Source organism: Streptomyces sp. NPDC091280, from assembly GCF_044768565.1.
Classification (GTDB): Bacteria; Actinomycetota; Actinomycetes; order Streptomycetales; family Streptomycetaceae; genus Streptomyces.
This window is the reverse complement of sequence record NZ_JBIVUZ010000003.1, coordinates 112,031-227,373: the sequence shown is the minus strand read 5'-3', so window position 1 is coordinate 227,373 and position 115,343 is coordinate 112,031. Positions and strand designations below refer to the sequence as shown.

Annotated in this window: 95 protein-coding genes, 1 tRNA gene and 3 pseudogenes (2 of these 99 running past the window's edge); 64 read left to right on the top strand and 35 right to left on the bottom strand. The window is 70.6% G+C overall.

The features are described from left to right. From ACIQPR_RS11085 to ACIQPR_RS11065, 5 genes are all read right to left on the bottom strand, one after another. On the bottom strand, window positions 1-577 hold the 5' portion of the coding sequence (locus ACIQPR_RS11085) for a sugar kinase (RefSeq protein WP_403645319.1). It extends 398 nt beyond the left edge of the window; the window shows 577 of its 975 coding nt (coding positions 1-577); the start codon lies at window positions 575-577; the stop codon falls past the left edge of the window. Continuing rightward, entirely contained in the window at window positions 574-1,260 is a 687-nt protein-coding gene (locus ACIQPR_RS11080; protein ID WP_403645316.1) for a bifunctional 4-hydroxy-2-oxoglutarate aldolase/2-dehydro-3-deoxy-phosphogluconate aldolase, read from the bottom strand. Before ACIQPR_RS11080 ends, ACIQPR_RS11085 begins: the two co-directional genes overlap by 4 nt. Further along, window positions 1,257-2,177, bottom strand: coding sequence for a carbohydrate ABC transporter permease (locus ACIQPR_RS11075; RefSeq protein WP_403645313.1), 921 nt, complete (start codon window positions 2,175-2,177; stop codon window positions 1,257-1,259). The genes ACIQPR_RS11080 and ACIQPR_RS11075 overlap by 4 nt, the downstream gene beginning before the upstream one ends. Window positions 2,178-2,292: 115 nt before the next feature. Continuing rightward, window positions 2,293-3,165, bottom strand: coding sequence for a carbohydrate ABC transporter permease (locus tag ACIQPR_RS11070; RefSeq protein WP_403645311.1), 873 nt, complete (start codon window positions 3,163-3,165; stop codon window positions 2,293-2,295). A gap of 158 nt (window positions 3,166-3,323) precedes the next feature. Beyond that, window positions 3,324-4,592 carry an ABC transporter substrate-binding protein gene (locus ACIQPR_RS11065; protein WP_403645309.1) on the bottom strand — a complete coding sequence of 423 codons (1,269 nt, stop codon included), beginning with the start codon at window positions 4,590-4,592 and terminating at the stop codon, window positions 3,324-3,326. Between the two features lie 334 nt (window positions 4,593-4,926). Between ACIQPR_RS11065 and ACIQPR_RS11060 the strand changes: the two genes are divergently transcribed. The 4 genes from ACIQPR_RS11060 to ACIQPR_RS11045 all read left to right on the top strand — a co-directional run bounded on the left by ACIQPR_RS11060 (window position 4,927) and on the right by ACIQPR_RS11045 (window position 10,956). After that, window positions 4,927-5,961 carry a LacI family DNA-binding transcriptional regulator gene (locus ACIQPR_RS11060; RefSeq protein ID WP_403645306.1) on the top strand — a complete coding sequence of 345 codons (1,035 nt, stop codon included), beginning with the start codon at window positions 4,927-4,929 and terminating at the stop codon, window positions 5,959-5,961. 239 nt (window positions 5,962-6,200) lie between these two features. Beyond that, the gene (locus ACIQPR_RS11055; protein WP_403645303.1) at window positions 6,201-7,013 is read left to right on the top strand and encodes an SDR family NAD(P)-dependent oxidoreductase; all 813 of its coding nucleotides are present in this window, start codon (window positions 6,201-6,203) and stop codon (window positions 7,011-7,013) included. 104 nt (window positions 7,014-7,117) lie between these two features. Continuing rightward, on the top strand, window positions 7,118-8,263 hold the full coding sequence (gene dgoD, locus ACIQPR_RS11050) for a galactonate dehydratase (protein ID WP_403645300.1): 1,146 nt from the start codon (window positions 7,118-7,120) through the stop codon (window positions 8,261-8,263). Window positions 8,264-8,454: 191 nt separating this feature from the next. Further along, window positions 8,455-10,956 carry a right-handed parallel beta-helix repeat-containing protein gene (locus ACIQPR_RS11045; protein WP_403645297.1) on the top strand — a complete coding sequence of 834 codons (2,502 nt, stop codon included), beginning with the start codon at window positions 8,455-8,457 and terminating at the stop codon, window positions 10,954-10,956. Between the two features lie 78 nt (window positions 10,957-11,034). On the opposite strand, the gene ACIQPR_RS11040 is transcribed toward ACIQPR_RS11045, so the two are convergent. The 9 genes from ACIQPR_RS11040 to ACIQPR_RS11000 form a co-directional block, all read right to left on the bottom strand. After that, entirely contained in the window at window positions 11,035-11,751 is a 717-nt protein-coding gene (locus ACIQPR_RS11040; protein WP_403645294.1) for a hypothetical protein, read from the bottom strand. 168 nt (window positions 11,752-11,919) lie between these two features. Continuing rightward, window positions 11,920-12,648, bottom strand: coding sequence for a hypothetical protein (locus tag ACIQPR_RS11035; protein WP_403645291.1), 729 nt, complete (start codon window positions 12,646-12,648; stop codon window positions 11,920-11,922). Between the two features lie 115 nt (window positions 12,649-12,763). Next, complete coding sequence (locus ACIQPR_RS11030) at window positions 12,764-13,579, bottom strand: alpha/beta fold hydrolase (RefSeq protein ID WP_403645288.1); 816 nt, start codon at window positions 13,577-13,579, stop codon at window positions 12,764-12,766. A gap of 174 nt (window positions 13,580-13,753) precedes the next feature. After that, the gene (locus tag ACIQPR_RS11025) at window positions 13,754-14,410 is read right to left on the bottom strand and encodes a TOPRIM nucleotidyl transferase/hydrolase domain-containing protein (protein WP_403645286.1); all 657 of its coding nucleotides are present in this window, start codon (window positions 14,408-14,410) and stop codon (window positions 13,754-13,756) included. A 57-nt stretch (window positions 14,411-14,467) separates the two neighbouring features. Continuing rightward, window positions 14,468-15,385 (bottom strand): hypothetical protein, encoded by a 918-nt coding sequence (locus ACIQPR_RS11020; protein WP_403645283.1) that lies wholly within the window; start codon window positions 15,383-15,385, stop codon window positions 14,468-14,470. Between the two features lie 15 nt (window positions 15,386-15,400). Continuing rightward, a complete protein-coding gene (locus ACIQPR_RS11015; protein ID WP_403645280.1) occupies window positions 15,401-17,146 on the bottom strand; it encodes a sulfite reductase flavoprotein subunit alpha in 1,746 nt (581 codons plus the stop codon). Beyond that, window positions 17,143-22,698, bottom strand: coding sequence for a glutamate synthase-related protein (locus ACIQPR_RS11010; protein WP_403645277.1), 5,556 nt, complete (start codon window positions 22,696-22,698; stop codon window positions 17,143-17,145). Before ACIQPR_RS11010 ends, ACIQPR_RS11015 begins: the two co-directional genes overlap by 4 nt. Before the next feature lie 252 nt (window positions 22,699-22,950). Further along, on the bottom strand, window positions 22,951-23,610 hold the full coding sequence (locus ACIQPR_RS11005; RefSeq protein ID WP_403645274.1) for a response regulator transcription factor: 660 nt from the start codon (window positions 23,608-23,610) through the stop codon (window positions 22,951-22,953). A 28-nt stretch (window positions 23,611-23,638) separates the two neighbouring features. Next, the gene (locus ACIQPR_RS11000) at window positions 23,639-25,219 is read right to left on the bottom strand and encodes a sensor histidine kinase (RefSeq protein WP_403645271.1); all 1,581 of its coding nucleotides are present in this window, start codon (window positions 25,217-25,219) and stop codon (window positions 23,639-23,641) included. Between the two features lie 167 nt (window positions 25,220-25,386). Between ACIQPR_RS11000 and ACIQPR_RS10995 the strand changes: the two genes are divergently transcribed. From ACIQPR_RS10995 to ACIQPR_RS10985, 3 genes are read left to right on the top strand one after another with little or no spacing between them, the layout of a single operon-like run. Further along, window positions 25,387-25,677, top strand: coding sequence for a hypothetical protein (locus tag ACIQPR_RS10995; protein WP_403645268.1), 291 nt, complete (start codon window positions 25,387-25,389; stop codon window positions 25,675-25,677). Further along, window positions 25,674-26,453: an ABC transporter ATP-binding protein gene (locus ACIQPR_RS10990; protein WP_403645265.1), complete on the top strand. Its 780-nt coding sequence runs from the start codon at window positions 25,674-25,676 to the stop codon at window positions 26,451-26,453. Before ACIQPR_RS10995 ends, ACIQPR_RS10990 begins: the two co-directional genes overlap by 4 nt. 3 nt (window positions 26,454-26,456) lie before the next feature. Continuing rightward, window positions 26,457-28,985: an FtsX-like permease family protein gene (locus tag ACIQPR_RS10985; protein WP_403645262.1), complete on the top strand. Its 2,529-nt coding sequence runs from the start codon at window positions 26,457-26,459 to the stop codon at window positions 28,983-28,985. Window positions 28,986-29,055: 70 nt separating this feature from the next. Here ACIQPR_RS10985 and ACIQPR_RS10980 read toward each other — a convergent pair whose 3' ends face one another. Next, window positions 29,056-30,645, bottom strand: coding sequence for an XRE family transcriptional regulator (locus ACIQPR_RS10980; RefSeq protein WP_403645259.1), 1,590 nt, complete (start codon window positions 30,643-30,645; stop codon window positions 29,056-29,058). Between the two features lie 217 nt (window positions 30,646-30,862). On the opposite strand from ACIQPR_RS10980, the gene ACIQPR_RS10975 reads away from it, so the two are divergent. From ACIQPR_RS10975 to ACIQPR_RS10965, 3 genes are all read left to right on the top strand, one after another. Further along, window positions 30,863-31,189, top strand: coding sequence for a hypothetical protein (locus ACIQPR_RS10975; RefSeq protein ID WP_403645256.1), 327 nt, complete (start codon window positions 30,863-30,865; stop codon window positions 31,187-31,189). 49 nt (window positions 31,190-31,238) lie between these two features. Continuing rightward, window positions 31,239-32,006 (top strand): hypothetical protein, encoded by a 768-nt coding sequence (locus tag ACIQPR_RS10970; protein WP_403645253.1) that lies wholly within the window; start codon window positions 31,239-31,241, stop codon window positions 32,004-32,006. Window positions 32,007-32,232: 226 nt separating this feature from the next. Then, window positions 32,233-33,474, top strand: coding sequence for a serine hydrolase domain-containing protein (locus ACIQPR_RS10965; RefSeq protein ID WP_403645250.1), 1,242 nt, complete (start codon window positions 32,233-32,235; stop codon window positions 33,472-33,474). A gap of 69 nt (window positions 33,475-33,543) precedes the next feature. On the opposite strand, the gene ACIQPR_RS10960 is transcribed toward ACIQPR_RS10965, so the two are convergent. Beyond that, window positions 33,544-34,620, bottom strand: coding sequence for an endonuclease/exonuclease/phosphatase family protein (locus ACIQPR_RS10960; RefSeq protein ID WP_403645247.1), 1,077 nt, complete (start codon window positions 34,618-34,620; stop codon window positions 33,544-33,546). 87 nt (window positions 34,621-34,707) lie between these two features. Here ACIQPR_RS10960 and ACIQPR_RS10955 point away from each other — a divergent pair, with 87 nt between their 5' ends. The 11 genes from ACIQPR_RS10955 (at window position 34,708) to ACIQPR_RS10905 (ending at window position 47,279) form a co-directional block, all read left to right on the top strand. Then, window positions 34,708-35,391 (top strand): response regulator transcription factor, encoded by a 684-nt coding sequence (locus tag ACIQPR_RS10955; protein WP_403645244.1) that lies wholly within the window; start codon window positions 34,708-34,710, stop codon window positions 35,389-35,391. Then, the gene (locus tag ACIQPR_RS10950; RefSeq protein WP_403645241.1) at window positions 35,384-36,490 is read left to right on the top strand and encodes a sensor histidine kinase; all 1,107 of its coding nucleotides are present in this window, start codon (window positions 35,384-35,386) and stop codon (window positions 36,488-36,490) included. Before ACIQPR_RS10955 ends, ACIQPR_RS10950 begins: the two co-directional genes overlap by 8 nt. A gap of 102 nt (window positions 36,491-36,592) precedes the next feature. After that, window positions 36,593-39,622 carry a hypothetical protein gene (locus ACIQPR_RS10945; protein ID WP_403645238.1) on the top strand — a complete coding sequence of 1,010 codons (3,030 nt, stop codon included), beginning with the start codon at window positions 36,593-36,595 and terminating at the stop codon, window positions 39,620-39,622. A gap of 59 nt (window positions 39,623-39,681) precedes the next feature. Next, a complete protein-coding gene (locus ACIQPR_RS10940) occupies window positions 39,682-40,833 on the top strand; it encodes a sensor histidine kinase (RefSeq protein ID WP_403645235.1) in 1,152 nt (383 codons plus the stop codon). Next, window positions 40,830-41,489, top strand: coding sequence for a response regulator (locus ACIQPR_RS10935; protein WP_403645232.1), 660 nt, complete (start codon window positions 40,830-40,832; stop codon window positions 41,487-41,489). The genes ACIQPR_RS10940 and ACIQPR_RS10935 overlap by 4 nt, the downstream gene beginning before the upstream one ends. Before the next feature lie 113 nt (window positions 41,490-41,602). After that, on the top strand, window positions 41,603-42,166 hold the full coding sequence (locus ACIQPR_RS10930; RefSeq protein WP_403645229.1) for a GPP34 family phosphoprotein: 564 nt from the start codon (window positions 41,603-41,605) through the stop codon (window positions 42,164-42,166). 77 nt (window positions 42,167-42,243) lie between these two features. Continuing rightward, a complete protein-coding gene (locus ACIQPR_RS10925; RefSeq protein ID WP_403645227.1) occupies window positions 42,244-43,884 on the top strand; it encodes a carboxylesterase/lipase family protein in 1,641 nt (546 codons plus the stop codon). A gap of 106 nt (window positions 43,885-43,990) precedes the next feature. Then, window positions 43,991-44,602, top strand: a complete 612-nt coding sequence (locus tag ACIQPR_RS10920) for an RNA polymerase sigma factor (protein ID WP_403645224.1) — start codon at window positions 43,991-43,993, stop codon at window positions 44,600-44,602. Further along, a complete protein-coding gene (locus ACIQPR_RS10915) occupies window positions 44,599-45,228 on the top strand; it encodes a hypothetical protein (RefSeq protein WP_403645222.1) in 630 nt (209 codons plus the stop codon). The genes ACIQPR_RS10920 and ACIQPR_RS10915 overlap by 4 nt, the downstream gene beginning before the upstream one ends. A 122-nt stretch (window positions 45,229-45,350) precedes the next feature. Then, window positions 45,351-46,640 (top strand): acyltransferase family protein, encoded by a 1,290-nt coding sequence (locus ACIQPR_RS10910; RefSeq protein WP_403645219.1) that lies wholly within the window; start codon window positions 45,351-45,353, stop codon window positions 46,638-46,640. A gap of 87 nt (window positions 46,641-46,727) precedes the next feature. After that, entirely contained in the window at window positions 46,728-47,279 is a 552-nt protein-coding gene (locus ACIQPR_RS10905; RefSeq protein WP_403645215.1) for a hypothetical protein, read from the top strand. Here ACIQPR_RS10905 and ACIQPR_RS10900 read toward each other — a convergent pair. Further along, entirely contained in the window at window positions 47,267-48,244 is a 978-nt protein-coding gene (locus ACIQPR_RS10900; RefSeq protein ID WP_403645212.1) for a TolB family protein, read from the bottom strand. The genes ACIQPR_RS10905 and ACIQPR_RS10900 overlap by 13 nt on opposite strands. Window positions 48,245-48,522: 278 nt before the next feature. Here ACIQPR_RS10900 and ACIQPR_RS10895 point away from each other — a divergent pair, with 278 nt between their 5' ends. Further along, complete coding sequence (locus ACIQPR_RS10895) at window positions 48,523-49,185, top strand: MSMEG_1061 family FMN-dependent PPOX-type flavoprotein (protein WP_403645209.1); 663 nt, start codon at window positions 48,523-48,525, stop codon at window positions 49,183-49,185. Window positions 49,186-49,261: 76 nt separating this feature from the next. On the opposite strand, the gene ACIQPR_RS10890 is transcribed toward ACIQPR_RS10895, so the two are convergent. Further along, complete coding sequence (locus ACIQPR_RS10890; protein ID WP_403645206.1) at window positions 49,262-50,320, bottom strand: LacI family DNA-binding transcriptional regulator; 1,059 nt, start codon at window positions 50,318-50,320, stop codon at window positions 49,262-49,264. A 149-nt stretch (window positions 50,321-50,469) separates the two neighbouring features. Here ACIQPR_RS10890 and ACIQPR_RS10885 point away from each other — a divergent pair, with 149 nt between their 5' ends. The 5 genes from ACIQPR_RS10885 to ACIQPR_RS10865 all read left to right on the top strand — a co-directional run bounded on the left by ACIQPR_RS10885 (window position 50,470) and on the right by ACIQPR_RS10865 (window position 58,133). Then, complete coding sequence (locus ACIQPR_RS10885; RefSeq protein WP_403645203.1) at window positions 50,470-51,588, top strand: substrate-binding domain-containing protein; 1,119 nt, start codon at window positions 50,470-50,472, stop codon at window positions 51,586-51,588. Between the two features lie 230 nt (window positions 51,589-51,818). Beyond that, the gene (locus ACIQPR_RS10880) at window positions 51,819-52,865 is read left to right on the top strand and encodes an ABC transporter permease (RefSeq protein ID WP_403645201.1); all 1,047 of its coding nucleotides are present in this window, start codon (window positions 51,819-51,821) and stop codon (window positions 52,863-52,865) included. After that, the gene (locus tag ACIQPR_RS10875; RefSeq protein WP_403645198.1) at window positions 52,862-53,644 is read left to right on the top strand and encodes an ATP-binding cassette domain-containing protein; all 783 of its coding nucleotides are present in this window, start codon (window positions 52,862-52,864) and stop codon (window positions 53,642-53,644) included. The genes ACIQPR_RS10880 and ACIQPR_RS10875 overlap by 4 nt, the downstream gene beginning before the upstream one ends. Window positions 53,645-53,676: 32 nt before the next feature. Continuing rightward, window positions 53,677-54,939 carry an aldose 1-epimerase gene (locus ACIQPR_RS10870; RefSeq protein ID WP_403645195.1) on the top strand — a complete coding sequence of 421 codons (1,263 nt, stop codon included), beginning with the start codon at window positions 53,677-53,679 and terminating at the stop codon, window positions 54,937-54,939. Between the two features lie 332 nt (window positions 54,940-55,271). Then, a complete protein-coding gene (locus tag ACIQPR_RS10865; protein ID WP_403645192.1) occupies window positions 55,272-58,133 on the top strand; it encodes a PKD domain-containing protein in 2,862 nt (953 codons plus the stop codon). Window positions 58,134-58,799: 666 nt separating this feature from the next. Here the strand turns inward: ACIQPR_RS10865 and ACIQPR_RS10860 are convergent. Together ACIQPR_RS10860 and ACIQPR_RS10855 are read right to left on the bottom strand one after the other, a co-directional pair. Beyond that, window positions 58,800-59,471, bottom strand: coding sequence for a nucleotidyl transferase AbiEii/AbiGii toxin family protein (locus ACIQPR_RS10860; protein ID WP_403645189.1), 672 nt, complete (start codon window positions 59,469-59,471; stop codon window positions 58,800-58,802). Beyond that, complete coding sequence (locus ACIQPR_RS10855; RefSeq protein WP_403645187.1) at window positions 59,468-59,815, bottom strand: transcriptional regulator; 348 nt, start codon at window positions 59,813-59,815, stop codon at window positions 59,468-59,470. The genes ACIQPR_RS10860 and ACIQPR_RS10855 overlap by 4 nt, the downstream gene beginning before the upstream one ends. A 292-nt stretch (window positions 59,816-60,107) precedes the next feature. Here ACIQPR_RS10855 and ACIQPR_RS10850 point away from each other — a divergent pair, with 292 nt between their 5' ends. The 9 genes and pseudogenes from ACIQPR_RS10850 to ACIQPR_RS10810 all read left to right on the top strand — a co-directional run bounded on the left by ACIQPR_RS10850 (window position 60,108) and on the right by ACIQPR_RS10810 (window position 70,371). Further along, complete coding sequence (locus tag ACIQPR_RS10850) at window positions 60,108-60,731, top strand: Crp/Fnr family transcriptional regulator (protein ID WP_403645184.1); 624 nt, start codon at window positions 60,108-60,110, stop codon at window positions 60,729-60,731. Between the two features lie 144 nt (window positions 60,732-60,875). Beyond that, window positions 60,876-61,700: a hypothetical protein gene (locus ACIQPR_RS10845; RefSeq protein ID WP_403645181.1), complete on the top strand. Its 825-nt coding sequence runs from the start codon at window positions 60,876-60,878 to the stop codon at window positions 61,698-61,700. Between the two features lie 367 nt (window positions 61,701-62,067). Beyond that, window positions 62,068-62,802, top strand: coding sequence for a hypothetical protein (locus tag ACIQPR_RS10840; RefSeq protein WP_403645178.1), 735 nt, complete (start codon window positions 62,068-62,070; stop codon window positions 62,800-62,802). After that, complete coding sequence (locus ACIQPR_RS10835) at window positions 62,802-63,104, top strand: helix-turn-helix domain-containing protein (RefSeq protein WP_266824405.1); 303 nt, start codon at window positions 62,802-62,804, stop codon at window positions 63,102-63,104. The genes ACIQPR_RS10840 and ACIQPR_RS10835 overlap by 1 nt, the downstream gene beginning before the upstream one ends. Next, window positions 63,101-64,279, top strand: a complete 1,179-nt coding sequence (locus ACIQPR_RS10830; RefSeq protein ID WP_403645175.1) for a hypothetical protein — start codon at window positions 63,101-63,103, stop codon at window positions 64,277-64,279. The genes ACIQPR_RS10835 and ACIQPR_RS10830 overlap by 4 nt, the downstream gene beginning before the upstream one ends. Before the next feature lie 403 nt (window positions 64,280-64,682). Further along, window positions 64,683-64,887, top strand: a pseudogene (locus tag ACIQPR_RS10825) (hypothetical protein); the annotation flags it as partial. Between the two features lie 313 nt (window positions 64,888-65,200). Continuing rightward, a complete protein-coding gene (locus ACIQPR_RS10820) occupies window positions 65,201-65,833 on the top strand; it encodes an RNA polymerase sigma factor (protein ID WP_403645172.1) in 633 nt (210 codons plus the stop codon). Beyond that, window positions 65,830-66,921, top strand: coding sequence for a CU044_5270 family protein (locus ACIQPR_RS10815; protein WP_403645169.1), 1,092 nt, complete (start codon window positions 65,830-65,832; stop codon window positions 66,919-66,921). Before ACIQPR_RS10820 ends, ACIQPR_RS10815 begins: the two co-directional genes overlap by 4 nt. Continuing rightward, on the top strand, window positions 66,922-70,371 hold the full coding sequence (locus ACIQPR_RS10810; RefSeq protein WP_403645166.1) for a S8 family peptidase: 3,450 nt from the start codon (window positions 66,922-66,924) through the stop codon (window positions 70,369-70,371). It begins immediately after the preceding gene. A gap of 435 nt (window positions 70,372-70,806) precedes the next feature. On the opposite strand, the gene ACIQPR_RS10805 is transcribed toward ACIQPR_RS10810, so the two are convergent. Together ACIQPR_RS10805 and ACIQPR_RS10800 are read right to left on the bottom strand one after the other, a co-directional pair. Next, window positions 70,807-73,863, bottom strand: coding sequence for an FG-GAP-like repeat-containing protein (locus tag ACIQPR_RS10805; RefSeq protein WP_403645163.1), 3,057 nt, complete (start codon window positions 73,861-73,863; stop codon window positions 70,807-70,809). A gap of 606 nt (window positions 73,864-74,469) precedes the next feature. Next, window positions 74,470-74,540, bottom strand: a tRNA-Gly gene (locus ACIQPR_RS10800). Between the two features lie 262 nt (window positions 74,541-74,802). Here ACIQPR_RS10800 and ACIQPR_RS10795 point away from each other — a divergent pair. From ACIQPR_RS10795 to ACIQPR_RS10775, 5 genes are all read left to right on the top strand, one after another. Further along, window positions 74,803-74,985, top strand: a complete 183-nt coding sequence (locus ACIQPR_RS10795) for a hypothetical protein (RefSeq protein WP_403645160.1) — start codon at window positions 74,803-74,805, stop codon at window positions 74,983-74,985. Window positions 74,986-75,092: 107 nt separating this feature from the next. After that, window positions 75,093-75,668, top strand: a complete 576-nt coding sequence (gene dcd, locus ACIQPR_RS10790; RefSeq protein ID WP_403645157.1) for a dCTP deaminase — start codon at window positions 75,093-75,095, stop codon at window positions 75,666-75,668. A gap of 2 nt (window positions 75,669-75,670) precedes the next feature. Beyond that, the gene (locus tag ACIQPR_RS10785; RefSeq protein ID WP_403645154.1) at window positions 75,671-76,180 is read left to right on the top strand and encodes a phosphoribosyltransferase; all 510 of its coding nucleotides are present in this window, start codon (window positions 75,671-75,673) and stop codon (window positions 76,178-76,180) included. Window positions 76,181-76,232: 52 nt separating this feature from the next. Next, on the top strand, window positions 76,233-76,913 hold the full coding sequence (locus ACIQPR_RS10780; protein WP_403645151.1) for a hypothetical protein: 681 nt from the start codon (window positions 76,233-76,235) through the stop codon (window positions 76,911-76,913). Window positions 76,914-78,029: 1,116 nt separating this feature from the next. Then, window positions 78,030-78,647: a hypothetical protein gene (locus tag ACIQPR_RS10775; RefSeq protein WP_403645149.1), complete on the top strand. Its 618-nt coding sequence runs from the start codon at window positions 78,030-78,032 to the stop codon at window positions 78,645-78,647. Between the two features lie 202 nt (window positions 78,648-78,849). On the opposite strand, the pseudogene ACIQPR_RS10770 reads toward ACIQPR_RS10775, so the two are convergent. The 5 genes and pseudogenes from ACIQPR_RS10770 to ACIQPR_RS10750 form a co-directional block, all read right to left on the bottom strand. Further along, window positions 78,850-79,160 (bottom strand): annotated as a pseudogene (locus ACIQPR_RS10770) (transposase); the annotation flags it as partial. An 893-nt stretch (window positions 79,161-80,053) separates the two neighbouring features. Further along, window positions 80,054-80,209, bottom strand: a pseudogene (locus ACIQPR_RS10765) (IS1380 family transposase); the annotation flags it as partial. Window positions 80,210-80,624: 415 nt separating this feature from the next. Continuing rightward, entirely contained in the window at window positions 80,625-81,650 is a 1,026-nt protein-coding gene (locus tag ACIQPR_RS10760; RefSeq protein WP_403645147.1) for a Yip1 family protein, read from the bottom strand. A gap of 117 nt (window positions 81,651-81,767) precedes the next feature. Continuing rightward, on the bottom strand, window positions 81,768-82,199 hold the full coding sequence (locus ACIQPR_RS10755) for a hypothetical protein (RefSeq protein ID WP_403645144.1): 432 nt from the start codon (window positions 82,197-82,199) through the stop codon (window positions 81,768-81,770). A 70-nt stretch (window positions 82,200-82,269) separates the two neighbouring features. Next, window positions 82,270-82,677 carry a hypothetical protein gene (locus tag ACIQPR_RS10750; protein ID WP_403645141.1) on the bottom strand — a complete coding sequence of 136 codons (408 nt, stop codon included), beginning with the start codon at window positions 82,675-82,677 and terminating at the stop codon, window positions 82,270-82,272. A 469-nt stretch (window positions 82,678-83,146) separates the two neighbouring features. Here ACIQPR_RS10750 and ACIQPR_RS10745 point away from each other — a divergent pair, with 469 nt between their 5' ends. Both ACIQPR_RS10745 and ACIQPR_RS10740 read left to right on the top strand, forming a co-directional pair. Next, the gene (locus ACIQPR_RS10745; RefSeq protein WP_403645138.1) at window positions 83,147-83,452 is read left to right on the top strand and encodes a hypothetical protein; all 306 of its coding nucleotides are present in this window, start codon (window positions 83,147-83,149) and stop codon (window positions 83,450-83,452) included. 75 nt (window positions 83,453-83,527) lie between these two features. Then, entirely contained in the window at window positions 83,528-83,779 is a 252-nt protein-coding gene (locus ACIQPR_RS10740) for a hypothetical protein (RefSeq protein WP_403645136.1), read from the top strand. A 67-nt stretch (window positions 83,780-83,846) separates the two neighbouring features. Here the strand turns inward: ACIQPR_RS10740 and ACIQPR_RS10735 are convergent, their stop codons facing one another. Beyond that, the gene (locus ACIQPR_RS10735; protein ID WP_403645133.1) at window positions 83,847-86,138 is read right to left on the bottom strand and encodes a (Fe-S)-binding protein; all 2,292 of its coding nucleotides are present in this window, start codon (window positions 86,136-86,138) and stop codon (window positions 83,847-83,849) included. Between the two features lie 213 nt (window positions 86,139-86,351). Between ACIQPR_RS10735 and ACIQPR_RS10730 the strand changes: the two genes are divergently transcribed. The 5 genes from ACIQPR_RS10730 (at window position 86,352) to ACIQPR_RS10710 (ending at window position 91,665) form a co-directional block, all read left to right on the top strand. Continuing rightward, window positions 86,352-87,374, top strand: coding sequence for an MraY family glycosyltransferase (locus ACIQPR_RS10730; RefSeq protein ID WP_403645130.1), 1,023 nt, complete (start codon window positions 86,352-86,354; stop codon window positions 87,372-87,374). Window positions 87,375-87,470: 96 nt separating this feature from the next. Next, window positions 87,471-89,315, top strand: a complete 1,845-nt coding sequence (gene dnaK, locus ACIQPR_RS10725; protein WP_403645127.1) for a molecular chaperone DnaK — start codon at window positions 87,471-87,473, stop codon at window positions 89,313-89,315. Continuing rightward, window positions 89,312-89,974, top strand: a complete 663-nt coding sequence (grpE, locus tag ACIQPR_RS10720) for a nucleotide exchange factor GrpE (RefSeq protein ID WP_019070407.1) — start codon at window positions 89,312-89,314, stop codon at window positions 89,972-89,974. The genes dnaK and grpE overlap by 4 nt, the downstream gene beginning before the upstream one ends. 48 nt (window positions 89,975-90,022) lie before the next feature. Then, a complete protein-coding gene (gene dnaJ / locus ACIQPR_RS10715) occupies window positions 90,023-91,210 on the top strand; it encodes a molecular chaperone DnaJ (protein WP_403645124.1) in 1,188 nt (395 codons plus the stop codon). Between the two features lie 5 nt (window positions 91,211-91,215). Further along, window positions 91,216-91,665, top strand: a complete 450-nt coding sequence (locus tag ACIQPR_RS10710) for a heat shock protein transcriptional repressor HspR (protein WP_019070405.1) — start codon at window positions 91,216-91,218, stop codon at window positions 91,663-91,665. A gap of 68 nt (window positions 91,666-91,733) precedes the next feature. On the opposite strand, the gene ACIQPR_RS10705 is transcribed toward ACIQPR_RS10710, so the two are convergent. Beyond that, window positions 91,734-93,383, bottom strand: coding sequence for a fibronectin type III domain-containing protein (locus tag ACIQPR_RS10705; protein ID WP_403645121.1), 1,650 nt, complete (start codon window positions 93,381-93,383; stop codon window positions 91,734-91,736). A 296-nt stretch (window positions 93,384-93,679) separates the two neighbouring features. Between ACIQPR_RS10705 and ACIQPR_RS10700 the strand changes: the two genes are divergently transcribed. Next, window positions 93,680-94,786, top strand: coding sequence for a sugar ABC transporter substrate-binding protein (locus tag ACIQPR_RS10700; protein WP_403645118.1), 1,107 nt, complete (start codon window positions 93,680-93,682; stop codon window positions 94,784-94,786). A 21-nt stretch (window positions 94,787-94,807) separates the two neighbouring features. Here ACIQPR_RS10700 and ACIQPR_RS10695 read toward each other — a convergent pair whose 3' ends face one another. From ACIQPR_RS10695 to ACIQPR_RS10685, 3 genes are read right to left on the bottom strand one after another with little or no spacing between them, the layout of a single operon-like run. After that, window positions 94,808-95,650 (bottom strand): transglutaminase domain-containing protein, encoded by an 843-nt coding sequence (locus ACIQPR_RS10695; RefSeq protein ID WP_403646442.1) that lies wholly within the window; start codon window positions 95,648-95,650, stop codon window positions 94,808-94,810. Window positions 95,651-95,657: 7 nt separating this feature from the next. Beyond that, window positions 95,658-96,590, bottom strand: a complete 933-nt coding sequence (locus ACIQPR_RS10690; protein ID WP_403645115.1) for an alpha-E domain-containing protein — start codon at window positions 96,588-96,590, stop codon at window positions 95,658-95,660. Next, a complete protein-coding gene (locus tag ACIQPR_RS10685; RefSeq protein WP_403645112.1) occupies window positions 96,587-98,134 on the bottom strand; it encodes a circularly permuted type 2 ATP-grasp protein in 1,548 nt (515 codons plus the stop codon). The genes ACIQPR_RS10690 and ACIQPR_RS10685 overlap by 4 nt, the downstream gene beginning before the upstream one ends. Window positions 98,135-98,396: 262 nt before the next feature. On the opposite strand from ACIQPR_RS10685, the gene ACIQPR_RS10680 reads away from it, so the two are divergent. Next, window positions 98,397-99,455 carry a LuxR C-terminal-related transcriptional regulator gene (locus tag ACIQPR_RS10680; RefSeq protein ID WP_403645110.1) on the top strand — a complete coding sequence of 353 codons (1,059 nt, stop codon included), beginning with the start codon at window positions 98,397-98,399 and terminating at the stop codon, window positions 99,453-99,455. A 36-nt stretch (window positions 99,456-99,491) separates the two neighbouring features. Here the strand turns inward: ACIQPR_RS10680 and ACIQPR_RS10675 are convergent, their stop codons facing one another. After that, a complete protein-coding gene (locus tag ACIQPR_RS10675; RefSeq protein ID WP_403645106.1) occupies window positions 99,492-100,475 on the bottom strand; it encodes a helix-turn-helix transcriptional regulator in 984 nt (327 codons plus the stop codon). A gap of 211 nt (window positions 100,476-100,686) precedes the next feature. On the opposite strand from ACIQPR_RS10675, the gene ACIQPR_RS10670 reads away from it, so the two are divergent. Together ACIQPR_RS10670 and ACIQPR_RS10665 are read left to right on the top strand one after the other, a co-directional pair. Continuing rightward, window positions 100,687-100,821 carry a hypothetical protein gene (locus tag ACIQPR_RS10670; RefSeq protein WP_403645103.1) on the top strand — a complete coding sequence of 45 codons (135 nt, stop codon included), beginning with the start codon at window positions 100,687-100,689 and terminating at the stop codon, window positions 100,819-100,821. Next, entirely contained in the window at window positions 100,818-101,153 is a 336-nt protein-coding gene (locus ACIQPR_RS10665; protein WP_026178811.1) for a hypothetical protein, read from the top strand. Before ACIQPR_RS10670 ends, ACIQPR_RS10665 begins: the two co-directional genes overlap by 4 nt. Window positions 101,154-101,312: 159 nt before the next feature. Here the strand turns inward: ACIQPR_RS10665 and ACIQPR_RS10660 are convergent, their stop codons facing one another. Further along, window positions 101,313-101,726, bottom strand: a complete 414-nt coding sequence (locus ACIQPR_RS10660) for a pyridoxamine 5'-phosphate oxidase family protein (RefSeq protein WP_403645101.1) — start codon at window positions 101,724-101,726, stop codon at window positions 101,313-101,315. Window positions 101,727-101,847: 121 nt separating this feature from the next. On the opposite strand from ACIQPR_RS10660, the gene clpB reads away from it, so the two are divergent. Next, window positions 101,848-104,445 (top strand): ATP-dependent chaperone ClpB, encoded by a 2,598-nt coding sequence (gene clpB / locus ACIQPR_RS10655; RefSeq protein WP_403645099.1) that lies wholly within the window; start codon window positions 101,848-101,850, stop codon window positions 104,443-104,445. A gap of 102 nt (window positions 104,446-104,547) precedes the next feature. Next, on the top strand, window positions 104,548-105,084 hold the full coding sequence (locus ACIQPR_RS10650) for a YbjN domain-containing protein (protein WP_403645096.1): 537 nt from the start codon (window positions 104,548-104,550) through the stop codon (window positions 105,082-105,084). 234 nt (window positions 105,085-105,318) lie between these two features. Here ACIQPR_RS10650 and ACIQPR_RS10645 read toward each other — a convergent pair whose 3' ends face one another. Beyond that, the gene (locus ACIQPR_RS10645) at window positions 105,319-106,509 is read right to left on the bottom strand and encodes a pyridoxal phosphate-dependent aminotransferase (RefSeq protein ID WP_403645093.1); all 1,191 of its coding nucleotides are present in this window, start codon (window positions 106,507-106,509) and stop codon (window positions 105,319-105,321) included. Window positions 106,510-106,638: 129 nt separating this feature from the next. Here ACIQPR_RS10645 and ACIQPR_RS10640 point away from each other — a divergent pair, with 129 nt between their 5' ends. From ACIQPR_RS10640 to ACIQPR_RS10595, 10 genes are all read left to right on the top strand, one after another. Further along, window positions 106,639-106,950 (top strand): hypothetical protein, encoded by a 312-nt coding sequence (locus tag ACIQPR_RS10640; protein ID WP_403645090.1) that lies wholly within the window; start codon window positions 106,639-106,641, stop codon window positions 106,948-106,950. 319 nt (window positions 106,951-107,269) lie between these two features. Further along, window positions 107,270-107,818 (top strand): DUF2617 family protein, encoded by a 549-nt coding sequence (locus ACIQPR_RS10635; RefSeq protein WP_403645087.1) that lies wholly within the window; start codon window positions 107,270-107,272, stop codon window positions 107,816-107,818. A 159-nt stretch (window positions 107,819-107,977) separates the two neighbouring features. Next, the gene (locus tag ACIQPR_RS10630) at window positions 107,978-109,573 is read left to right on the top strand and encodes a polyamine aminopropyltransferase (protein ID WP_403645084.1); all 1,596 of its coding nucleotides are present in this window, start codon (window positions 107,978-107,980) and stop codon (window positions 109,571-109,573) included. Window positions 109,574-109,653: 80 nt separating this feature from the next. Next, window positions 109,654-110,547 (top strand): SRPBCC family protein, encoded by an 894-nt coding sequence (locus ACIQPR_RS10625; protein WP_403645081.1) that lies wholly within the window; start codon window positions 109,654-109,656, stop codon window positions 110,545-110,547. A gap of 44 nt (window positions 110,548-110,591) precedes the next feature. Continuing rightward, on the top strand, window positions 110,592-111,380 hold the full coding sequence (locus ACIQPR_RS10620) for an aldose 1-epimerase (RefSeq protein WP_403645078.1): 789 nt from the start codon (window positions 110,592-110,594) through the stop codon (window positions 111,378-111,380). Between the two features lie 19 nt (window positions 111,381-111,399). Then, the gene (pyrE, locus tag ACIQPR_RS10615; protein WP_403645075.1) at window positions 111,400-111,948 is read left to right on the top strand and encodes an orotate phosphoribosyltransferase; all 549 of its coding nucleotides are present in this window, start codon (window positions 111,400-111,402) and stop codon (window positions 111,946-111,948) included. A 144-nt stretch (window positions 111,949-112,092) separates the two neighbouring features. After that, window positions 112,093-113,124: a class II fructose-bisphosphate aldolase gene (fbaA, locus tag ACIQPR_RS10610; RefSeq protein WP_403645072.1), complete on the top strand. Its 1,032-nt coding sequence runs from the start codon at window positions 112,093-112,095 to the stop codon at window positions 113,122-113,124. 69 nt (window positions 113,125-113,193) lie between these two features. Further along, on the top strand, window positions 113,194-114,672 hold the full coding sequence (locus ACIQPR_RS10605) for an MFS transporter (RefSeq protein ID WP_403645069.1): 1,479 nt from the start codon (window positions 113,194-113,196) through the stop codon (window positions 114,670-114,672). Between the two features lie 49 nt (window positions 114,673-114,721). Then, on the top strand, window positions 114,722-115,135 hold the full coding sequence (locus tag ACIQPR_RS10600; protein ID WP_403645066.1) for a DUF3151 domain-containing protein: 414 nt from the start codon (window positions 114,722-114,724) through the stop codon (window positions 115,133-115,135). A 157-nt stretch (window positions 115,136-115,292) separates the two neighbouring features. After that, window positions 115,293-115,343, top strand: the 5' portion of a protein-coding gene (locus ACIQPR_RS10595) for a tryptophan 2,3-dioxygenase family protein (RefSeq protein ID WP_403645063.1). It continues 789 nt past the right edge of the window; the window shows 51 of its 840 coding nt (coding positions 1-51); the start codon lies at window positions 115,293-115,295; the stop codon falls past the right edge of the window.

The window sequence follows — 115,343 nt, the reverse complement described above, 5'->3', positions numbered from 1 at the left end:
GGGGCAGTACCGCCTCCCGCGCCTGGTCCTCGTTCCACAGCAGGGAACGGAAGTTGACGTCGAGGGACACCAACACCCCCGCCTCGCGGGCGATGTCGACCGCCCGGCGGACGGCGCGTGCCGGTCCTTCCCCCAACGCCGGTGTGATGCCGGTGATGTGGAGGACCGACGCCCCCGCCACCACCTCCTCCGGGACGTCCTCCGGGGACAGCCGGACACCCGCCGTCGCGGTGCGGTAGTAGCGCATCCGGTGGTGCGTGCTGGTGCGTCTCTCCTTGAGGAGGAGGGACGTCGGCGCCGCGTCGCGTACCGCGAGGGCGGTGACCCCCTCCGCCCGGAGTTCGCGCAGCAGCAGTTCGCCCAGTTCGTCCTCGCTCACGCGGCCGATCCAAGTCGCCCTGCCGCCCAGGCGACTTACGCCGATCGCGACATTGGACTCGGCGCCGGCGATGCCCAGGCGCAGGGTGGTGCCCAGGGTGAGCGGGCCGGGACCGGCGGCGGACAGCACGCCCAGGGTCTCGCCCACGGTGACGAGGTAGGGCTCGTCGTTCTCGGCAACAGGCTTACGGGTGTTCACAGGGGGTTCTTCTCCTCGGACCCGGTGGCGGGCCTGACCGTCTCCAGAAGTGCGCGGGCCCGGGCCGTGAGGGCGTCCAGCGCCTCGGGGGTGGGGTCCCGGTCGGTGTCGCGCAGCAGCGGGGAGCCTACGCCGACGGCGAGCGCGCCCGCCGCCATGTACCGCCCGGCCGCTTCGAGGTCGACGCCGCCGACCGCCATGAGCGGTATGTGCGGGAGCGGGGCGCGGAGTTGGCGCAGATGGGCGGGGCCGCCGGTGCAGGCCGGGAAGAGCTTCACGGCCGCCGCGCCCGCCCGCCAGGCGGCGGTGACCTCGGTCGCCGTCCACGCTCCCGGGTAGAACGGGATGTCCTGGTCGGCCGCGTCGTGGATGACGTCCGGGTCGACGTTCGGGGCGACCAGGAACTCGGCGCCCGCCGCCAGCGCGTCCCGGGTGTCCGCCGTGCTGAGCACCGTACCGGCGCCGACCGAGATCCCGGCGCCGAGTTCGTCCTTGATCCGGGCTATCGCGTCCAGCGCGCCGCTGGTGGTGAGGGTGACCTCCAGGCAGGTGACCCCGCCGGCCGCGAGGGCACGGGCGGCGGCGGGCAGCGCGGAGGCGTCGGCCGACCGGAGGATGGCCATCACCCGGGTGGCGGCCAACTGCGGTGTGAGCAGCGGCCGTAGGAACTGACTGTCCGTCACTTGACCGCTCCCGCTGACATTCCGGCGACCATCTGGCGCTGGAAGAAGACGAAGATGACCAGGAGGGGCAGCACACCGAGCAGCGCGGCCGGGAACAGGGTGGTCGGCTGGACGGTGTGCGGGTCGATGAAGGAGTACGCGTTCACCATGACGGTGCGCTTGTCCGGGTCCTGGAGGAAGACGAGCGGGACCAGCAGGTCGTTCCAGATCTGGAGCGAGATGAAGGTCAGCAGGGTGCTGGTGACCGGGCGGAGCAGCGGCAGGATGACCACGAAGAAGGTGCGCAGCGCGCCGCAGCCGTCGAGGGCCGCCGCCTCCTCCAGGTCGGGCGGGATCTGGCGGATGAAGCTGGTGTAGAAGAACACGGCGAGCGGCAGGTTGAGCGCGGTGTAGATGAACACGACGCCCGCGTAGGTGTCGAGCAGGTTCAGGTCGCGCATCAGCAGGTAGAGCGGGGCGACCACGACGAACACGGGGATCGACGTGCCGAGGATGAACAGCCGGTACACCGCCGTCGACCAGCCCGCCGTGATGCGGGCCAGCGGATAGCCCGCGAGCGCGCCCAGCACGGTGATCAGCACGCACGAAAGCCCGGTGATCAGAAGGGTGTTGAGGGTGCTGGTGCCGTAGTGGATCTGGCTGAAGGCCTGGGTGAAGTTCTTCAGCGTGAAGGAGTGCGGGATGCCCAGCGGGGCGCGCGCCACGTCCGCCGCGGTGCGCAGCGAGGTGACGATCGTGAAGACGAACGGCAGGACGAACAGGACCGTGCCGAGGACGAGCGCGGTGGTGCCGAGGCCGGTGGCGAGCCGGCGCGCGCTCCACCCGGCGGCGCGCGGCCGGGCCGGCGGTCCGGGCCGGGGGATGTCGCGCTGGTGGGCGGGGCGGCTGAGCTCCGGTGCGGAGAGGGGTGAGGTCATGGGGTGATCCGTCCGATTCCAACGGTGCCGACGGTTCCAGCGGTGTCGCCGGTTCCAGCAGTGTCGACGGTGAACTGCGCGGCGGGCGTGCGCACTTGAGGGCGTCCGTACGTCGTCACACGCGCCGTTCGCGCAGTCTGAGCAGGGAGTTGGTCGCGCTGGACAGGACGACCACGGTCACCAGGAGCAGTACGGCGATGGCGACGCCGTAGGCGAACTTCCCGCCGCCGAAGATGTTCCGGTACACCAGCAGGGTCAGGGTGTCGGTGGCGCCGGCCGGGCCGCCGTTGGTCAGGACGAGCGGGAACTCGAAGACCTTGAGCGAACCGATCAGGCTGAGCGTCACGTTGACGGTGAGCGCGGGCGCCAGCAGCGGCCACTCGATGCTGCGGAACCGCCGCCAGCCGCTCGCGCCGTCGAGGGCGGCGGCCTCCAGGAGTTCGGTCGGCATGCTCATGTAGCTGGCGAGGAAGATCGCGCACGAGTAGCCGGTGAACATCCAGATGTTGACCGTGGCGACCGAGTACAGCGCGGTGGACGGATCGCCCAGCCAGACGTGCTTGAGGCCGCCGAGACCGACCCCGTCGAGCAGGGCGTTGAGGCCGCCGTTCGGTGCGAAGAGGTACGACCAGATGAACGCGGCCATCAGCGGCGAGATCAGCGTCGGGGTCAACAGGACGACGCTCAGGGCCTTTCGCACCCGCTCGCGGCGGAACAGCATCGACGCGAAGAGCAGCCCGAGGCCGTTCTGCACGACGACGACCACGACGGCGTACAGGACCGTGTGCCACAGGGCGGCGGAGATCTGCGGGTCGTCCGCCATCGCCGTGTACTGGTCCATGCCGACGAAGTGGGAGATCGGACCGCCGACGCTGTCGGTGAGGCTCAGGTAGACGCCCCTGAACAGCGGATACAGGATGAACAGGGCGTACATGGCGATCGCGGGGAGCAGGAAGGCGGCCATGGTGGCACGCCGTCGGTGGAACACGGGGGATCAACCTCCTTGGCCGTCAGGCCCCTTGGGGGAGTGGATGGTCGCGGCCCGGGTGGGCCGCGGTGGGGCGGTGGACGCGGGGTGAGCACCCGGATCCTCGGCCCGCACCGCGGCGGTCCCGGAACGGCCCGGCGACTCCCGTACGTACGGGGCTACTTGGCCGACGCGGCCGTCTGGATGTCCTTCAGCGTCTTCGCCGCGTCGGACTGGCCCAGCAGGAACGACTGGATCTTGGAGCCGGTGTCGGTCTCCGCCTGGGAGCCGTACCAGGTGTTGGACGGCAGCACCCGGTAACGGCCCTCCTTGAAGGCGGTGTTGAAGATGGTCGTCTCCGTCGAGTCGGGCGTGGTGCCACCGGTGAACGGGGACTCGGCGTGCTCGGCGTCCAGGTACTTCGCCAGGTTCGCGCTCTGCGACCAGAACTTCACGTACTCCTTCGCCGCATCCGCGTGCTGCGACTGGGAGTTGACGCCCCACGCCGTGCCGGAGAACAGCATCGCGTTCGGCTTGGTGCCGGCCGCGCCGCCCGGCCAGGGGGCGAACGACACCGGGAAACCGGCCTTCTTGATGTTGGAGACCTGCCAGGCGCCCTGGTACCAGAAGGCGCTCTTGCCCGCGCTGAAGTCCTGCGGGCCCTGCGACCACTCGTCGACGCCCAGCTCGTTCTTCCAGTTCACGAAGCCCTTGTCACCGAGGGTCTTGAGCTGGTCGAGCGGCTCCTTCCAGTCCGAGGCGAAGGACGTCTTGCCGGCCAGGAAGTCCGTGTCCCACTGCTTGTTCTTCTGGTAGACGGTCGTCGAACCGCTCGCCTGGAAGATCGAGCTGCCGGTCCAACCCGCCTTGTCCGGCAGGGAGATGGGCGTGACGCCGGCCTTCTTCAGCTTGGCGAGGTCGGCGAGGAAGGTCGGCCAGTCGGCGGGGACCTCGGTGATCCCGGCCTTCTTCAGCAGGTCCATGTTGGCGTACAGCCCGATGCCGATCAGCTCCATCGGCATGGCCAGCGTCTTGCCGCCGCTCTGCGTGAACGGCTTCGCGGCCGAGGATATGGAGCTGACCCACGACTCGTTCGAGAGGTCCGCGAGGTAGCCGGAGGCGCCCCACTTCTTCATCTTGTCCGCGTCGACCATGATGACGTCGCCGGCCTTGCCGCCCAGCAGCTCGGGCTGGAGCTTCTGCGTGTAGGTGGGGTCGGCGGTGGTGTACTTGAAGTCGATCTTGATCTTCGGATGCGCCGCCTCGAACGCCTTGTTGATCTCGGCGATGTTGGCCGGCTCCGCGCCGCCGCCCTTCCACGCCTCCACGTGGAGCGTGACCGTCCCGTCCGCCGAGGTCGAGTCGGAGCCGCCGCCACAGGCGGCGAGCGACGTCGCCAGGGCGGCGACCGTGGTGGCGACCGTGAGCAGTCTCCCGGAGCGCTTCATTGCACACCTCACCCATCATCGGCGCATGCCGATTTCGTCGTGCTTGCAGGGGTTTCTACGGAAAGTTGAGGGTCCTCTTGGTTCGCCGAGTCCCGTCGGCTGTGCGAGAACCATCATGGTTTGCCGGGCCTGAATGGATATATCACTGAAATCCATCGAAGGAAACCGGTTGACCAACGACTTCGGCGAACGCTAGGTTGCGGCGCCAGAAGGTGTCAAGAGGTCAAACGCAACACCCCACGCCGATCGCCACACCCCAGGCGAATCCGGCAGCAGGGCATGATTCGCAGGACGGTCGGGGTCGTCGACAGCGTGGTTGACAGGGAGGACTCGCGTGACTGAACAGCCCGTACGGGCAAGGCTGGTGGACGTCGCACGGGAGGCGGGAGTCTCCAAGGCGACGGTGTCCAAGGTGCTCAACGGACGGCAGGACCTGTCCGTCCGGCCCGAGACCCGCCAGCGCGTCCACGAGGTCGCCGCCGCCCTGGGCTACCGCCCGCACTCCGGGGCCCGCGCCCTGGCCGGGGCCAGCACCCATGCGCTGGCCCTGCTGGTGCCCGCCCTCAACAACCCGACCTACGTCACCATCTCCCGGGGCGCCTACCGGCGCGCACGTGAACTGGGCTATCTCTCCCTGCTCGCCGAGGACTTCGACGGCCAGGAGGCCGACGACACCTTCAACGACCTGGTCAAGGAGGGCCGCGTCGACGGCCTCCTGATCGCCTCCGCCCGCCCGCACCACCCCCTGCTGGAGACCCTGAGCCGCAACCCGGTTCCGCACGTCTTCCTCAACCGCGCCGTCGAGGGCTCGGGCCGCAACGTCACGATGGACGTGGCCCGCTCCAGCGTCACCGCCCTCGACCACCTGCACGGACTCGGCCACCGGGTGATCGGCCACATCGCCGGCCCCTCCGGGATCACCCCCAGTGAGGACCGCAGGGACGCGTTCCTACGGCACTCCGCCGCACTGGGACTGCTCGCGGCACCGGTCGCCTCCGGCGACTTCACCGAGGAGGGCGGCGCCGCGGCGGCCCACGAACTCCTGACCCCCGCCGAGGACCGGCCCCCGGTCACCGCGCTGTACACCAGCTCACTGGCCCAGGCCATCGGGGCGATGCGGGCCATCCACGAACGCGGCCTGCGCATCCCCGAGGACATCTCCCTGGTCGGCAACGACGACCTCCCCGTCGCCGGCTACCTCACCCCACCGCTCACCACGGTCGCGATGCCCCTGCACGAACTGGGCACCGCCGCGGTGGACGCCCTGGTCGCGGAGATACACGGCGAGCCACCGGGGGACGTGGTCGTACCGACCGAGCCCCGGCTGGTGCAGCGGGGCTCCACGGCCCGGCCGGCCCCCACGGGCTGACCCGTAGGGGCCACCGCCCCCACCGCCCACCGCTCCCCGGGACGACCGAGCCGCCGGCCGGACGGGGGCGGAGGACCGTAGCGAGGCACGCGGGACCGTAGCCGGGGGCGCAGCACCGTAGCGAGGACCGCAGGACCGCAGGACCGCAGGACCGTAGGCACGCAGGACCGCAGCGAGGAACGCAGGACAGCACCGATGGACGGATGACCGGACGGGCCGGTCACGCCGAGAGGAACACCATGAGCCGCACCACCCCCGAGAACCGCCCCGAGGGCCACCCCGAGAACCACCCCGACCGTCACGCCTCTCGTTTCACCGGCCGTACGGCCCTGCTCACCGCCGCCGCCTCCGGCATCGGTGCCGCCACCGCCCGGCGGCTCGCCGACGAGGGCGCGTCCGTGCTGGTCACCGACGTGGACGCGGCCGGTGCCGAGCACGTGGCCGCGGAGATCCGGGCCAAGGGCGGGGACGCGCGCCACCTCGGCCTGGACGTCACCTCCCCTACGGCATGGCCGACGGCGATCGGCGCGGTGGAGGAGTGGACCGGCCGCCTCGACCTGCTGCACCTCAACGCCGGCCGCAACCTCCCCGGCGCGATCCACGAACTCGACGACAGCTCCTGGCACAGCCACCTCCGCCTCGCCCTCGACTCCGTCTTCTACGGCGTCCGGGCCGCCGTACCGCTGCTCTCGGCGGCCGGCGGCGCGGTGGTCGTGACCGGCTCCGTGCACGCGGTCCTCGGCTTCAGCGGCTTCCCCGCGTACGCGGCGGCCAAGGGCGGAGTCAGCGCGCTGGTACGGCAGTTGGCGGTCGAGTACGCGGGCCGGATCAGGTTCAACGCGGTCGTGCCCGGAGCGGTGGAGACCGGTCTGTGGACCGACGCACCGGACGAGTACCGGGCCCAGACGGCCGCCCGCACCCCGGTCGGCCGGCTCGGCGAACCCGAGGACATCGCCGCCGCCGTCGCCTTCCTCGGCTCCGACGACGCGTCGTTCATCACCGGCCAGAACCTGGTCGTGGACGGCGGTCGCAGCATCAGCGCGCAGGAGTAGGACCTCTCCGTTCCCGCGACAACCGCTCCCCGTAGCCGTAGCCGCCAAATCCGCAGCCGTCACACCCGTAGTCGCCATACCCGTAGGACCCGGAGGTCCGCAGCATGAAAATCACCGGATACGAGCTGTTCCTCGTCGAACCCCGCTGGCTCTTCCTGCGTGTCGACACCGACGAGGGCATATCCGGCTGGGGCGAGCCCATCGTGGAGGGCAAGGCCCACACCACGGCCCGCGCGGTCGAGGAGATGTTCGACTACCTGACGGGACAGGACCCCGCCCGCATCGAGGAGCACTGGCAGATGCTCGCCAAGGGCGGCTTCTACCGCGGCGGCCCGGTCCTCAGCAGCGCCCTGGCCGGCATCGACCAGGCCCTGTGGGACATCGCGGGCAAGACGCACGGCGTCCCCGTGCACCAGCTCCTCGGCGGCCACGTCCGCGACCGCGTCCGCATCTACGGCTGGCTCTACGGCGAGAGCCCCGAGGAACTCGCCGAGTCGGCGGCGGGCCAGGTCGCCAAGGGCCTGACGGCCGTGAAGATGAACCCCTGCGCCCAGCTCGAACCGCTGGCGACCCCCGCCGCGATCGACGCGATCGTGGCCCGGGTGGCCGCAGTACGGGAGGCGATCGGCCCGGACCGCGACCTGGCGCTGGACTTTCACGGCCGCTTCAGCGGGGCGATGTCGCGGCGCGTACTCCCGTACCTGGAACCGCTGTTGCCGATGTTCGTCGAGGAACCGGTCCTCCCGGAATTCACCCGCGACCTCGGTGACGTGGTCCGGGCGACCTCCATCCCGATCGCGACCGGTGAACGCCTCTTCTCCCGCTGGGACTTCAGGGATGTCCTCGGCGCGGGCATCGCGGTGGCGCAGCCCGACATCAGCCACGCGGGCGGCATCTCGGAGACCCGCCGTATCGCCGCGATGGCCGAGGCCTACGACGTACTGGTGGCCCCGCACTGCCCGCTCGGTCCGATCGCGCTCGCCGCGAGCCTCCAACTCGACTTCGCCGTACCGAACTTCCTCATCCAGGAACAGTCCCTGGGCATCGGCTACGGCGACAGCAGCGGCCTGCTCGGCTATCTCGCCGACGCCTCCCCGTTCGAGGTCCAGGACGGCTACATCCACCGTCTGACGGCTCCCGGCCTCGGCATCACGGTCGACGAGGACAAGGTCCGTGCCGCCGCCGAACGCGGCCACCGCTGGCGCAATCCGGTGTGGCGCAACGCGGACGGTTCACTGGCGAGTTGGTGATGCGCCACCTGAACGGCCGCTGACCAGGCGGTCGTTGGCTCCACGCTGCCCCGACGCCGTCGAATCCGGCGTCGGGACAGCACCACACGCTCCAGGCGCACCGGCGGCAACCGGTCATCGCGCCTGGTGAAGAGGGGAATCTCGCCGCACGCAGCGGCGAGGGACACATCCACCCATCCAAGGAGCGCGCAATGAAGCGTCGCAGATTCGGTTCGCCCGACAGGCCAGTTTCCGCCACCCGGCGAAAGCCGGGAATCCTCGCTCTGCTCGCCGCCATGGCGGGCGCCCTGCTCGTCCCCGTCACCGCGACCGACGCCGCGGCGGCGGGCACGAGTTACTACGTGGACTGCTCGGCCTCCGCCAACGGCACCGGCACCAGTGCCAGCCCCTGGAACACGGTCAGCAGCGTCAACAGCACGACCTTCGCGGCCGGGGACAGCATCCTCTTCAAGGCAGGCACGACCTGCACCGGCCAGCTCACCCCCGGCGGTTCGGGCGCTTCCGGCAGCAACATCTCCATGGCGTCGTACGGTTCGGGCGCCAAGCCGATCATCGACGCGGCGGGCGCGACCGGCGCGGTCATCCACCTCCTCAACCAGCAGTACTGGGACATCGGCGGCCTGGAGCTGATCGACAACGCCTCGTCGCCCGCCTACCGTTCGGGCGTCCTGGCGGAAAACAGCTCCGGCGGAGTCCTGAACCACATCCGCGTGCACGACATGTACATCCACAACATCGCGGGCTACGGCGGCGGTTGGTACTCGACGAACGCGGGCGTGGGCGTCCAGACCGACCACACGACCCCGGTCTCCACGTGGAACGACGTGGTCGTGGAGAACAACACCTTCGACCACGTGGACCGCATAGCGGTGGCGGTGACCCCGGACGCGGACGGCCAGGGCACCGGCCTCACCACCAACACCGTCATCCGCAACAACACGATGACGTACGACGGCGCGGACGACATCCTGGTCGTCAAGAACGACGGCGCCCTGATCGACGGCAACAAGGCGGGCTACGGCGGCGCGAAGTCGACCTGCCCGCCGTCCGGCCAGTACTGCAACGGCGCCTCGGCCGGCATCTGGATGTCCGGCAGCAGCAACACCGTCGTCCAGAACAACGAGGTCTACTGCCACATCAACGGCGCCGACGGCACCGGCTTCGACGTCGACTGGGGCAACCACAACACCACGTTCCAGTACAACTACAGCCACCAGAACCTCGGCGGCTTCCTCCTGGTGATGCCCCCCTTCACCATCGCCAACGAGCCCACCTCGACGGTCCCCAGCGACGGCACGGTGGTCCGCTACAACATCAGCGAGAACGACGGCAGCAACTCCGGCTGCCCGGCCTCGGGCACCCAGACCCACGGCGGCGGAGTACTCCACTTCGTGGGCGGAGTCCCCAACCAGAGCGGCAGTTCGTCCGCCGTCCCGCTCTTCTACAACAACACGTTCTCGGTCCGTGACGGCCTGAGCACCCCGATCCTCTACTCCCGCTCGGGCACGTCGATCAGCGGCGCGCTGTCCTTCCAGAACAACGCGGTCTTCAACTACGGCTCCGGCAACTACTTCACCACCACCGGCACGTCGACCTACTCCAACAACCTCTTCTACGGCAACCACCCCTCCCGCGAACCGGCCGACGCGGCGAAGGTGACCTCGGACCCGGAGTTCCGCAACGCGGGCAACGCCAACACGTCCTCGTCGTACACGGGCAAGAACGCCTACCAGGTCCACCCGTCCTCGCCGGTGATCAGGGCGGGCGCGGTCATCTCCTCCAACGGCGGCTACGACGCCTTCGGCAACGCGGTGTCGGCCACGGCGGCCCCCAACATCGGCGCGTACAACGGCACCGGCGGCAACCTCCTCTCCAACGCGGGCTTCGAGACGGGCAGTCTGTCTCCCTGGACGCAGGCGAGCGGTACGGCGTCCTCGGTGACGGCGTCCAACTCCCGTACCGGCGCCGACGCGTTGACGACGGCGGCCAGCGGCAGCGGCGCGAACCAGGCGCTGACGGGCCTGACCCCGTCGACGACGTACCTGCTGACGGGCTGGGGCAAGGTCGCGACGGCGGGCGAGACCCTCGCGATCGGCGTCAAGAGCTTCGGCGGCACGGAGACTTACACGAACGTGGCGTCGACGTCGTACTCGCAGGCGGCGATCCTCTTCACGACAGGTGCGTCGTCGACGACGGCCACGGTCTACTGCTGGAAGAACGCCGGTGGAACGGGCGCGGGTTACTGCGACGACCTCGCGGTCGAGCCCCTGACCTCCGCCACGAACACGGTCACGAACCCGGGCTTCGAGACGGGCGCGCTGACCCCGTGGACCCAGAGCACGGGCACGGCGTCGAGCGTGGCCTCGTCCAGCGCCCGCACCGGCACGTACTCGCTCCAGACCGGAGTGAGCGCGAGCGGCGCCATCCAGACCGTCAGCGGCCTCACGGCAGGCGGCAGTTACCTGCTGGCGGCCTGGGCGAAGGTGGCCACCTCCGGTGAGGAAGTGGCCGTAGGAGTGAAGAGCTTCGGCGGCACGGAGACGTACCTGCGCGCGTCGACGACGACGTACGCACAGGAGCCGATCTTCTTCACGACGGGCGTCTCCAACACGGCGGCGTCGGTGTACTGCTACAAGAACTCCGGCTCCGGCGCGGGGTACTGCGACGACTACACGGTGGTGAAGCTGCCGTAGGTCGGTTGAGCTGGGGGTGGCCCCCGGGTCGGTGACTCGACCCGGGGGCCACCCGTGTTCACCCGTGTTCTTTCGTTTTCACTCGTACCACGGTCCTCGCAAGGGGCCGCGCTTGGTCGTCTCCCGGACTCCGGGTATGACGTGGTCCTTGTCGAGATCGCCCCGGATGTGCAGGTACAGACTGGGAGTCGGCAGGCCCACGGTCTGGATCCACCCTCTGCCGTGTACGTGCCCTGCCGCGATCAGCGCGTCGGCCTGGCCGTCCGGGGCCCTCGTCTTCGCGTAGAGCTGGCAGAGGGTCTCACCGCTGTCGGCGAAGGCGTAGCGAGCCGCGTAGGCGTAGCCCTCGTGGAGCCAGACGTACAGGACGATCGGTTTGTCCAGGACGGTGCGGAACCAGTCGGCGGCGGCACGGGCGAGCTGCTCCGTGGAGCCGGTGGCGTCAAGTGCCCACGCGTGGGGCTGATCCGGCAGCGAGTACAGCTGATTGTGCAGACGGTCCCCCCGGACGCGGTCTCCGGCCAGGTGCACCCCCAGATCGATCAGATGCAGAGGCCGATGGGACTCTGCCGCTGTCTCTTTCCCTGTCTCCGGCTTTCCCTCTCCCCAGTCGCAGAGGCCGACGTAGGCGAGCAGTGCATCCCAGTCGTCGGGCCGCCCGACCTGCCCCGTGACGTCATCCGGCGCCCACGCCGCACAGTGCCCGCTCAGCGCGGCGGCGAAGTCCCGTTCAGCGTCGGTGAACTCGAAGTCGTCGTCCGGGTCGTCGACCTCGAACCAGGTGCGTTTCCTCATGGGAGGACCCTAAGGGCGGGGGTGGGGCGCGCTTTCGGCACAGAAGGCCGGTCGAGATCCGAATGGTGAATCTCTGGGGCGGTTCGCCACTGTGCGGCGCGTCGTTGATGCCCGACTCCGCAGTGGACAGGCCTTCTTGGAGTCCGAGGTCGATGTCCGTCGTGGATGTCAGCCGCGTCCGTCGAGGGCGTCGGCGAGGGCTTGGGCTCGGTGTGGTGTGATGCCGAGGGCGAGCGGTACGTGCCGGGGACTGAAGCGCGACGAACACACTGCGATCGGGCTGTCCTCGGTCACGGTCCATCGGGGTTCGCTCTCGGCCGCCTGCTCGCCGACCAGCACGGTGGCCAACTCGTCCGCCGCGTCGGAACGTATGCCGCAGCGTGTCAGCGCTCGCGCCACCTTCTGCCGGGCTTCCGGGGGCGTTTCTGCGTCGCCGAGCATCGGGAGCAGGAGCAGGAGGCGCTGTGAGCTGTCGGTCAAACCCTCGCTGCTGGTCTGCGGGGTTTCAGCGAGCGCGGCGAGTTCCGTCCAGGACAGTCCTGGGCCGGCCTGGTCGGCGCCGCACTGGCCGAGGTAACCGAGACGTCCCCACTCGGGGTGGCCTACGAAGAAGTCGACGTTGTTCGCGTCGTCGAAGTTGGCGTACACCGCGTATGCGGTATGCCCTCCGTCGAAGGGCACCCGCAGCACCGGCCAGGGAGCCTCATGGTCGCTGAGGCGCCCCACCATCTCTTCGTAGACCGATGCGTCCACCCCGTAGCGCGCTGGGTCCTCGCTCGGATCTCCCACGGTCAACAGGAGATGCGCGAGCCAGAAGGCGGGCTCGCGCGCGAGATCCTCGCCCGCGATCAGCTCGCAGTCCTCCAGATATTCGGGGATGCGCACTGTGAGAGCCATACGTGGAGCGTACTTGTCGTCAGTGCCGATCCATCCGGGAGGAGAAGGAGCGCTGTCCTGTCGTCCGCGTCGGACCCACCCCGGCCTCCCCTACGGAGCTGAAGCAGCCTGAGTATCAATCCCTGGCCCCCGGCTTCACCACCGTCTCCACGAACTCGCCGATCGCGCCCAAGGTCGCGCCGAGTTGTTCGATCTGGGGGAAGTGGGCCGCGTTCGGGATCGGGGTGAAGTGGGCGTTGGGGAAGGCGTCGGCGTAGCCGCGGCCGTACTTGAGGGGGGCTATGCCGTCCTCCTCGCCCCAGATGACCAGGACCGGGATCGTGACGCGGTGGAGGCGGGTGCGGAGTTTCGGGTCGTGGGTGAAGTGGTCGCCGCCGTAGACGGCCAGGGTCTGCTGGTTGGCGGCTGCCGCGGCTCGCTGTTCCGGGGTGAAGGACGCGAAGTCGGGGCGGAACTCGGCCTGGGCGAAGGAGAGTTGGCTGACGTCGGACGGGGCCATCGTGCGCGGGTCCAGTACGCGGTTCTCGACCATGTGGGCGTGGATGCCGACCGCGTTCAGCAGGGTCAGGGCGCCGATGCGGCCCCGGTTGTCGCGCAGGGCCATCTCCGCGGCGATCCAGCCGCCGACGGAGTTGCCGATGACCATGACGTCCTTGAGGTCCAGCGTGTCGAGCAGGTCCAGGTAGGCGATGGCCAGGTCGGCGACGGTGTCGAAGTGGTCCGGGCGGGGGGTGCCGTCGAAGCCGGGGTGGGTCGGGGTGACGACGTGGACGTGCTCGGCGAGGGCGTTGGAGAGGCCGGCGACCGTGCGGGGGCCGGCGCCGCCGTGGAGTACCAGGACTCCGGTGCCCTCGGTGTTCTCGCCGAACTCCTTGATCGTGACGCTGAGTTCGCCAGGGAGGGTGATCGTGCGGGTGGTGGGGGTGGGCATGGTGAGGTCCTTTTCGCTTGGCGCGGGTGCGCCTCGGCTTTGGCGCTTGCTGAGAGCTGGCTCTCATGAAGGTAGGGGGTTGGCTCTCTTTATGCAAGTCCACTCTCATGGTGAGAGTTGAATGTCCCGGTGTGCGGCGCTCGGTGGGTTCACGGCCTCCACCGCCCGCCTCGGTTACAACGTGGTCAGCAGGTTGTGGAGGGGGGTGGGGGTGCGGTCGGGGGGCAGGGCCGCCACCAGGGCTCCGCCGTAGTGGATCTTTCGGCCCGACGTCGTGCCGAAGAAGCGTCTCAACTGCTGGTGGGTCGAACGGCCGCGCTGCGCGGGCTGGTTCAGGAAGGTGCGCAGGGGGCGCAAGTCGCCCTCCGCTTCGATGAGTTCCATGACCCGGGGGGCGCCCAGCGAGCGGATCAGTTCGTCCTCCAGGTCCGCCGTGCAGACATGGATCGCCTGCCGCGGTGCGCCCACCTCGTTGAACGCCCTTGTGTAGTACGGGCGTTCGCGTTCGTCGCACAGGCCCGTCAGGCGTAGGGCGGGGGTGGGCGTGGGGGTGGATGGTGATGGGGAAAGCAGGCGGGCGTAGCGGGCTACGTTCATCGCTCCGCCCATCGACAGGACGCAGACTCCCTCGGCGGGCAGGTCGCGGCCCCGGGCCGCCGCCAGTGTCTCGACTGCCGCCACGTCGCTGGGGCCTTCGAGCAGTACGGCTGTACGGACGCCGAGTTCCGCCGCCAACTCGGTCGCGGGATCCCCGGGTTCAGCCGTCGCCGCCCACTTCGTGACCGCTTCCCGGAACCTCTCCGTCTTCTCCGTGCTCACCATGTCGACCATGCAGGCGAGTCTGCGCTTCGGGGCCGCCGAGCCGGTACGGGTTTTCCGGCGGGGCGGTCAGGCGTCCGGCAGGGACTCCGCCAGGTGTTCCCAGGCCGCGTGGACGTCCTCGCCGACCATGCCGAACTGGGTGATCACGGCCACGCAGCGGCCGTTCTCGTCGTCGAGTTCCAGGGCCGAGGTCGGGCCGTGCGGCGCAGTGGAGCGGACCAGGTGGCAGGCTCGGACGGAGGTCATGTCCAGCTCCAGCGAACTGTCCGCCACCGCCGCGAACACCCTTCCCCCTGCCGTCCGGTCCGTGACGTGGACCTTGCCGGCGCACGCCTGCATCGTCGACGGGGCGAACACCGCCACGCCGATGGGGAGTCCGACCGAGCAGACGTGGTCCAGGACCGAGGCGACGACCTCCACCTCGATCGGACGGTACGCGCCACCGCGGTATTCGTGGAATGCGGTGCGTCGGGCGATTCCGGCGTCGTCTGTCAACAGTGCGTCCAGCTGTGCCAGTTGGTCGCCTCGCTGCCAGGTCGGCGGGACCTCGGGTGGCGGGGGCGGCCATCCCTCGCGCGACGCTCCCGCCTCGACCGTGGGTGCCAGCCCCGCCAGCAGGCGGTCGCCCTCCGACAGCAACTGCCCCTGGTGCACGGTCCGTCCGGCCCGGTCGAGGAGTCGTAGGGCTACGGCGTCCTCGTCGCGTGCGATCAGCGCCGCCGCGATTCCGGCCGGGTCCACTCGGAGGGTGATTGCCCCCTGGTGGATCGCGAACGCCTCGCCGCGCAGGGTCGGGACCGCGTAGGGGCCGGCCTGGTCGATGCGGGCGGCCGGGCCGCCGGTGATCGCGTGGACGTGCTGGAAGAGTGTCAGGCAGCGGGCCAGTTCCGGCATCCGGGCGTCGATCAGCCGTGCGCCGCCACCGCCTCCGCCGCCGCGTCGACCGCGGCAACTCTCGTGCCCGCAACCCTGGTTGTCGGTCATCCGCACACGTCCATCTCAGTACACGTCCCGTACGTAGCGCTTCGCGCGGCGCAGGTCCGCGAGGTACTCCGCCGCGTCGTCGTCGCCGCGTCCGCGCTGCCCTGCCACGACCGCCAGCAGCGCCGCCTCCACGTCCTTCGCCATACGGGAGGCGTCGCCGCAGACGTAGACATGGGCGCCGTCCTCCAGCCAGGCGTACAACTCGCCTGCGCGCTCCAGCATGCGCGTCTGCACGTACACCTTCTCGGACTGGTCGCGGGAGAACGCCAGGTCGAGTTCGGTGAGGACGCCGCGCTCGCGCAGCTCGGTCAGCTCGTCCTCGTAGACGAAGTCCGTCTCGCGGTGGCGGTCGCCGAAGAACAGCCAGTTGCGGCCGGACGCGCCGCGCGCGGCCCGTTCGTGCAGGAAGCCGCGGAACGGGGCGATGCCCGTGCCGGGGCCGATCATGATCATGGGGGCGTCGTCGTCGGCGGGGACGCCGAACGTCGCGTTCGCGTGTACGTAGATGCCGACTTCGCCGTCCTGCCCGTCCGTTCTGTCCGCCAGGTACGTCGACGCCACGCCCCCGTGTCTGCCGTAGCGGACGGACGCCACCGTGAGGTGGATGCGGTCGGGGTGGGCCAGCGGGCTGGACGAGATCGAGTACTGGCGCGGCTGCAACGGGCGGAGCAGGGGCAGGAGTTCGGGGAGGGTGGGGGCCGTCCGGCCCGCGTCGCGCAGCAGGTCGAGGATGTCTCGGCCCCAGAGCCAGGAGTCCAGGTCCGAGCGGTCGCCGTGGGCCACGACCGCCGCCAGTTCGCCCGACGGGGACCGTTCGACCAGCTCCGCTATCAACTCCTTGGAGGGGATGCGGATTTCGCGTTCCGTGCGGAGGAGCCGGGCCGTCTCCTCGTCCGTGCCCGCGTCGAGGTGGTCGAGGAGAGACCTGACCAACGTCTCGTCGTTCAGGGGGACTACGGCCAGCGCGTCCCCCGCCTCGTAGGTGATGCCGCTGTCGCCCAGGTCGAACTCGTAGTGGCGGATCTCCTTCTCGCTCCGGGGGGAGGAGAGGAGCCGGTTCACCGCGAGCCGGGAGCGGTAGGGGGTGCGCTTGTTCCAGGGGGAGCGGGGGCGGGCGGCGGCGACCTCCGCGCCTGCGCCCGGTGTGCCCTGTGCGGCTGATGTGCCTGCTGTGCCCGTCTCCGCCGTCACCCGTTCCAGTACCGCCGCCGACCACTGGGCCGCCGGGTCCTCGAAGTCCACGTCGCAGTCGACGCGTTCGTGGAGGCGGGTCGCGCCGAGCTGTTCCAGTCGGGTGTCGATGAGCTTGGCGGCCTGGCAGAAGTCGTCGTAGCCCGTGTCGCCGAGGCCCAGGACCGAGTACCGGACTCCCTCCAGGCGCGGTGCCGTGTCGGACTGGAGGGCCTCCCAGAACAGGCCCGCGTTGTCGGGGAGTTCGCCCTCGCCGTACGTCGACGTCACCACCAACACGTGGGACATGGCCGCCAGTTGGTCGAGAGGCGTCGCGTCCAGCGCGCTCGTCGAGCCCGCGAGGCCGCGTGCTCGGGCGGCCGTCGCCAACTCCTCGGCCAGGGACTCCGCGTTGCCGGTCTGGGTGCCGTACAGGATGTTGACCGTCGCGGTGGGGGTGGCGTCGGACGCGGCCTCCCTGCGGCCGGCCGCCGCTATGCCGGCGATGAAACCGGCGAGCCAGGACTCCTGTTGGGCGGAGAACGGGGCGTCGGACGGGATGAGGGAGCCGGTCGGGGGCAGCAGGGTCATGTCGTCACCGTCTCGGTCGGGGCCTGCGGGGCGCGGCGCGTGGCGATGTCGTCGAGGGCGGCCGTGGCCAGCAACTCGTCGAAGCGGGCGGCCCGTACGCGCCCCGCGTTCTTCGTGTGCTGGTGCAGGATCCAGCCGTAGGTGCCGGGGGCGTCCACGCTGAGGTTGTTGCGCAGGCGCAGCGCCCGCTTGTAGTCGTCCAGGCGCTTGCTCGCGATGAGGGTGGCCAACTCGTCGTCCTGGAAGCGTTCCAGGGTGCCGCGCAGGTACTTCACCACCCGCTGCCTGACGAAGAAGTCCTCGGTGAGGACGAGGTTGCGGACGGCCTCGGCGACCCGGGGGTCGTCGGCGCCGGTGGCGCCCGGTACGCGTTGCAGCGCCAGGTCCTGGGCGACGGCGAGCACGGTGTAGGAGGACAGCAGGGAGAACATGTCGTCGCTGCCCTGGTCGCCGAACTCCGGTGCCCTGCCGTCGAGTACGGTGCGGCGGTCGCGGTAGTCGAGCTTGAACGCGCGGAGTTTGTCGGTGGCGATGGAGGTCGCGAGTTCGTCGAGCAGTTCGCCCCGGGTCGCGGCGGCGAGGATCTCGGTCGCGTCCTGGTAGAGGAGCAGCGCGCGGGGCATTCCGCAGTACACGTGCCGCCGTTCGGAGTCCCAGTCGTGCAGCAGCCGGGCGGCCAACTCCGAGCCGGTGGACTCCAGATGCCAGGTCAGCAGCAGGCGTACGGCCTCCTCGTGGAAGGCGCCGTGCGCGGTGTCGGTCACCGGGAAGACGAGGAGGGAGTCGGCGCTGACGCGGTCGGCCAGTTCGCCCGAGGGGTCGTACTGGTAGAGGAATCCGCCGCTCATGCCGTTGCCCAGGCCCTTGCCGAAGCCGCCGAGGTTGAGGACCGTGCCGCCGGTCATGTACTCGCAGCCGAAGTCGCCGAGGCCCTCGACCACCGCGGTCGCCCCGGAGTTGCGCACCGCGAACCGGTCGCCCGCCTCGCCCTGCACGAACGTCCGGCCGCCGGTCGCGCCGAACAGCGCGAAGTTCCCGACCAGGACGTTGCCGCCGCGTTCGGTGCTGCCGCCGCCGGGGGCGCGGACGACGATCCGGCCGCCGCTCTGGCTCTTGCCCACGCCGTCGTTCGCGGTGCCGGTGTGTTCGAGGGTGATGCCGTCGTTGCAGAAGACGCCGTAGGACTGGCCGGCCGAGCCGGTGGTGCGGACGCGGACCGCGTCGTCGACGAGCCGGCGGCGGCCCCGGTCGTCGGTCGTGAACGCGTCGCTGTCCAGGGTGAGTTCGTGGTTGAGGAGGCGTTCGACGTCGATCGACAGCTGGCCGCCCACCGACTTGTCGCTGTTGCGGAGCTGGATGCCGTCGACGCGCACCGCCGCCTCTCGACGGTCCACGAGCGCGGTGCGGACATGGTCGAGCAGGGTGTCGTCCGTCGTGAAGTCCTTCTCCAGGTACTCCGGTTCGGTCACGACCTTCTCCGGGACGCGGGCGAGGAGGCGGCGGACGTCGAGGCGGCCGACGCTCGCCGGATGGTCGAGGAGCTGGAGCAGGTCGGTGCGGCCCCGGGCCTCGCGCAGCGAGCGCAGGCCGAGCCGGGCGAGGATCTGCCGCACGTCGTGCGCGATGTTGAGGAGGTACTGCGCCAGCGCGCGTGGATCACCCTCGAACGCCTCGGAGTTGGTGGTCAGTCCGGCCGGGCACTTCACGTTGCAGTTCTTCGCCATGACGCAGCCGAGCATCATCAGCGCCGTCGTACCGAACTCGAAGCTGTCGCCGCCCAGCAGGGCGGAGGTGACGACGTCGCCGCCGGTCTGGTGCGCGCCGGAGCAGCGCAGGATCACCTTCTGGCGCAACCCGTTGGCCACCAGCGCCTGGTGGACCTCGGCCACACCGATCTCGGCCGAACGGCCCGCGTACTTCAGGCTGGTGACCGCCGCCGCGCCCGTACCGCCGGTGTTTCCGGCCACGTTGATGACATCCGCGCCCGCCTTCGCGACGCCGACCGCGATCGTGCCGATGCCCTCGGAGGACACCAGCTTCACCACGACCCGGACGCGCGCCGCCTTGCAGTCGTGGATGAGCTGGGCCAAGTCCTCGATGGAGTAGGTGTCGTGGTGCGGGGGCGGGGAGATGAGCTCGATGCCGGGGGTGCCGCCGCGGGCCGCCGCGATGTCCACGGTGACCTTCGGCGCGGGCAACTGGCCGCCCTCGCCCGGCTTGGCGCCCTGCCCGATCTTGATCTCCAGTTCCTCCAGCATCGGGTCGGCGAGATAGCCCGCCCAGATGCCGAACCGGCCCGACGCGAACTGCTTGATCCGCGAGCCCCGGATGGTGCCGTAGCGGGAGCGGTGTTCGCCGCCCTCGCCGCTGTTGGACATCGCACCGACCATGTTGGTGCCGTGCGCGACGGCCTCGTGCGCGGTCGCCACCAGCGCGCCGTGGCTCATCGCGCCGGAGGCGAGGGCGCGGGTGATCTCGTGCGCCGGTTGCACGTCGGCGAGTTGGAGGCTTTCGGGGGCGGGGCGGAGGAGGGTCAGGAGGCGGGCCGCCGTGCCGGTGGCGGTGACGGTGACGCCTTCCGGGCCTGCGGCGACCGTCTCCACCTCGCCGGGGTGCGCGAGGGCGAGGCCGTCGGCGAGGGCGGTGTGGCGGTCGGGGTGCCCGGCGAGGGTGAGCCGGAACGTCACCGTGTCCGGGGCCGTCCTCGTGTCCGGGACCGATCCCGTGTCCAGGGCTGATCCCGTGTCCAGGGCCGATACGGTCACTCCGCGGACCGTCACGCTCGCGTTGCCCGCCGTGGAGAACCGGCCGAGTTCGCGGGCGAAGTCCTCCGGTGTGCGCAGGCCGGTGACGTCGGCGGGCAGGGCGAGGACGTCGCGCAGTGCGGAGGGGCGGCGGGAGCGTTCCTCGTGCGTGGTGCGGAGGAAGGAGCGGTAGCCGGGGGTGATGCGGAACGCGTCGATCTCCGCGTCGCTGAGCGCGTCGTAGCCCGTGTTCCGGTAGGCGGTGTCGCTGATGCCGAAGGCGTCGTCGAGCTGGCCGAGGGTGAGCAGGCGGAGGGCGTCCGGGTCGGCCGCGCGCCCGAACTCCGGGCGTTCTTCCGCCATGTCGCCGAATCCGCGGACCGCGGAGACCCCGAAGGAGTGCCCGGCGCCGTCCGACCGTTCCTTGAACAGGCCCAGCAGCGGCACCTGTTGCTCGCTCCGCACGGCCCGTGCCCGCTCGTGCCACTCGGTCGCGGCCTGCGCGATCCGCGCGAAGCCGACCCCGCCGACCGGCGCCTCCATGTGCGGGAAGACGCGGGCGAAGACGTCGTCGCGGGTGTCGAGGTAGTTCGGTTCGAAGAACGCGCCGCCGATGTAACTCTCGGCGGTACACAGCCCCACCCGGCCCATGGTCTTCGCGAGGGCCTTCTCGGCCGCCTTGCGGAAGCGGGCCAACGCCCGGTCGGTCTCCGTGACTTCGCCCGCCGGGGCCGGTGCGCTCGGGTGCTTCTCCTCGGCGCGCAGCCGGGCGCTGAGGCTGTAGACGGCCGAGGCGCCGAAGCCGAGCGCGGTCGCGACATGGTGGGAGGACGGCAGCTGTCCGCTCTCCGCCACGATCGAGACCCGCAGCCGCAGCCCGGTCTCGATGAGGCGCTGGTTCACGGCGGCGACGGCGAGGATCACCGGGAGCGGGGCCCGGGTCGAGGAGATCGCGCGGTCGGTGAGGACGGCGATGCCGCCGCCCCGCGCCGCGAACTCCTCCACGTCGTCGCAGAGTCGCTCCAGCGCGGTGCGCAACGAGTCGGCGTTCGCCCTCTCGTCGCCGAGTACCGGGTCGTAGAGCATCGCGAAGCGTTCCAGCGGCACGATGCGCTGGTCGCGCAGGCGCACCATGTCGAGGTGGCCCAACACCGGTGAGGAGACGACGAGTTGGCGGCCACCCCTGCTTCCTGTGCCGTCCGGCTTGGGGCCGAGCGCGACGCGCATGCTCATGCCGTCCGCCTCGCGGATGCTGTCCAGCGGCGGGTTGGTGACCTGGGCGAAGCGCTGAGAGAAGTACTTCGCCATGCCGCCCTCGGTGTCGCTGAGCGCGTTGATGGCGGCGCCGTAGCCCATCGCGGAGATGCGTTCCGAGCCGTTGGCGAGCATCGGGTCGAGGAGGAAGCGGAAGCTCTCCTGGTTCAGCGAGTACGCCACATACCGTCCGGCCAGGGCGAGATCGCCGTCGTAGCCGAGGGTGGTCGTGCCGCGGTAGTAGTCGGGGGCGGGCAGGTCGTCGAGGTTCACCCGGGCCGCGTCGAGGAGTTGGGAGTACGGGCGGCGGGCGGCCAGCGTGTCGAGGATCTCGCGGGTGCGCAGCCGGCGTCCGGTGCGGTGGTCCACGACCAGCATGCCGCCGGCCTCGATCCGGCCCCGGTGCACGACTTCGCCCTCGGGGAAGGCGACTTGGCCCGCCTCCGAGGCGACCATCAGGTACTCGGCGGTCTCCACGGTACGCAGCGGGCGCAGGCCCAGGCGGTCGAGGCGGGCGCCGATGACGTCGCCGTCGCTGAAGACGACCGCGGCGGGACCGTCGTTCTTCTCCTCGTAGAGGGAGAAGTATTCGAGCATGTCCCGTACGGCGGTGGGGAGCGTGCGGTCGTTCTCCCAGGCGGGCGGCATCAGCGACACGACGGCCTCGACGAGGTCCAGCCCGTCGTCGAACACCCGGCTCTGCACGGTCTGGTCGAGCCGGCTGGAGTCGGACTGGCCCGGGGGCCGCACGATGCTCCGGGTCCGGGCGCGGGCCAGGGCCTCGTCGCTGAGCCGGTTCTTGCGGTCGGTGTTGAGCTCCCCGTTGTGCGCCATGAGCCGGAACGGCTGCGCCATGGTGGGGTGCGGCTCGGTGTTCGTGGAGAAACGGGTGTGGAAGTAGAGCGAGCGGACCGAGTGGCGGGGGTCGGTCAGATCCTTGAAGTACCCGATGACCTCACCGGAGTTGAGGCGCCCCTTGAGGACCTGGGTACGGGCGCTGAGCGACAGCGGATACAGGCCCGCGTAGCTGTCGTCGGCGTAGGCGACGGCCTCGATCGCGAGCAGCGCGCGGTGGGCGGCGGCGTCCACGGTGGGGCGCTCCCAGGCCTCCGGGGCGCGGAACACCCACTGCACGAGGGGGAGTTGGTGCCGTTCGGCGGCGGGGCGGGGCACGGAGTGGTCCACCGGTACGTCCCGTACGAGCAGCAGCTCGAAGCCCTGGTCGGTGATGCTGCGGCCGACCAGGTCGACGGCCGCCGCCCGGCCCGAAGTGTCCTTCGGGACGAAGCAGTTGGCGACGCCGAAGCGGCCGGCGCGCAGCGGCTGCCCGCTCAGCGCCCCGAAGAACTCCACCGACAGGTCGACGCTGACGCCCGCGCCGTCGCCGACCCCCTCGGCGGACTTGCCGCCGCGGTGCGGGATGGCGCGCAGCGCCTCGTCGCCCTTGCGGATCACCTCGTGACTCGGCGTCCCGTCGAGCCGGGTCAGGAAGCCGACACCGCAGTCACTGTGGTCGCGGGCAGGGTCGTACAGACCGAAGGTCGAGTGATTCACGGGCCCGTCCTGTGAGCGCGGTGCGGCTGGGGGGATCTCCCCGTCCGTCGAGGCACTGGGGAGTTCGGCCAGGCTGCGTCGGTGAAGCGCTCGCCGTGGGCGGACCGGGGTGCGGTCGAGGCCCTTGATGGTGCGAAAGGGAACGGTAAGGGTTACCTAACTTTAACCGCAAGTGTGTTCCGCCCGTCGGACGCGGACGAGGGACGGGAGACGAGGGCGGGGGCTGGGACGGGGGCGAGGGCCGGGCGGCCCTCAGACCAGTCGCCGTAGATCCTCCAGATACCGCAGGACGGCCGCCACCCGGCGGTCCACCTGGTCCGTCGGGGACAGGTCGAGCTTGGCGAAGATGCTGCGGATGTGTTTGTGGACGGCGCCGTCGGTGACGACGAGTCTCCCGGCGATGGCTGAGTTGCCCAGGCCCTCGGCCATCAGGGCGAGTACGTCGCGTTCGCGGGGGCTGAGGCGTTCCAGGCGGGTGTCCTGGCGGGAGCGGGTGAAGAGCTGGGCGACGACCTCGGGGTCGATGGCGGTGCCCCCGGCGGCCACCCGGTGCAGCGCGTCCAGGAACTCCTCGACCCGGCCCACCCGTTCCTTGAGGAGGTAGCCGAGGCCGTTCACGCCGCCGCCGAGCAGTTCGGTGGCGAAGCTCTGCTCGACGTAGGCCGAGAGGACGAGGACCGCCAGGTCGGGGCGGCGACGCCGGGCCTCGACGGCGGCGACGATCCCCTCGTCGGTGTGCGTCGGCGGCATCCGTACGTCGAGGATCGCGACGTCCGGCCGGTGTACGGCGATGGCGTCCAGCGCCTCGTCCGGGGTGCCGGCGGTGGCCACCACGTCCAGGCCCTCGGCGCGCAGCAGCAGCGCGAGCCCCTCGCGCAGCAAGGCGTCGTCCTCGGCGATCACGATCCGCATGGCGGCTCCACAGCTCGGGTTCCGTTCGTCACGATCCACAGGGAAGGTCCACCGTCAGGACGGTCGGGCCGCCGGGTGGGCTGGTCAGGGTGAGGGTGCCGTCGTGGGCCGCGACGCGGCGGCGGATGCCGGTGAGGCCGGAGCCGCCGCCCGCGCCCGCGGAGCCGGCGTTCGCTCTCCCGGAGCCGCTGTCCGGTCCTCCGGAACCGGCGTCCGCGCCCCCGGAACCGGCGTTCGCGCCCCCGGAACCGGCGTTCGCGCCCCCGGAACCCGCGTCCGCTCTGCCGGAGCCGCCGCCCGCACCCTCGGAACTGGCGTCCGCTCCTCCGGAACCGGCGTTCGCGCCCCTGGAACCCGCGTCCGCTCTCCTGGAGCCGCCGCCCGTGCCCCCGGGCCCGCCGTCCGATCCCCCGGAATCGGCGGCCCGGGCGGTGCCGCCGGCCCCGCCCCGGCCGTCGTCCTCGATGCTCAGCAGGAGCCGGCCGGCGCCGCCGCGTGCCGTGACGATCGCGTGCCGCGCGCCGCTGTGCTTGGCGATGTTGGTCAGCGCCTCGGCGACGACGAAGTAGGCCGTCGCCTCGACCGAGGCGGCACAGCGCCCGGGTACGTCGACGTCGATCCGGCACGGCACCGCGCAGTCCGCGGCGAGACCGGACAGCGCGCCCGCGAGGCCCCGGTCGGCCAGTACCGGCGGCAGGATGCCGCGCGCGACCGTGCGCAGTTCGGCCAGTGCCTGTTCGGCGGCGGACTGGGCGCGTTCGAGGAGTTCGTCGGCCCCGGCCGGGTCGCGGGCCACCATGCGGCGGGACGCCCCGATCAACACGGCCACGGAGACCAGGCGGTTCTGCGCTCCGTCGTGCAACGAGCGCTCGATGCGCCGCAGTTCGGTGGCGTGGGCATCCAGGGCGGCGGCGCGGGTGGCGGTCAACTCCGCGACGCGCAGGGAGAGATCGGTGTCGGGACCGGCCGACAGGAGCCGTCGTCCCGGGTCCGACTGGAGGCGGGCCATGCCGGGCGTCAGCCCCAGGATGATGGCGATCCAGCCGACGCCCAGCAGCGCCACGGCGAGGGCGTCCGGCCAGCCGTGTGCGTTGCCGACGCCGACGGAGGTGGCCGTCGCGCCCTCGGGCATGAGCTTCCAGTACAGCGGAAACGCGGTGTCCCGCACGGCGAGCACCGGCAGCAGCACGCCGATCAGACCGAGCGGCAGGCCCAGGGCGAAGTGCCGTAGCAGCCAGCGCAGTTCGCGGTGGGTGGTGGTGTCGGCGAGGGCGAGCCGCAACCGCGTGGGCGGCGGCTGCGGGGCGACGACCTCGGGCCCCGTGCGGGCGAGCCGCGCGCGCTCCCGTCCGGCCAGCGCGTGCAGGGCACGCAGGAACGCGGGTGCCGTCAGCAGTCCGACTCCTACGACGCTCGTCGCGGCGGTGACGGCCAGCCACAGCGTCAACAGCCCGGCGAGCACGGCCGTGTTGAGGCCCGAGGCGAGCTGCGCGAGGGCCTGACCGGCGGTGCTCAGGGTCCGTAGCGCGAGGTGCCGCACGCTCTCGCGCGGGGCGGTGATCCCCACGCCTGTCGCCCCGCCACCGGCTCCGCCCGCGCTCGCTGTCATGCGAACGACCCTATGCCGTAAGGCGGTTGGGCGCGGCCGTCGACCCGCAGGAGTACAGCCTGCTGTACCCCGCATCGGGCGGTCTGCGGGATCGGCCGGGACGGGGTCCGATCCCTAGCGTCGACGACGACAGCGGATGCCGTACGACGACCCCGGGAGCAGCCCCGATGCGCAACACCCCGACACAGCACACGACGACCCCCGGGCCCGTCGATCCCGTCGATCCCGTCAGGCATGCCGATCCGGCCGGACCCGTCGGACCCGTCGGACCCGCCGACCGGATCGCCGCCGGTGACATCGCCCGCGCGCTGCTCTGGGTCGCGGTGGTGGCCAGCGCGCTCGGCAACATGGCGGCCTCCTTCGGGGGCGCCGACACCTGGGTGCATCTGCTGTGCGGCGCGATCACCGTGCTGTGCGCGGGCACCCTCGTCGTACGGAGTCTGCGGGGCCGTCGATGAAGGCGTGGAGGGAGTCGAGGGGCGCGGCGACGAACACCGCCGGTACCACCGCCGTGGACGCCCCCGCCATCGCCCTGGAAGGCGTCAGCAAGGCCTACCCGGGTGGCGTACGGGCCCTGGACGACGTGTCGTTGACCGTGGAGCGCGGCACTTTCCTTGCCGTGATGGGGCCTTCGGGGTCCGGCAAGAGCACGCTGATGCACTGCGCGGCCGGGCTGGACTCGCCGACGTCGGGCAGTGTCCGGATCGACGGACACGAGATCGCCGGGCTGAACGAGACCCGGCGCACCGAACTCCGCCGGGAACGCGTCGGGTTCGTGTTCCAGGCCTACAACCTGATCCCCTCCCTCTCCATCGAGGACAACATCACCCTCCCGCTGCGGCTGGCGGGACGCACCGCCGACCGGGACTGGCTGCGCACGCTGGTGCAGCGGGTCGGGCTCGCCGACCGGCTGGCCCACCGTCCGGCCGAGCTCTCCGGCGGACAGCAGCAACGGGCCGCCGTGGTACGGGCGTTGGTGGCGCGACCCGCCGTCGTGTTCGCCGACGAACCGACCGGCGCGCTCGATCTGCGCAGTGCCCACGAGGTGCTGGATCTGCTGCGCGACCTGGTGACCGAGCTGCGCCAGACCGTTGTGATGGTCACCCATGACCCGGCCGCCGCCGCCCGCGCGCACCACGTGCTGGTGATGGCGGACGGGCGAGTGGTCGAGGCGCTGAAGGAGCCGACCGCCGCCGAACTGGCCGGGCGTCTCGTCGAGTTGGGGAGGGTCTGAGCCGTGTTCCGTCTCGCGCTGCAACTGGTGGGACACCGCATCACCTCGATGGTCGCCGTGGCCTGCGCCGTCCTCGGCGGTGCCGCGCTGCTCACCGTCACCGGTGTCCTGGCCGAGTCCGGCCTCCGCTCCCACCTGCCCGCCGGGCGGCTCGCGGGCGCGTCCGTCGTGGTCGCCGCCGACCAGGAGTTCCACCCGCCCGGCGACCTCCCGCTCGCCCTCCCCGAACGGCGCCGCCTGCCCGCCCGGCTCGTCGGCGAACTGGCCGGGTTGCCGGGTGTCCGCGCTACGGTCGGTGACCTGGCCTTCCCCGCCGCGCTGCTCGACGCCCACGGGCGGGTCGTAGTGGCGAAGGACCCTCGGGTGGCGGGGCACGGCTGGTCCTCGACGAGGCTGCTGGCCGGTGCGCCGCGGATCGAGGGCCGGGCGCCGACCGGGTCCGGCGAGATCGCCGTGGACCGTGCGACCGCCGCCGCGGCGGGCGTCGGGCCCGGCGACGAGGTGCGGGTCGTCGTCAACGCCCGCCCGGCCAGGGCCTATCGGGTCTCGGCGGTGGTCGAGGCACCGGACGCGGGTGTGTACTTCGCCGACAAGTCTGCCGCAGGACTGTGCGGTTGTTCCGGGCGGGTGGATCTGGTGGGGGTGCTCGCCGATCCCGGTGCCGAGGCGCGGGTCGCCGCCGAGGTGCGCAAGGAGCTGGCGGGCAGCGGGCTGCGGACCGTCACCGGGGCCGGGCGGGGGGACACGACCGCGCCGGGGGCCGGGGCGTCACGGTCGCTGCTGGTGCTGCTGGCCGGGTCGCTGTCCGGGATCGTCGTGCTGATCACCGGGTTCGTGATGGCGAGCGCGCTGGCCGTGGCGATCGGCGGGCAGCGCCGTGACCTGGCGCTGATGCGGGCCGTGGGGGCGAGCCCGAAGCAGATCCGGCGGCTGGCCGCCGCGCAGTCCACCGTCGTCGCGGCGGTGGCCGTCGTCCCCGGTGTCGGGCTCGGCTATCTGCTGGCCGGACAGTTCCGGCGGCTGCTCGCCGACCGGGGCGTCGTACCGCCCGAACTGCCGCTCACCTACAGCCCGTTGCCCGCGCTCGCGGCGATCCTGCTGCTGCTCCTGGCGGTGCAGGTCTCGGCCCGCTGCTCGGCCTGGCGGACCTCGCGGATGCCGGCCACCGAGGCGGTCGCCGAGTCCCGCAGCGAGCCGCGCGAGCCCTCGCGGGCCCGGACGCGGGCCGGACTCGTCGTCATGGCCGGCGCGCTGGCGATGTCGGCGCTGCCGTTGTTCTCCCGCACGGTCCTCGCGGCCACGGCCACCTCGATCGCGGGCATCGTCGGGGCGATCGGGCTGGCCCTGGCGGGTCCGGCGCTGGTGCGGGGCGTCGGCGGCGCGGCGGCCCGGGCGGCACGGCACGGCGGTTCGGCGCCGACCTGGCTGGCGACGGCCAACCTGCGCGCCTACGCCCTGCGCAACGCGGGCATCGTCTCCACGCTCGCCATGGCGGTCGTGTTCGTGCTGACGTACACCTTCACCCAGACCACCGTGCTGGCCGCCACCGCGCACGACACCGGAGCCGGAACACTGGCGCAACTGCGGCTGAGCGCACCGGGGTTGGGCGGACTGCCCGCCGACACCCGCGCCGCCGTACGGAAGACGCCCGGGGTGCGGGCCGCCGCGCCGGCCGGTACGACGACCGTGGTGTGGGAGTACGAGCAGTTCGGCGACAAGGTGGCGGAGTCGGGCGCGGCGACGATCCTCACCCCGGACGCGGCGGGCGTCATCGACCTCGACGTGCGGGACGGCGGTCTCGACCGGCTCACCGGGGCGACCGTCGCGGTCAGCTCCGAGGTCGCGCGCAGCCGCTCCGCGACGGTGGGCCGTACGGTGCGGCTGGTCCTCGGGGACGGCACCCGCGTGGCGGCGAAGGTCGTCGCCGTGTACGGGCGGGGCCTGGGCTTCGGCACGGTGGTGCTCTCGCACGACCTCGCCGCCGGGCACACCACGACGGCGCTCGACCAGTCCCTCCTCATCCGCACGGACGGCACGGCGGGGGCCCGGGAACGGCTGACCGCGCTCGTCGCCGACCGTCCCGGCCTGGCTCTCGCGCCCGCCGAACCGCCGTCCACCGGCGGCCTCAAGGACGCGCCGCCCGAGGTGTGGATCAACCTCGCGACCATCGTGGTGCTGCTCGTCTACCTGCTGCTGAGCATCGCCAACAAGCTGGTCGCGGCGACCGCGCAGCGCCGGGTCGAGTTGGGCGCGCTCCGTCTCAACGGGACCACGCCCCGGCAGATCCGCGCGATGATGCGCCGCGAGGCCGCGGTGACCGCCGCCACCGCGCTCACCACCGCCGTGCTGCTCTCCGCGGTCCCGCTCGCCCTGCTGGGGCAGGGCTTCCTCGGCCGCCCCTGGCCGGCGGGCCCGCTCTGGCTGTTGCCCGCGCTCGCCCTCACGGTCACCGCGACGGCCTTCCTCACCGTCGAACTCCCCACCCGCCAGGCCCTGCGCACCCCGCCGGCCGACGCGATCCGCGCCCAATGAGCGCCCAGGGAAACGGACTTGGACCCGGACCCGGACCCGGGCCTGGACTTGGACTTGGCCCCGGCCCCGGCTACCGCAGCGCGCTCGCGCGTCGGTGGCCGGGGATGTCCAGCCACCAGGCCGCCGCCGTGCGGGCCACCGGGAGGTGGTCGGCGCCGGTCAGGATCGTGGTGAGGACGTCGTCGCGCGAGGCCATGCCGAGGGCGTAGACCAGGCTCTCCAGCGTGGCCGCGGTCACCGGGTCCCGGTCGGTCAGCCACACCGCGTGGTGGTGGGCGACGGCGGACCGCAGGAAGTCCCCGGTGGCGCGGTCGGCCGCGACATGGCCCAGGCCGCGCACCGCGGCGTACGCGGTGGACCGGGGCACGCTCGGCAGCACCGCCAGCCGCTGGAGCAGCCCGCGGTGGCGGTGGTCGCCCAGCACGCGCAGCCCCTCCAGGAGCACCACCGCGAGCCGTTCGTGCCGTACGGCCGAGGGGCGGACCAGCTCCGCCGCGAGCGCGTCCGCCAGCACCGGGCGGTAGGGGGTCGCCGCGAGCAGGAACGCGGCGTAGAGGCGGACGTCGAAGAGCGGGCTGCCCAGCGTCTCGGCGACCAGCGCGGCCGGGACCGCGGGATCGCACACCCGGTCGGGTTCCACGGTGCCCAGTCGTGCCGTCACTCTGCGGATCGCCGCAGCCACCAGCGCGTGGGCGTCCGGGTCGGGGGCCTCCCGGTCGCGGTCCCGGTCCGCGTCCCCGGGGCGCCGGCCCAGGACCGCGCGGGCGTACTCGGGGTGCTGCGCGGACAACTGCCCGCGCAGCGGCCCGAGCTGGTCGCCGAACGGGGCGCCGCCGCTGGAGTCCCGCACCGCCCGCACGAGGGTCCGCAGCTGGCCGTCGTCGAAGTGCCGGTAGCGCATCTTGCGGAAGCACGCCATGACCGCGCCCCGGTGCGCCAACGGCCCGCTGGGACAGGCGAGTTCGCTGAGCACCAGGTCGGCCGCGGCGGGATGCCCGCAGTTGTCGAGCGCGCAGACGATCTCGGTCGCCGTCAGCCGGGCCCGTCCGGCGGCCATCGACCCGCACACGGCGATGACGGTAGGGCCGCCCCGCCGGTGGTTCAGCAGCCGGTTGAGGGACTCGAAGCGGAGCATCCACGGCAGGTCGTCGGCGATCACCATCTCCTCGACGAGCCGTTCGGCCAGCGCGGACCAGGTGCCGGACGGCATCAGCACCACGTCGGGGCGCGCGCACAGGCCGTCCACCAGCTGGTCCCAGTCGTCACCGGTCATCACGTCGTGGGACACCGCCTGCTCCAGCAGGTCCTCCATCGGCCTCGCGGCGGGGCCCGCCGGGTCGACGCCGAGGACGGGACCGGGTGCCCAGAAGCGCCACACGGTGCGCGCGGTGGCGGTGAGCGTGTTGCGGGGCAGCGCGAGCAGTTCCTCGTAGCGGCGAACCGCCTGCCAGGGAACGGGCGTTCGGCCGGTCTCCCAGCGCGAGACGGTGCTGACGCTCACCTCGCGGTCGTAGCTCCCGCCGTGGAAGGCCGTCGCGAAGGCCGGCAGCGATCTCAGTGAACTCTCCCCGGCCAGCAGCCGGTTGACCCGTAACAGCCAGGCGACGCGGGCCCGTCGGCCCGGTGCGGCACCCGCGGCGACCGCCGCGTGAACGTCCATCCGGCCAGTCTGGCAGGAGTCGGGCAGCACCCGGGCAAGGACGACAAATCTCACCGCCGTACCCCGTTTCGCGCCGCCGCGCGGCCGTCGTTGCAGCGTTCGGCGAGCCGTGCAACGCGCCCGGAACCGGTGCCGCCGGCGCGGTACCAACGGGGAACCGGCCCGCGTGGAACGGCACTCGGGTCCGGGACAGCACGAGAGACAGGGGGAGAAGCCCATGGTGATGACACTGGTGGTCGTGCATCTGCTCGGGATCCCGATCGCGCTCTGGACCTTCAACGGGCGGGCGGGCGGCTCGTTCTGGCACGGTGTGCCGCCGATGCTGATCCTGATGAGCCCGGAGTGGTTCCTGTTCAGCGTGGTCAAGGCGATCGGCTGGGAGATCACGCTCGCGGTGTGGCTGTTCGGCGGGCAGCCCACCTCGCCGTGGGGCGTACGGCCCGGCAGCCGCTCGGGCCGGATCAGCCGGCTCACCCCGGCCGAGCGCGCCGCCCGCGACCGCGAGGCACGGGCCGCCGAGCGCGCCCGGGTCCCCGGGGCATGAGCGCCACGGCCGGCCGGCCCCGGAACTGCCGTACGACAAGGGGGAGTTGATGGAGATTCTGCAGAGACTGCTGGGGCCCAGGCGGCTGCCGCCCAGCAGGGACGGCTACCAGGCACCCACGGGCGCCCTGGCCCGGGGCTGGGAGTGCGACGACCCGGACTGCGGGGGCGGCGGGTACTTCGACGATCCGCGCCCCGGCATCCCGCGCCGCTGCGCCGACTGCGGGAGCGGTACGTATCCCCGCCACGCGTGGCCGTGGGAGCACGGCGAGGAACGGGCCCGCCTGGACGCCCTGTTGTCCCGGGCCGAGCGGGAGGGCGAGGAGCAGCTCGCGGTGCTCGTCCGGTTCCACCTGCTGGAGTGGACGTTCGAGGACCATCTGATGAAGGGGCATCGCAGGGACGCGCTCGTGACCCTGGCGGACGCCGACACCGGGCTGCGCGCGACGATGCGTCAGGACCGGTACTTCACCGAGGGCTCCCACCGGTTCGGCATGGTGTACGGCGCGCTGCGCAGCGGCGGCCCGGACATCGCGCTGCGCGTGCTCGAACCCTGGGTGACGCTCGCCCGCGAACAGGGCCCGGGCTACGGCACGGACCTGGAGTCCGACAACGCGAGCCGCACCAACTACCGCTCCCTGGTGGGTTCTTGCCTCGACTGGCTGGGCGACGGACGGACCCGGTCCCATCCGCGCCGGCCCACCGTCCTGGCCTGGGCCCTGGACACCGCCCGGCTGCCCCACGTACGGCACTACCTCACCGCCGACCAGGAGACGGCCCTGACGCACCTCGACCCCGGGTGGCGAACCGGGAGGTGAGGACGGGGACCGGTTCCCGGGGGACGGGGAGGGTGCGGGGACCGGTTCCCGGGGGAGGGGGGCGGGCGGGTCCGGGCCAGGGGGGTGCGGACCCGCCCTGTCCGGCGGGACGAACGTCCGTCCGATCGAGTGGACTCGCGGGGGCGCGTGACGCAGGACGGCCCGCCGCCGGGCTCCGGATGGTGGCGTGGCCACCTCAACCCCCGACCGGAAGAAGCGCCCCGGCATGCGACGTACCCCCTCCCGACGCCTGGTGGCAGCCGCGCTGCTGGCGGCGTCCGTACTGATCCCGACGACGATGACATCCGCCGTGGCCACGACGGCCACGGCCACGGCGGTGACCGGCACCACCTCCGCGCCCCACCGGGACGGCTGTCCGCCCGCCGCCGCGGCCGGGCTCGGCCGTACGACGACCGCCCGGCTGGACAAGGCCGTCGCCGACGTCCGCCGCCAGGCCGGCATCCCCGGTGTCGTCGTCGGGCTGTGGCTGCCGGGCAAGGGGTGCTACGTCCGCGCGACCGGCGTCGCCGACACCACCACGCACCGCCCGATGACCACCGGCCTGTACGCGCGCATCGGCAGCGAGACCAAGACCTTCACCGTCACCGCGCTGCTCAGGCTCGTCGACGAGGGCCGGATCCGCCTGGACGACCCGATCTCCCGCTACGTCCGCGGGGTGCCGAACGGCCGGCACATCACCCTGCGCCACCTCGCCGAGATGCGCAGCGGGCTCTTCCCCTACACCGCCGACCCCGACTTCGTGCACGACCTGCTGAGCAACACCGGCCGCTCGTTCACCCCGCGCGAGACACTGGCGTACGGCTTCAGGCACGACAACACCTTCGCGCCGGGCGAGCGGTTCGAGTACTCCAACACCAACCTGGTGCTGCTCGGCCTGGTGATCGAGAAGGTCACCGGCCGGAGCGCCGCCGACGTCATCGACCGGCGCGTGCTGCGCCCGGCCGGTCTCGGCCACACGCTGCTGCCCGGTGGCCCCGAGTTCCCCGACCCGCACGCGCGCGGCTACACCGCCCAGACGCTGAGCGGCGCGGTCGCCGACGCCACGGACTGGAACCCCAGTTGGGCCTGGACGGCCGGCGCGATGATCTCCGACCTGCACGACCTGCGCAGCTGGGCCAGGACCGTCGCGACCGGCACCCTGCTCAGCCCGGAGACCCAACGGCAGCGGCTGCGCATGCTCCCGACCGGCTTCCCCGGCCTCGACTACGGTCTAGGCATCTTCGAGAGCGGCGGCTGGATCGGCCACAACGGCTCCATCCCCGGCTACGAGACCGTGACCGTCTACCTCCCGCCGCTGAAGGCCACCCTGGTCGTGATCCTCAACACCGACATCACCTACGGCGGCCAGGAACCGTCCTCCCTCGTCGCCCGCGCGGTCACCGAGGTCGTCACCCCCGACCACGTCTACGACCGCCCGGTCCCCTCGAACGAGCAGTCGCTCCGCTAGCGGCCCGCCGCCGGGAAGTGGCGGCACCGGTACGGGGAAACCCTCTTCGGGCGTCGGCGACCGGTGGTGTCACCAGCTGACCGACGCCCCCACCGGCAAGTGGTCGCTGCCCGTGGCCGGCAGCACCCACGCCTTCGTCGGCCGTACGCCCCGCACCAGGATCTGGTCGATCCGCGCCACCGGGAACCCGGCCGGCCAGCTGAAGCCGAAGCCGCTCCCGGCCGCGTCCTGGGCCGAGCGCAGCCGCGCGGTCAGGGCGGTGAACGCGCGGTCGTCCGTGGTGCCGTTGAGGTCGCCGAGCAGGACCACCCGCCGGTCCGGCTCGGCGGCGACGGCCTCGGCGAGCGCCCGCGCGCCCCGGTCGCGGTCGCCCGTGCCGAAGCCGCTGGGCAGCACCCGCACGGATCCGAGATGGGCCACGTACACCGCGAGCGGGCCCCGGTCCGTGGTCACCGTGGTGCGCAGCGCCCGGTTGGTGGCCGCCCTGACCGCGGCCGGCAGGCGGTCGGCCAGCGGCCCGACGTCCATCGCGGTGTCGACCGCCCGGGTGCCCGACAGCGGCAGCCTGCTCCACACCCCGACCGTGCCCAGCACCGCGTGGTAGGGGTACGCCGTCGCCAACTCCTTCTCGTACGTGACGCTCGCCCGCGGGGTCAGTTCCTCCAGCGCCAGTACGTCCGCGCCGGAGGCGGCCAGGTCACGGGCGGTACCGGCCGGGTCGGGGTTGCCGGCACTCACGTTGTGGCTGACCAGGGTGAGGTCCCCGACCCCCTGGGACCTGTCGCCGAGCAGCCCGCCGAAGAGGTTCAGCCACGCCACGACCGGCAGCACCAGCGCGACCGTCGCGACGGCGGAGCGGCGCCACAGCGCGCGGGCCAGCAACACCGGCACGAACAGCCCGAACCACGGCAGGAACGTCTCCACCAGGCTGCCGATCCCCCAGACCCGGTCCGGGATCTCCGCGTGCAGCAGCATCAGCAGCCCGAGCGACAGGGCGAGCACGGCCGTCACCCGGGCCCGCCGCCAGGGCCCCGGCCGGGCGAGGGCCCGCGCGGCTCGACGCACCCGGCTCGTCCCGCCGGTCCCGTTCACCCCGCCGGTCCCGCCCGTCCCGCTGATCGTGCCCGTCCCGCTCGTCCCGTCCATGCCGCCAGTCCAGGCCGTGCCGTGTTGCCGGGGCGTATGCGCTTTTCGATATGTCACCGATACGCGCGGGCTCGTAGCCTCGACGGCATGCGTGTGCTGATAGTCGAGGACGAGCCCTATCTGGCCGAAGCCGTCCGCGACGGTCTGCGGCTGGAGGCGATAGCGGCCGACATCGCGGGCGACGGCGACACCGCCCTGGAACTGCTGGACGTCAACGCCTACGACATCGCGGTCCTCGACCGTGACATCCCCGGCCCCTCCGGCGACGAGGTCGCCCGCCGGATCGTCGCCTCCGGCAGCGGCCTGCCGATCCTGATGCTCACCGCCGCCGACCGCATCGACGACAAGGCGTCCGGCTTCGGACTCGGCGCCGACGACTACCTCACGAAACCCTTCGAACTGCGCGAACTCGTGCTCAGGCTCCGGGCGCTCGACCGCAGACGCGCCCACAGCAGGCCCCCGGTGCGGGAGATCGCGGGGCTGCGGCTGGACCCCTTCCGCCGGGAGGTCTTCCGCGAGGGACGCCATGTGGCGCTCACCCGCAAGCAGTTCGCCGTGCTGGAGGTCCTCGTCGCCGCGCAGGGCGGTGTCGTCAGCGCCGAGGACCTGCTGGAACGGGCCTGGGACGAGCACGCCAACCCGTTCACCAACGCCGTCCGCATCACCGTCTCGGCCCTGCGCAAACGGCTCGGCGAGCCCTGGCTGATCGTCACGGTGCCGGGCGTCGGCTACCGCATCGGCCCGGCGGCCGACGGAGGCCCGCGTGGATAGGCCCGCCGGTCTGAGCGTCCGCGTCAGACTCACCCTCAGCTACGCCGGGTTCCTCATGGTCGCCGGGGTGCTGCTGCTCGCCTCCGTGTGGGTGTTCCTGCGCCGGGTGCCGCATGTCGGGCTGCTCCTCATGCCCGCGTACCAGGGCGCCGTCGTGCGGGCCTTCGCCCCGGTCGCGGCCGTCTCGATGGCGTGCCTGCTGGTGTTCGGGCTCGTCGGAGGCTGGTTCCTGGCCGGCCGGATGCTCGCCCCGCTGACCCGGATCACCGCCGCCACCCGGCTGGCCGCGACCGGCTCGCTCTCGCACCGGATACAACTGCCGGGCAGCAAGGACGAGTTCCGCGAACTCGCCGACTCCTTCGACACGATGCTCGCGCGGCTCGAAACACATGTCGCCGCCCAGCGGAGGTTCGCGGCCAACGCCTCGCACGAACTGCGCACCCCGCTGGCCGTCTCCAAGACGCTCCTCGAAGTGGCCCGCACCGACCCGGCCCGCGACACCGGCGAGATCATCGACCGCCTGCACGCCGTCAACACCCGGGCGATCGACCTGATCGAGGCGCTGCTCCTGCTCAGCCGGGCCGACCAGCGGTCCTTCACCCGCGAGGACGTCGACCTGTCGCTGCTGGCCGAGGAGGCCACCGAGACGCTCCTGCCGTTCGCGGAGAAGCACGGGGTCCTGGTGGAGACCGGCGGCGACATCGCGCCGGCCACCGGATCGTCGGCGCTGCTGCTCCAGTTGACGACGAACCTCGTGCACAACGCGATCGTCCACAACCTGCCCGCGCAGGGCACCGTGCGGGTGCGCACCGAGGTCCGCCCGAGGACGGTGGCGCTCACCGTCGAGAACACCGGCGAGCCACTCACCGCGCAGCGCGTCTCGACCCTCACCGAACCGTTCCAGCGCGGCACCGAGCGGGTGCACGGCGACCAGGCGGGCGTCGGCCTCGGCCTGGCCATCGTGGAGACCATCACCCGCGCGCACGACGGCACGCTCACCCTCACGCCCCGCCCGGCGGGCGGACTCCGCGTCACCGTGGAACTCCCCGCGCCGGTCGCACGACCGGACGAACGGCAGCCCGCCGTAGGGCGGTTCTGATCTCCGTGTGACAATCCCGACCTGATGTTCGAAGCCGCTCGACATCGCTCGAAGCGGTGCGAAGGGGGCTTCGAAGAGGGTTCGAGGAGAGATCGGGCTGCCATGCCTTCCCACAGACGCCGCTTGCTCGCTGTCCCGGTCGCGGCCCTCACGGCCCTCGCCGTGGCCCAGGCCGCCGCCACCGTCCCGGCCGTCGCCGCGCCCGCGACGGGGTCCGACCCGGCCGGCGTGTCGACGACCCTCCCCGCGCGGACGACCTCCGTGCCCGCCGCCACCGACCTCTCCGGCTCCGGCCAGGCGGTCGTGTGGAGCCAGACGACCACGGCCGACACGGCGCCGCACGGCTGGCTCGCGGTCGCCGGCGGCACCCCGCAGGACCTCGGCCGCCTCGCCGACACCGGTGAGACGGTCACCGTCCACCCGGTGTCGGTGCAGGACGGTGTCGTGGCCGCGGCCACCTCCGCCAACCCGAACGGCGATCTCGCCGACCACGTCACCCTGCGCCACCTCGACTCCGGCGCCGAGGACGTCCTCCCGGTCGCCTACGACAGTTCGGGCGCCGCGGGCGACGAGCGCTACCGCGGACAGGCCGGCGACGGCATCCTCGTCCAGCAGGCCTACTACGACGACTCCTCCGCCTACCGGGTGCGCCTGGTGCTGCGCGCCCCGGGCGCCGCGGACCGCACCGTCCTGTCCGGCGACGCGCAGTACGAGGTCCTCGACTCGGACGCGGCCGGCGCCCTGGTGGAACGGCGGACCGCGCCCGGCTGGGGCTACGAGATCGTCTACGTCGACCTCACCACCGGCACGACGGTCACCGTGGCCGAGCCCACCACCGGCGAGCTGCCCCAGGCCCTGGAGTTCACCCCGGACCACTTCGGTGTCGTGGACGGCGCGACCCTGACCGAGTGGCGGCGCGCGGCGCCCGGCGACGGCCCGGCCACCGTCACCCTGCCCGTCGCCGACGCCCGCTGGATCAGCGACGACACCCTCGCCTGGTACCAGCGCAACGACGGCGACGCGTCGAACGAGTTGTTCGCTGCCGCCAGGGACGGATCCACGGCGGCCAAGGACCTCGGCGGCAGCTTCCGTGACGTGGAGGTCGGCGACGACGGCAGGATGCGCGCCTCGCTCTACCGCCCCGACGTCGACGCCGCGATCCAGACCCTCACCGCCGGCCGCGTCTCCACCACCGCGGGCGACGCCACCACGATCCCCGCCGGCCCCGCCCGGCTGGACGCGCTCGCCCTGTCCGGCGGCGCGCTCTACACCGCCGACGACTCGTCCCGCCGCGACGGGGTGCTGCTCCGCTCGAACCTGACGGCCGGCCCGTCCGGGGCCTTTGCGAGCACGCCGACGCGGGTGCTGGCGTACTCCGGCGGCCCGGTGCACCAGACGCTCGCCGCCGCCGGCGGCCGGGTCCTGGTCGCGCAGAGCGACGCCTCCGGCGCGGGCCGGTTCGAGGTCTACGACAACGGCACCCCGGTCGGCACCCCGCTGGCCGCCACGGACACCTCGGCGGTGACGGTCGCGGACTTCGACGGCGCCCGCGCGCTGCTCTCCGACCGGACCACCACCTCCGACGGCACCCTCCTCCTCTACACCTTCGCCACCGGCAACTCCCAACGGGTGCCCGCCGGTTCGGCCCTCTCCGGCGGCGCCGTGTACTCCTCGGCGCGCAACGGCACCACGACCACCTGGTCGATCCGCCGCACCGACCTGACGACCGGCACGGTCACCACCGCCGCGACCGTCAACTGCCTTCCCGGCGGCCTCCAGGTGCGCGGTTCCCGCATCCTGCTGACGACCTGCGGCGCGGCCACCACCACCGGTCTGCTGCTCACGGCGGGCAGTTCGGCCACCACCACGGTGGACGCCTCCGTGCGCACCCCGATCCTCGGCACGGACGTCCTCTACACCTTCACCAAGGCCTCGGGCAGCGCCGCTGTCACGCTCAACGTCCAGTCCTTGACCGGCACGGACACCACGGCCCACGCCCTCTTCACGCTCCCCGGCCGGGCCAACACCGCCGCCGCCGAACGCTGGACGGTCGACCGTGACGCACCATGGGCGGCCTGGCTGGACGACTCCGGGGTCACCCACGTGACCTGGGCGGGCGTCCCCACCGCGGCCAAGGCCGCGACCACCCCGACCGGCTTCAGCCCCAACGGCGACGGCTCCTCGGACAGTTGGACCCCGACCTGGACCTACGACCGCCCGGTGAACTGGACGCTCACCCTCAAGTCCGGCTCCACACAGGTGCGTTCACTCACCGGCACCAGCTCCACCGGCAAGGTCGCCCCCTCGTGGAACGGCACCACGCAGACCGGCACGGCGGCCGGCGAGGGCGCCTACACCTGGACGCTGACCGCCACCGACACGGTCACCGGCCGTCCGGCGGCCGACGCCACCGGCAAGGTGACCCTGCGCCGTACCGCCCCCGCCGCCACCGTCACCGCACCGGCCGTCGCGAGCAGCGCGGGAACCACCGCCGCCGTGCCGGTCACCTGGTCGGCGAAGACGGCGGGCGTCACGTCGTACGACATCGGCTGGCGGGTGACCACCCGCGACAGCTCGGGTGCCTGGACGCTCGGCCCGCTGCGGACCTGGCGCACCGCGACCACGGCGACGTCGGCGGCCTTCGGCAAGGCGGACAGCCCGCTGAAGCCGGTGCCCGGAGTGACCTACCGCTTCTTCGTCCGCGCCCACGACGACGCCGGCCAGACCGGTGCGTGGAGCAAGGCGGCGAGCACGGGCATCCCGCTCGACGACCGGGCCGCGGCCCTGCGCTACACGGGCACCTGGAAGTCGGCGTCCTCGACCGCCGCGTGGGCGGGCACCGTCCGCACCTCCGCCACCAAGGGCGCGTCCGTCTCCCTGACGGCGAACGGCACCCAACTCCGCGTCGTGGCCACCAAGAAGTCCAACGGGGGCCGCTTCGCCGTCGTGGTCGACGGAAAGACGATCGGCACGGTCAACACCTACGCCTCGAAGACCGCCTACCGCCAGGTGGTGTTCACCGCCACCCTCGGCACCACGGTCAAGTCCCACAAGATCCAGCTCCGCGTCCTCACGGGCAGCACCTCGGCCCGCTCGACGGTCACCCTGGACGGTGTACTGGTGACCCTCTGACCGACCCGTCCGACCCGTCCGATCCGTGGAGCGGCCCGGTCGCTCGCTACGCTCGGGACGTGGAGGTACGGGCGTTGTGGTGGGGCTCGGCCGGGCTGGTGCTCGCCGTGCCCGGTGCCTCGGTGCTGGTCGCGGGCGCCGGGCACGGGCCGCGACTGGCCGTGGCCCTGCCCCTCGTCCTCGCGCAGGTCCTCGCGCTGCGCCGGCAGTTGCGCGCTCCCGTCGCCGTACTGGCCGTGAACGCGGCGGCCGGACTCGCGGTGTGGGCGCTGCTGCCCGAGGTGTCCCTGACGGGGGCGCTGCTCGCCGCGCAGGTCACGCTCTGCGTGCTGTCGGCCCTCGCGCCGCGCCGGACCTCGCTCGCCGCGCTCGCCGCGCTGTGCCTGCCCGCACCGCTGGCCCTGACCGCGGGCGGCGGCCCCGCCGGAGTGGTCGTCTATCTGCTGGCGGTGGTCCTCGCGTGGACCGCCGGCCAGTGGCGGCGGGCCCAACGGGCCCGCACGGAAGCCGAGTCGCGCCGGGCCGTGGTCGAGGAACGGGCGCGGATCGCGCGCGAGGTGCACGACGTGGTGGCGCACACCCTGTCCGTGATCGTCGTCCAGGCGGGCGCCGCCGACGACGTGTTCGCCCGGCGGCCCGACCAGGCCCGGCAGGCGCTGCGCGCGATCGAGACCGGCGCGCGTTCGGCACTCGGCGAACTACGGCTGCTGCTGCGGGCGTTCGGACCGGAGGAGCCGAGCGACGACACGACAGCCGAACCCCGTGACCCAGGCCCCACCTCCACCTCCACCCCCACCCTCGCCCGCCTCGACGAACTCGTCGACGCGGTCCGCACGACCGGCCTGACCGTGCGCGTCCACCGCGAGGGCGCCCTCGACGGCCTCCCGGCGGGCGTGGACCTGACGGCGTACCGGATCGTCCAGGAGGCACTCACCAACACCCTGCGCCACGCGGCCGACGCCGACGAGGTGAGCGTGCGCGTGACGGCGGACGCGGAGTGCGTCGAGGTCACGGTGGTCGACAACGGCCGAAGTGGAAAGGGAAGTTCGTCCTTGACGAGTGTGGGTGTGGGTATGGGTACGGGTACCGGACGTGGGCTGGTGGGGATGCGGGAACGGGCGCGGCTGGTGGGCGGCGGGCTGCGGGCCGGGCCGCGGACCGGCGGCGGGTTCGAGGTGGTGGCGCGGCTGCCGTTGGGAGGCGGGTCGTGACCGTGCGGGTGGTGGTGGCCGACGACCAGGCCCTGGTCCGTACCGGATTCCGGATGATCATCGACGCCCGGGACGACCTGGCGGTGGTCGGCGAGGCCCCGGACGGCCGCGAGGCGGTCCGGCTGACCCGTGAACTGGCCCCCGACGTGGTGCTGATGGACGTACGGATGCCCGTGCTGGACGGCATCGAGGCCACCCGGCGGATCGTCGCGGACGGCGGCCCGGCCCGGGTGCTGGTGCTCACCACCTGGGACGTGGACGCGCAGATGGTCGCCGCTCTGCGGGCCGGGGCGAGCGGCTTCCTGCTGAAGGACATGCGCCCCGGCGAACTCGCCGACGCGATCCGGGTCACCGCGCGCGGCGACGCGCTGCTGGCCCCGGCCGTCCTGGGCCGCGTCCTCGACCGGTTCCTGAGCACCGCCCCCGACCAGGCACCGCCGCCCTCGCTGCGCGAACTCTCCGGCCGCGAACGCGAAGTCCTCACCCTGATCGGGCAGGCCCTGTCGAACCCGGAGATCGCCGAACGGCTCGGCCTGTCGGAGGCCACCGTCAAGAACCACGTCACCGCGGTCCTGCGCAAACTGGGCCTGCGCGACCGCGTCCACGCCGTCGTCGCCGCCTACGACCACGGCCTGGTCCGCCCGCACCGCCCCTGACCACCGGCCTCCTCCTCAGGGAGGACACCGCGCCGCACTCCTCCCGCGCTCCCAGCGCGGTCCCGTTCCCACGGCCGATCCGGCGACGGACCGGCCGACCGTAGCGTCGCACCATGGACGACGACCTCGCCTGCCTCACGTACCTGCTCGCCTACGACGACTCCGCCGGGCGCCTCTACGACCGTCCCCGCACCCGGCTGCTGGTGCGGGCCGCGACCCTGATCGACCTCGCGTCGCACGGCCTGCCGGGGGAGGACGGCGGGCGCGACTGGAAACGGCTCGTGCACCGCAGGCGCGGGCAGACGCTCACGGAGGTGGAGGACCGGCTCGTCGCGGCCGGGACGGCTGGTGTACTGGCGCCCCGCACCCGGTTCGGCACCCGCCGGGTGACCGTCACGGACCACGCGGCACTCGCCGCCGTCCGCGCCCGCGTCTCCGGGGCACTGCACGGGGACGGCCCGGTGACCGCGCTGCCCATGGCCGACGCGGCACTGCTCGCACTGGCCGCCGCGGGCGGCATCCGCGCGGTCGTGTCACGCCGGGACCGCAGGACATACCGCGCCCGCATCGACGCCTGCACGGACTCCCTCGCCACCCTCGCACCGGGCCTGGACAGGGCCGTACGCACACTGCCGACGACGATGATCGCGGCGCAGGGCGGTATGGGCGGCGGGTGACAGGGGACGGATGGCGGATGGCGGATGCCATCAGTCGGACGACGGACGACAGATGACGAACGGGGGAGACGAGGACCATGCACACGCACCACACGCACCACCACCATCGGCGTGTTCTGCATCGCCGTGTACTGACCGCCCTGGGCTGCGCCCTGACCGCCGTACTCGCGACCGTCGCCTGGTCCGCGCCGCCCCGGCCCGCCACCGAGGTACGGGTCGACGACGGCGTGCTGCGGGGCGCCGCCCACGACGGCTACCGCACCTTCGAGGGCGTCCCGTACGCGGCGGCGCCGGTCGGTGGCCTGCGCTGGGCGCCGCCGCACCCCGCCGTCCCCTGGTCCGGGGTGCGCGACGCGACCCGGCCCGGGAGCGCCTGCCCGCAGCCTGCCGGTGAGGTACCCGGCGGCAGCACGGACGAGGACTGCCTCCACCTGAACGTCACCACGCCCGACGGCGCGGCACCGGCCCGCCCCCGGCCGGTGATCGTGTGGCTGCACGGCGGCGGCTTCACCACCGGAGCGGGCAGTTCCTACGACGCCCACCGCATGGCGACCCGGGGCGATGTCGTGGTCGTCACCGTCAACTACCGCCTGGGCGCCCTGGGTTTCCTCGCGCACGCGGGGCTGCCCGGCTCCGGCACCTTCGGACTGGCCGACCAGCAGGCCGCGTTGCGGTGGGTGCGGGCCGAGATCGGGGCGTTCGGCGGTGACGCGCGCGATGTGACACTGGCCGGCGAGTCGGCGGGCGGCTACAGCGTCTGCGCCCAGCTCGCCGCGCCCGCCGCCGCGGGCCTCTTCGACCGGGCGATCATCGAGAGCGGCCCGTGCGACGCGAGCCCCGACCGCCCGTTCGCGCCGTCCGCCGTACCCCTGACCACGGCACGCGCCACGGGCGCGGCCCTCGCGGCGAAGGTCGGCTGCGGCCCGGCGCACGACACGTCGGCCTGCCTGCGGCGGGTCTCGGTCCCTCGCCTGCTCGCGGCCCAGGACACCGATCAACAGCCAGCCTACGGGGGCCGGTTGCTGCCCGCCGACCCCGGCGCGGCGATCACGGCGGGCCGCTTCCACCACGTCCCCGTCCTCATCGGAACGAACCACGACGAGGGCAACGGCTGGGCCGCCGGCATCATCCAGGCCGGCCACCCCGTCACCCCCGACACCTGGCCCGACGTAGTGTCCACGTTCTTCCCCGCCCCGGGACAGGCCGCCGGGATCGTCCACGAGTACCCGGTACACCGCACGGACGGCGGCCCGGTGTTCGGCGCCGTCATCGGCGACGCGAACTTCACCTGCCCCACGGCACGCACCACCACGGCCCTGCGCACCGCCCAAGTCCCCACCTGGCGCTACGAGTTCGCCGACGAGCACGCTCCACCGCTCACCTCCGGCACGCCACCGTTCCCGCTCGGCGCACCGCACGCGAGTGAACTCCCGTACCTCTTCGACCTCGGAGGCCGCCCCCGCGACCTCACCGCCGCCCAGCACCGCCTGGCCGACACCATGATCGACTACTGGGCCCGATTCGCCCGCACCGCAGACCCGAACGGTCCGGCGTCCCCCAACTGGCCCCGGAACACGGTGCTTTCACTGGCGCCGGACCACATCGCCCCCACCCGCACGGCGGGGGCGCGCCATCACTGCGGGTTCTGGGACGCGGCGGCCCGGACCCGGCTCAGCAGTGGGGAGCACGACACCAAAGCTCGGGTGACTCCTCTGTAACGCTTTTCGCGCCCCGGCCCAAGAACAGGTGAAGTGCCTTTGAGGAACTTCATGGTCCTCCGCCGGCGCGGAGGACCATGAAGCCTCCGACCAGAAGGAGCCGCCTGTGGATGGCGTGGAACGGTTACGGGGCGGTGGACCTGGCGCTGCGGTACATGACCCGCAGCTGTTCGAGGAGTTCTACCGGCGCCATGTGGACGCGGTGCTGCGTTTCGTGGCCCGCCGTGTCAACGACCCCCACACGGCGGCCGACCTGACGGCCGAGATCTTCCTCGCCGTCCTCGACTCGGCCCGCACCTACCGGCCGGACCTCGGCAGCGAGACGGCATGGCTGTACGGCATCGCGCGCAATGTCGTGTCGTCGGAACGCCGCCGGGTCGCCCGGGAGACCGAGCGTGATCTGCGGGTCTCCGGACGGCGGTTGCTGGAGGCCGACGACATCGTCCGCATCGAGGACAAGCTCGACGCGGAGAGACCGGCCCGTCGGATGCTGGCCGCGCTGGCGGGGCTTCCCGAGGGCGAGCGGGCCGTCATCGAGCTCATCGCGGTGGATCAGCTCAGTGTCACCGAGGCGGCGGCCGTGCTGGGCATCAGCCAGGTCACCGCCCGCGTGCGACTCCACCGGGCGCGCAAGGCGCTGCGGAGGGAGGCGGACTCCACGGTCGCGATGACGGTGTCGGACGTATCGCTGGCGTACGTCGTAGGGAGAGAGACGTGAGTACGAGGACGACGTTCGAGGACCGTCTGCTGGGCGAGTTGAAGCGGGAGATCCTGCTGCGCGAGGCCGTCATGCGCGGGACCTCGGGGGCCAAGAGCGGGACGGACGGGGCCGAGGAGCGCACTTCCGTGCGCCGGTTCGTCGTTCCGCGCAGGATCGCCGTGGTGGTGGCGGTCTGCGCGGCGGCCTGGCTCGCCGCGGTGATGGTGCCCGGGGCACCGGTCGGCTCGAAGGCGTACGCGGTGGAGCGCCACCACGACGGCACGGTCACGCTCACCTTCAAGGACCAGGCCATCGACATCGCCGCACAGCGCGAACTCGCGGCCGAAGTGCGGCCGTGGGGCATCAAGGTGACCATCGACCTGCTCCCCTCCGGCTACGTCTGCGAGCGCAGCCAGGTCGCCCCGCTCGCGCTGGTCGATCGGTACGGCCACCGTTTCCCCGTCGCCCCCGCGCAGGGCAGCTGGAAGCTGCCGAGCACCTGGGAGGGCACCCTGCGCCGGGGCAACGTCCTGGCCTTCGAGAACACCAGGGGCAGTTCCCGGCCGCGCGCGGTCGAGTTCTACGCGACCAGGAGCGAAGCCGAACCCTGCGTTCCGGTGAAGAGCGCCCTGCCGGACCACTAGGACACCGGCGGCGGAAGCCGCCTCACTCGACAGGACTCGGCCCGAGTATGAAACCTCCACAGGGGTGTCCCCCATCGCCAGAGACATCACTCTCCGTCGTCGAGCAATCACCTTCGGTCGCCGTGTCGGTCGATCCGTCACGGTGGGGCTGGCTGGACGCGTTGCGCGGTATCGCGGCCCTCGTCGTGGTGTTCGACCACACGTCGTACGCGTTCATGGCGGAGTTTCGGCGGGAGTTGATGCCGCAGTTCAACACCAGTCGGTACGGCGTCATGGTGTTCTTCCTGGTCAGCGGGTACATCATCCCCGCGTCACTCGAACGACAGGGGTGCGTCAGGACCTTCTGGATCGGGCGGGTCTTCCGCGTGTACCCGCTGCTGACGGTCTCCGTCGGCGCGGTCCTGGCCCTGCGGCTGGCGGGCTGCGCGGAGATCCGTACCGACTTCGGTGGGCAGAGTGCCGCGGCGGTGGTCGTCGCGCATGTCACCTTGCTGCAAGAGGTGTTGGGGACGCCCAGTCTCCTGCTCGTGCTGTGGACACTCTCGTACGAGATGGCCTTCTACCTGCTGGTCGTCGCCCTGTTCACGGTCCGCCTTCACCGGTCGTCGGCGGCGGTCGCCGTCACCTTGGCCGCACTCGCCGTCGTGAGTGCGACGGCAGGGGGCGTGCTGCCGGCCTCCGCGCTGTCCGGCGCGATCGGTACCGGCCCGCTGATCACGTTCGCTTCGCTCGCCATGGTGGCCGCCATCGGCTGTGCGAGCACCGGAACCCCCGCGCTGCGTGTGTTCGGGGGCGTACTGGGCGGAGTGCTGGCGCTGGTCCTGGTCGCCTTCAACGGCACGGTCCCCATGTGGGAGGGGCTGGTGATTCTCGCCGTCATGTTCCTCGGCACCGCCGTCCACCGGGCCGTGCACGGTCCGGACACCTGGCGGTACGCGGCCTGCACGGTCGCTGTGGTGATCGCCTGTGCCGTGGGAAGCGCGTTGTGCGACGGGGGCGGGCCGGGCGGGTCCCAGTTCACCCGGCGCGGCTGGATCGTCGCCTTCCTCCTGGCCGTACTCACCTTCGGCACGGGCCTGGTGCTGCGCCACCGACGGATTCCGCGCGGGCTGACCGGACTGGGAACGATCAGTTACTCGGTCTATCTCGTGCATCCGGTGCTGCTGGCGGTGACCGATGCCACGATCGGCCGGTCGCGGCAGGACAGTCCCGTGGCCGAGATGGCGTTCGTCGCCGTGCTGTTGCCGCTCTGCGCCTTGACTTACCGGTACATCGAGGTGCCGAGCCGGAGGTGGGGCCGAGGGCTCGCCCGCCGCGTGGCACTGTCGCGAGGCGCGCATGCGCCGGCCGGACCGGAGCGGGACGGGCACCACGCCGGTGAATCTCCGCCCGACCGTCGCGGTGGGCCGTGATGTGGTCGACCATGAGGTGTGCGATTCGATTCCGTTCCCATGCCGGTGGGTGTCGAGGCCAGGCCTCGGGACAGCCGTGGTTATCCCGTGCCCGCCATCACTCCGTGGGAGGGCGACCAGCCGCGGTTCGCGCTCACCGACTACGGGCGCAGCGCGGAGTGCGCGCGGGGGCGGCTGTGTTCCGTCTGCGGCACTCTGATGCCCAAGGGGCCGGTGTGGCGGGTGGTCGGCGGCGCGGAGAGTGCGGCGATCCGGGAGGCGCTCGACGCGGGGCGGCCGTACCGGAACATGGCGGCGACGCTGGAGGGGCCGGGACATCGCGCGTGCATGCTCTACGCGTCGATGGTGTGCCCGTACCTGGCGCGTCCCAACGCGCGGCGGGGGCTGACGGCGCAGGGCCCGGACGACATGACCGCGCATGTCGTCCGGGGCGCTGTGCGAGGGGAGTCGGGTGCGGTGGTGGGGTTCGGTGACTACGAGTTCGCCGTGACCGAGCGGCAGGTCCTGTTCCGTTTCCTCGATCTGGTCGAGTACCTGCCGCACGACACCGCCGACCAGCAGTTGCCCGAGCTGCGGGCCGAACTCGCCCGCCTGGACGGGCGGTCGGGCGGGCGGCCGGGTGGCGGTCAGCCTCGGTAGGCGGGCAGGCCGGTGTGGGTGGAGACCTTCACGGGCCGCCCGAAGCCGTGGGCGGTCTTGGTGATCGTGTAGGTGCCGGTCGGCGCTCGGAAGGCGATGGTCTTGCCGTTGGGCGACCAGGTGGGCTCGGTGTAGTCGGTGGTGGCCGTGGGGGTGACGTCCTTGACGGTCGTCGTGGTGCCGCCGAAGTCCTCCACGAAGAGGTGGTCGTGGCCGTGCACGGAACGGACGAACACGACCTCCTCGTTGTCGGGGGAGAGCGCGGGCTCGGAACCCTTGGCGAGCGCGCCGCCCTGCTGGCGCAGGTAGTCGTCGCGGATGTAGACCTCGCCGGTGTGGGTGTTCTCGTAGACGGCCGTGCCGTACGAGCCGCCGACGTTCGGCCAGGTGTTGCCGGTCTGCGGGACGGCGCCGTCGCCCGCGTAGCCGTTGAGGCTGATCCTGGCCGGCCTGCCATGGTTGCTCGTGGCCTTGACGCTCTCCAGGACGGTGCTGCCGTGGATCTTCGCCGAGAAGATGATGTTGTTCTTCGCGGGGATCTGGTTCGTCCGGTCGGCGGCGGCCACCTGCCAGGTGGGGTGCGACCACGTCTGCCCGCCCGGGTTGGCGGCGACGGTCACACGGTGGCTGCCGTCCGGGTCGGAGACGACCAGGTTGCCGTGCCCGTCGACGAACGCGGCCTTGCTGCCGCTCGGGTTCCAGGCCAGGTCACGGACCGTGGTACCGAAGTCGATCGACCTGCCGTTGACGATCACGTGGCGGGTGCCGTTGCTGAGGGTGAGTCCCCTCGGCACGGTGAGCGTGTGGGTGGACGCGGCTGCGGCGACCATCGCCGCGCTGCCCTTGGCTCCGCCGGAGGCCGGGGCGGCCAGCGCGGTGGCGGCCGTGCCGCACAGGGCGAGCAGGGCGGCGGCGCCTGCGGTGACGATGGTTGCGCCGGCGCGCCGACGGTTACGAGCGGACATCGGTGTTCCCCCTGCTGATGTGAATGCCACTGCGATCGGACTCTCGCGGGAACCGCCGGCCGTCCCCGGGACCTGAACAGGCCCGCTCGGTCCGCTGCCCTTCGCGACAAGTACGAAGTATTCAGACGCGGGGTGACGGGGCTGTGCTTCGGCTGTCACAGGTGTGCAATAGGGCGGGGGGGAGGTGGGGTGCGGGGGCCTCCAGTCCTCCCTGCCTCCATGCTTCCAAGTCTCCAGGTCTCCTGGCCAGGGCCCGACCGAGTCGTAGGGTCGTAGACATGACGACGTCTCCCGCCGGTGATACCGCCTTCGACTCGCTCCGTCTCGACGCCGTGTCCGACCAGGACGCGCTGCGCGAGGTCTACGACCTTCCCGGCGCCGCCGCCGTGCGGAAGCAGATGACCGAACTCACCGCGCAGACACGGCGGTTGATCAACTGCTCGTCCCTGGTCCTGGTCGCCAGCGCGGACGCCGAGGGCAACTGCGACGTCTCCCCGCGCGGCGGTCCCGCCGGGTTCGTCACCGTGCTGGACGCGCGGACGGTGGCGATACCGGACGCGACCGGCAACAAGCGGCTGGACACCCTGCGGAATGTCGTCGCCACCGGACGGGCCGGCCTGCTCTTCGTCATCCCGGGCCGTACCACCACCCTGCGCGTCAACGGCCGGGCCTGCGTGTCCACCCGCCCGGACCTGCTGTCCCAGCTGACCGCGGTGGGCAAGCCGCCGGCCAGCGCGCTGGTCGTGGGCATCGACGAGGTCTACCCGCACTGTCCCAAGTCCCTGCTCCGCAGCGGCGCGTGGCAGCCGGACCAGTGGCTCCCGGCCGACGCCCAGCCCGCCTCGGCCGAGGTGACACTCGCCCAACTCCGCATGCCGGGCCTGACGATCGCCGACATCGAACGGACCGAGGCTGAGTCGCTCAAGTACCGGTACGAGTGAGGGCCCGTGCCGGGGGCGTTCCCGAAGGGGCGCGCCGGGCACGGGAGTTGGCGCGCGTGCCGTTGCATGTGTCTGCTCAGTCCCGGCGAAGGCCCTCCCCCGTGATCTCCCCCGATCCCCGTTCGACCAGCCGGGTCGGGACGGTGACCGTGCGGGTGGGTGACTGGTCGCCGTCGAGTCTGCGGAAGAGGATCTCGGCGGCCGTCCTGCCCAGCCGTTCGACGTCCTGCGCGATGACGGAGATCCCCGGGCTGAGCAGGTCGGCCAGGGGGAAGTCGTCGAAGCCCAGGTGGGCGACGGTGTTCTGGACGCCGAGCGCGCGCAGCGCCCGTACCGCCCCTATGGTCACCAGGTTCTGACTGGTGAACAGCGCGGTGGGCGGATCCGGCAGCGCCAGCAGCCGCTCGGTCGCGGCGATCGCGGATTCCTCGCTGGCCCCTGTGTGCCGGACGATCTCGTCGTCGTAGGCGATGTGCGCGACCTCCAGGGCGTGCCGGTACCCCTGGAAGCGCTGGGCGGCGGTGGGGATGGTCGCCCGGTCGCCGAGGTAGGCGATGCGGCGGTGGCCGGCCTTCAGCAGGTGGTTGACGGCGGTGAGGGCGCCCTCGCGGTTGTCGGACACGACGGTGTCCGCGTCGAGCAGGCTGGGCCGGCGGTCGACGAAGACCATGCGGGTGCCCGAACGCTGCTCGCTGATCAGGTAGCTGTGGTCGTCACCGGCCGGCACGATCACCAGGCCGTCGACCCGCCGGTCGATCAGCGCCCGGGCCAACTCCCGCTCCCGGGCCGGGTCTTCGTCGAGGCTTCCCACCAGTACGAGCACTCCGCGTTCGCGTGCCACGTTCTCGACGGTGCGGGTCAGGGCCGCCGAGAAGGGGTTGGCCGAGTCCTCGACGAGCATCCCGATCGTCGCCGTCCGGCCGTCCCCGCGGCGCAGGCTGCTGGCCGTCAGGTTGGGCCGGTAGCCCAGTTTGTCGGCCGCCTCACGCACCCGGGCGGCGATGGCCGGATCGACGGTGGGCACCTCGTTGACCACGCGGGAGACCGTCTTGATGGCGACGCCGGCCAGCGCCGCCACCTCGCGCATGGTGGGGCGGCTGCGGGGTGACGGCGACTGCGGCCCGCCCAGAGTCATCGTTGTCTCCCACCGATCGTGCGTTACCCAGTCGTTGCCCACGCATGTCTACCAGTGTCTTGACGCGCTCGTCCATACGGGCCCAGTATCCCGTCGAGTCAACGTTGTCTCAGCGTCGACCACGGGACGGCTCCGAAAGGGATCAAGCCATGAACCTCACCTCCAGCCAGGCGTCGGGCCTGCGCAGTCGGCGCACCCGGGCGGCAGCGATCGGCATCACCATGTGCCTCGGTGCCACCCTCGCGGCCTGCGGTTCCTCCGACGGAAGCTCCTCGTCGTCCGGCAGCGGGAAGGTCGGTGTCTCACTGATCCTGAAGACGCTGAGCAACCCGTACTTCGTGAGCATGGAGAAGGACGCCAAGACCCAGGCCGCCAAGGACAACGTGAGCCTGACCGTGGCGGCCGGAACGTCCGACGGCGACACCCAGACCCAGATCACCGCCATCGACAACGCCGTCTCGCGCGGCGACAAGGGCATCCTGATCACCACCAACGGCGACGCCGTCAACACCGCGCTGAAGCGCGCCAAGCAGGCCGGCCTCTTCGTGATCGCCCTGGACACCGCGCCGAACCCGCCGAGCGTCGCGGACATCACCTACGCCACCGACAACGAGCAGGCGGGCAAGCTCGACGGCCAGTACGCGGCGGCGGCCCTGGACGGCAAGCCCGCCGTCATCGCCATGCTCGACCTCTTCAACAACCAGGTCGTCTCGGTGGACATCGACCGCGACCACGGCTTCCTGGAGGGCATGGGCATCGACCCGGGCAGCAAGACCGAGAACGGCAAGGAGGCCAAGTCCGGGAAGTACACCGGGGGCAAGGGCGGCACCTACACGATCGCCTGCCACCAGCCCACCCAGGGCGCCATCGACGGCGGACGCACCGCGATGGAGAACTGCCTGTCGGCCAACCCGGACATCAACGTGGTCTACGCGATCAACGAACCGGCGGGCGAGGGCGCGTACAACGCGCTGAAGGCGGCGAACAAGGAGAAGAGCGTCGCGATCTACGCGATCGACGGCAGCTGCTCGGGCCTGAAGAACGTGACCAGCGGCGAGTTCGCCGCCGACGCCGTGCAGTACCCGGGCAAGATGGCGGCCCTCGGTGTCAGCTCCATCGCGAAGCTGGCCCGCGGCGGCAGCAAGCCCACCGTCACCGACGGCAAGTCGTTCTACGACACCGGCACCGCGCTCGTCGCCGCCAAGTCCCTCGGGGGCCTGACGGTCCAGTCCCCGACGCAGGCCGCTTCCGCCTGCTGGGGCAGCTGACCCGCTGACCTGCGGACCCCTTGACCCGCGGACCCGTTGACCTGCGGACCCGTTGATCTTCTGACCTGCGGACCCGCCCGGCCGGGTGCGCCGCCGCGAGCCGCGAGGACACCGGCGGCGCACCCGGACCGTACGGGCCGATGAGCCCGTACTCCGGAGCCCGTACTCCGTGAGCCCCGATCAAGGCCCCCACGAAGGCCCGTACGAGGAACAAACCGGAAGGACCCCCTGTGACCACCCACGTGGACAGTGAAGCGACACCGTCACCGGTACCGGCACCGGCGGAGGACTTCCTCAACCGGCCCGCCACGGCGGCCCAGCGCATCCAGTCGGTGCTGCACCGTCAGCCGGCGCTCAGCCCGGCGATCGTCCTGGTGCTCGCCGCCATCGTGTTCTCCCTGGTGAACGACCGCTTCTACGCCTTGCAGAACCTGTCGCTCGTCGCCCAACAGGTCGCCGTCATCGGCTCGTTGGCCGTCGGCCAGACCGTCATCATCCTCACCGCCGGCATCGACCTGTCCATCGGCGCGGTCATGGTGCTGGCCTCGCTGCTGATGTCGAAGCTCGTCGCGGACAACCACCTGCCGGGCGTGCTCGCCCTGCTCGCCGGAGCCGCCGTGGCCGTCGCCGCGCAGGCCGTCAACGGGCTGCTGGTGACCAGGATCAAGCTGCCGCCGTTCATCGTCACGCTCGGCACCCTCAGCATCTTCACCGCGATCACGCTCATCTACGCCAAGGGCCAGACCGTCTCGCTCCAGCCAGGCAACATCCTCATGTGGAGCGCCGACACCGTCTCCATCGGCCAGTTGAACCTGACCACCGGCGTCCTGCTGATGATCGCCCTGTACGCGGTGATCGGCTACGCGCTGCGCTACACCGCCTGGGGCCGGCACCTGTACGCGGTGGGCGACGACATCGAGGCCGCCCGCCTGGCCGGCATCTCCGTCAACCGGGTGCTGCTGAGCGCCTATGTGGTGGGCGGGTTCGCCATCGCCGTGGGCGCGTGGATCCTGGTCGGCCGGGTCGGCGGCGGCGACCCCAACAGCGGCCTCAACGCCAACCTCCAGTCCATCACCGCCGTCGTCATCGGCGGCACCAGCCTGTTCGGCGGACGCGGTGTGGTGCTCGGCTCGCTGATCGGCGCGCTCATCGTGCAGGTCTTCGTCAACGGCCTGGCGCTGGCCGGGATCGACCCCAACTACCAAGTCCTGACAGTCGGCGTCCTGGTGATCGCGGCTGTCTCCGTCGACCAGTGGATCCGGAGTGTGAAGTCGTGACGACCAGTACCGCCCCCGTTCTCGAAGCCAAGGGCCTGGTCAAGGTCTTCGGCCGGGTCGTCGGCCTCAACGACGTCGACCTCACCCTCTACCCCGGCGAGGTCCTCGCCGTCATCGGCGACAACGGCGCCGGCAAGTCCACCCTGATCAAGTGCCTCTCCGGCGCCCTCGTCCCCGACCGGGGCAGCATCCTCGTGGACGGCAAGGAGGTCGCCTTCAAACGGCCGCAGGACGCCCGCGAGGCCGGCATCGAGACGGTCTACCAGACCCTCGCCGTGGCCCCGGCGCTGGACATCGCCAGCAACCTGTTCCTGGCCCGCGAGATCCGCCGCAAGGGTGTGCTCGGCTCGGTGTTCCGCATGCTCGACACCGGCGAGATGAAGCGTCAGGCGTCCGACCACATCAAGCGGCTCGGCATCAGCACCCTCCAGAACATCAACCAGGCCGTGGAGACCCTCTCCGGCGGCCAGCGGCAGTCGGTGGCCGTCGCCCGGGCGGGCGCCTTCGGCGGCCGGGTCGTCATCCTCGACGAACCCACCGCCGCGCTCGGCGTCCGCGAGACCGGCCAGGTGCTCAAACTCGTCCGCGACCTGCGCGACCAGGGGCTCGGCGTCATCCTGATCAGCCACAACATGCCCAACGTCTTCGACGTCGCCGACCGCATCCACATCCAGCGCCTCGGCGGCTGCGCCGGGGTCATCACCCCGAAGTCGCACTCCATGGAGGACGCGGTCGCCATCATGACGGGCGCGAAGAAGCTCGTACCGGAGGCCGGGTGACCGGCGGGGGCGGGACGGCTGGCGGGGGCGGGATGGCCGGTGGGAGTGGGACGGTCGGCGGGGGCGGGACGGCTGGCGGGAGCGAGACGGTCGACGGGAGTGAGAGGGCTGACGAGGGCGGGACGGTCGGCGGGGGCGGAACGGCCGGCGGGGGCGGGACGGCCAGCCGGAGCGAGACGGTCGGCGGGAGTGGGACGGCTGACGGGAGCGGGACGGCCGGTTCGTACCGGATCGCCGAGGGCCGCCTCGGCGGCGAACCCACCCTGACCGTCTCCGCGCCGGACGGCCTGGTGCGCGCCGTCCTCGCCCTGCGCGGGGCGACCCTGCTGAGCTGGCAGGTCGGACGCGGAACGGCCGGTCCGCGCACCGAACTGACGGACGGTTACCGCGACGAGGCCGAACTGCGCGCGCAGGACGGCGTACGGGCGGGCCTGCTCGCCCCGTTCCCCAACCGAGTGGCGGACGGCCGCTACCACTACGACGGCCGGGGCCACGACCTGCTGCCCGGCCGCCTCGGGGACCGCACGGTCTACCACGGCTTCGCGCGCGAGGCGCCGTTCAGGCTCGTCGGGGCGACCCTGACGGCCGACTCGGCGCGGCTGCTGCTGCACGGCACGAGCATCAGACCGGGCCGGTACCCCGGGTACCCGTTCGCGCTGGACCTCGCCGTGGAGTACACCATCGGCCGCCGCGAACTCGGCATCGGGATCCGGGCGACCAACGTGGGCCGCACCACCGCCCCCTACGCGGCGGGCTGGCACCCCTACTTCACCCTCTCCCGCCCGATCGACGACCTCGTCCTCAAGATCCCCGCCGACACCCTGATCCGCACCGACGCCTCCCTCATCCCCCTGCGCGGCAAGGAGGCCCAACTGCCCCTGGACGACTGCCCCGACATGGACTTCCGCCGGCCCAGAAGGCTCGGCGCCGCCGTCATCGACGCCTGCTTCACGGACCTGACGCCAGGAGCCGACGGCCGCACCGAGACGATCCTGAGCGACCCCGCGACCGGAGACGAACTACGGGTGTGGCAGTACGGCGGCCACCTGCACGTCTTCACCGGCGACACCCTCACCCGCGACCGACGCGCATCCATCGCCCTGGAACCCGTGGAGGCGACGACCGACGCCTTCAACCGCCCCGAACACGCGACCGCGCTGGCGCTGAGGCCTGGGCGGCAGAGGGAGTTCCGCTTCGGTGTCACTTACGTGCCCTCGCCCGTGCCTTCGCCTTCGCCCCTGCCTCCGACTGACCCGTCCCCGGGTCCGGCGTCGGCACGACGACCTTCCGCCTGACGCGCGAAAACGCCCCGGCACCGGGCGGCGGCCGAGACCCGGTCGGCCTCCCGCCTCCGGCCTCCGGCCCACGGCGTACGCGTCGTACACCATGGTCGTCGAACTGTCGCCCGAGGTAATGGAAGGCTCAAGAGTCTGCCGGGCGATGCCCTTCTGATGACCAAGTTCTTCCCTCGAAGTCGTGCTCTGCGGCAGGGCGTTCGTATTTTCGCCGGTCGACCCACTCCACCTGCCGTACCGTTCCGCCAACTCCAGCTGACAGGTGACTGGATCTTGAACGGCTGTGCGGCCGGCGTCCGACGCCCGCCCCACGGCCCAGGGGGAGCACGTCCATGAGCCGCAGGCGACTGCTGGTGAGATCCGCCGCCGTCCTCTCCGTACTGTTCGGCGGCCTCGGCACCGGCGTCGCCCACGCCACCGCCGGCACAGCCCTGTACGTCGACGACGACGCCACCGGTTGCAGCGACACCGGACCCGGCTCACAGGCGGAGCCCTTCTGCCAGATCCAGCCGGCCGCGGACTCGGCGGGCCCCGGGGACACCGTCCACGTGGCACGGAACACGACCCGGTACGCCCCGGTGACCATCGGGTCGGCCGGCACCTCCGACGCACCCGTCACCTTCGTCTCGGCTCCCGGCGACAACCCGGCAGCCACCGCCACCGTCCGTGTTCTGGCCGGGACCTCGACACCGGCGATGACCTTCTCCGGCGCCCGGTACGTCGACGTGTCAGGGTTCAGCCTCTCGTCGAGCGGGCCGAGCACGCTGGTGTTCTCCCTGTCCCAGCACATCTCCTACGACAAGGGTTCGGTCAACACGGCCCAGGCGGCCACCGGTACCGGCGGGACGATCGCCGTCGACGGTTCCTCCTCCGGCATCGCACTCACCCGGCTGCAGATCACCCCCCAGTCCGGTGGTCCGGCCTTCGCGAGCGCGTCCGGAGCACAGGACATCACGCTGGCCGACGACACCACGTCGTTCGGCGGAGGCATATCGGCCACCGGTACCACGGGCATCCAGCTGGCCGGCGACACCATCGTGACGACGTGCGGCAACGGCGTGAGCCTGACCGACGGCACCTCCGGGTCCGTGGAGAACACCGTCGTACGACCCGACACGACGGCATCCTGCTCGGACACCGGCACCCCCGCCGAGATCACGGTGGACACCGCCTCGGCACCGCAGGTCACGGCCGACTACAACGCGGTCAACCCCCTGTCGACCGGGACCGATTACGACTGGGCCGGCACCGCGTACGAGACCAGCCGGGCGTTCCTGACCGGCACCGGCCAGGGGGCTCACGACCTGGACCAGACGGACGTGACGCTGTCCACGCAGACCACGCCGCTGATCGATTCCGCGGACGCCGACGCGCCCGGTGAACTCGCCACCGACCTCCACGGCGCGCAGCGGGTCGACGATCCCCTGGTCGCCGACACCGGCACGGGCGCCGGCGACTACGACCGGGGCGCGACCGAGGTACAGGACCCGCTGGGCCTGGGGATCGCGGGCCGCTCGTCCGAGGACGTCTACGTCGGCGTCCCCGTCACCTTCACCGCCGGTTTCGTCAACCCGTGGTCGGACTCCCTCGACGGCTACCGCTACACCTTCGACTTCGGGGACGGCACCACCGCCCCCTCCACCACGGGTTCGGTCGCGCACACGTACACGCAACCCACCACGAGCACCAAGATCTACGCCACCGTCACGGTGTACCGGCCGGACGGCACCACGATGGGCACCGAGGTCAGCACCTACCTGGCCGTGCGTCCGCTGCCCGCGCTGACCGGGCGCCTCGACTGCCGAAGCGCCTCCATCCAGATCGCCCCCTCCCTCCCGGACACCGCCGGCTGCGCCTTCACCACCGCGGGCTTCGGCGGCTACCCGATCACCAGTGACCTGATCACCTTCGGCGACGGCTCGACGGCGGTCTCCGTGACCGGTTCCAAGGGCGTGGTCCGGCACACGTACGCCGCCGCCGGCACGTACACCGTCACCCAGCGGCTCAGCGACTCCGGCGGACGCACCGCCACCGCCACCACCTTGACCACCGTCGGCCCGTCCTACGTCGCCACCGGCCCGAGCCGCGTCCTGGACACCCGCAACGGCACCGGCGCCGCCAAGCGGCAGGTCGGCCCCGGCGGCGTGGTCCGCCTCAAGGTCCTGGGCGTGGCCGGTGTCCCGGCCTCCGGTACGACCGCGGTCACCCTGAACATCACCGACACCGGCGCGACCGCGAGCAGCTACGTCACGGTGTATCCGGACGGCACCAGCCGCCCGACCGCGTCCGACCTCGACTTCGCCGCCGGGCGGACCAACCCGAACCTGGTCACGGTCCGGGTGGGCGCGGGCGGCTATGTCGACCTGTACAACGCGCACGGCCACGTCGACCTGGTCGCCGACGTACAGGGCTACTTCACAACGAGGGCCGCCTCCAGCGACGACCGCATGAGCAACCTCGCCCCCGTCACCCCCACGCGGGTCCTGGACACTCGCAACGGCACCGGCGCCGCCAAGGGCGAGGTCGCCTCCGGCAGCACGACGACCGTCACCCTGCCGAAGGCGGGACAGGGCTCGGGCACCGTCGGCGCGGTCCTCGACGTCACCGTGACCGGAGGCACCGCCAGCGGCGTGGTCACCGTCTACTGCGGCAGCCGCCCCAGCACGTCGAACCTCAACTACCGTGCCGGGCAGACCGTTTCCAACCTGGTCGTGACCCAGGTGTGCACCGGAGGCAAGATCAGGCTCTACAACAGCGGCGGACACGTCCACCTGATCGCCGACCTCCAGGGCCTCTACACCAACTCCGTCACCGACGGCACCTCCCCCTGGGGCAGCCCCTTCGTGCCGACCGACCCCACCCGCTTCCTCGACACCCGCGACGGCACCGGCGCCCCGGCCGGCCGGCTCGGCGCGAACAGCACCCTCACCGTGAAGGTCGCCGGCGTCGACGGCGTCCCGGCCGACGCGACCGCCGTACTGGTCAACCTCACCGGCGTCACCCCCACCACCGCCACCCACCTGACCGCCTACGGCGCAGGCACCCTCCCGAACGCCTCCAACACCAACCTGCCCCCCGGCGAAACCCGCCCGGTCCTGGCCGTGATCCCCCTCGACACCAACGGCTCCCTCCACATCCACAACGCCGCCGGCTCCCTCGACATCGTCGCGGACCTGGAGGGCTACATCGCCTGACACCCGACAACAGGAAGTCACGTCCGGTCCGGACGCGACCGTACGCAAACAGCACAAAGGCCCGGGTCAGGTGACCTGGGCCTTTGTAGTGGAGCGGGTGACGAGAATCGAACTCGCAGTCTCAGGTTGGGGAGCGATGGCGCTTTGGCGGCTCCCTGCTCTCTGACCTGCGCTGATTCGTCGTACCACTGTAGACATGGCGGCCTGATGAAACCGCTGCCGACCGTGGTTGTCCGCTCTGAAGGGCACGCGATGGGCATGACTTCGGCTAACAGGGTGCTGTGGCCTCTTTCGGTATCGGCATCAGCCGTCGCAGACTCACTGGACGCAAGATTGGCGACCGTGATGTGTGATCGCGTGGTGATGGTCACAGTGCCCGGTGTGAAGCCGGGGCATACTCTCACGAGTCCAGTACCGGGACCGCTCCAGGGCCAGTCACGCTACCCATTCGTCCTCGGTGCGGTGCGCTCCGGCACAGACGCCTCACGGCGGGATGGCAGAGGCGGTGACCTGCGTATGTGCACTGAGTTCGGCCACTACGCGACCGTCTGGGCCTCACCGCTGCTGAGGTGGGGCGTCGCCCACCACGCAGGCGACCACCAGCATGACTGGAACGCTATTGGGCCGTGAGTAGCCGCGCTGTAGCCGGTGGCGCTTTTGAGGTCTTCAGTCATCGGGTAGAGCTTCCAGCTCCTGAAGTCGTTCACCGATGTCGTCGGCCCACGATTGTGCCCACCGACGCAACTCCGTGATCGCTGGATCATCGAGCCCGTAGGCGGCGAATTCTGTGTCGTCGATCCAGTCAGCCCCACCCAATCGAGCTTGAAGCTCACGCAGGTCGAAAGAGTCACGGGCGTGACGACGTCCAAGCTCTTCGAGCCCGATGTGGCTCCAGCGGTCCGCCGCGGCCTGTACGTCGACCAGATCCCTGGCGAGCCCTCGGTCGGCCAGCGCGCGAACCTTGGTGCCGACGACGTCTTCAAGGGACAACACCAGCCCGTGCTCGGTGTGCACAGGAGGCCGCCAAAGTGTCTCTTTGAGGACGTCGACTTCGCACTCCTCATTGCTGGCGGGATCGGTGACGATGAGCCGTGCCGACAGCGGATCTGTTTCCAGTGCTCTTACGTGCCATCCACGCTCTTCGAGGCCGGTGCACACCGCAGTTGCAATGTCTTCCATACGCTCCGGGTTCTCGGTCGCGACATCGAGATCTTGGCTGAGCCGGTTGACCAACCCGTGTGCTTGGACGGCATAACCACCAGTAAGCGCCAGAGGGTAGACACCGCCCACGTCAAGGACATCCGCAAGCAAACGACCGTGTAGATCTGTGAGGTTCATGCGGCGGCCTGGGCCCTGTGGGTCAGCTCGTCGAAGGAACTCTCCCACACCCCCCGGACATCAGGGCTGACAAGTGTGCGCAGTGTGGGCCACAGGCTGACCAGAAGGTCACGATGGAGATACCGGACCAGATCGTCGCGTAGACCCTCAGCCAGGACGATCCGGTAGTAGCTCATCCGAAGCCGCGGCTGATCGAGATCGAACGTGGTTAGCCCGGACCACGCCAGATGCAGCGGCAGGGTGACTGTGCCGTGCTGAGGGCCGACGAGCTCGGAGAGCGCGGCGGGCGCACGCCGAGCGAACTTGGCACGACGAAGATCAGAGAGACCGGGCTGTGTTGCCATGCGTCGATTATCCAGGATGAGCCTGCGGTGGGCTGTGTGATCCGCAGACTTAGCGCAAGCTCTTCGCGATCGAATGTCTGCGCTGCTTCGACTGTTCGCCATCCGGTAGCCGGTCGGGCCGCGCACAAGGTTGGAGTCCGCCGTTCCGGCTGGCGTGCGGAAGCGCATGATCTTTGGCGAGTGTCCGGATGCGCCTATATTCGCCCCTCGTGCGCCCTGCCATTAAAGGTGTGGGAGCGTCCAATATTTCTCGGGGCAGCTGGGCAGAGACGCCAAGTTCGGAGGGGATGCGATGAATATTGATCTGCGTTGGGATAGCGTATTCTCCCGCGGCAGGACTATTTGCTATCGGTCGGGACAGCCCATGCTCTTGAAGGGTAGCCAGAAGGGAAACGTTCTACGGGTCGTCGAGGGATGGGCTTTGGTGACCGATCCGCACCCGGACGGCACGCCTACCTTTCTGGAGATCCGCGGCAGAGGTCAGCTTCTGGGGGAGACCTCTGCATTGTCGGGTGAGCCGCGAAATGCGGATGTGACAGCCGTGTGTCGCACTTTTGTCCAAGTCATCGGTTACGAACGGTTCCTTGCCGGACTTGGGTGCGATGACGTCCTGGTCGGGATGTTGCTGGACGCGCAGCAGGTGCACAAGACGGCCAATATGCGAGCCGGTTTGCGGCGATTCGGCGTGGTCAGTGGGCTGAGCCGGCTACTGCTCGACCTGGCCCAAACCGCTGGCGTGCCCCTGGTGGCCGGGGTTCCCCAGAAGGTCCTGGCTGAGGTTCTCGGTGTGACACCTCGGACGCTGTACGGGGCCGTTGCCGAACTTGGGTGTCGGGGTGCGATCTCCACGCGTTGGCCTGTGGTCCACATCACGGACGAGGCCGTACTGAAGGAACTGGCACGCAGCGACGCATGAGGGTGCGGATCCATCGACAGCGTCCGAGCTGGAGGTGACCGACGTCACTGCGCGGAGCGGAAATTCTTCCGCACAGCATTGCCGCCAGTTTCCGATCGTTGAACCCGACAGCAGTTCCTGACATTCTTCTGGAGGGAGATGTGCATGTCCGATCAGTCCCGGCCGTTCAGGGCCAGTAGCTGTCTGCTGCCGCCCTACTTTGGCATTCTGGCAGTGGACGCAAAGGGCTCGACCCGACTGCCGTCGATTCAGCAGGCCCCGCTCAGCAGGTTCATCACTAAAATCATCTACTGTGGCCTGGAAGACGCTGGCCTGAGCGAAATGCGGAGGGAATTCGAGAGTAATACTGGAGACGGGCTCGCTTTCGGTTTCGATCCGTCGTGGCTTCCGCTCGTCATCAGCCCGTTCGCCGACGTGCTGGACACCCTTCTCCATCGGCACAACACAGGAGCCGACCCGCAGATCAGGCTTCGGATGAGCATCCACGTAGGGCCGGTTCCTGTCGCTCCGGGACTGCCTGGCGACGGTAACGCCGCTCCCCGCAGCGAGACGCACCGCCTCCTGGACTGCGAGGCCGCGCGAGTGTGGCTCGCCGACGCGGGTGAGGACGGCACACCCCTCGTCGTCATCGTCTCCGACGATGTCCATCGCGCAGTGGTCCTCGGCGGTTACTGCGCTGTGCCACCCTCTCGGTTCACCGAGGTGCAGGCGGAAGTCACGGGGAAGGATTTCACTCAGAGCGCCTGGATGTACGTACCGTCGCCGTCCGGCGGCCTGCTCCGTCACCCCGTCCCCCGAACGGCAACTGTGAATAGGCCAGCAGGAGAGACAGAGGGAATTGGCCCTGTCGGCTCACGACCGGTTCAGGCTCGTGTCCAGCACGTGGAGTCCGGCGTCGCCATCATGGACAGCACCCTGCGTGACGTCCACCATCGTGGCGCACCGCAGCGAGGACCGGACTGCTCGTGAGTACGGCGTCGGACCGGCCCGAACCCGACCACGACCCAGTCGAACGCTTGTCTCTCACCGGACAGTATGTGGGGTGCGGGACCGCTCTTCACCGAGTGTCGGCACACCACATCACCATTTACGGCTCCTCTCCCGGGAGCAGCCAGGTCCCGTCCTGCATCGCGCCGAGCGGCCCAGCGGTCAGCCTGGTTCAGGCACTCGGCGGGCTACGGAGGTTGACCAGTCGGCTCGCTGTGCTCGCCGACCGTATCCACGCGGCGGCCGAAGTCTTCGCGGGCTTGCCCATCCCCTCCGCGCACGTGCCTCCGCATGCGTCGTGCCGCTGCTTCTCCAGCGCGTCGGACGCCGAGTGCCTGAGGAGGAATGCATGACCCAGCTGAAGTTCACCAGTCTGTTCGACAACATCGAGGCGCACGTCGAAACCCTCCCGACCGGTCTCCGCTTCTGCGGCTCCACGGACACTGCACCCACGGAGCTAACGCTGCGGGAGGCACGGGTGCTGATGCACGGCCCGTCACGTAATGAACCGGCGGCCCAGGCGATCTGGAGCGATGTTCTGGCCCAGGCAGCCACGGATCCGGACCCCGGCGGCGTCTCGGTCCTGATTCTCGTGTGGTGCACAGTTCCCAGACTTCGCCGGACCGTGTGGCGGATCTCGTCACGCCTTCCGGCCGACCGGGCGGATCTCGAAGCCGAGGTCGTGCAGGGTGTTCTGGAAGGGATCAGAGCAGTCGAGCCGCTGGCCCTCGGAGAAGCTGAACGACTGATGCGGGTGGCTTCCGGTCGCGCCTGGCGGTTCGCCCGCAGTACGGCACCCGAACGCCTCGTCCCGGACCATGCCAACGTAGCTGCTGTGCCTCCCGCGCTGCCGTACGAGGATGGCGACCCGTCCCCCTGGGCCGTACATATCGCGCCCCCTGACCGTGCCGACGGACTTGCCGCACCTATCCGCTTCACGACATCGAGCAGGCGCATCGAGGGACAACGCCTCGGTGCCCTCGCCGAGGGCATGGGCCTGGGCCATGTGGTCCACCGTGCCAGGCGTCCCGGCCCGGGGCGTCGTATCGGCACCCTGTCCCTAGCCCCCTACGGGAGCCCTTGATGAACCGCACCCGCCGAACACTCACTTTCGCCGAGGCGTTCGACCTCCCGTTGAGCGTCGACCTGCAGACTGCGGCCCGTGCCTTCGCAGTCTGTCCGGCCACCGCATACCGACTGGTGCACCTGGGGCGCTTCCCGTGCCGCGTGGTTCGCATCGGCCACCAGTACCGCATCCCGACCGCGTCGCTCATGCGCGCCCTGGGCATCGAGAACCTTCCCGTCTATGCGGCGGACGTCGAGGCCGGCGCTGAGATGTCCGCCGCCTTGACGCATGACGCCGAAGAACAGGAGGACAGGCAGTGAGCACAGCGATTGAGGCAGCCCCGGAGGACTCGTCCCGGCCCACCTGGAACTGTTTCGTGATCGGCCCCATTGGTGACAAGCATGCGGAGCACGGAAGCCCGGAGCGTCTCCTCTACGACGAGGCGCTGTATGTCTACGACGAGGTCATCCGTGCCGCCTGCCAGGCCCACGGGTTGGTCCCGCTGCGTGCCGACGCCATCGCGGACACGGGGGAGATCACCGACCAGATCCACCGACGGCTCCATGAGGACGACATCGTGATCGCCGACGTCAGCGGCGGGAATCCCAACGTCATGTACGAGCTGGGCTTCCGCATCGGTCGCGGCAAACCGGTGATCCTCATCGGTGAAAGCGGCGACCTGCCGTTCGACATCGCCCAGTTGCGGACCATTCGCTTCCGGCGGACCGACTCGAGCCTGTACGGAGCCCGCGAACAGCTGAGCCGCGTCCTCTACGAAGGCGTCACCCACGGGTTCAGGACTGTGACCTACGCCGATGTGACCACGTCTGGTCCTGCTCCAGCCAATGACGAGGACGGCGTGGACGACGAGGTGCCTGGCATCGTGGATCGGCTGGCACAGGCCGAGGAACAGATGGAATCAGTCCTCGCTGACGTTGAGGCCATGGGTGAGGCGGTCGTGCGAATCGGCGAGGTGGCGAAAGAGAGCACCCTTGAGATGAACTCTGCCAACGAGGCCAGTCTGCCGGCGAGCGCCCGGCTCGCGCTTGTCAGGAAGTTCTCCACGGCTGTCGCGGAGCCGGCTGCCGCCTTCCGCGCCAGCGCCGAGACGTTCGCCGAACGCATGGCCGACATCGAAGCCGGTATGCACGCGTCACTCGACATCATCGAAGACCGACCGTCGGCCGAACGGGACGAGGACATGGTGAGTTTCCTTCACCAGGTCATCGAGATAGTGGAGTCGACCCGGTCGGGGACCGCAAACTTCACTGAGTTCGGATCGTCGATGAGGACGGTCGCCGGATACTCTCAGCTGCTCCGAGCCCCAGGTCGTGACATCGAGATGGCTGTACGTGCGATCACTTCTGTCGCCACGCGCATCGACCCCTTGGGACGCCGGGCCCGCGCTCTTCTCACCACTGCGAATTCGTCGACCTCGGCACCGGACCACGACACCGCCGTCCCGACGGTGCTTTCCCACGTGAGGGCTTCGTGATCCACGACGGCGTCGAGGTCGAAGTACTGGCGGTAGTGCGGGAGTCCTCCGTCTGATCGCGTGCGCCGGACGATGCCCGACAGCGCCCGTAGGCGTGAATTGCGCTATATGACAAACAAACCCCAGGTCATTGACCTGGGGTTTCACATAGAGCGGGTGGCGAGAATCGAACTCGCGCTCTCAGCTTGGGGAGCGACGGCTAAGGGCCTCCGGCATCAGATCCCTCGACCCCCGGCATCAGATCCCTCGACCCCCGGCATCAGATCCCTCGACCTCCGGCATCAGATCCCTCGACCTCCGGCATCAGATCCCTCGACCTCCGGCATCAGATCCCTTCGCCATCCGGTGAGAGCCTCGTGGTGCACGCCACCCGCTATGCCATTCTCAATGGCGTAATCGGAGAGTGGCTGATGACGACGTTGACTTCGTGCCCGGCGACGGCCCCACCAGTCGCATCTCCGTCACGCTGACCGCCGGAACCCTGAAGGCGATCCGTGAGCGGGTCGGCAAGCGGGGCGTCTCGGCGTATCTCGAGAAGGCGGCTCAGAGGCAGATCGAGCGGGACGACCTGGACGAGCTGATCGCGGACTTCGACAGGGCGCACGGCCGGACGGGGGGCGGCGCGATGCAGGTGGTGGTGACGCTCGACCCCGGCCAGTCGGTGAACGCGGGCTTCGCGACGTCCACCCCCGAGGGCGAGGAGGGAGGCCCTGGAGGTGGCCAGACGTGGTGTCTTTACGGCAGCGGCAGCGGCGCCGTCGCTTCCCGGCGGGACGGCGCGAAGGGTGCCCTCCGCCGGTGGCCGCCGCCTGCCAGCAGCCGCCGCCTCCGGTCGCCGCCGCGACGGTCCGTGCGACTCGCGTGACATAGCTCACTGGAACTCATCCGTGCCGACCGGCAGTTCAAGAGGTGACCACAGAGATGCGAACCCGGGTGCGTGACGGGGATCCGGATGCCTTCGCGGAACTTTTCGACGAGTGTGCCCGCGCGGTGTACAACCACGCCTTCCGGCTGACCGCCGACTGGTCCGCGGCCGAGGACGTCCTGTCGACCACGTTCATGGAGGCGTGGCGGCGGCGTGCTTCCGTCGAGCCGGAGGGGGACTCGCTGCGGCCGTGGCTGCTGGGCATCGCCACCAACGTCGCCCGCTCCCACCACCGCAGCAACCGCCGCTACCGCAACGCGGCGAGCGCCGCGGCAGCCGCGAACGCCGCCGGGGAACAGGTCGAGGACCACGCCGAGGAGACCGCTGGCCGCGTGGACGACCGCCGCCGTATCAACGCCACACTCACCGCCCTCAGCCTCCTCAAGCGCCCCGAGCGCGAGGTCCTGACGCTGTGTCTGTACGAGGGGATGGAGTACGCCGAGGCGGCCCGCGCCCTCGGCATCCCGGTCGGCACCGTCCGCTCCCGCCTCTCCCGTGCCCGCGCCAAGCTGCGCAAGCTCGCCGACGCACAACTCCTCGTAGAAAAACGGGAACTCACCCGCACGAACCGGCAGATAACAGGTGATCGCGGATACGCGGTCCGGTCCGCACAGGAAGGAAACCGATGAACGCCAACCCCTCCCGCCAGCCCCACCCGGCTGAGTGGACGGAGACGCAGAGCCTGCTGCCCTCCGCCGAGCGGGATCTGCCGGCGGGCCGCCACCAGTTCCACAAGGAGCAGATGATGGCCCAGATCCACGAGGACCTCCGCACCGCCACCGCTACGGCCACTGCCACTCGCGGCACGCCCGTGAAGCGACCCAACCCCTTCCTGCGCCGTACGATCCTGCTGCCTGCCATGGCCTTCGCCCTGGCCGGAGCGGTCGTGGGCGGCCTCGCCCTCACCGCCGCCGGCGGCGGCGCGGACGACGGCAAGACCGCCCTGGCCACCGGCCCCGCCCTGACCACCCGGATCGGCACCGCCGACGCCAAGGGCGCCCCCCGGCTCCTCGACCGCATCTCCCTGGCCGCCGCCACCACCTCCGCGCCCACCCCGCATCAGGGCCAGTACGTCTACATCGCCTCGAAGGTGGCCAGCACCTACTACCGGGAGGACGGCGACGACTCCAAGGTGGTCAGCGACCAGCTGCACTCCCGCCAGGTGTGGAGCTCCCTCGACGGCAAGGACGGCTGGCTGATCGAGGCCGGTCAGACCAGTGACAAGGGCATCACCCTGGCGAGCAAGGTCGCCCCGGCCGGTGCCTACAACACCCTGGCCGCACTGCCCACCGACCCCGACACGCTGCTGCAGCGCATCTACCGCGAGTCGAACGCCCACCGGGATGCCGAAGTCCCGCGTGACCAGGCGGCCTTCGTCGCCATCGGCGATCTGCTGACCGAGAGCTACCCGCCCGCCGAGCTCGGCGCCGCCCTCTACAAGGCCGCGGCCAAGATCCCCGGAGTCGTCGCGGTGGACGACGCGGCCGACGCCACGGGCCGGCACGGGGTCGCGATCGCCCGCGAGAACCCGGCCGACGGCGAGCGCACCGAGTGGATCTTCGACAAGAAGACCCTGCAGTTCCTCGGCGAGCGCACCGTGGTGGTCAAGACCGTGACCGGCAGCCACTTCAAGGTCGGCACCGTCACCTTCACCAGCGCGATCACCGAACGCGGCATCGTCGACGCCAACAAGCAGCTCCCCGGGCAGGCGAGCTGAATGCGCGGCAGAACGACGACCGGCGCCGCGCTGGCCGCCCTGCTGCTGGCAGGGCTGACGACGGGCATGTCGGTGGCGGCCACCGGCTCCGGCCTCGGTGTACGGACGGCGGGCACGGCCACGGTCGCGGAGCCCGGCGGCACGACTCCCGGCGCGCGGACGGCGAACCCGGCCTCCCAGGCCGCCCGGTACGTCACCCTCCTCACCGGCGACCGGGTCCGGCTGGACGCCCGGGGCCGGGTGACAGGCGTACGGCAGGCACCGGGCCGTGAGCACGTCCCGGTGTCGGTGCGCGGTATCGGCGGCGACCAGTACGTCGTCCCCGCCGACGCCGCCGCCCTGATCGGCCGGGGCGTTTTGGACCAACGGCTGTTCGACGTCAGCGGCCTGATACGCGCCGGCTACGACGACACCCGGCGCGGCACGCTCCCGCTGATCGTGTCGTACAAGGGCAAGGCCGCCCAGCACAGGAGTACACAGAAGTCGCTGGTCACGGACGCGGACGCCACCGTGCGCCGGGAGCTGCCCAGTGTGTCCGGCGCCGCGCTCACCGTGCCCAAGGCCGGTGCCGACGACGCCTGGCGGACCCTCACGAAGGAACAGGGCGTCGCCCGGGTCTGGCTGGACGGTCGGTTCAAGGCGTCGGCGGACGCGGACGAAGACGGCGGGACGACCGGCGGGACGACCGGCGGGACGACCGGCGGGACGGCCGACGGGACGACCGGCGGGACGGCCGAGGACACGGGCAGCGGCGTCGCGCAGATCGGCGCCCCCGCCGCCTGGGCCGCCGGGTACGACGGCAAGGGCGTCAAGGTCGCCCTCCTGGACACCGGTGTCGACACCACCCACCCGGATCTCGCCTCGGTGGTGACGGAGTCGAAGGACTTCAGCGGCACCGGCAGCACCGACGACCGGGCCGGCCACGGCACGCACGTCGCGGCGACGCTGGCCGGCTCGGGCGCACGGTCCGGTGGCCGGTACAAGGGGGTCGCGCCCGGCGCGAGCATCCTCGACGCCAAGGTGCTGGACGACAGCGGCGAGGGCAGCGAGTCCGGCATCATCGCGGGCCTGGAGTGGGCCGCCGCGCAGGGTGCCAGGGTCGCCAACCTCAGCCTGGGCCAGGCCGACACCCCGGGCCAGGACCCGGTCGAGGCGGCGGTGAACGCCCTCTCCGCGAGCACCGGCATGCTCACCGTCGCCGCGTCCGGCAACGAGGGCCCCGACGCGGGAACCGTCGGCTCGCCGGGGGCCGCGGAGTCGGCGCTCACCGTGGGCGCCGTCGACGGCGAGGACCGTATCGCCGACTTCTCCAGCACCGGTCCGACCGCCGACAGCGCACTGAAACCGGACCTCACGGCGCCGGGCGTCGACATCGTCTCGGCGAAGGCGGTGCACGGCTGGATGGGCGACCCGGCCGCCGACGGCTATGTCTCCATGTCCGGTACGTCGATGGCGACGCCGCATGTGGCGGGGGCGGCGGCGATCCTGGCCCAGCGGCACCCCGACTGGACCGGCGCACAGCTCAAGCAGGCGCTCACCGCGTCCACCACCCCGACCGCCGGCACGACCGGCTACCAGCAGGGGACGGGCCGGGTCGACGTGTCCCGGGCGCTCGGCCAGACCGTGGTGAGCGAACAGACCTCCATGTCCTTCGGCAAGCAACTGTGGCCCCACACCGACGACCGGCCGGTCACCCAGCACCTCACCTACCGCAACGACGGCGACCGCCCGGTCACCCTGGACCTCACCGCCTCCGCGACCGGCCCCGAGGGCAGCACGGCCCCCGCGGGCATGTTCACCCTGAGTTCCGCACACCTCACCGTCCCGGCGGGCGGCACCGCCGGCGTCGACCTCACGTCGGACACCCGCGTCGACGCGGCGGACGGCGCCTACGCGGGCACGGTGGTCGCCACCGCACAGGACGGCGCCGACCCCGTGACCGTACGGACCGCCTTCGGCGTCGTACGCGAGGCCGAGGCCCACGAGCTCACCCTGAAGTTCCTGGACCGGGGCGGCAAACCGGTGCGCGCGCCGCTGACCGAGATCCTCGGGTACTCGGGCGCGTACTGGACCACGAACCTGGAGGACTCCGAGCAACTCTCCAAGGGCGTCTACCGGGTACGGGCCCCGCGCGGCGACTACGTCGTGGACACCGTGATGGACGACGCCGGCGTCACCTCCGCACTGGTGCGGCCGAGGCTCTCGCTGACCAAGGACACCACGGTCGTCTTCGACGCGCGCAAGGCGAAGCCGGTGCGGATCACCGCGCCGCAGGGCGCGAGGATGTCCGACGGCCAGCTCAACCTCGCGGTGGGCACCGGAGCCGGCGGGGGAGAGACGCACAACAGCACCCTGTTCCTGGGGGCGTTCAAGAACCTGCGCACCGCGACCCTGGGGCCGGCCGCCCCGGCCGGGCGGCTGAGCACGCAACTGGGCGGCCTGTGGCAGAAGGGCAGCACCACGTACCACCTGCTCCACAACCTGCCCGACCGCTTCCCCACCGGCTACCGGCACACCACCCGCATGACCGAACTGGCCCTGCTGAAGCGGAACTTCGGCTCGTCCGTCGCGCACCGCAAGGGCATCGCCAACGTCCTGTGGAGCGGCCCCACCCTGTCACTGGGCACGGTGAGCGCCCCCTTCCCGCTGCCGGCGACCGCGAAGATCTACGTCACCACCCCCAAGGGCTTCCGGTGGACGGCCGCCCTGGGCCAACAGAACGCCTCCGACGACGACTTGGACGTCTTCTACGGCACGGAGGGCGCGAGGTCGTACCGGGCGGGCCGGACCTACGCGGCCACGTACAACGTCGGCGTCTTCAGCCCGACGACCGGCGGCGGCTACGGCGCACGGCGCGACGGCGACACCCTCGACCTGTGCGTCCCCGACCTCGCCGACGGTTCCGGGCACCCCGCCGCCTCCACCGCGAAACGGCACACGACGGTCACCGCGGACGGCAGCACCCTGCTCGACAACGACGGCGACCTCTGCCAGACGATCGAGAAACTCCCGTCCACCCAGGCCCGCTACACGATCCGGACGGACCTGACCCGCCCGACGAGCGTGGCCACGACCACGAGCCGCCTGACGGCGACCTGGACCTTCACGTCCCGTACGGCATCGCCCGGCGCCGTCTCCCTCCCCCTCTCCACGGTCCGCTTCCACCCGAAGCTGACCCCGACCGGCACGGCCCCCGCGGGCCGCCGCGCCACGATCCCCCTCTCCCTCCAGGGCCCTGCGGCCACTCACCTGAAGTCCCTGACGGTGAAGGTCTCCTACGACGCTGGCAAGACCTGGTCCCGCACCCCGGTGACCACCGCCCACGGCGCGAGAACCCTCACCCTGACCCACCCGGCAGACGCCCGTTCGGTCTCCTTCGAATCCACCCTGACCGACACCACCGGCAACACCTACGCGGTGACGATCCTGAAGGCATACCTGCTGACCTGAGCTGACCTGACGTGGGGCCGGGCCCGTGAATCCGGTCCCACAGGGCGTAGACAAAAACAAGCCCCAGGCCACTGGCCTGGGGTTTCTACTGGAGCGGGTGACGAGAATCGAACTCGCACTCTCAGCTTGGGAAGCGACGGCGCTTGTGGGGGCGGGTGGCATCTGACCTGGGTGTATGTGCTCCGGCGTGCCGCCCGAGGGAGCTGGCTCGCACCGGTGTTGACCGTAATTTCCCGGTCTTATGGGCACGCTATGGGCACGGCTTCGGACTGTGCGGTTCAACGCCGCCGTAAAACCCTGTGGCCAGGGTGTCATGCGCAGGGTGGGCAAGCTTGCCGAACGGCATTGCATGCGCAACTGATTGGCGCACCCGGCATGGAGCGGGCCCGGACGAATCACGTTGTCCGGGCCCGCGGTGTGGTCGCGAAGGCCGGCTCAGAACACGCTCTTGTACCCCTGCCAGCCAGTGGCGATCTTCGTACGTCCGCCGAAAGAGCCTTTGCCGTTGCCGCCGTTGAGCCAGACGTTCCCGCTGCTGTCGCGGGAGACCAGGTCCGCCTTGCTGTCCCCGGTGATGTCCCCGACACCAACGATTGCGTTGTACGAGCCGCCCCAGTCGGCGAACAGCTTCACGCGGGCCTTGAAGGCGCCCTTGCCGGTGCCGAAGTACCGGTACAGGTTGTTGGACTTGTCCTGGGCGAGGAGATCACCGATGCCGTCGCCGTTCAGATCCCCGGCGCCCACGATCTTCTTGTACGTCTTCCAGTTGTCGTAGAGCTTGACGCGAGTGGAGAGTTTCCCGGTGCTGGTGCCCTTGTACAGGTAGACGGTGCCGGTGGAGGCGTTGCGGGTGATCAGGTCCGGTCGGCCGTCACCACTCACGTCTCCGGGCGAGGTCAGCACGTCGTACTGCTGCCAGCCGCTGCTGCTCAGCGTGGTGTACGACGTCGCGGGGGTCACCGCCTTGCCGCAGCCCGGCTTGTACAGGCGCAGGGCGCCGCTGGTGTAGCGGACCAGGACATCGTTGCAGCGGTCGCCACTCAGGTCACCGAAGGGCACGGCCTTGACCGATGTCGCCCAGCCGCTCTTGGTCACCTTCCCGGTGAACGTTCCCCTCCCGGTCCCGTACTGGTACGTCAGCCCGCCCGAACCGTTGAGCGTCATCAGCTCGCCGAAGCCGTCCGACCCGACGAAGTCGCGGCGGACCGCGGCGGCTCCGGTGACCTTGACCGTGCCTGTCCTGGTCAGAGCCGCGCCCTGCCCGTCCGCGGGGGTCACGGTCAGCGCCCAGGCGTGGGCGCCGTTGGCTACCAGTCGGCCGGAGCCGTCCTTGCCGTTCCACGCGGCGGTCACCACACCGCGCGCAAGGCCGCCGGAGAGGGTGCGGACGACCGTACCGGTGGCTTTGTTGGTGATCACCAGCTTCCAGGAGGCCGCGGGCTTGTTCAGCCACCACTTCGGGCTCCACTGGACAGCGCCGCCCTTGACGTCCACCGAGGTGGTGACGGTGGCATCGCGCTGGACGAGGGCAGAGACGGGGACGTCGCTGGAGGTCAGCCGGATGGTGTTGTCGGAGCGGAGCTGGGCGATCACGCCGGTATACGGGTCGACGTCCCAGGCGTTCCCCTCGAACGTCCCGGCGGTGTGCGACACCGCCGTCCCACTGCGAACGTCGATCACCTTGAGCTGCCCGGACTCGACGGTCGCGACGAAGCCGTCGCCGAGCTGCGCCTGTTGCCAGTCGGAGCCCGCGAGTGTCAGGTTCTGCTTGGTCACGGTGTCGTAGACGCCCTGGCCCTCCGAGTTGAGCACGCAGTTCCACAGCAGCCAACGGCCCACCGCCTGGAAGTCGTTCAGCAGGCAGCCGCGCCCGAACGACACCGGCTCGCTCTGCTGCCTGGTCAGGACGTCGAAGGGGACCACGGTGCTGTTGCCGGACATCACCCACAGGGTGGTGCCCCAGAGGGCCCGCACCTTCTCGGTCGTTGTGTACACCGTCTTCCCGGTGTCGAGGTCGACGATCCGGGTCTCCGCCACGTCGGAGCTGTTGTACGGCCCGGTCAGCGCTGCGAAGCGGCCGCTCGCGGCGGTCGAGGTCAGGTAGCTGCGGGAGCTGTCGATCAGGGTGCCGGGCAGCGACTGGCCAGCCCCGAGGAGCCGGGGCTGCTGGGCGGCGCTCGTGCCGTAGCCGGAGATGACCGTCCGGCCGTCGCCGGTGTCGAGGAGACGCGGGCGGGCTTCCGAGTAGTTCTCCAGCACGATCCGACCGCGGGTGGTGCGTATCCCGGCCGTGGGGGAGTCGGCAACGCCGGTCTCCCGGGTGTGGAGATACGACCAGTCACCCACGGGGTCCGTCTCCAGGGTGGTCAACCGCCCCTGTGCGAGGGTCAGTTGGGAGACCGTGTGGACGGCCTCCCGGGGGTACGCGTCCGCGATCTCGCGCACGGTGACCCCGCCGTCCTCGGCGGCCTCGACGAGGTTGACGCCCCAGTGGTCCGTGTCGGCGCCGCCCGCGACCAGGAGCCCGCCGTCGGGAGTCGCCACGGCCTCCCGTGATGTCCTGGCCAGCAACGTCCGCGGCGCGGAGCCGTCGAGCGGGACGGCTTCGACCCTCGCGACCGCGCGGTTGGTGTCGGCGCGGCCCAGGGCGGAGTCGTACCTGGACACGATGACGGTGTCGCCGACCATGCCCAGCACCTGCGCGATATTGCCGACCGCGACGGTCCGCACGGGGGCGGCCGGGTCCTGGCGGGAGGCGACGTACACCGTGGTGTCGTAGAGCCACACCAGGTGGGTGGGGCTGAGCGCGACCAGGTAGTACCACGACTGCACGGTGTACGGCAGCGTCGTGAAGCGCCCCTGCTCGATGTCGAGCCACCCGGTGATCCAGTCGTCGCCCTTGCTGTACCGCACGACCTGTCCGCGCGCGTCGCCCAGCCCGGCGGCGGACCACAGGCTGACGCCGGAGGGGACCCCTTCCACTGTGCGGTCGGTGACGGAGCCGTCGGCCTGGGCGTCCAGCAGATGCCACACCGCGTCGGTGCCCGCGGTCCCCGCCGTCGTGACGACCGTCGATCCAAGCGTGCTGAAGTACGTGTGTCCGTCGGGGAGTGCGACTGTACTGACCTGGCCAGACCTCATGTTCCGCAGCGTCACGGTCCTGGCGGAGCTGTCGTAGCGGGCGACGACGTCCGAGCCCGCTCCGGCACTGGTGACGCCGTAGGCGTCCGTGCCCGACGCGTCGACGACCGTGTCGACACCGTCGTACGTCGTCCACAGCTGGCCTCGCCCCTCCTCGTACCTGAGGAAGCCCGAGGGTCCCGCGCTCAGCAGGCCCGTCCGGGGAACCAGGGACGTGGTGGCCGGCACGACCACCTCTCCGGTGACCGTTTCACCGTGTGCGCTGCCGATCGTCAGCGGGCCGAGGCCGAGGGCCAGTGCGAGGGAAACGGCTGCGGCGGTGGCGCCTCGTACGAGCGCACGTCTGCCCATTCAGAACCTCTCCAAGGCGGTGGACGAAGGCTTGGAGAGACTTGTGCGCGCGCCATTGAACCGCAGGTCATGGACCCGCGGAACAGATGACGTTCCGACAACCCCCCAGGCAAGTGGCCGGATCTTAGCATTTTGCCTGCACATGACCATTGAGGTGGGGAGTGGCCGGTACGGGGAGCAGCTTGTACAGGCGAGCCGGCCCTCACCCTCGACCGGCGTGACGTCCGCGCCGTCCGCTCTATGAGGTGGCGCAAGGCTTTCCGGGTCCCGTCCGACGACCTGCTGGTGTGGTGGGAGCGCTCCATCTCGAAGCCCCAGTGGCTGAAAGGGACTTCGGCAAGTAGCGCCTCCGCAGCGCACGCATCGACGATCAGACCTTCTCGGGGACGAGCAGGCTGAGGTCTTGCCGGCGCGGGAGGTTACGCCGCGAGGGGCGAAGTCGCAGGTCAATGCCTGGTGTCGACATCGGGCGGGTTTCGTGTGCGGCTGTCGCCCGGCGTTCGTGCCCTTCGCGTGCCCAATCTTCGAGCGCCAGAGGGCTGGGAACTGTCGACAGAGCCCGGGCAAAACATAATCCCCAGGCCGCTGACCTGGGGATTCAAAAAGAGCGGGTGACGAGAATCGAACTCGCACTCTCAGCTTGGGAAGCTGATGTTCTACCACTAAACTACACCCGCGAAAGACGCCGGTTGAGCCGGTGTCGAAGTGCTCGTTCACTCTACCTCATGGCCGGGTTGCGGTGCCGGGACCGTGGGGTTCGGTCGTGTTTCGGAGGGTGGACGGGGCTGCGGGGGGCCGGAGTTGGGGCGTACGGTGGAGGCGTGGAAGAGGGTCCGGGTGGGACGGAGTGCCGCCTGGAGAGTCGTTCCTTTCATCCCGTAATGTGGCATTTGGCGTCCGGCGAGCAGCAGCCGGACGCGGCTCTTGGGGAAGGGACTCATGGACTTGATGGAGCGCACCGTCGTCCGTTGTGCCGATGGGCACGTGTTCAGTACCGCTTCGTTCCCGATGCAGCAGGCGGAGCGGCTCGGCCCCGGCCGGCTCGTGCGGTGTCCACGGTGTGCCCGGCTCCGCAGTGTGGTGCTGGTGCCCCTTGGAGAAGCAGTGGCGGAGAAGCAGTAACAGCGAAGCGGTAACAGGGAAGCGGTGGTGGCGACACCGTAGGCAGTCGCTGGCGCGCGGGTCCGTCCGATTGTGGTCGGTCCGCGCGTCTTGCGTATCCTCGGGGCGTGCTTCTCTCAGACAAGGACATCCGGGCCGAGATCGACGCCGGGCGGGTACGGATCGATCCCTACGACGAATCCATGGTGCAGCCGTCCAGTGTCGACGTGCGCCTCGACCGCTTCTTCCGGGTGTTCGAGAACCACCGCTACCCCCACATCGACCCCTCCATCGAGCAGGCGGACCTGACGCGGCTGGTGGAACCGGAGGGCGACGAGCCGTTCATCCTGCACCCCGGCGAGTTCGTGCTCGCCTCGACGTACGAGGTCATCACGCTCCCCGACGACCTCGCCTCCCGCCTGGAGGGCAAGTCCTCCCTCGGCCGGCTCGGGCTGGTCACGCACTCCACCGCCGGGTTCATCGACCCGGGCTTCTCCGGGCACGTGACGCTGGAACTGTCGAACCTCGCGACGCTCCCCATCAAGCTCTGGCCGGGCATGAAGATCGGGCAGTTGTGCCTGTTCCGGCTCACCTCTCCGGCCGAGTTCCCCTACGGCAGCGAGCGCTACGGCTCCCGCTACCAGGGCCAGCGCGGCCCGACCGCCTCCCGTTCCTTCCTCAACTTCCACCGGACGCAGGTGTGAGCATGGACGCCGTACGGGAGAACCTGACCTACGAGACGTTCGGCGTCGCCGTCCGCGAGCTCGCGCAGACCATCGCCGACGACGGCTACGAGCCCGACATCATCCTCAGCATCGCCCGCGGCGGGGTCTTCGTCGCCGGCGGCCTGGCCTACGCCCTCGACTGCAAGAACATCCACCTCGTCAACGTGGAGTTCTACACCGGCGTCGGTACCACTCTCGACATGCCCGTGATGCTGGCCCCCGTCCCGAACGTCATCGACTTGTCCTCCAAGAAGGTCCTGATCACCGACGACGTCGCCGACACGGGCAAGACGCTCAAACTGGTCCGCGACTTCTGCCTGGACACCGTCGCCGAGGTACGCAGCGCGGTCGTCTACGAGAAGTCGCAGTCACTGGTGAAGTGCGAGTACGTGTGGAAGCGCACCGACGACTGGATCAACTTCCCGTGGAGTGTGTTGCCTCCAGTACATAGGTCGGGAGAGGCGGCTAAGCGCAACAAAGAAGCGCTCTGACCTGGTGGTTTCTTGCTACGCCGCCGTGTGAGGTACGGCAGGGGGAGGATTCATGGGGCTTGTACTGGCCAGAAGACCGAGACGCCGAGTGCAGGTGGCTCGGCTTGGACCGGTCAAGCTCAACCTAGACGACTTGCAGGACTTGCAAAGGCTCCTCGCTACCAAGACCGGCGAACCCGTCCTTGTCGAAGTGGGCAGATACGATGCGGATGGGATACCGGATCTCGCAGACGCCGATGATGAGGACCTGGCATCTGTTGTACTGAATATCCCAACCAAATCATTCACTGTCACCCTCAACAGGGATGGCGCGAACGTTGTCTGCGACTCGGATGAGCGAAATCTAATCGACCTGGTCGAGGATGTCGCTAACTATGTAAACGCAAAGCCGCTGTCGACGAAGATCGTCTATCCGTCATTGTTCATGACGCTTCTCTCTGTACAGTGGGCAATGATAGTGGGATGCAGCCTGTTCCTGACCTCCCCCGATTCGCGAGCGACCGGCTATTGGGCCTCTGGAATTCTGACGGCGACCATGATTTGGTTCCTGTTTATCCAGCCTAGGTCATGGAAAGCGCGCGGAGCCGTAGAGATTATTCCTCTCCGGCGCCATGAGATAAGAAGGAGGCGATTTGACTCCAGCAATTCCGTCTGGAGTGGTGTGGCTGGCGCTGTTGTAGGCGCAGTATTGGGTGCTTGCGCCACCATTGCGGCGGTGTACCTCAACAAGTAGCGGCATGGACCGGTTGCTCGGTGCTCAACCCACCACCTTCCTCGGCTCCCATCCCGTCTGCCGTCGGCCCACGCACCGTGGAGCGGGCGTGGTTCATGGCGTCTAGGTGGAGCGCGCCGCTGTGCGAACGGCATGGACGCCATGGGCCGCTTCTGCTCGGCTCTGCCTGGGGCGATGGTGGTCGGGATGGCAGCACCCCACGCAGGCCACGATGGACCCGCAGTTGGGCACGGTGCCCCTCGCAGAGACTCGGCCCCGTCACAGAGCCGGGCTTGGTCGGCGTCCTCGTCCAGGCGCGTCTTGGGGAATGCCACCAGGATGTTGGCGTTGGTGGCATCCTCAACCATTGGGCCTGCGTCGACACTTGCTTTACGTCCTTCGCTCATCTCCGAGTGTTGGACCGACACGCTTTCCAACTGTGGGGGTGGGGTGGTGGGCCTCGTGCAGGGGTGCTCGCCTGCGTTCGTGCGCAGTCGGGTGACTGACTGTCCGCCGCCTGCGGTCTCGTCTGAACAGCCGTGAACAGCGCTGAATGAGAAGGAAACTGAGACGGGCGGCGGATACCGAGCTCGCCAACAGCCCGCTGCTGGAGGGGGCAATCATGGACTGGTCCGCAAGGGATCACGACGGATCGTCGCCGACGGCACGCCCTAACGCTGGCAGCTGCGGGGCCGGCCACCGTACTTCCAGGGCTTGGCTTGGTCGCCGAGCACGTTCACGGTCATGCTGATACTCCAGGGATAACGCTTGTGGTCACCACTAACCAGCCGAATCTGAGCAACTGGATTGGTCTGGAGACCGGCTGCACTGCCGTCGGACGTCGCCCAAGCCATCAGGGCTGCCCTCGGTGGGAGTTGGACCCCAACAGCTGCTGGCTCCCCGTTTCCCTTTGACCAGTCCGTCAGCTTCACGCCCTCTTCATGAGTGGAGTAGGGGGAGAGGAGTGCTCCGTCTCACCCGACGATAGTCAGCCACGGTGGTGGGTGGCAGATCAAGCATGTGTGGAATGGTCTTGCCCGCTGAGCGGCAACACATCATGCAGTCCTTCCGTAAGTACGTTTTTGTGATCTTGGTGAACTTCGTGCCTCAGCTTCAGAGTTGTGTCAACCTTGGACTATGCGGACGGCCACTGATCGGTTCTTGGCGGCGGTATTTCAGCCTCTAATCTTTCTGGGAATTTTCTCGGCGCTAGCTCGCACTCTTCTTATTGAGGAGGAAGAGGAGGGAGACTATGATGCTGAGGACTTGAAGCCTGCACCGCGCAGCCTGCGAGCGCATGAGAAGGAATTTCTGGAATACATTGAAGCCCGCAGCCGAAGGTACAACCACCTTGCCAAAATTCGGCTACGGACAGCCCAGGTTCTTGGCACAGTAAGTCTCACAGCAACTGCATCGGTGCCGGTGGTGATCGCTGCGTCGCTTCCAAGTTGGTCAGCTGCTGCTTTGGCTGCCTTGGCTGGAATTGCTCAAGGCGTTCAGCAAATTAGACAAGACAATCGCCTGGGATTGGAAAACCATTTGATGGCGGTTGATCTGTCTCGTGCGTGTCGCAGATACCGACTTGCGGTGGCACGCTCTTCTTCGGTGGAGCGCAGTTCCAAATTTGACGAATTTGTGCGCGAGGTTGAGGAACTTCAGGAAAGCTCGCGACCACGATTCCTGGAAGTCGTTATGCCTCGGTCCGCAATGGATGGCTCGACATCAAGTGAGGCACCACCTCAGTTGCAGCAGTAAGACGGATCGTGTGGCATCGACAGCATCCCATCCGCGCCCTATCAGGGGGCGATTGGCAATCACCGATTTCGGCGAAAGGCCGGGTGGTGATCTAATATTGAGCTGCGGCTCTTTGCCGGTCGAGGAGCGGGCGTGTACTTGACCGTGACTGATTCCTGCATCTCATTCGACTGTGGCACGGACGCCCGCCGACGGAAGTCAGTCGGGCTGGCGGGCGTGCCGATCGGGTCGATGCGAGGGCCTCCGGGCCAGCTGCGACGAGGACATCGACGAGACGGGAGGTCGTCGGATCGGAGGCCACTGGCCCGAACATGTCGGGCTCGGCCCTGAGTATGCCAACGCGCGCCAGACAGTCCCCGCCGAGTGCGACGGCCGGAGTCAAATCCAGCAGGTCTTGCCCGCATCGAGCACCGTCCGCGGTTTGCACCATGACGTCAGTGCAACCGATATCGCAGTGTCCAGGCCGGACTTGCGCACCGTCTCGACCAGCAGCACCGCCCCGGACTGTGAGATGACTCCACGCTCGCCGACCTCAACACGAACACGCGGATACGCCTCACTCGCGAAAACGCAACGCTGGGGAGAGGTTGGCTCGGGGCGCCTGGACGGGCTGTGCGCGCTACTTCTGCGCTCTCCCGTGCGCCCCGTTGATCGACGTATTCTCTGCCGCCGACCGGGGATTTTCGACAAAAATCGTTTTCTGGAGCGAATGCGTGCTGCACCATGGAGGCGTTCAAATTCTGCCGCCGCACTCAAAACGGGCGCAGGCGAAACCGCAATGGGGGAGAAATGTCGAAAAGAAGTCGAAACTCTATCCGAAAGCTGGCCGTAGCGGCCTCGCTGGGCCTGCTGGGTTCTTTTGTCTCTGGCGTTTCGGCTTCGGCTGCTGAACCTGCGACGCACGTGTCGTGTTCCGACTACACGAACAGCAAGGTCTGGCAGACGCGGACGCAGTGGGCCAGGGTGGCTGAGCGCGTCTGCCTGGAATGGACGGCGCCCCAGCCCAACGGATCCTGGATGGTGCGCGGTCGGTGGCAGTTCCGGGTCGATTGGCCGGTCGACTGCTCTTTGAGTGTCGGGCTTCCACCGTCCGGCGGAATTTCCTGCCCAGCTGGGCGTGCGCTGAAAGAACCGAGTCTCACGTTCAAGAATGTGATCATCGACGGCGGGTGGAAGGAAGGCTCGGCGGCAACGAGGTACGGGCGTTGCCAATTCCAAAACCGATACGCCAGTCGCATGAATCAGTCCTCCTATGTGCAGGGCTGCAGCGGCCCCTGGATGGAAGGTCGGCGGGGGCGCGCCTACATGATCTCCATGTCGGCCCAAGGGGACGTGGCTAACGACGGAGACGGCCAGAAGCTCCTTGGTAACAACTGGATCAGCCAGTCTTGGACGTGGCGTTAGACCGGACCGTACACGGCCCGTGGCTTACGCCACGGCGTGAGTGCCGCGGATATCGCGGTGTCCAGGGCAGACTTGCCGTTCGTCTCGACCAGCAGCACGGTCCGGGCCTGGGCAACAACTCCACGGCCGTCACCCTCGACACGGACACGCGAGCAAGACGCGGCAACAGGCTGAGTCCCTGAGTGCCGACATCGGGGAGGACTTCAGGTCTCTCCCGATCGAGCGTCAGCAGGCGTTGATCCTGCACAGCCTGTCTGCCGTGCTGATCCATCCCGCCGGTCGGGGGAAGCGGAAGTTCGATCCGAGCCTGATCGAACCTGTATGGCGCTGACCTCGATCTGAGATCCATCTGAAGTCCGACGGACGGCCCGGCCTCGTGCCGGGCCTTCTCGTTGTGCGGAGAGCTGAACGCATCGCTGCTGACCTGCGGTGATCCACCGTGCGTCACGACCCTCATGAGGTCAACGATCCCTGCCCGACGAACCCCCGGTGGTGCGCCGCTCCGGTCAGGTTCTCGACGCCTGAGCGAGGACTCCTGCGCTTTCCCGGCGCAGGAGTCTCCGGTGACGGTCTCTAGAACGTGCCCAGTTTCACGATCGACAGCAGGGCGATCAGCTGGATCGCCGAGGCGCCCAGGGCCTTGGGCCAGGGGAGGTCGTGGGAGCGGCTCACCATCATGGTGAGGAGGGCGCCGGCCGCTACCCAGGTGGCCCAGCCGAGGGCCTGGACGAAGGTCGCGTCGCCGCCGAAGAACATGGCGAAGACCAGGCGGGGAGCGTCCGTGATCGACATGATCAGCATGGACAGGCCGACCGTGGGCTGCCAGGCGCCGTCGCCGCCCAGCTGGCGGGCCAGGGTGTGGGTGACCACGCCCAGGACGAAGGACGACAGCACCAGGGCCACGGCCGTCACCAGGACGATCGGGACCGCGTTCGCCAGCGTGGCGTTTATGGCATCCGTGCGGGCGCCGTCGAAGCCGAAGACCGCGAGCAGGCCGTAGAGGAACGTCACGATCAGGGCGGGGGCCCACATCGTGTAGTCCCGCATCTGGAGGAACGTCTGCTGGGGTGCGAGGACGATGCCGCGCAGCAGGTCCTTCCAGTGCAGGCGGGGGCCCACCGGGCCGGTGGGGGCCTGGGCCGAGCCCGCGCGGTACGTACCGCCCTGGGTGTACGGGTCCTCACCTACGGCGAACGCCTGGGTGCTGCCCGGGTTGTTCGCCGCGTACGGGTCGGGGGTGCCCGGGTGACCCTGGCCGTATCCGCCGCCGTCACCGAAGTACTCCGGCTCGTCGCCGTAGCCGCCGTAGCCGCCGTTGCTCTGGGACCACTGCCGGCCGCCGCCCGCGGGGTTTCCGTACTGCGGCTGCTGCTGCGGTGCAGGGGGGTAGCCGTACGGCTGTCTCTGCGGTGCTCCCTGCGGTGCCGGGGGCGCCTGCTGCCCGTACGGAGGTTGTTGAGGGCGCGCTTGCGGGGCCCGGCCGTCCCGGCCGCCGCGTCCGATCCTGAATCCAGCCACGTCATCGAACGTACCTGGTTCCGCAGAGTCACGGGTCGGACCGGGGGTTTCGGGCGGGGCTTTGCTGCCGAGCTGTGACATCCCCTAAGGGACGGCGGCGGGTGTCCGGGGGTGGGGTGGGGACACCGAAAAGCGTGTCACTTCGGGTGAAAGTGACACGCTTTTCGGGCCGGGCGCCGGACGGTCGGTCCGTCGGCGTCACGACGTGCAGACGTCCTTGAGCTTGTCCGCCGCCGCGTCGATCTTGCTGGAGTCGGGGTGTGTGTCGCCGTTCAGGATCGACTTGTTGTAGTCGGAGATCGCCTTGTCCAGGTCGTCGACGGCCTTGTCGACCTTGCTGTCGTCCGAGCCGGAGCCGATCTTGGACACGTTCTTTTCGAGTGTCTCGATGGCCTTGTCGCTCTTGGACCGGTCGGACGGATCCTCGGCCGCGGCCACACCGGTGTCGTGGATGGACTTGAGGCTGTCGGTGATCGTGCTCCAGCTCTTCAGGCAGCTGAGGGAGTCGGAGGCGTCGGACGTGTCCGTGGGGTCGCAGGCCGTGAGAAGTCCGGTGGTCAGGGCCAGGGCCGTGACGGTCAGGGTCAGCGTGGTCGTACGACGACGGTGGCGGCTGCGGTTCGTGGTCATGGGGTGTGCCCTTCGGTCGATGGGGTGTGGCGCGGGGCGGTTGATCGAGCTGATCGAGCTGATCGAGCGGTCAGGCCCAGGGCTCGTTCACGGCGGGGGTCTTGGCGGTCGGCCTGGCACGGCGGTTCCCGATCAGGCCGCCCGCCGCGCCCAGCGCGACCAGGCCCATTCCGGCGGCGGTCGCGATGCCCTTGGCGCCGTCCATGGCGAAGTAACTGGCCACGGCCACACCGCCGTTGAACAGGAACAGGAACCACAGGGTCGACGTCTTCGACAGGAACGCCTTGATCTTCGGCTTCTTCGCGATACGGGAGCCCGTCACCAACGAGACGGCGATGCCGGTGAAGGTGGCCGCGGTCTTCGCCGTACCGTCGAGCACCGCCCCGGAGGCCGTGCTCGCGGCGAGGCCGCCGGCGAAGAACGACCACAGCAGCAGGTTGGAGACGAACGACTTCACGGCGGCGAGCAGCGAGTTCACGGGGTTTCCTTCGACGGGAGAGGAGGAGAAGAGGAGGGGAGGGGGAGTGGATCCGAGGGGCTGATCTCTCTGGTCTCTACGATTCCGTCGCGCGCTCGCCGTCACGAGGGACCGTTCTCCCGAATGCATGGTGTAGCGCGCTACACCATGGCCGGGGACAGGGAGGGTGGGGTTCGTGCGTGCCGCGCCGGTGTGGACCGTGCGGCTGTGCGGTCTGGTGGGATGGGTGGCCGTCGCGGTCGCCTGTGCGTGACTGCTGGGCGTCGAGGGCGTACCGCGGCCGTGGAACGGGCCGTCGGCGTGGGGAGCCGTCGCCGCGGGGTGTGCCGTGGTCAGGGCGGGGGCGTTGTGGGGGACGCGGCGGGTCGAGGGGGCCGCCGGGGGTGTTTCCCTCAACAAGCCTGATCCTGCGGGGAGTTCGACGGTCCATGGGCGGCCGGGGGCCGAAGTCGGCGGTCGTTTCCCGCCGTTGGGCGACGTTCTCGGGATCGACTTCGACTCGCGGGGGTGGATCAGGGCCCCTACCTGCGCCGTGTGGCTTCTCGTCGGCTTCGCCTCCGCCGCGCTGTTCGTCGGGCTGCTGGGCACCGGCGGCGGTGACGACCGGGTCGACGCCCTGCGGGACGCCGGCGCCCGGGTGAGTGCCGCGACCGTCGTGGAGCGGCCTGGCGCGGTTCGGGAGGACCTGAGCGAGGACGTCGTACGGGGCCGCACGGCACGGCTGGTGGTCGCCGTGCCCGGCGGTCCGGGGCGGCTGGCCGTGAAGGGGGCGTAGACCTACGACGAGCCCCGCGCCGGTAGCGAGGTCGAGGTCCTGTGGGCTCCGTCGGCGCCGGAGCCGGGCGGGTACGTGCACGAGCGCAAGGATCTGAGGACGCTCGTCGGGGGCCGCTGGAGTGCCTTCTCGGGCGGGGCGGACGGCCGGGACGCGCTGCTCGCCTTCGTGCTCGTCGTGCTCGTCGTGCTTGTCGTGTTCGTCATGTCGTCGGGAGCGTGCCGCCGCCGTGTGCACCTTCACGGCCGGGCCCGAGGCCCTGCGACGTCCGGCCTCGTCCTCCTCGTGCACGCCCGCACGTCCGTGGGGACCATCGGGGACGGCTGACGCCACGACGACGCCCCGCACCCTTCGAGGAGGGTGCGGGGCGTCGTCGTGGCGGAAGGGGTGGTGGTTACTTCACCGGCTCGGGCTCCGGGGTGTTCTCCGGTTCCGCGGTGCCCGCCGGGGGCTCGTCGTCGGTCGGTGTCCTGACCGAGTCGAGGAGGAGCTGGGCCACGTCGACCACCTGGATGGACTCCTTGGCCTTGCCGTCGTTCTTCTTGCCGTTGACCGAGTCGGTCAGCATGACGAGGCAGAAGGGGCAGGCCGTGGAGACGATGTCGGGGTTCAGCGAGAGTGCCTCGTCGACGCGCTCGTTGTTGATGCGCTTGCCGATGCGCTCTTCCATCCACATGCGGGCGCCGCCCGCGCCGCAGCAGAAGCCGCGTTCCTTGTGGCGGTGCATCTCCTCGTTGCGCAGGCCGGGGACGCTGGCGATGATCTCGCGCGGGGGCGTGTAGATCTTGTTGTGCCGGCCCAGGTAGCACGGGTCGTGGTAGGTGATGATGCCCTCGACCGGCGTCACCGGAACCAACTTGCCCTCGTCCACGAGGTGTTGGAGCAGCTGGGTGTGGTGGATGACCTCGTAGTCGCCGCCGAGCTGCGGGTACTCGTTGCCGATGGTGTTGAGGCAGTGCGGGCAGGTCGCGACGATCTTCTTCGCCGACTTCGGCTTCGCGGACTCGGGGACGACCTTGCCGTCGTCGTCCAGTTCCTCGCCGAACGCCATGTTCAGTGCCATGACGTTCTCCATGCCGAGCTCCTGGAACAGGGGCTCGTTGCCGAGGCGGCGGGCGGAGTCGCCGGTGCACTTCTCGTCGCCGCCCATGATCGCGAACTTGACGCCCGCGATGTGGAGGAGTTCGGCGAAGGCCTTGGTCGTTTTCTTGGCGCGGTCTTCGAGGGAGCCCGCGCAGCCCACCCAGTAGAGGTACTCGACCTCGGTGAGGTCCTCGATGTCCTGGCCGACGACCGGGACCTCGAACTCGACCTCCTTGAGCCACTCCAGGCGCTGCTTCTTGGCCAGCCCCCAGGGGTTGCCCTTCTTCTCCAGGTTCTTGAGCATCGTCCCGGCCTCGGACGGGAACGCGCTCTCGATCATCACCTGGTAGCGGCGCATGTCGACGATGTGGTCGACGTGCTCGATGTCGACGGGGCACTGCTCGACGCAGGCGCCGCAGGTGGTGCAGGACCACAGGACGTCCGGGTCGATGACGCCGTTGTCTTCGAGGGTGCCGATGAGCGGGCGTTCCGCCTCCGCCAGGGCCGCCGCCGGTACGCCGGCCAGCTGCTCCTCGGTGGCCTTCTCCTCGCCCTCCATGGACTTGCCGCCGCCCGCGAGCAGGTAGGGCGCCTTGGCGTGCGCGTGGTCGCGCAGGGACATGATCAGGAGCTTGGGGGAGAGCGGCTTGCCGGTGTTCCAGGCGGGGCACTGCGACTGGCAGCGACCGCACTCGGTGCAGGTGGAGAAGTCGAGCAGGCCCTTCCAGGAGAACTGCTCGATCTGGGAGACGCCGAAGACGTCGTCGTCGCCCGGGTCGGTGAAGTCGATCGGCTTGCCGCCCGAGGTCATCGGCAGCAGCGCGCCCAGGGACGTCTCACCGGTGGCGTTGCGCTTGAACCAGATGTTCGGGAAGGCGAGGAAGCGGTGCCAGGCGACGCCCATGTCGGTCTTCAGGGCGACCGTGATCATCCAGATGAAGGAGGTCGCGATCTTCAGGCCGGCGAAGAAGTAGGTGAGGTTCTGGAGGGTGGAGACGTCCAGGTGGCGCAGGCCCGAGACCACGGGGTACGAGATGAAGAAGGAGGCCTCGTAGGCGTCGACGTGGTGCTGGGCGCCTTCGAGCGCGTGCAGCATGAAGATGCAGACGCCGACGACGAGGATGACGGCCTCGACGAAGTACGCCTGGCCGAAGTTGGAGCCGGCGAAGCGGGACTTGCGGCCCGGCCTGTTCGGCTTGCTGAGCTGGCGGATGACGATCAGGGCGAGGATGCCGAGGACCGTCATGGTGCCGATGAACTCGACGAAGACGTTGTACGGCGCCCATTCGCCGATGACCGGCAGCAGCCAGTCGGCCTGGAACAGCTGGCCGACGGCGTTGACGATCGTCAGCAGCAGCGAGAAGAAGCCCACCGCCACGAACCAGTGCGCGACCCCGACGACGCCCCAGCGGTTCATCCGGGTGTGGCCGAGGAACTCCTTGGCCACGGTGACGGTGCGCTGGACGGGCTCGTCGGTGCGGGTGCCCGCGGGCACGTTCTGGCCGAGTCGCATGAAGGTGTAGATCTGGAGGACGGCACGGGCGAACAGCGCCACACCGACCACGATCAGAACCAGCGACACGATGATCGCGGCGAGTTGCATTTCAGGGCTCCTCGGGCCTGCGAGGGGTCATTACCAAACCAAGAACATTACTAAGCGGTAACTTAATCGGTCCGACCGAGATTACCCCCATTCTCTGTCGCACTGTAGCCAGCCGTGCGGTGATCTATGTCGCTGAGGGTTGCCTTAAAAACCCGCGACGGTCCGATCGTGTTATTCGTACTGAATTGGTACATTTGCGTCTAATTTGGAACCGTGCTCTACGGGATCCTCGCCGCCACGACCGCTCTCCTCCTCTCCGCCCTGCTCGCCGCGCTGCTCCGGGCGCCCGCCCTGCGCGCCCGGATCGTCGACCGGCGGCGGCGCACGCGCCCGGTACCGCTGCTCGGGGGGCTGGCCGTGGTGATCGCCGTCGCGGCGGTGACCTGGGGGTGCGACTGGACCGCCGTGGCGCCGCTGGGCGACGGTGTCGCCGGCCTGCTGGTCGCCGGGTCCGCCGTGGCCGCGCTCGGCCTGGTCGCCGACGTCTGGCGGCTCAAGACGCGGTTCCTGGTTCTCGGTACGGCGGTGGCGGCGGCCTGTGTCGTGCCGTACGGGGAACTCGGGGTGCCCGGCGGGCTGCTGGCGGCGGCCTGGATCGTGTTCGTCGCCGGGGCCTTCAAGGGGCTCGACCACGCCGACGGGCTCGCCGGGACCGTGGGGGTGGTCACCGCCTTCGGGGTGGGGGCCTGCGCGGCGACGGAAGTGATGGACGGGCTCGCGGTGTTGCTGAGTGTGCTGGCCGCCGCGCTCACCGGGTTCCTGATGCACAACTGGCATCCCGCGCGGATCGCGCTCGGCGCCTGCGGATCGCTGTTCACGGGCTTCGTGCTCGCCTCGGCCGCCGTGGTCACCCGGGCCGGGCACGGACTCGCCTCCACCGCGGGCGTGCTGTTCGCGCTCACCGCCCTCGCGAGCGCCGACGCCGTCCTGGTGCTGCTGTCGCGGCGACTGGCCGGGCGGGCGCTGCTGCGCGGCGGCCCGGACCATCTCGCGCACAGGCTGCGGAAGTTGGGGCTCACCCCGCAGGGGGCGGTGGTGCTGCTCGGGCTCGGAGGCTTCTCCGGGGTGCTCGTCGCAGTGCTCGTGCACAACGGGTGGGCGGGTGAATCCGCCGTGATGTGGGTGGCGGGCGGGGCCCTGGTCGTCGTAGGAGGGCTGCTCAAAGTCACTGTCTACGGGGGGCGCAGGGCCGTGTCGACGCAGGTCAGGGCCCAGTTGCGTGTAAGGAACGGATAAGAGTTGAGTCTGCTCGACTCAGCTCTGTTGACCCAGCGGTGAGTGTGGTGCACACTTGAGTCCGTTCCACTCAAGTCATTGCTGGAGGAATCAACCATGGCACGTGCGGTCGGCATCGACCTGGGCACGACTAACTCCGTCGTCAGCGTTCTTGAAGGCGGCGAGCCCACCGTCATCACCAACGCAGAGGGCGCCAGGACCACGCCGTCCGTCGTCGCCTTCGCCAAGAACGGCGAAGTGCTCGTCGGCGAGGTCGCGAAGCGTCAGGCGGTCACCAACGTTGACCGCACCATCCGCTCCGTGAAGCGCCACATGGGCACGGACTGGAAGATCGAGCTCGACGGGAAGCACTTCAACCCGCAGCAGATGAGCGCCTTCATCCTGCAGAAGCTGAAGCGCGACGCCGAGGCCTACCTGGGCGAGAAGGTCACGGACGCGGTCATCACCGTCCCGGCCTACTTCAACGACTCCGAGCGCCAGGCGACGAAGGAGGCCGGCGAGATCGCGGGCCTGAACGTCCTGCGCATCGTGAACGAGCCGACGGCCGCCGCGCTGGCGTACGGGCTCGACAAGGACGACCAGACGATCCTCGTCTTCGACCTCGGCGGCGGCACCTTCGACGTGTCCCTCCTGGAGATCGGTGACGGCGTCGTCGAGGTGAAGGCCACCAACGGCGACAACCACCTCGGTGGTGACGACTGGGACCAGCGGGTCGTCGACTACCTGGTGAAGCAGTTCGCCGCGGGCCACGGCGTGGACCTGGGCAAGGACAAGATGGCCCTCCAGCGTCTGCGCGAGGCCGCCGAGAAGGCCAAGATCGAGCTGTCCAGCTCCACCGAGACCTCGATCAACCTGCCCTACATCACGGCCTCCGCCGAGGGCCCGCTGCACCTGGACGAGAAGCTCACCCGCGCCCAGTTCCAGCAGCTGACGGCCGACCTGCTGGAGCGCTGCAAGACGCCGTTCCACAACGTCATCAAGGACGCCGGCATCTCCATCAACGAGATCGACCACGTCGTCCTCGTCGGTGGCTCCACCCGGATGCCCGCCGTCGCCGAGCTGGTGCGCGAGCTGACCGGCGGCAAGGACGCCAACAAGGGCGTCAACCCGGACGAGGTCGTCGCCATCGGCGCGTCCCTCCAGGCCGGTGTCCTCAAGGGCGAGGTCAAGGACGTCCTGCTCCTCGACGTCACCCCGCTGTCCCTCGGCATCGAGACCAAGGGCGGCATCATGACCAAGCTGATCGAGCGGAACACGACGATCCCGACCAAGCGGTCCGAGATCTTCACCACCGCCGAGGACAACCAGCCCTCCGTGCAGATCCAGGTCTACCAGGGCGAGCGCGAGATCGCGGCGTACAACAAGAAGCTCGGGATGTTCGAGCTGACCGGTCTGCCGCCGGCCCCGCGCGGTGTCCCGCAGATCGAGGTCTCCTTCGACATCGACGCCAACGGCATCATGCACGTGACCGCGAAGGACCTCGGCACGGGCAAGGAGCAGAAGATGACCGTCACCGGCGGCTCCTCGCTGCCGAAGGACGAGGTCGACCGCATGCGCCAGGAGGCCGAGCAGTACGCGGACGAGGACCACCGCCGCCGCGAGGCCGCCGAGTCCCGCAACCAGGGCGAGCAGCTCGTCTACCAGACGGAGAAGTTCCTCAAGGACAACGAGGACAAGGTCCCCGGCGAGGTCAAGACCGAGGTCGAGGCCGCCGTCGAGGAGCTGAAGGCCGCGCTCAAGGGCGAGGACACCGCCGAGATCCGCACCGCCACCGAGAAGGTCGCCGCGGTCTCCCAGAAGGTCGGCCAGGCCATGTACGCCGACGCCCAGGCCGCGCAGGCCGCGGGCGGCGACGCCCCGGGTGCCGAGGCGCCCAAGGCGGACGACGACGTGGTGGACGCCGAGATCGTGGACGACGAGCGCAAGGACGGTGCCGCGTGACGGAGGAGACCCCGGGCTTCGAGGAGAAGCCCGACGTCCCCTCCGGCGCCACCCCCGACGACGCCGAGCCGCAGGCCGCCGCCTCCTCCTCCACGGGAGAGGGGGCGGCCCCGGCCGGGGACGCATCAAGTGCACAGATCGCCGGTCTGACCGCCCAGCTGGACCAGGTGCGCAAGGCGCTCGAAGAGCGCACGGCGGACCTCCAGCGGCTCCAGGCCGAGTTCCAGAACTACCGCCGCCGGGTCGAGCGGGACCGGGTCACGGTCAAGGAGATCGCCGTCGCGAACCTCCTGACCGAGCTGATGCCCACCCTCGACGACATCGGCCGCGCGCGGGAACACGGGGAACTCGTCGGCGGTTTCAAGTCCGTGGCGGAGTCGTTGGAGACCGTCGCCGCGAAGATGGGACTGCAACAGTTCGGCAAGGAGGGCGAGCCCTTCGACCCGACCATCCACGAGGCCCTGATGCACTCGTACGCGCCGGACGTCACCGAGACGACCTGCGTGGCGATCCTCCAGCCCGGGTATCGCATCGGCGAGCGCACCATCCGCCCCGCGCGGGTGGCCGTGGCCGAACCGCAGCCCGGAGCGCAGGCGGTCAAGGCCGAGGACGAGTCCGAGGCCGGCGACGAGAAGGACAACGGCCCTGAGGAGGGCTGACGCACACACCGGGCGGACGGACACCGGGCGGAAGGAGGGACGTCGAGGATGAGCACCAAGGACTTCATCGAGAAGGACTACTACAAGGTCCTCGGCGTGCCCAAGGACGCCACCGAGGCCGAGATCAAGAAGGCGTACCGGAAGCTCGCCCGCGAGTTCCACCCGGACGCCAACAAGGGCAACGCCAAGGCCGAGGAGCGCTTCAAGGAGATCTCCGAGGCCAACGACATCCTCGGTGACCCCAAGAAGCGCAAGGAGTACGACGACGCCCGCGCGCTCTTCGGCAACGGCGGTTTCCGTCCGGGGCCGGGCGGCGCGGGCGGCGGCAACTTCAACTTCGACCTGGGCGACCTCTTCGGAGGCGGCGCGCAGAGCGGTGGCGCCGGGGGGCCCGGCGGTTTCGGCGGCGGGATCGGGGACGTGTTCGGCGGCTTGTTCAACCGGGGCGGCGCCGGTACGACCCGTACCCAGCCCAGGCGCGGCCAGGACATCGAGTCCGAGGTGACGCTCAGCTTCACCGAGGCCATCGAAGGGGCCACGGTCCCGCTGCGGATGTCCTCGCAGCAGCCCTGCAAGGCCTGTTCGGGCACCGGCGACAAGAACGGCACACCGCGCGTGTGCCCGACCTGCGTCGGCACCGGCCAGGTGGCGCGCGGCTCCGGCGGCGGCTTCTCGCTGACGGACCCGTGCCCGGACTGCAAGGGCCGGGGCCTGATCGCCGAGCACCCGTGCGCCGAGTGCAAGGGCAGCGGGCGCGCCAAGTCGTCGCGGACCATGCAGGTCCGGATCCCCGCGGGGGTCACCGACGGCCAGCGCATCCGGCTGCGCGGCAAGGGCGCGCCGGGTGAGCGGGGCGGCCCCTCGGGCGACCTGTACGTCATGGTGCACGTCGACGCGCACCCCGTGTTCGGGCGCAAGGACGACAACCTCACGGTGACGGTCCCGGTGACGTTCACCGAGGCGGCGCTGGGCGGCGAGGTCAGGGTGCCCACCCTGGGCGGACCCCCGGTGACGCTGAAGCTGCCGCCGGGCACGCCCAACGGCCGCACCATGCGGGCCCGCGGCAAGGGCGCCTTCCGCAAGGACGGCACCCGGGGTGACCTCCTTGTGACCGTGGAGGTGAGTGTCCCCAAGGACGTCACGGGGAATGCTCGTGACGCGCTTGAGGCATACAGAGAGGCGACCGCGGGCGAGGACCCGCGGGCGGAGCTGTTCCAGGCCGCGAAGGGAGCATGAGAGTGATGGACGGCCGTCGACGCAACCCGTACGAGCTGACCGAGGAGACCCCGGTCTACGTCATCTCGGTGGCGGCCCAGCTCTCCGGCCTGCACCCGCAGACGCTGCGCCAGTACGACCGCCTCGGCCTGGTCTCCCCGGACCGCACGGCCGGGCGCGGCCGGCGCTACTCGGCCCGCGACATCGAACTGCTGCGCACCGTCCAGCAGTTGTCGCAGACCGAGGGCATCAACCTGGCGGGCATCAAGCGCATCATCGAGCTGGAGAACCAGGTCGTGGCGCTCCAGCAGCGCGTCGCCGAACTCCAGGCGGCGGTCGACGGAGCGGCGGCGGCGATCCAGCAGCGCGAGGCCGCCGTGCACGCCTCCTACCGCCGGGACCTGGTTCCGTACCAGGAGGTCCAGCAGACCAGCGCGCTGGTGGTGTGGCGGCCCAAGCGACAGTCCTCGGACTGACGCGCACGTGCCCGGAAGGGGCCCGGAGGTTCTGCCTCCGGGCCCCTTCGCGTGTCACCTGCCGCGTGTCACCGGCCGACGAAGAACTCCAGCGAGGAACTCTGCTCGCCCTGCCGCCCGTAGGCGTCCACGGAGTACACCGTCACCGTGCAGGGGCCGTTGTAGGGCGGGGTCCAGCTGATGTCGCCCGTCGTGGACAGCTTGGTGCCGCTGCTGCCGCAGGCGCCGCCGATCTCCCAGGAGTAGCCCTGGAGACCCCGTTCCTCGTCACCCGCGCCGGGCGCGGCCGTCACCCTGATCGCGGACCGTGCGGGCATCCCGGGCGACACCAGCGTCAGGCGGGGTGCGGCGGGGCCGGTCGCGGTGGCCGCGGTGGTCCGTGTGACGGTGAGTTGTGCCGAGGGCGCCGACTCGGCGCCGGTGGCGTCCACGGCGGCGACGTAGTAGAACGACGTGCGCCGTGGGGCCGTGGTGTCCTCGTACGAGGCGCTGGTGGTGCTGCCCAGGAGCGTCCAGCCGCCGTACAGCCAGGTGCGGCGGTAGACGTGGTAGCTCGTCGCGCCGTCCGCCCCGGTCCAGGTGAGGCCGGTGGAGGCGTCGGCGGGCGTGCCCGTCAGCGCGGTGGGGGCGGCCACGGCGGAGGCCGCGGGGCGGGTGGCGGTGACGACGGCCGTGAGCGGGGAGACGTTCCCGGCGGTGTCCACCGCGCCGACGCGGTAGGTGTAGGGCACGCCGACCTCGGCACCGATGTCCGTGTAGTCCGTGGCCTGGGCGATGTACTCCGGGTCCAGCGGCTCCCCGTTGCGCGTCCTCTCCACGACGTAGTGGTCGAGGTCGCTCGCCGAAGAGGCGGTCCAGGTCACGACGTTGCCCGCGGTGCTGCCCCGCACGGCCACGCCGGTGACCTGGCCCGGAGCCGTGCGGTCGGCGGTCGTCACGCCCTGGTCGGCCGAGCCCGGCGAGGCGTTGCCCGCCTTGTCGGTGGCGCGGACCTCGTAGTAGTACGTCCGGCCGTCCGCGGGCAGGGCGGTGTCGGTGTACGACGTCGACGTGGTGGTCTTCAGCGGGGTGCCGCCGAAGGACGTGCCCTTGAGGCGCCGGTAGACCCGGTAGCTCCCGAGGTCCAGCTCCTTGTTCTTCGACCAGCTGAGCTTGGCGCGGCCGGCCGTGGCGTCGTAGGAGACAGCGGTGCCCGTCGGGGCGAGGGGGGCGACCTTGTCCACGGTCGCCGAGGTCCGGGGGGTGTACGTGAACTTCACGTTCGCCCGGCCGGTCCAGTTGACGTAGTCCACGCGGACGGTGTGTCTGCCCTTGGGGACGGTGACGTCGACCGTCTTCTTCGCCGTGGTCGAGACGTTCTTCCACAGGTCGACCTTGCGGCTGCCGTCGAGGTAGACCCGGATGCCGTCCTGGGCGGCGGCGGCGAAGGAGAAGGGGCCGCCGGAGCCGAAGTCGCGGGTCACGGACCAGCGGACGGCGAAGTTGTCCTTCGGGAGACCGGTGGCCGGGGCGCCCGTGCCCCAGTTCTCGTCGATCGTGGTGTCGCAGTCCGTCTTCTTCGCGCTCCCCGAGAACGTGGTGTTCGCGAAGAACTGCCGCTTGTGGACGGGGGAGGCGCAGTCGGCCGCGGCGGAGGCGGAACTCGTCGCGCCGGCGAGCAGGCCGCCCGCGACGGAGAGGGCGACGGCGGTGGCCGTCGCGAGTCTGGCTGGGTTCATGCGTTCCTCTGTCGGATCGGTTCGGGCGGCGCATGGCCGCCGATGATCACGACTCGCGAAGAACGGACTTGGTTGTGCCGATCTTTGCCGTCTCCTGAACTCCCGTTGAGTGCAGGGTCCGTAAAGAGCGTTTGGATGGGGTTCCGCAACGTCTCCACATACCGAACGGAACGTGGTGTTGCCATCTCGTTAAGTAGTTCCGCTTGACGCCGGTGGCCGCAGCCGCGTTGGCTTTTCAGTCACCTGGGTTGCAATGCTGCACCCACGTCCGGACGGCACCAGAAGTGAGCAACCCAATGCGTCGTATCGCCATATCCGTGGCCGCGTCCTCGCTGGCCCTCCCCCTGGCCGCCTGTGGCGTGCTCAACTCGTCGGGGAGCAGCTCGGACGCCACCCCGGCCAAGGGCAACGACATCACGGTGGGCGTGCTGATGCCGGAGAAGACGAACACGCGGTACGCCGAGTTCGACTTCCCGATCATCAAGTCGACGGTGAGCGAACTCACCGACAAGAAGGGCAAGGCCGAGTACCAGAACGCGGGCGGTGTCGCGGACGTCCAGGACAAGCAGATGCAGAAGATGATCGACCAGAAGGTCGACATCATCATCCTCGACGCCGTCGACTCGCACCTCATCCAGCCGATGGTGAAGAAGGCCAAGGCCGCCGGCATCCCGGTCATCGCCTACGACCGCCTGGCCGAGGGGCCGATCGACGCGTACGTCTCCTTCGACGGCGAACTCGTCGGCGAGGTGCAGGGCCGCTCGCTGGTCGAGGCGCTCGGCAGCAACGTGGACACCTCCGACAAGGTCGTCATGATCAACGGCTCGCCGACCGACCCCAACGCGGGGGTGTTCAAGCAGGGGGCGCTGTCCGAGCTCCAGGGCAAGGTGACGGTCGCCGCCAGCTACAACACCAAGGCGTGGGACCCGGACATCGCCAAGCAGGAGATGACCGAGGCGATCGGCAAGCTCGGCAAGGACAACATCGCCGCGGTGTACTCCGCCAACGACGCGATGGCCGGCGGCATCATCGAGGCCCTGAAGGCCGCGGGCGTGACGAAGATGCCGCCCGTCACCGGGCAGGACGCCGAACTCCCCGCCGTGCAGCGGATCGTGACCGGCGAGCAGTACATGAGTGTCTACAAGCCCTACCCCGACCTGGCCGAGGCCGCCGCGAAGATCGCGGTCGCCAAGGTGCAGGGCAGGGACATCGAGTTCGACGCCCTCACCCGTGACTCGGTGGACAGCCCCACCAACAAGAAGATCCCCTCGCAGCTGGTGTCCGTGGTCGCGCTGACGAAGGACAACATCAAGTCGACGGTGGTCGCGGACGGGATCTACAAGATCTCCGACATCTGCACCAGCAAGTACAAGGCGGCGTGCGACGCGGCCGGCCTGAAGTAGCGGGGCCGGCCGGCACGGAGTTCACGCCACCCGCGTGAACTCCACCGTCACCTCCGGCGGCCCGCCGGCCACCCCCCGGTAGATGCCCTTGTGCGGGGTCACGTCGTCGTAGTCCCGCCCCCGCCCGACCACCACATGCGACTCGTCCGGCCGTGTCCGGTTCGTCGGGTCGTAGCCGCACCAGTCGCCCGCCCAGTACTCGATCCAGGCATGGCTCTGCCCGGCCACCGGGCGGTGCAGCTCCGCCTCCCGCTCCGGGTGGAGGTAGCCGGAGACATAGCGGGTGGGCAGGCCGAGGCCCCGCAGCAGGGCGATGGTGACGTGCGCGATGTCCTGGCAGACCCCGGCGCCCTGTTCCCAGGCCTCGGCGGCGGAGGTGTTCACCCCGGTGACGCCGGGGAGGTAGGCGACCCGGTCGGCGACCAGCGCGGAGACGGCCTCCGCGGTCCCGTGCGGGTCGAGGCCCGCGGCGGCCTTCCGCGCCTTCTTCAGCAGCTTCGGCGGGACGGTCGTCCGGACGGTGGGGCCGATGAACTCCAACAGCCGGGAGTTCGTGGTCCGTTCGGTCACCTCCTGCCAGCTCGGCGCGGGGCCGAGCGCGTCCGGCGGGGAGGTCTCGACCAGGCTGGACGCGGTGATCGTGAGGTCGGCGTGCGGGTCCATGAGGTCGAAGCCGGTGACCTGGGTGCCCCAGTAGTCCCAGTACGACCAGGTGGGCGCGGTCGGGTTGACGGTGACGCGCGCGTCCAGCGTGGTCTGGCCGGGGAGCGTCAGCGGGGTCATCCGCACCTCGTTGTGGGAGGAGACGGCGGCCTGGGCGTACGAGACGCGGGTGATGTGGCGGATGCGCAGTCTGCGGGGCAGGGTCATCTCAGGCTCCTTCCTGGGCCCACTCGACGTGGCCCTGGTACGGGAAGAACAGTTCGGCGACCGCCTCCGCCGAGTCCATGCAGGCGTGCTGCAAGTCCTTGAGGAGGGCGGGGAGTTGTTCCTCCAGGGCGGGTGAGTCCAGATATTCGAGGCGGGTGCGGAGCCGGCCGATGGGCCGGCGCGCGGGGTCCTGGCGCGGGCGGCCGAGCGCGGTGAGGCACTCCTCGGCGGTGGTCAGCGCGTGCAGTGCGGAGCGGGGGAAGTCCCGGTCCAGGAGCAGGAATTCGGCCACGCGCGGGGTGTCGCCGAAGCCGCCGTAGACCCGCGCGTACGCCTCGTCGGCGCCGCTCGCGCTGAGCAGCGTCGGCCAGTCGGGCGCGTGCGCCGCGTCCAGCACCCGTACGGACAGCAGACGTACGGTCATGTCCACCCGCTCAAGGCTCCGGCCCAGGACGACGAAGCGCCAGCTGTCGTCGCGGCTCATCGTGGAGTCGGCCAGGCCGAAGAACAACGCGGCACGTCTGCGCACGAGTTCGAGATAGGCGTAGGGGCCGGTACGGCGGGCCGCCAGTCGCTGGTCGGCCAGCGCGTGCCAGGTGGAGTTGAGGCACTCCCACATCTCGGAGGAGACCGCCTCGCGGGCGCTGCGGGCGTTCAACCGGGCGGCGCCCAGGGCGCCTTCGATGGAGCACGTGGAGCGGGCGTCGAAGGCGAGCTGGTCCAGCACCTGCTGCATGTCGACGCGTTGACCGCCCGCGTCGACCCCGAGGATCGCGTACAGCGAACGGCAGGCCGCGTCCTCGTCGCGCCAGGGGTCCTCAAGGAGGCGGTGCAGATAGGCGTCCAGAATGCGGCCGGTGGCGTCCGCGCGCTCGACGTAACGGCCCGTCCACGTCAGGGCCTCGGCTATCCGGGAGAGGATCACGTCGTTCACTGCTGCTGCGCCCCTTCCTGTACGACCGCGGGGTTGCCGTCGGGGCCGAGCTGGCGCGGGGCCACCTCGGGGGGTGTGCCGTCCGGGGTGAGCGGCTCGGGCTGGTGGGTGGGGCCCTCGGCGAGCACCCAGGTGTCCTTGGAGCCGCCGCCCTGGCTGGAGTTGACGATCAGGTTGCCCTCCTGGAGGGCGACCCGGGTGAGGCCGCCGGGCAGCACCCAGATGTCGCTGCCGTCGTTCACGGCGAACGGGCGGAGGTCGATGTGGCGCGGTGCCATGCGTTCACCCGCGAGGGTGGGGGAGGTGGACAGGGCGACGGGCCGCTGGGCGATCCAGCCGCGCGGGTCGGCGGCGACGGCTTTGCGAGTGCGTTCGAGGGTCTTCGCGTCGGCCTTGGGTCCGATGACGATGCCCTGCCCGCCCGCGCCGTCCACCGGCTTGATCACCAGGTGCTCGATCTGGTCGAGGACGGCTTCCAACTGCCCCGGCTCGTCGGGGCGGTAGGACTCCACGTTGGGGAGAATCGGTTCCTCGGAGAGGTAGTAGCGGATGAGGTCGGGGACGTAGGTGTAGAGGAGTTTGTCGTCCGCGATGCCGTTGCCGACCGCGTTCGCGAGTGTGACGTTCCCGGCCTGGGCGGCGTTCATGACCCCCGGACAGCCGATCACCGAGTCGGGGCGGAAGTGCAGCGGGTCGAGGAAGTCGTCGTCCAGGCGCCGGTATACGACATGGACGGGCACCTCGCCGCGGGTGGTGCGCATCCACACCCGGTTGTTGCGGCAGACCAGGTCGTGGCCCTCCACCAGTTGCACGCCCATCAGCCGTGCCAGCAGGGCGTGTTCGAAGTAGGCGGCGTTGTTGGGGCCCGGGGTGAGGACCACCACCCTGGGGTCCGTCGTCCCGGCGGGCGCGGCGGCCCGCAGCGCGGCCAGCAGCCGTCCCGCGTAGCCGTCGACCGGCACCACGTGCTGCTCGGCGAAGAGCGACGGGAAGATCCGGGTCATCGCCCGCCGGTTCTCGATGACGTACGACACCCCGCTGGGGACCCGCACGTTGTCCTCCAGGACCCGGAACTCCCCGGCCTCGTCCCGCACCAGGTCGATGCCGGCGACATGGATGCGGACCCCGCCCGGTGGCTCGACGCCCTGCGCGGCCCGGTGGAAATGGGCCGAGTTGAGGAGCAGCCGCCAGGGCACGACCCCGTCCTCGAAGGCCCGGCAGTGCGAGTAGGCGTCGGAGAGATAGGCCTCAAGGGCCCGCACCCGCTGTGCCACCCCGCGCTGGACGAGGTCCCACTCCAGCGCGTCGATGATCCTCGGCACCAGGTCCAGCGGCCAGGGCCGTTCCTCGCCCGCGAAGGCGTAGGTGACCCCCCGGTCGGTGAACGCGCGGGCCATCTGGTCCGCGCGGAAGCGCAGTTCACTCGGCTCGATCGGCTGGAGTGCCGCCAGTACCGGCTCGTAGGCGGTTCTGACCTCACCCGGCCGCACAAACATCTCGTCCCACGCATCGGCCAATGCGTACGCGTCAAATATGTCCGCCATGAGGGGACGTTAGAGGCGTTACGTAACACGACGGTCTCTGAGTGATTTCCGGCAGCTCACGCGGAAAGTGATACGACGACGGATCGGACGGAAGCGGGCGGGTACCCCCCAGCTTGTTGCAAGGTGGCGCGCGGAGGTGGGGAGATACTTATTGATATCGGTGGTTTTCGGGGCTCGTTCGAGGGGGAGCCGTGTTGCGGAGCAGGTCGGGGCCGCGCATAGTTGCGCTGCAAAGAGCCGGGAACCGGGGGTGGGATGGGCGATGGCCGGGCACGGGACGGACGAGCATCCACACGGTGCTGACCGGCTCTGCGACGCCGGGGACCTGGTGTACTCCCGGGCCGTACTGCGGGGCCGGGTACCGCGCACGGACGCCGGACCGGTGCCGTGCCTGCTGGAGCTCGCCCTCCTCCACCCGGACCCCGACGACATGGACTGGCTGGTGCCGACCTCCCCGCAGGAGGTCATGACCCGGCTGCTGCGCGGGGTCTACGACCAGGTCAGCGAGAGCCACCGGAGGGTGGGCTCGGCGGTCGACGCCTTCGAGCGGTACGCCGGGCTCGGCCGCCGCGTCGAGGCGTCCGCGACGGCGTCGGGGTCCCTGGAGGGCGCCGCGATCCGTGTCCTGGACGGGCTCGCCCGCATCCAGGCCGCGATGGACGACGCGACCGAGGCCTGCACCGGCGAGGTCCTCACCGTCCAGCCCGGCGGCATCCGTCGCGAACCGGAACTCACCGAGGGCCTGCACCGCGCGCTGGCGCTGCGCTCGCGCGGGGTGCGGATGCGCGACCTGTACACCCACGTCGCCCGGCACGGCCAAGGCCTGCTGAACTACCTGGAGTTGATGGGCGACGCGGTCGAGGCCCGCACCCTCGACGAGGTCGTCGACCGCCTCATCCTCTTCGACCGCACGGTCGCCTTCATCCCGGCCAGCGCCGACCACACGATGGCCCTCGAACTGCGCCACCCGGCGCTGATCGACTACTTCGTCACCGTCTTCGACCGCCTGTGGCGGCTGGCGATCCCCGTCGCCGCGCCACTGCCCGACACCGGCATCGAGGGCATCTCGCACCGCGAGCAGTCCATCGCGGCCCTGCTCGCGGAGGGCCACCAGGACGCGGTGATCGCGGAACGGCTCGGCATAAGCGTCCGCACCTGCCGCGCCCACATCGCCCGGCTCTCGGAGACACTCGGCGCGGCCAGCCGCACCCAGCTCGGCGTCCGCATCGCCCAGGCGGGCCTGGACGGCGCCGCCTCCCGGATCCCGGACGTCCCGGCCCAGCTCACCCCCGCCGACCAGGAATCCCCGACCGTGCGCTGAGCCGGCCGACGCGCTCGGCGGACTGCCGCGGTGGGGTCAGGGTTCCTGCTTGAGGATTCCCGACTGGGCTATGAGGAAGCCGAGTTGGGCGCGGCTGCCGCTGCCCAGGGCTGTCGCGAGCTTGGCGATGTGGGCGCGGCAGGTGCGGACGTTCATGCCCAGGCGGCGGGCGATGGCCTCGTCGACGTGGCCCTCGATGAGGAGCTTGGCGATCGAGTGCTGGATCTCGGTGATGCCGTCGGGGGCGGTCTCGTAGGGCGCGCCGGCGCTCAGCGGGACCGCGCGGTTCCACATGAACTCGAAGACCTTGATCAGGTAGCGGACGAGTCCTGGATGGCGCAGTTCGAGGGCGATCTCCCCGTCGTCGCGGGTCGGGATGAAGGCCACGGTCTCGTCGCAGATGATCAGCCGCTCGACGAGTTCGTCGATGGTCCGGTACTCCACCTTGCCGTCGGTGAACTGGGCCACGTAGGCCAGCGTCTCGGGGCTGTAGCGGGCCGGGTGCTGGTAGAGCGTCCGGATGCGGCAGCCGCGTTCGATCAGCGGCCGGTCGCGGTTGAGGCCCTGGGCGAGGGTGTGCTCCAGCCGGCGGCGGCTCGGCTGCACGGTGAGCATCTCGGTCTGGCACTGCGCGGTGGCCAGATCGAGCGCCGCGTTGATCCGGTCCAGGCCCTCAAGGACCGTGATCGAGTGCGTGGTCGCCGTCGACTGGGCGCTGAGCGCCATGAACGGCCCGAACGCCTCGGCGAGTTCGATCGACATCCGCCGTCGCTGGGTGATCTCGCTCTCGATCGGGTTGAGCCGTTGGGCGAGGGCGATCGACGGGGGCACCGGCCGCAGCCAGTTCGGATCGTCGGGGTCGGGATGAAGAAGGGCGAATTCCATCAAACAGGGCGCCGGCTCGACATCTGTGCGGGCCACGCGCCCGGTCCGGAGAGCGTTCCCGTAGAGGCGACGCCCGTCCTCGCACAGATCGGTCAGCTCGTGAGGATGTGTCTGATTAGTCTCGTTGGTCACCAAATCTCCACCCCCCAGGGTCCTGAACGTGCAGGAACATGATGCATCGATTGTGTGGCCACGACGTGCCGGAATGCGCCATCGTCGTAGTCGACGGGGGAGAGGTGAACTTCAAATGAGGACGAAGCCGACTATGCATAAGAGAATGCTTCGCTCGGCGCTTGTCGCTGCCTTCTCTGCCGTTGTGGCTTTCGGGGCGCTGAGTGGCTTTGCGGTGACCGATGACAGCACCTGGGGCACGACCAACGTGACCGCCGGTGACAGCACGTGGATCGTCGTGGCGTCCGACGTCCCGGGTGACAGCACCTGGGTCGCCCCGACCGACAGCACGTGGGTCGCCGAGTCATGACCACTCCCCCCGACGACCGCTCCTTCCGTCGCGAGATGGCCACGGCCTACCGCTCCGGCTGGCACTTCATCGATCTGGCCACCGCCATCCCCCACAGCGGTGACTCGCTCATGGTGACCGTGTTCGGTGAGCCGGTCGTCGTGACCCGGGACGAGGACGAGGACGTACGGGCGTACCGGTGCCTGCGGCGGCCTCGGGGGGCACCGCAGCCAGTGCGATGTGCCATCCGGTACGGAATGATCTTTGTGAATCTTGACCAGCGAGACCACCGGCTGGTGGAAACGGATGCCCCCGACGTCCAGACCATCTCAGCCACCCCCCGCAGTGCCTGACGCGATTCCCCCGTCGTAACAGATCGCTCAGGTGCTTCCCCCCGCAGCGGCGTCACCGTGACCTGAACACGGTGACGCCGCTGCAGTTTGTGCGGAATATCCGGATATGGGCCGCGCCCCGGTGGCCGGAACTGATCGTGTCGTCACCCGGTCGCCCGGTCAGTACTTCCCCAGCGCCCGCGTCAGCTCGATCTCGATCACCACCCGGGACGGGTTCGGCGACGGAGTGCGCCCGTAGCGCCCGGCGTACCGGCGCTCCGCCTCCGCGACCCGGTCGGGCTCCGCGCGGACGAAGGCCCGGCCCTCCAGCGTCGCCCAGCGCCGCCCGTCCACCTGGCACACCGCGACCCGGGCCCCGAGCGGGCCGGCCGCCAGCACGTTCGCCACCTTCCGGCTCGCCTTGTTCGCGACGACCCGAGCCAGTCGCGCCTCAGGGTCGTATGTCACTCCGACAGGCACCACGTGCGGGCTGCCGTCCGGGCGTGGGGTCGTGAGGGTGCACAGATGCCGTTCCTGCCAGAAGGTGAGGTACGACGGATCGGGAGCGCCGGGGTCGACCGGAGGGGAAGCCATGGTCCCGGAACTTAGTCCCCCGATCCGCCCCGTCACCGCCTTGAGTGGAATAGACTCAACTTTGTGCACGTTGACCGAGTCAGTCCGTGCACGAAGGCCGTAGGAGGAGGAGTACCGGAACGTGGACGCCGAGCTGACCAACAGGAGCCGGGAAGCGATCAACGCGGCCAGCAGCCGCGCCGTGACCGGGGGGCACGCCGATCTGACCCCGGCGCACCTGCTTCTCTCGCTGCTCGCGGGCGAGGACAACGAGAACATCACCGACCTGCTGGCCGCCGTCGACGCCGACCAGGCCGCCGTACGGTCCGGCGCCGAGCGGGTGCTCGCCGGGCTGCCCAGCGTGACCGGGTCGACCGTCGCGCCCCCGCAGCCCAGCCGCGAACTGCTCGCGGTACTCGCGGACGCCGACGAGCGCGCGAAGGAACTCGGCGACGAGTACCTCTCCACCGAGCACCTGCTGATCGGGATCGCCGCCAAGGGCGGCGCCGCCGGGGACGTACTCTCCCAGCAGGGGGCCGGTGCGAAGAAGCTGCTGGACGCGTTCCAGAAGAGCAGGGGAGGGCGCCGCGTGACCACACCCGACCCCGAGGGGCAGTACAAGGCGCTGGAGAAGTTCGGCACCGACTTCACCGCCGCCGCCCGCGACGGCAAGCTCGACCCGGTCATCGGCCGGGACCAGGAGATCCGCCGCGTCGTGCAGGTCCTCTCCCGCCGCACCAAGAACAACCCCGTCCTCATCGGCGAGCCCGGCGTCGGCAAGACCGCCGTCGTCGAGGGGCTCGCGCAGCGCATCGTCAAGGGGGACGTGCCGGAGTCCCTCAAGAACAAGCGGCTGGTCTCCCTGGACCTCGGCGCGATGGTCGCGGGCGCGAAGTACCGCGGCGAGTTCGAGGAGCGGCTGAAGACCGTCCTGGCCGAGATCAAGGAGTCCGACGGCCAGATCATCACCTTCATCGACGAGCTGCACACCGTCGTGGGCGCGGGCGCCGGCGGCGACTCCGCGATGGACGCCGGCAACATGCTGAAGCCGATGCTCGCCCGCGGCGAGCTCCGCATGGTCGGCGCGACCACGCTGGACGAGTACCGCGAGCGCATCGAGAAGGACCCGGCGCTGGAGCGCCGCTTCCAGCAGGTGCTGGTCGCGGAACCGAGCGTCGAGGACACCATCGCGATCCTGCGCGGACTCAAGGGCCGCTACGAGGCGCACCACAAGGTGGTGATCGCCGACAGCGCGCTGGTGGCGGCGTCGACCCTGTCCGACCGCTACATCACCTCCCGCTTCCTCCCCGACAAGGCGATCGACCTCGTGGACGAGGCGGCCTCCCGGCTGCGGATGGAAATCGACTCCTCCCCGGTCGAGATCGACGAACTCCAGCGCTCCGTCGACCGGTTGAAGATGGAGGAGCTGGCGCTCGACAAGGAGACGGACGCCGCCTCCGTCGAACGCCTGGAGAAGCTGCGCCGCGACCTCGCCGACCGCGAGGAGGAACTGCGCGGCCTCAACGCCCGCTGGGAGAAGGAGAAGCAGTCCCTCAACCGGGTCGGCGAGCTGAAGGAGAAGCTCGACGAACTCCGCGGCCAGGCCGAACGCGCCCAGCGCGACGGCGACTTCGACACGGCGTCGAAACTCCTCTACGGCGAGATCCCCTCCCTGGAGCGGGACTTGGAGGAAGCCTCCGAGGCGGAGGCCGAGTCCGCCAAGGACACCATGGTCAAGGAGGAGGTCGGCCCGGACGACATCGCGGACGTCGTCGGCTCCTGGACCGGCATCCCCGCGGGCCGCCTCCTGGAGGGCGAGACCCAGAAACTCCTGCGCATGGAGGAGGAGTTGGGCCGCCGGCTCATCGGCCAGCAGCAGGCCGTACAGGCGGTCTCCGACGCGGTACGGCGCACCCGCGCGGGCATCGCGGACCCCGACCGCCCCACCGGCTCCTTCCTGTTCCTGGGCCCGACGGGCGTAGGCAAGACGGAACTGGCGAAAGCCCTGGCCGACTTCCTCTTCGACGACGAACGCGCCATGGTCCGCATCGACATGTCGGAGTACGGCGAGAAGCACAGCGTGGCCCGGCTGGTCGGCGCGCCGCCCGGCTACGTCGGCTACGAGGAGGGCGGCCAGCTCACGGAGGCGGTGCGCAGGCGCCCGTACTCGGTGATCCTGCTGGACGAGGTGGAGAAGGCGCACCCGGAGGTCTTCGACGTCCTGCTCCAGGTACTGGACGACGGCCGGCTGACCGACGGCCAGGGCCGCACGGTCGACTTCCGCAACACGATCCTGATCCTCACCTCCAACCTGGGCAGCACCTTCCTGATCGACCCGCTCACCGGCGAGGACGAGAAGAAGGCACAGGTCCTCCAGACGGTCCGCGCCTCCTTCAAGCCGGAGTTCCTGAACCGCCTGGACGACCTGGTGGTCTTCTCCGCCCTCAACCGCGAGGAACTGGGCCGCATCGCCGCCCTCCAGATCGACCGCCTGGCCAAGCGCCTCGCGGAGCGCCGCCTCACCCTGGAGATCACCGACGAGGCCCTGACCTGGCTCGCGGACAACGGCAACGACCCGGCCTACGGCGCGCGACCGCTGCGCCGGCTGGTCCAGACGTCGATCGGCGACCGCCTCGCCAAGGAGATCCTCGCGGGCGAGATCAAGGACGGCGACACGGTCCGGGTGGACGCGTTCGGGGACGGGCTGATCGTGGGACCGGCGACCGGGAAAACGCTCTGAGCTGAATTCCGCCAACGGGAGGTGAACCAGTCGGGGCGGGGGTTGCCACCCCCCGCCCCGCATGGGGGAGGATGGCGGAATCCGTACGAAGGGAAATACACGGTGAGCATCGACCCGTCCTCGATTCCGAACTTCGGGGGCCAGCCCGAGCCGCAGCAAGGACCGGCGGGCCCCGTCGTCCCGGATCAGGACCTCGTGAAGCAGCTCCTCGACCAGATGGAGCTGAAGTACGTCGTCGACGACGAGGGTGACCTCGCGGCGCCGTGGGAGCAGTTCCGTACGTACTTCATGTTCCGCGGCGAGGACGACCAGCTCGTCTTCTCGGTCCGGACGTTCTACGACCGTCCCCACGAGATCGACGCCAAGCCGCAGCTGCTGGAGTCCATCGACGACTGGAACCGCCGCACCCTGTGGCCCAAGGTCTACAGCCACACCCACGACGACGGCACCGTCCGTCTCATCGGTGAGGCGCAGATGCTGGTCGGCACCGGCGTCGACCTGAACCACTTCGTCTCCTCGACGGTCAGCTGGGTGCGCGCCGCCATCGAGTTCGACCGCTGGCTCGTCGAACAGCTCGGCCTGACCGAGGAGGTCGACGAGGCGACGGAGAAGCCGGAGGACGAGGGCGACGACGAGTAGTCGTACCCGCACGGCCTTGTGTCGACGAGAGCCCGGCCCCGTACGTGACCATCACGGTCGCGTACCGGGGCCGGGCTCTATCGGTTGACGTGCAGGAGGTCCTCGGGTTCGCTGCCCGTCCACGACGTGATCATCCCCACCCACACCCTCTCCCTGGACGAGGTACGGGAACGCGCGCGGCGACCGAGCGGTATGTGCTGCCCGGGGAGAGGATTCCCTGGATCGATCTCAGGCTCAGCCCGCCAGTGACTTGAGCCGCCCCACCGCCTCCTCCAGCACGGCGGTCCGCTTGCAGAACGCGAACCGTACGAACGGCGCCCCCGCCTCCCGGTGGTCGTAGAAGACCGCGTTCGGGATGGCGACGACCCCGGCGCGTTCGGGCAGGGCGCGGCAGAAGGCGAAGCCGTCGGTCTCGCCGAGGGGGCGGATGTCGGTGGTGACGAAGTACGTGCCGGCCGGGCGGAAGACCCCGAAGCCGGCCTCCGCCAGGCCCGTCGCCAGGACGTCCCGCTTGGCGCGCAGGTCCGCGCGGAAGGCGTCGAAGTAGGAGTCGGGGAGGGAGAGCGCTTCCGCGACCGCGTACTGGAAGGGGCCCGAGGCCACGTACGTGAGGAACTGCTTCGCGGAGCGTACGGCGGTGACCAGGTCCGGGGTCCCCGTCACCCAGCCCACCTTCCAGCCCGTGAACGAGAACGTCTTGCCCGCCGAGCCGATCGACACCGTGCGCCCCCGCATCCCGGGGAGGGTCGCGAGCGGGATGTGTTCGGCCGTGTCGAAGACCAGGTGCTCGTAGACCTCGTCGGTGATCACCAACAGGTCGCGTTCGACGGCGAGTTCGGTGATCGCGGTGAGTTCCTCGCGGGTGAGGACCGTGCCGGTCGGGTTGTGCGGGGTGTTGATCAGGAGGAGGCGGGTGCGGTCGGTGACGGCGGCGCGCAGTTCGTCGAGGTCGAGGCGGAACGCCCCCTCGTGCGGGCGGAGCGTGACCGGTACGCGGGTGCCGCCCGCCATCGCGATGCACGCGGCGTAGGAGTCGTAGTACGGCTCGAGGGCGATGACCTCGTCGCCCGGTTCCACCAGGGCCAGCAGCGCCGCCGCGATGGCCTCCGTCGCGCCCGCCGTGACCAGGACCTCGGCGTCGGGGTCGTAGGACAGGCCGTAGCGGCGCTCCTGGTGGGCGGTGATCGCGGTGCGGAGTTCGGGGACTCCGGGGCCCGGCGGGTACTGGTTGCCGTGTCCGTCGCGCAGCGCGCGGACCGCCGCCTCGCGGATCTCCTCGGGGCCGTCCGTGTCCGGGAAGCCCTGGCCGAGGTTGATCGACCCGGTCTTCAGGGCGAGCGCGGACATCTCGGCGAAGATCGTCGTCCCGAACTCGGCGAGCCGGCGGTTGAGGAGAGGGCGTGCACTGGAGGTCATGCCCGTCATCCTGCGCCCAAGCTCTGGAGTTCCTCAACTCTGCTTTGGCTGGTGAGACGGCCGGGCATCCCTGCTTCACGCACCACACGAGGCGCCCACGGGGGGCCGCTTCGGGGGAATCGGAAGGAGGGTGACGCCATGTTCTTCTTCGTCATCCTGGCGGTGATCGCGGTCGTCTTCATCGGGGCGGTCGTGCGCGCGGGGCGCAAGTCGGGCCGCAGGGCGGGGGCGTACGGGGGCGGCGGCGGGGGTGCCGCCGGTACGGGCAGCTGGTGGGCCGGGGACGGCGGGTCGGCGTCCTCGGGCGGCGGCGGTGGTCACTCCGGCGGACACCACGGCGGTGGCCACCACTCCTGCGGCGGCGGGCACTCCTCCTGCGGAGGGGGCTCGTCCTGCGGCGGCGGTTCGTCCTGCGGGGGTGGTGGCGGCTGCGGCGGCGGGGGCAACTGACCCGTGCGAGGGGGGTCGAGGCGCCCGTCGGGAGACCGCTCCCGGCGGGCGCTCCGGCGCGCGCCCGACACGCCTGGGCGTACGCCTTGGTTGAACAGTTGAGCTGTGGAGCCCCCTGAGGGATGGAAACCCCACGAAGTTGGGTAAAAACACTGTGGTGGCGCCACCGTTCATGATTCCCTCTAAATCACCAACGCGGCCCCTCGGAAGCCCGCGGACACCTTCTCCCGACTGGGCTGACCGGGCCGATCCCCCGGTGTCTACCGGGGTGCGCCGGACCCACACCTCCCCTTTCTTTGCGTGCTAGCGGAGCCGATCCATGCTCACGACCCTTCAGACCTCCTACACCGACACGCGCGCGGCCGACCTCGCCTGGACCCTGGGCCGCGAGCCGCTTCCCGCGCTGGCCACACTCGACCTCGAACTCGCGGGTGCGCGGCTCCAGTTGAGACTGCTCGGCGCGTCCCACCAGGTCCTCCTGGACGAGGAGCGGGGCAGCTGTTCGGAGACGGTCGCGTGCATCCCGGGCTCCAGCACGCCGCTTCCGCTCGGGGTCGCCAAGCGGGTCGGCGACTGGGAGTACGAGTTCGCGGCCCGGGTCGAGGTGCTGTCCCCGGGGCAGTTCGCGGGCCGCGCCCAGGAGCTGCTGGCCCTGGTCGCCGACCATCCCAACGGACTGGCGGGGGTCTTCCCCGGCAGCCCGCACGCCTTCACGGCGATGCTCGCCCAGCGGCACGAGGGCCAGGTGCACTGGCGCACCTGGCACGCCTATCCGCAGGACGGCCAGCTGGTGGCGACCCGGACCCGGGTGGGGGTGCGGGTGCCGGTGCCGGTGCCGGTGGGGCACCCGGTGCCGTCACCGGTCTGAGCCGTACGGTCGTCGTGACCGGGGCGTCGGCGTGAGCCGTACGGTCGTGACCGGGGCGCCGGTGTGAGCCGTTCGGCGCACACCGCACCCGGTCGCCGTAAACACATTCCACACGTGTGGGTGACGAAGCGTGCCTGCCGCGTGACGTAACGTCGCAGCGTGATCGAACCGCACGCGCCGGCCCGGCCGGGTACCCAGCCGCCGTGGGCAGGCCCGGCGCGGCTGCCCGTCCGGCCGGCCACGGGCCGGTTCCTGGTGCTCGCGGGCGTCTTCGTCTGCGCCGCCTGCGGACTCGTGTACGAACTCGAACTCGTCGCCCTCGCCTCGTACCTGATCGGCGACTCGGTCACCCAGGCCTCCGTCGTGCTGTCCGTCATGGTCTTCGCGATGGGCATCGGCTCGCTCGCGGCGAAACGGCTGCGCTGGCACGCGGCGGCCGGTTTCGGCGCGGTCGAGGCGGCCCTCGCGCTGGTCGGCGGATGCAGCGCCATGGCGTTGTACGCGGTCTTCGCCTGGACCGGGAACTGGGGCGGCCTGTGGGCACAGGGCCCGCGCTGCCTGCTGGTCGCCTTCTCCCTCGCCATCGGTCTGCTCATCGGCGCGGAGGTCCCGCTCCTCATGGAGCTGATCCAGCGCATCCGCCGCCAGGACGCGGGCGGCGCCGTCGCCGACCTCTTCGCGGCGGACTACGTCGGCGCCCTGGTCGGCGGCCTCGCCTTCCCCTTCCTGCTGCTGCCCTTCCTCGGCCAGCTCACCGGCACCCTGCTCACCGGCACGGTCAACGTCGTGGCCGGCGGCTGTCTGGTCCTCGGCCTGTTCCGCCGCGACCTCACCCGCCGGGGCCGCTGGCTCCTGCTGATCACCAACCTCACGGTCCTCGGCCTGCTCGCCTCCGCCGCCGTCCTCGTCGACGACTTCGAACGGGCCGCGCGCCACGCCGTCTACGGCAAGGACGTCCGCGTCGCCCTCCAGAGCGACGTCCAGGAGGTCGTCCTCACCGGCGGCGACCACGGCCGCCCCCTCGACCTCTTCCTCGACGGCCGCCTGCGGGTCAGCGGACGCGACGAGCGCCGCTACCACCAGGCCCTCGTCGGCCCCGCGATGGACGGCCCGCACGCGCGCGTGCTCGTCCTCGGCGGCGGCGACGGCCTCGCGGCCCGCGACGTCCTGCGCCACCGGGGCGTGCGCCGCGTCGACATCGTCGAACGCGACGCGGCGGTCGTCCGGCTGGCCCGCCACGACGCGGCCCTGGCCGCGCTCAACGACCACGTCTACGGCGATCCGCGCGTCCACGTCACCATCGGCGACGCCTTCGACCTGCTGCGCCGGGTCCGCCCGGGGACGTACGACGTGGTGATCGCCGACCTCCCCGACCCCGGCATCACCGCCAGCACCAAGCTGTACTCCCAGGAGTTCTACGGCCTCGCCCGCCGCGCCCTCACCGAGCGGGGCCGCCTGGTCGTGCACGCCGGGTCGGTGGCCTCCCGGCGCCGGGTGTTCTGGACGGTGGTCTCCACGGTCCGCGCGGCCGGTCTGCACCCCGTCCCCTACCGGGTCGGCGGCCGGGCCCCGGGTTTCGCGACCGGCCCCGACCGCGCGGTGGGCACGTCCCGTTCCCCGCGCGACTGGGGGTTCGTGCTGGCGGCACGGCAGGCGCCGCCCGTGCCGCCGGGACTGGAGCGCGAGGAGCGGGCGGCGGAACGGACCCGGGTGCCGGGGCTGGCGGCTTCCACCCTGGTCCACCCCCGGTACTGAGCGGGTCCCGGCGGCAACACGGCGCCACTTCCGCGCAACGCCGGGTGCAGCCCCGCCCGACCTGGGTAGGCTCCGCAGACATGGAGCATGAGGTGTACGTTCCGGTTCCCCCCGAGCGGCTGCGGTCCGCGCTCGGCGACCCCGCCCGGGTCGCCCGCGCCGTCCCCGGCCTCCAGCAGGACGCCGGCACCGAACCCGTCGCCGGCCGCCTGAAGGTGCGCGTCGGCGGCCACTCCATCACCTACCGCGGGTCGCTCCGCGTGCTGGCCCGGGACGACGGTTCCCACGCCGTCGAGGGCGAGGCGACCGAGGCCCGCGGCACCGGCTCGGTGAAACTCGCCCTCACCCTGCGCGTCCGCGCGTCCGACGGCGGCTCCACGATCACCTTCGACGGTACGGCGACGGCGGCCGGCCGGGTCACCGAACTGCCCCCGGACGCGGTGAGCGCGGCCACGGCCAGGCTGCTGGACCGGTTCGCCGCGAACCTGGGCGCGGAGCCGGAGCGGGCCGACGGCACGACGGACGACGGGGGCGACACGGAGGACGCCATCGAGGACGCCATCGAGGACGCCACCGATGACGCCACCGATGACGCCACCGATGACGCCACCGAGGACGACACCGAAGACATCACCGACGTGGTCGACGCGGTCGACGTCGACGACCTGGCGGCCGACGACGTGGATCTGGACGACCCGGAGATCGACATCGCGGACGCCATCGAGGAACTCCACGTCTCCGAGACCTTCGCCGGGCACCCGCAGCCCCCCGCCGAGGCCGCGCACGCCCGCCGCACGATGATCGGCCGCAGCGCGGAGGAGGTCGACCACGCGCCGCCGCGCGGGCGCTACGCCCCCGTCCCCGCGCCGCAGACCGTCTCCGCGAACGCCACCCTCCGCTGGGCGGCGCCGGCCGCCGCGCTGGTCCTGGCGTCGGCGATCGTGGTCAACAGGGTGCTGCGCAAACGCCGTTGACGGGTCGCCGTCCGCCCTCCCGATCCGCCCAGTAGGGTCGTGCCGTGAGTAACGAAGAGATCACGCTGACCGCGGGCGACGCGGAAGTGACGGTGCAGCCGGGCAACGGCGGCCGTGTCGGAGGACTTCGCGTCGGCGGCACCGAACTCCTGCGCCAGGGCGAGCGGTTCGGGTGCTTCCCGATGGTCCCCTGGTGCGGGCGGATCCGCGACGGCCGCTTCCTGGACGGCGGGACCCTCCACCAGATGCCCCTCAACTCCCCGCCGCACGCCATCCACGGCACGGTCCGCGACGGCGCCTGGCGCACCGCCCGCAAGACGGCCGACGAGACGGTCATCACGTACGACCTGGTCGAGCCGTGGCCCTTCCCGGGCCGCGTCACCCAGGCCGTCGCGCTGACCGCCGACGCCCTGACGCTGACCATGGCGGTCGAGGCGCACGGCGACTCGTTCCCGGCGCAGATCGGCTGGCACCCGTGGTTCCGCCGCAACCTCGGCGGCCAGGACGTGACCGTCGACTTCAGCCCCGCCTGGCAGGAGGAGCGCGGCGACGACCACCTGCCCACCGGCAACCGCGTCGAGAGAAAGCCGGGCCCTTGGGACGACTGCTTCGGCATGCCGGACGGCGTCGACGTCACCCTGACCTGGCCGGGACAGCTGGAGTTGAAGGTGACCAGCCCCGAGCAGTGGGTCGTCGTCTACGACGAGCAGGAGGCCGCCGTCTGCGTGGAACCGCAGACCGGCCCGCCGAACGGACTGAACACCCTCCCCCGCCTGGTCACCCCCATCGAGCCGCTGGAAGCCACGATGACCTGGACCTGGACGCGTCTGTGACGCCTCTAAGCTGACAGGCATGACGGACGTACGCGGCACGCTGCTGCACGAGATCAAGGACAAGGCCGTGGTGCACGGCAAGGTGACCCTGTCGTCGGGGCTGGAGGCCGACTACTACATCGACCTCCGGCGCGTCACCCTCGACGGGCAGGCCGCCCCGCTCGTCGGTCAGGTGCTGCTCGACCTCACCGCCGACCTCGACTTCGACGCGGTCGGCGGGCTGACCATGGGCGCCGACCCGGTCGCGACCGCGATGCTGCACGCAGCCGCCGCGCGCGGGCGGCGGCTGGACGCCTTCGTCGTGCGCAAGGCCGCGAAGGCGCACGGCATGCAGCGCCAGGTGGAGGGTCCGGAGATCGCGGGCCGCCGGGTCCTGGTGGTCGAGGACACCTCCACCACCGGCGGTTCCCCGCTCACCGCCGTCGAGGCGGTGCGCGCGGCCGGTGCGGAGGTGGTCGCGGTCGCCACGATCGTGGACCGGGCGACCGGCGCGGCCGAGAAGATCGAGCAGGGCGCGGGCGTCCCGTATCTCTTCGCGTACTCCAAGGACGAGCTGGGTCTCGACTGAGTTATCCACAGGCTGGACGCCTCTGGCGAAGCATCCGGCCGAGTCTGGAAAGATGGGGCCGACGATGAGGTCGCACCCCCACAAGGTCTAGGTCAGGGCCGTAAGCACGCCGTACGCCAACCCGCAGATACAAGGAGCGGACACATGCCCATCGCAACCCCCGAGGTCTACAACGAGATGCTCGACCGGGCGAAGGCAGGCAAGTTCGCCTACCCGGCCATCAATGTGACCTCGACCCAGACCCTGCACGCTGCGCTGCGCGGCTTCGCGGAGGCCGAGAGCGACGGCATCGTCCAGATCTCCACGGGTGGCGCCGAGTTCCTGGGCGGCCAGTACGCCAAGGAGATGGTCACGGGTTCCGTGGCGCTCGCCGAGTTCGCGCACATCGTCGCCGAGAAGTACCCGGTCACGGTCGCGCTGCACACCGACCACTGCCCCAAGGACAAGCTCGACGGCTACGTCCGCCCGCTGCTCGCGGTCTCCGAGGAGCGTGTGAAGGCCGGCGGCAACCCGCTGTTCCAGTCGCACATGTGGGACGGTTCGGCCGAGACCCTCGCCGACAACCTCGCCATCGCGCAGGAACTGCTGGCCCGCGCCGCCGCCGCGAAGATCATCCTTGAGGTGGAGATCACCCCGACCGGCGGCGAGGAGGACGGCGTCTCGCACGAGATCAACGACTCCCTCTACACCACGGTCGACGACGCGATCCGTACGGTCGAGGCGCTCGGCCTCGGCGAGAAGGGCCGCTACCTGCTGGCCGCGTCCTTCGGCAACGTGCACGGCGTCTACAAGCCGGGCAACGTCGTCCTGCGCCCCGAGCTGCTGAAGGAGCTGAACGACGGCATCGCCGCCAAGTACGGCAAGCCCGCCGGTGCGCAGCCCTTCGACTTCGTCTTCCACGGCGGCTCCGGCTCCACCGAGCAGGAGATCGCCACCGCGCTGGAGAACGGCGTGGTGAAGATGAACCTCGACACCGACACCCAGTACGCGTTCACGCGCCCCGTCGCGGACCACATGTTCCGCAACTACGACGGTGTCCTCAAGGTCGACGGCGAGGTCGGTTCCAAGAAGACCTACGACCCGCGGACCTGGGGCAAGCTGGCCGAGGCGTCGATGGCCGCGCGCGTCACCGAGGCCTGCGCCAACCTGCGCTCGACGGGCACGAAGATCAAGTAAGTCCCGCCGCCCGTCCGGCTGTTCGGCGAGCCCGGTGCCACGGCACCGGGCTCGTTGTATACCTGGGGCATGTCCTCCGACGTATGCCTCGCCTCGCCCCAGGGCAAGTGGATCCTGCTCACCACCGTCCTCGGCTCCAGCATGGCCATGGTGGACTCGACCGTCGTCAACGTCGCCCTGCCGCGCATCGGCCGCGACCTGGACGCCGACCTGGCCGCCCTCCAGTGGACGGTCAACGCGTACATGCTCACCCTGGCCGGACTGATCCTCCTCGGGGGCTCCCTCGGCGACCGCTACGGCCGCCGCAAGATCTTCGTCCTGGGCGTGGTGTGGTTCGCGGCGGCCTCACTGCTGTGCGGCCTGGCCCCGAACGCCGGTGTCCTGATCGCCGCCCGCGCCCTCCAGGGCATCGGCGGCGCGCTCCTGACCCCCGGCTCCCTCGCCCTCATCCAGGCCTCCTTCCACCCCGACGACCGGGCCCGCGCGGTCGGCCTGTGGTCCGGCTTCGGCGGTATCGGCGCGGCGATCGGCCCGTTCCTGGGCGGCTGGCTGGTGGACGGCCCCGGCTGGCGCTGGGTGTTCCTCATCAACGTACCGATGGCGCTGCTCTGCGCCCCCATCGCCGTACGCCACGTCCCCGAGTCGGCGGACGGCCGCGCGCACGGCCGCTTCGACGTGCTCGGCGCGGCACTGGGCGCCGCGGCGCTCGCCCTCGTGACGTACGCGCTGATCGAGGCGGGCGACGGCTCACTCGTCGTCGTGGCCGTGACCGCCGTCGCCGGGGTGGCCGCGGGCATCGCCTTCGTCCTCGTCGAGCGGCGCAGCCCCGACCCGATGATGCCGCCGGGCATCTTCGCGTCCCGCCAGTTCACGGCGGTCAACCTGGTGACGCTCTGCGTCTACGCGGCCTTCGGCGGTTTCTTCTTCCTCACCGCGCTCCAACTCCAGGTCGTGGCGGGCTACTCGGCGCTCGGGGCGGGCACCGCCCTGCTCCCGACGACCGCCCTGATGCTGCTCTTCTCGGCCCGCTCCGGCGAACTCGCCCAGCGCATCGGTCCGCGCATCCCGCTCACCGTCGGCCCCCTGCTGTGCGCGGCGGCGATGCTGCTGATGCTGCGGGTGGGCCCCGACGCCTCCTACCTCACCGACGTCGTACCGGCCCTCCTCGTCATGGGCTCCGGCATGGTCGTCCTGGTGGCCCCGCTCACGGCCACCGTCCTCGCCTCCGTCGACACCGCGCGGGCGGGCCTGGCCAGCGGCATCAACAACGCGGCGGCCCGCGCGGCCGGTCTCGTCGCCATCGCCGCGCTGCCGCTGCTCGCCGGGATGGGCTCGGAGGCGTACCGCTCGGCGACCGCCTTCGACCACGCCTTCGACCGGGCGATGGGCTGGTGCGCGGGGACGCTGGTGGTGGGGTCGGTGCTGGCGTTCGCGACGGTACGGCGCCCGGCCCCGGACTGCCGCCGCCCCGAGTGCCTGACCCATGGCTCGATCACGTCCCCGCCGCTGGAGCCGCGGCTCGGGAAGGGGCGGCTCGACGCGGGGTAGGGGCCGCCGGGTGCCGGGCCACGGCCGCGGCTGGGGGAGACTGGAACCCATGACGATTCACGAGAACCTCCTCGGGGGACCGCCCCCGACCCACCTCCCCGAAGACCCCGGCCCGCGCGACCTCCTCGCGGGCGGGGCGGCGCCCGCCGAGGTCGCCGCGAAGTATCCGACCTCCTCGCTCGCCTGGGCGCTGCTGGCCGACGACGCGTTCGAGCGGGGCAGCGTCGTGGAGTCGTACGCCTATGCCCGTACGGGCTACCACCGCGGGCTGGACTCGCTGCGGCGCAACGGCTGGAAGGGGCACGGTCCGGTGCCCTGGGAGCACGAGCCGAACCGCGGGTTCCTGCGCGCCCTGCACGCCCTGGCGCGGGCCGCGCAGTCGATCGGGGAGCAGGAGGAGTACGCGCGCTGTAGCCAGTTCCTGAAGGACTCCTCGCCGACGGCGGCCCAGACGCTGGGCTAGTACGGCGGGTGCGGTGCCGCGGGTCCGTCCGGTGTGACCGGGCGGACCTTGCGGTTCCGCGGGAGGATTGTGCAGGATGCCCGGTGGGGACCGGGGCCCCCGTGTCGGAATTCGGCAGGGGCGGACCGCTACCCGGAGTACGCATCAGGAGACAGCGATGTCCCAGCAGGCTCAGGAAACGCAGGAGCCCGAGGCCCCGCATCTCGAC

Excerpts from the sequence above, each read along its gene's own strand:
- ACIQPR_RS11075 (WP_403645313.1), bottom strand. The coding sequence starts at position 2,177 with ATGACCTCACCCCTCTCCGCACCGGAGCTCAGCCGCCCCGCCCACCAG.
- ACIQPR_RS11065 (WP_403645309.1), bottom strand. The coding sequence starts at position 4,592 with ATGAAGCGCTCCGGGAGACTGCTCACGGTCGCCACCACGGTCGCCGCC.
- ACIQPR_RS11055 (WP_403645303.1), top strand. The coding sequence starts at position 6,201 with ATGAGCCGCACCACCCCCGAGAACCGCCCCGAGGGCCACCCCGAGAAC.
- dgoD (WP_403645300.1), top strand. The coding sequence starts at position 7,118 with ATGAAAATCACCGGATACGAGCTGTTCCTCGTCGAACCCCGCTGGCTC.
- ACIQPR_RS11045 (WP_403645297.1), top strand. The coding sequence starts at position 8,455 with ATGAAGCGTCGCAGATTCGGTTCGCCCGACAGGCCAGTTTCCGCCACC.
- ACIQPR_RS11040 (WP_403645294.1), bottom strand. The coding sequence starts at position 11,751 with ATGAGGAAACGCACCTGGTTCGAGGTCGACGACCCGGACGACGACTTC.
- ACIQPR_RS11035 (WP_403645291.1), bottom strand. The coding sequence starts at position 12,648 with ATGGCTCTCACAGTGCGCATCCCCGAATATCTGGAGGACTGCGAGCTG.
- ACIQPR_RS11030 (WP_403645288.1), bottom strand. The coding sequence starts at position 13,579 with ATGCCCACCCCCACCACCCGCACGATCACCCTCCCTGGCGAACTCAGC.
- ACIQPR_RS11025 (WP_403645286.1), bottom strand. The coding sequence starts at position 14,410 with ATGGTCGACATGGTGAGCACGGAGAAGACGGAGAGGTTCCGGGAAGCG.
- ACIQPR_RS11020 (WP_403645283.1), bottom strand. The coding sequence starts at position 15,385 with ATGACCGACAACCAGGGTTGCGGGCACGAGAGTTGCCGCGGTCGACGC.
- ACIQPR_RS11015 (WP_403645280.1), bottom strand. The coding sequence starts at position 17,146 with ATGACCCTGCTGCCCCCGACCGGCTCCCTCATCCCGTCCGACGCCCCG.
- ACIQPR_RS11005 (WP_403645274.1), bottom strand. The coding sequence starts at position 23,610 with ATGCGGATCGTGATCGCCGAGGACGACGCCTTGCTGCGCGAGGGGCTC.
- ACIQPR_RS11000 (WP_403645271.1), bottom strand. The coding sequence starts at position 25,219 with ATGACAGCGAGCGCGGGCGGAGCCGGTGGCGGGGCGACAGGCGTGGGG.
- ACIQPR_RS10995 (WP_403645268.1), top strand. The coding sequence starts at position 25,387 with ATGCGCAACACCCCGACACAGCACACGACGACCCCCGGGCCCGTCGAT.
- ACIQPR_RS10990 (WP_403645265.1), top strand. The coding sequence starts at position 25,674 with ATGAAGGCGTGGAGGGAGTCGAGGGGCGCGGCGACGAACACCGCCGGT.
- ACIQPR_RS10980 (WP_403645259.1), bottom strand. The coding sequence starts at position 30,645 with ATGGACGTTCACGCGGCGGTCGCCGCGGGTGCCGCACCGGGCCGACGG.
- ACIQPR_RS10975 (WP_403645256.1), top strand. The coding sequence starts at position 30,863 with ATGGTGATGACACTGGTGGTCGTGCATCTGCTCGGGATCCCGATCGCG.
- ACIQPR_RS10970 (WP_403645253.1), top strand. The coding sequence starts at position 31,239 with ATGGAGATTCTGCAGAGACTGCTGGGGCCCAGGCGGCTGCCGCCCAGC.
- ACIQPR_RS10965 (WP_403645250.1), top strand. The coding sequence starts at position 32,233 with ATGCGACGTACCCCCTCCCGACGCCTGGTGGCAGCCGCGCTGCTGGCG.
- ACIQPR_RS10960 (WP_403645247.1), bottom strand. The coding sequence starts at position 34,620 with ATGGACGGGACGAGCGGGACGGGCACGATCAGCGGGACGGGCGGGACC.
- ACIQPR_RS10955 (WP_403645244.1), top strand. The coding sequence starts at position 34,708 with ATGCGTGTGCTGATAGTCGAGGACGAGCCCTATCTGGCCGAAGCCGTC.
- ACIQPR_RS10945 (WP_403645238.1), top strand. The coding sequence starts at position 36,593 with ATGCCTTCCCACAGACGCCGCTTGCTCGCTGTCCCGGTCGCGGCCCTC.
- ACIQPR_RS10930 (WP_403645229.1), top strand. The coding sequence starts at position 41,603 with ATGGACGACGACCTCGCCTGCCTCACGTACCTGCTCGCCTACGACGAC.
- ACIQPR_RS10925 (WP_403645227.1), top strand. The coding sequence starts at position 42,244 with ATGCACACGCACCACACGCACCACCACCATCGGCGTGTTCTGCATCGC.
- ACIQPR_RS10900 (WP_403645212.1), bottom strand. The coding sequence starts at position 48,244 with ATGTCCGCTCGTAACCGTCGGCGCGCCGGCGCAACCATCGTCACCGCA.
- ACIQPR_RS10895 (WP_403645209.1), top strand. The coding sequence starts at position 48,523 with ATGACGACGTCTCCCGCCGGTGATACCGCCTTCGACTCGCTCCGTCTC.
- ACIQPR_RS10890 (WP_403645206.1), bottom strand. The coding sequence starts at position 50,320 with ATGACTCTGGGCGGGCCGCAGTCGCCGTCACCCCGCAGCCGCCCCACC.
- ACIQPR_RS10885 (WP_403645203.1), top strand. The coding sequence starts at position 50,470 with ATGAACCTCACCTCCAGCCAGGCGTCGGGCCTGCGCAGTCGGCGCACC.
- ACIQPR_RS10870 (WP_403645195.1), top strand. The coding sequence starts at position 53,677 with ATGGCCGGTGGGAGTGGGACGGTCGGCGGGGGCGGGACGGCTGGCGGG.
- ACIQPR_RS10865 (WP_403645192.1), top strand. The coding sequence starts at position 55,272 with ATGAGCCGCAGGCGACTGCTGGTGAGATCCGCCGCCGTCCTCTCCGTA.
- ACIQPR_RS10860 (WP_403645189.1), bottom strand. The coding sequence starts at position 59,471 with ATGAACCTCACAGATCTACACGGTCGTTTGCTTGCGGATGTCCTTGAC.
- ACIQPR_RS10855 (WP_403645187.1), bottom strand. The coding sequence starts at position 59,815 with ATGGCAACACAGCCCGGTCTCTCTGATCTTCGTCGTGCCAAGTTCGCT.
- ACIQPR_RS10850 (WP_403645184.1), top strand. The coding sequence starts at position 60,108 with ATGAATATTGATCTGCGTTGGGATAGCGTATTCTCCCGCGGCAGGACT.
- ACIQPR_RS10845 (WP_403645181.1), top strand. The coding sequence starts at position 60,876 with ATGTCCGATCAGTCCCGGCCGTTCAGGGCCAGTAGCTGTCTGCTGCCG.
- ACIQPR_RS10840 (WP_403645178.1), top strand. The coding sequence starts at position 62,068 with ATGACCCAGCTGAAGTTCACCAGTCTGTTCGACAACATCGAGGCGCAC.
- ACIQPR_RS10835 (WP_266824405.1), top strand. The coding sequence starts at position 62,802 with ATGAACCGCACCCGCCGAACACTCACTTTCGCCGAGGCGTTCGACCTC.
- ACIQPR_RS10820 (WP_403645172.1), top strand. The coding sequence starts at position 65,201 with ATGCGAACCCGGGTGCGTGACGGGGATCCGGATGCCTTCGCGGAACTT.
- ACIQPR_RS10815 (WP_403645169.1), top strand. The coding sequence starts at position 65,830 with ATGAACGCCAACCCCTCCCGCCAGCCCCACCCGGCTGAGTGGACGGAG.
- ACIQPR_RS10810 (WP_403645166.1), top strand. The coding sequence starts at position 66,922 with ATGCGCGGCAGAACGACGACCGGCGCCGCGCTGGCCGCCCTGCTGCTG.
- ACIQPR_RS10805 (WP_403645163.1), bottom strand. The coding sequence starts at position 73,863 with ATGGGCAGACGTGCGCTCGTACGAGGCGCCACCGCCGCAGCCGTTTCC.
- ACIQPR_RS10795 (WP_403645160.1), top strand. The coding sequence starts at position 74,803 with ATGGACTTGATGGAGCGCACCGTCGTCCGTTGTGCCGATGGGCACGTG.
- ACIQPR_RS10785 (WP_403645154.1), top strand. The coding sequence starts at position 75,671 with ATGGACGCCGTACGGGAGAACCTGACCTACGAGACGTTCGGCGTCGCC.
- ACIQPR_RS10780 (WP_403645151.1), top strand. The coding sequence starts at position 76,233 with ATGGGGCTTGTACTGGCCAGAAGACCGAGACGCCGAGTGCAGGTGGCT.
- ACIQPR_RS10775 (WP_403645149.1), top strand. The coding sequence starts at position 78,030 with ATGCGGACGGCCACTGATCGGTTCTTGGCGGCGGTATTTCAGCCTCTA.
- ACIQPR_RS10760 (WP_403645147.1), bottom strand. The coding sequence starts at position 81,650 with ATGTCACAGCTCGGCAGCAAAGCCCCGCCCGAAACCCCCGGTCCGACC.
- ACIQPR_RS10755 (WP_403645144.1), bottom strand. The coding sequence starts at position 82,199 with ATGACCACGAACCGCAGCCGCCACCGTCGTCGTACGACCACGCTGACC.
- ACIQPR_RS10735 (WP_403645133.1), bottom strand. The coding sequence starts at position 86,138 with ATGCAACTCGCCGCGATCATCGTGTCGCTGGTTCTGATCGTGGTCGGT.
- dnaK (WP_403645127.1), top strand. The coding sequence starts at position 87,471 with ATGGCACGTGCGGTCGGCATCGACCTGGGCACGACTAACTCCGTCGTC.
- dnaJ (WP_403645124.1), top strand. The coding sequence starts at position 90,023 with ATGAGCACCAAGGACTTCATCGAGAAGGACTACTACAAGGTCCTCGGC.
- ACIQPR_RS10710 (WP_019070405.1), top strand. The coding sequence starts at position 91,216 with ATGGACGGCCGTCGACGCAACCCGTACGAGCTGACCGAGGAGACCCCG.
- ACIQPR_RS10705 (WP_403645121.1), bottom strand. The coding sequence starts at position 93,383 with ATGAACCCAGCCAGACTCGCGACGGCCACCGCCGTCGCCCTCTCCGTC.
- ACIQPR_RS10700 (WP_403645118.1), top strand. The coding sequence starts at position 93,680 with ATGCGTCGTATCGCCATATCCGTGGCCGCGTCCTCGCTGGCCCTCCCC.
- ACIQPR_RS10685 (WP_403645112.1), bottom strand. The coding sequence starts at position 98,134 with ATGGCGGACATATTTGACGCGTACGCATTGGCCGATGCGTGGGACGAG.
- ACIQPR_RS10680 (WP_403645110.1), top strand. The coding sequence starts at position 98,397 with ATGGCCGGGCACGGGACGGACGAGCATCCACACGGTGCTGACCGGCTC.
- ACIQPR_RS10665 (WP_026178811.1), top strand. The coding sequence starts at position 100,818 with ATGACCACTCCCCCCGACGACCGCTCCTTCCGTCGCGAGATGGCCACG.
- ACIQPR_RS10660 (WP_403645101.1), bottom strand. The coding sequence starts at position 101,726 with ATGGCTTCCCCTCCGGTCGACCCCGGCGCTCCCGATCCGTCGTACCTC.
- ACIQPR_RS10645 (WP_403645093.1), bottom strand. The coding sequence starts at position 106,509 with ATGACGGGCATGACCTCCAGTGCACGCCCTCTCCTCAACCGCCGGCTC.
- ACIQPR_RS10640 (WP_403645090.1), top strand. The coding sequence starts at position 106,639 with ATGTTCTTCTTCGTCATCCTGGCGGTGATCGCGGTCGTCTTCATCGGG.
- ACIQPR_RS10635 (WP_403645087.1), top strand. The coding sequence starts at position 107,270 with ATGCTCACGACCCTTCAGACCTCCTACACCGACACGCGCGCGGCCGAC.
- ACIQPR_RS10625 (WP_403645081.1), top strand. The coding sequence starts at position 109,654 with ATGGAGCATGAGGTGTACGTTCCGGTTCCCCCCGAGCGGCTGCGGTCC.
- pyrE (WP_403645075.1), top strand. The coding sequence starts at position 111,400 with ATGACGGACGTACGCGGCACGCTGCTGCACGAGATCAAGGACAAGGCC.
- fbaA (WP_403645072.1), top strand. The coding sequence starts at position 112,093 with ATGCCCATCGCAACCCCCGAGGTCTACAACGAGATGCTCGACCGGGCG.
- ACIQPR_RS10605 (WP_403645069.1), top strand. The coding sequence starts at position 113,194 with ATGTCCTCCGACGTATGCCTCGCCTCGCCCCAGGGCAAGTGGATCCTG.
- ACIQPR_RS10600 (WP_403645066.1), top strand. The coding sequence starts at position 114,722 with ATGACGATTCACGAGAACCTCCTCGGGGGACCGCCCCCGACCCACCTC.